Annotated in this window: 110 protein-coding genes and 1 pseudogene (2 of these 111 running past the window's edge); 60 read left to right on the top strand and 51 right to left on the bottom strand. The window is 68.8% G+C overall.

Features of this window, described 5'->3' with window-relative positions; translation table 11 throughout:
• A protein-coding gene (locus tag IEY26_RS10815; protein WP_188978772.1) for a metal-dependent hydrolase crosses the window boundary here: on the top strand, positions 1-201 show its end. It extends 303 nt beyond the left edge of the window; 201 of the gene's 504 nt are visible here — the last part of the coding sequence; its start codon lies beyond the left edge, outside the window; the stop codon is at positions 199-201.
• A gap of 3 nt (positions 202-204) precedes the next feature.
• On the opposite strand, the gene IEY26_RS10810 is transcribed toward IEY26_RS10815, so the two are convergent.
• Positions 205-939, bottom strand: a complete 735-nt coding sequence (locus IEY26_RS10810; protein ID WP_188978946.1) for a PHP domain-containing protein — start codon at positions 937-939, stop codon at positions 205-207.
• 156 nt (positions 940-1,095) lie between these two features.
• Here IEY26_RS10810 and IEY26_RS10805 point away from each other — a divergent pair, with 156 nt between their 5' ends.
• From IEY26_RS10805 to IEY26_RS10790, 4 genes are all read left to right on the top strand, one after another.
• Positions 1,096-2,247 (top strand): acyl-CoA dehydrogenase family protein, encoded by a 1,152-nt coding sequence (locus IEY26_RS10805; RefSeq protein WP_188978944.1) that lies wholly within the window; start codon positions 1,096-1,098, stop codon positions 2,245-2,247.
• Between the two features lie 299 nt (positions 2,248-2,546).
• Positions 2,547-2,876, top strand: coding sequence for a DUF7565 family protein (locus tag IEY26_RS10800; protein ID WP_188978770.1), 330 nt, complete (start codon positions 2,547-2,549; stop codon positions 2,874-2,876).
• A 44-nt stretch (positions 2,877-2,920) separates the two neighbouring features.
• Complete coding sequence (locus IEY26_RS10795) at positions 2,921-5,146, top strand: APC family permease (protein WP_188978768.1); 2,226 nt, start codon at positions 2,921-2,923, stop codon at positions 5,144-5,146.
• A 48-nt stretch (positions 5,147-5,194) separates the two neighbouring features.
• The gene (locus IEY26_RS10790; RefSeq protein ID WP_188978766.1) at positions 5,195-5,461 is read left to right on the top strand and encodes a hypothetical protein; all 267 of its coding nucleotides are present in this window, start codon (positions 5,195-5,197) and stop codon (positions 5,459-5,461) included.
• A gap of 381 nt (positions 5,462-5,842) precedes the next feature.
• Here IEY26_RS10790 and IEY26_RS10785 read toward each other — a convergent pair whose 3' ends face one another.
• Entirely contained in the window at positions 5,843-6,280 is a 438-nt protein-coding gene (locus IEY26_RS10785; protein ID WP_188978764.1) for a transcription elongation factor Spt5, read from the bottom strand.
• Positions 6,281-6,283: 3 nt separating this feature from the next.
• Entirely contained in the window at positions 6,284-6,454 is a 171-nt protein-coding gene (locus tag IEY26_RS10780) for a protein translocase SEC61 complex subunit gamma (RefSeq protein ID WP_188978762.1), read from the bottom strand.
• Between the two features lie 578 nt (positions 6,455-7,032).
• Here IEY26_RS10780 and IEY26_RS10775 point away from each other — a divergent pair.
• Entirely contained in the window at positions 7,033-7,899 is an 867-nt protein-coding gene (locus IEY26_RS10775; protein ID WP_229774027.1) for a hypothetical protein, read from the top strand.
• Positions 7,900-8,219: 320 nt separating this feature from the next.
• Here IEY26_RS10775 and ftsZ read toward each other — a convergent pair whose 3' ends face one another.
• Positions 8,220-9,533: a cell division protein FtsZ gene (ftsZ, locus tag IEY26_RS10770; protein WP_394354826.1), complete on the bottom strand. Its 1,314-nt coding sequence runs from the start codon at positions 9,531-9,533 to the stop codon at positions 8,220-8,222.
• Between the two features lie 75 nt (positions 9,534-9,608).
• A complete protein-coding gene (locus IEY26_RS10765) occupies positions 9,609-10,922 on the bottom strand; it encodes a D-aminoacyl-tRNA deacylase (RefSeq protein WP_188978758.1) in 1,314 nt (437 codons plus the stop codon).
• 81 nt (positions 10,923-11,003) lie between these two features.
• Between IEY26_RS10765 and IEY26_RS10760 the strand changes: the two genes are divergently transcribed.
• Genes IEY26_RS10760 through IEY26_RS10730 form a run of 7 tightly spaced genes read left to right on the top strand, consistent with a single transcriptional unit; the run spans position 11,004 to position 18,084 of the window.
• Positions 11,004-12,143: a sodium:calcium antiporter gene (locus IEY26_RS10760; RefSeq protein ID WP_188978756.1), complete on the top strand. Its 1,140-nt coding sequence runs from the start codon at positions 11,004-11,006 to the stop codon at positions 12,141-12,143.
• A 60-nt stretch (positions 12,144-12,203) separates the two neighbouring features.
• Complete coding sequence (locus IEY26_RS10755; protein WP_188978754.1) at positions 12,204-13,358, top strand: sodium:calcium antiporter; 1,155 nt, start codon at positions 12,204-12,206, stop codon at positions 13,356-13,358.
• Between the two features lie 50 nt (positions 13,359-13,408).
• A complete protein-coding gene (locus IEY26_RS10750; protein ID WP_188978753.1) occupies positions 13,409-14,212 on the top strand; it encodes a shikimate dehydrogenase in 804 nt (267 codons plus the stop codon).
• Between the two features lie 26 nt (positions 14,213-14,238).
• Complete coding sequence (locus IEY26_RS10745; RefSeq protein ID WP_188978752.1) at positions 14,239-15,123, top strand: helix-hairpin-helix domain-containing protein; 885 nt, start codon at positions 14,239-14,241, stop codon at positions 15,121-15,123.
• Between the two features lie 47 nt (positions 15,124-15,170).
• A complete protein-coding gene (gene pabB, locus IEY26_RS10740; protein ID WP_188978751.1) occupies positions 15,171-16,607 on the top strand; it encodes an aminodeoxychorismate synthase, component I in 1,437 nt (478 codons plus the stop codon).
• Positions 16,604-17,245 carry an anthranilate synthase component II gene (locus IEY26_RS10735; protein WP_188978750.1) on the top strand — a complete coding sequence of 214 codons (642 nt, stop codon included), beginning with the start codon at positions 16,604-16,606 and terminating at the stop codon, positions 17,243-17,245. The genes pabB and IEY26_RS10735 overlap by 4 nt, the downstream gene beginning before the upstream one ends.
• Complete coding sequence (locus tag IEY26_RS10730; RefSeq protein ID WP_188978749.1) at positions 17,230-18,084, top strand: aminotransferase class IV; 855 nt, start codon at positions 17,230-17,232, stop codon at positions 18,082-18,084. Before IEY26_RS10735 ends, IEY26_RS10730 begins: the two co-directional genes overlap by 16 nt.
• A 20-nt stretch (positions 18,085-18,104) precedes the next feature.
• Here IEY26_RS10730 and IEY26_RS10725 read toward each other — a convergent pair whose 3' ends face one another.
• Positions 18,105-18,527, bottom strand: a complete 423-nt coding sequence (locus IEY26_RS10725; RefSeq protein ID WP_188978747.1) for a Rieske (2Fe-2S) protein — start codon at positions 18,525-18,527, stop codon at positions 18,105-18,107.
• 264 nt (positions 18,528-18,791) lie between these two features.
• Positions 18,792-19,091: a transcriptional regulator gene (locus IEY26_RS10720; RefSeq protein ID WP_188978744.1), complete on the bottom strand. Its 300-nt coding sequence runs from the start codon at positions 19,089-19,091 to the stop codon at positions 18,792-18,794.
• A gap of 100 nt (positions 19,092-19,191) precedes the next feature.
• On the opposite strand from IEY26_RS10720, the gene IEY26_RS10715 reads away from it, so the two are divergent.
• Positions 19,192-20,166, top strand: a complete 975-nt coding sequence (locus IEY26_RS10715; protein WP_188978742.1) for a sugar phosphate nucleotidyltransferase — start codon at positions 19,192-19,194, stop codon at positions 20,164-20,166.
• Positions 20,167-20,249: 83 nt separating this feature from the next.
• Here IEY26_RS10715 and IEY26_RS10710 read toward each other — a convergent pair whose 3' ends face one another.
• The 5 genes from IEY26_RS10710 to IEY26_RS10690 form a co-directional block, all read right to left on the bottom strand.
• On the bottom strand, positions 20,250-20,534 hold the full coding sequence (locus IEY26_RS10710; protein WP_188978739.1) for an amphi-Trp domain-containing protein: 285 nt from the start codon (positions 20,532-20,534) through the stop codon (positions 20,250-20,252).
• A gap of 91 nt (positions 20,535-20,625) precedes the next feature.
• On the bottom strand, positions 20,626-21,342 hold the full coding sequence (locus tag IEY26_RS10705; RefSeq protein WP_188978737.1) for a diphthine--ammonia ligase: 717 nt from the start codon (positions 21,340-21,342) through the stop codon (positions 20,626-20,628).
• Between the two features lie 38 nt (positions 21,343-21,380).
• Entirely contained in the window at positions 21,381-22,541 is a 1,161-nt protein-coding gene (locus tag IEY26_RS10700) for a DUF373 family protein (RefSeq protein WP_188978735.1), read from the bottom strand.
• Between the two features lie 96 nt (positions 22,542-22,637).
• A complete protein-coding gene (sppA, locus tag IEY26_RS10695; protein ID WP_188978733.1) occupies positions 22,638-23,636 on the bottom strand; it encodes a signal peptide peptidase SppA in 999 nt (332 codons plus the stop codon).
• Positions 23,637-23,765: 129 nt separating this feature from the next.
• Positions 23,766-24,665, bottom strand: coding sequence for a coiled-coil protein (locus IEY26_RS10690; protein WP_188978731.1), 900 nt, complete (start codon positions 24,663-24,665; stop codon positions 23,766-23,768).
• A gap of 283 nt (positions 24,666-24,948) precedes the next feature.
• Here IEY26_RS10690 and IEY26_RS10685 point away from each other — a divergent pair, with 283 nt between their 5' ends.
• Both IEY26_RS10685 and IEY26_RS10680 read left to right on the top strand, forming a co-directional pair.
• On the top strand, positions 24,949-25,365 hold the full coding sequence (locus IEY26_RS10685) for a DUF371 domain-containing protein (protein WP_188978730.1): 417 nt from the start codon (positions 24,949-24,951) through the stop codon (positions 25,363-25,365).
• A gap of 98 nt (positions 25,366-25,463) precedes the next feature.
• On the top strand, positions 25,464-26,276 hold the full coding sequence (locus tag IEY26_RS10680) for an endonuclease III domain-containing protein (protein ID WP_188978729.1): 813 nt from the start codon (positions 25,464-25,466) through the stop codon (positions 26,274-26,276).
• A 12-nt stretch (positions 26,277-26,288) separates the two neighbouring features.
• Here IEY26_RS10680 and IEY26_RS10675 read toward each other — a convergent pair whose 3' ends face one another.
• Together IEY26_RS10675 and IEY26_RS10670 are read right to left on the bottom strand one after the other, a co-directional pair.
• Entirely contained in the window at positions 26,289-26,723 is a 435-nt protein-coding gene (locus tag IEY26_RS10675) for a DUF1810 domain-containing protein (protein WP_188978728.1), read from the bottom strand.
• 273 nt (positions 26,724-26,996) lie between these two features.
• Positions 26,997-28,916: a beta-CASP ribonuclease aCPSF1 gene (locus IEY26_RS10670; protein ID WP_188978727.1), complete on the bottom strand. Its 1,920-nt coding sequence runs from the start codon at positions 28,914-28,916 to the stop codon at positions 26,997-26,999.
• Positions 28,917-29,116: 200 nt separating this feature from the next.
• Here IEY26_RS10670 and IEY26_RS10665 point away from each other — a divergent pair, with 200 nt between their 5' ends.
• A complete protein-coding gene (locus IEY26_RS10665; RefSeq protein WP_188978720.1) occupies positions 29,117-29,596 on the top strand; it encodes a hypothetical protein in 480 nt (159 codons plus the stop codon).
• Between the two features lie 29 nt (positions 29,597-29,625).
• Here IEY26_RS10665 and IEY26_RS10660 read toward each other — a convergent pair whose 3' ends face one another.
• Positions 29,626-29,838 carry a hypothetical protein gene (locus IEY26_RS10660; RefSeq protein WP_188978956.1) on the bottom strand — a complete coding sequence of 71 codons (213 nt, stop codon included), beginning with the start codon at positions 29,836-29,838 and terminating at the stop codon, positions 29,626-29,628.
• Positions 29,839-29,934: 96 nt separating this feature from the next.
• Between IEY26_RS10660 and proS the strand changes: the two genes are divergently transcribed.
• The 5 genes from proS to IEY26_RS10635 all read left to right on the top strand — a co-directional run bounded on the left by proS (position 29,935) and on the right by IEY26_RS10635 (position 38,952).
• The gene (proS, locus tag IEY26_RS10655) at positions 29,935-31,446 is read left to right on the top strand and encodes a proline--tRNA ligase (RefSeq protein WP_188978718.1); all 1,512 of its coding nucleotides are present in this window, start codon (positions 29,935-29,937) and stop codon (positions 31,444-31,446) included.
• A gap of 117 nt (positions 31,447-31,563) precedes the next feature.
• Positions 31,564-36,018 (top strand): glutamate synthase large subunit, encoded by a 4,455-nt coding sequence (gltB, locus tag IEY26_RS10650; protein WP_188978716.1) that lies wholly within the window; start codon positions 31,564-31,566, stop codon positions 36,016-36,018.
• 83 nt (positions 36,019-36,101) lie between these two features.
• Positions 36,102-37,091, top strand: coding sequence for an NAD-dependent epimerase/dehydratase family protein (locus IEY26_RS10645; protein ID WP_188978715.1), 990 nt, complete (start codon positions 36,102-36,104; stop codon positions 37,089-37,091).
• A gap of 44 nt (positions 37,092-37,135) precedes the next feature.
• Positions 37,136-38,194 (top strand): NAD(P)-dependent glycerol-1-phosphate dehydrogenase, encoded by a 1,059-nt coding sequence (locus tag IEY26_RS10640; protein ID WP_188978714.1) that lies wholly within the window; start codon positions 37,136-37,138, stop codon positions 38,192-38,194.
• Positions 38,195-38,232: 38 nt separating this feature from the next.
• The gene (locus IEY26_RS10635; RefSeq protein ID WP_188978713.1) at positions 38,233-38,952 is read left to right on the top strand and encodes a helix-turn-helix domain-containing protein; all 720 of its coding nucleotides are present in this window, start codon (positions 38,233-38,235) and stop codon (positions 38,950-38,952) included.
• Between the two features lie 99 nt (positions 38,953-39,051).
• On the opposite strand, the gene IEY26_RS10630 is transcribed toward IEY26_RS10635, so the two are convergent.
• Positions 39,052-39,891: a proline dehydrogenase family protein gene (locus IEY26_RS10630; RefSeq protein WP_188978712.1), complete on the bottom strand. Its 840-nt coding sequence runs from the start codon at positions 39,889-39,891 to the stop codon at positions 39,052-39,054.
• A gap of 184 nt (positions 39,892-40,075) precedes the next feature.
• Here IEY26_RS10630 and IEY26_RS10625 point away from each other — a divergent pair, with 184 nt between their 5' ends.
• From IEY26_RS10625 to IEY26_RS10600, 7 genes and pseudogenes are all read left to right on the top strand, one after another.
• Positions 40,076-41,308: an ABC transporter substrate-binding protein gene (locus tag IEY26_RS10625; protein ID WP_188978711.1), complete on the top strand. Its 1,233-nt coding sequence runs from the start codon at positions 40,076-40,078 to the stop codon at positions 41,306-41,308.
• Positions 41,309-41,318: 10 nt separating this feature from the next.
• Positions 41,319-42,272, top strand: coding sequence for a branched-chain amino acid ABC transporter permease (locus tag IEY26_RS10620; protein WP_188978710.1), 954 nt, complete (start codon positions 41,319-41,321; stop codon positions 42,270-42,272).
• Positions 42,269-43,381 carry a branched-chain amino acid ABC transporter permease gene (locus IEY26_RS10615; protein WP_188978709.1) on the top strand — a complete coding sequence of 371 codons (1,113 nt, stop codon included), beginning with the start codon at positions 42,269-42,271 and terminating at the stop codon, positions 43,379-43,381. The genes IEY26_RS10620 and IEY26_RS10615 overlap by 4 nt, the downstream gene beginning before the upstream one ends.
• Positions 43,365-43,949 (top strand): annotated as a pseudogene (locus tag IEY26_RS10610) (ABC transporter ATP-binding protein); the annotation flags it as partial. The gene IEY26_RS10615 and the pseudogene IEY26_RS10610, both read left to right, overlap by 17 nt.
• Positions 43,950-44,051: 102 nt before the next feature.
• Entirely contained in the window at positions 44,052-44,189 is a 138-nt protein-coding gene (locus IEY26_RS17830) for an ABC transporter ATP-binding protein C-terminal domain-containing protein (protein ID WP_449405267.1), read from the top strand.
• Complete coding sequence (locus IEY26_RS10605) at positions 44,182-44,892, top strand: ABC transporter ATP-binding protein (protein ID WP_188978707.1); 711 nt, start codon at positions 44,182-44,184, stop codon at positions 44,890-44,892. Before IEY26_RS17830 ends, IEY26_RS10605 begins: the two co-directional genes overlap by 8 nt.
• A 305-nt stretch (positions 44,893-45,197) precedes the next feature.
• Positions 45,198-45,548: a YrdB family protein gene (locus IEY26_RS10600; RefSeq protein WP_188978706.1), complete on the top strand. Its 351-nt coding sequence runs from the start codon at positions 45,198-45,200 to the stop codon at positions 45,546-45,548.
• 7 nt (positions 45,549-45,555) lie between these two features.
• Here IEY26_RS10600 and IEY26_RS10595 read toward each other — a convergent pair whose 3' ends face one another.
• Positions 45,556-46,035, bottom strand: coding sequence for a DUF309 domain-containing protein (locus IEY26_RS10595; RefSeq protein WP_188978705.1), 480 nt, complete (start codon positions 46,033-46,035; stop codon positions 45,556-45,558).
• A 193-nt stretch (positions 46,036-46,228) separates the two neighbouring features.
• Between IEY26_RS10595 and IEY26_RS10590 the strand changes: the two genes are divergently transcribed.
• Positions 46,229-47,035 (top strand): alpha/beta fold hydrolase, encoded by an 807-nt coding sequence (locus tag IEY26_RS10590; protein ID WP_188978704.1) that lies wholly within the window; start codon positions 46,229-46,231, stop codon positions 47,033-47,035.
• Between the two features lie 48 nt (positions 47,036-47,083).
• On the opposite strand, the gene IEY26_RS10585 is transcribed toward IEY26_RS10590, so the two are convergent.
• Positions 47,084-48,886 (bottom strand): S9 family peptidase, encoded by a 1,803-nt coding sequence (locus IEY26_RS10585; protein ID WP_188978703.1) that lies wholly within the window; start codon positions 48,884-48,886, stop codon positions 47,084-47,086.
• A 171-nt stretch (positions 48,887-49,057) separates the two neighbouring features.
• Here IEY26_RS10585 and IEY26_RS10580 point away from each other — a divergent pair, with 171 nt between their 5' ends.
• Entirely contained in the window at positions 49,058-50,125 is a 1,068-nt protein-coding gene (locus IEY26_RS10580) for a glycosyltransferase family 4 protein (RefSeq protein ID WP_188978702.1), read from the top strand.
• An 18-nt stretch (positions 50,126-50,143) separates the two neighbouring features.
• Here the strand turns inward: IEY26_RS10580 and IEY26_RS10575 are convergent, their stop codons facing one another.
• The 3 genes from IEY26_RS10575 to folP all read right to left on the bottom strand — a co-directional run bounded on the left by IEY26_RS10575 (position 50,144) and on the right by folP (position 54,904).
• Positions 50,144-51,460 carry an MFS transporter gene (locus tag IEY26_RS10575; protein WP_188978701.1) on the bottom strand — a complete coding sequence of 439 codons (1,317 nt, stop codon included), beginning with the start codon at positions 51,458-51,460 and terminating at the stop codon, positions 50,144-50,146.
• Positions 51,461-51,786: 326 nt separating this feature from the next.
• Complete coding sequence (locus IEY26_RS10570; RefSeq protein WP_188978699.1) at positions 51,787-52,419, bottom strand: class I SAM-dependent methyltransferase; 633 nt, start codon at positions 52,417-52,419, stop codon at positions 51,787-51,789.
• Position 52,420: 1 nt separating this feature from the next.
• Entirely contained in the window at positions 52,421-54,904 is a 2,484-nt protein-coding gene (gene folP, locus IEY26_RS10565) for a dihydropteroate synthase (protein ID WP_188978698.1), read from the bottom strand.
• A gap of 143 nt (positions 54,905-55,047) precedes the next feature.
• On the opposite strand from folP, the gene IEY26_RS10560 reads away from it, so the two are divergent.
• A complete protein-coding gene (locus IEY26_RS10560; protein WP_188978697.1) occupies positions 55,048-56,133 on the top strand; it encodes a sensor histidine kinase in 1,086 nt (361 codons plus the stop codon).
• A gap of 3 nt (positions 56,134-56,136) precedes the next feature.
• On the opposite strand, the gene purH is transcribed toward IEY26_RS10560, so the two are convergent.
• Positions 56,137-57,732, bottom strand: coding sequence for a bifunctional phosphoribosylaminoimidazolecarboxamide formyltransferase/IMP cyclohydrolase (gene purH, locus IEY26_RS10555; protein WP_188978696.1), 1,596 nt, complete (start codon positions 57,730-57,732; stop codon positions 56,137-56,139).
• Positions 57,733-57,910: 178 nt separating this feature from the next.
• On the opposite strand from purH, the gene purB reads away from it, so the two are divergent.
• Positions 57,911-59,287, top strand: coding sequence for an adenylosuccinate lyase (gene purB / locus IEY26_RS10550; protein ID WP_188978695.1), 1,377 nt, complete (start codon positions 57,911-57,913; stop codon positions 59,285-59,287).
• Between the two features lie 140 nt (positions 59,288-59,427).
• Here the strand turns inward: purB and IEY26_RS10545 are convergent, their stop codons facing one another.
• Positions 59,428-59,613 (bottom strand): DUF7333 family protein, encoded by a 186-nt coding sequence (locus IEY26_RS10545; RefSeq protein ID WP_188978694.1) that lies wholly within the window; start codon positions 59,611-59,613, stop codon positions 59,428-59,430.
• A 154-nt stretch (positions 59,614-59,767) separates the two neighbouring features.
• On the opposite strand from IEY26_RS10545, the gene IEY26_RS10540 reads away from it, so the two are divergent.
• Entirely contained in the window at positions 59,768-61,282 is a 1,515-nt protein-coding gene (locus IEY26_RS10540) for an SLC13 family permease (RefSeq protein ID WP_188978693.1), read from the top strand.
• Here the strand turns inward: IEY26_RS10540 and IEY26_RS10535 are convergent.
• Positions 61,279-61,812, bottom strand: coding sequence for a VIT1/CCC1 transporter family protein (locus IEY26_RS10535; RefSeq protein ID WP_188978692.1), 534 nt, complete (start codon positions 61,810-61,812; stop codon positions 61,279-61,281). The two genes, IEY26_RS10540 and IEY26_RS10535, sit on opposite strands and share 4 nt — an antisense overlap.
• 87 nt (positions 61,813-61,899) lie before the next feature.
• Here IEY26_RS10535 and IEY26_RS10530 point away from each other — a divergent pair, with 87 nt between their 5' ends.
• Positions 61,900-63,099: a sensor histidine kinase gene (locus IEY26_RS10530; RefSeq protein WP_188978690.1), complete on the top strand. Its 1,200-nt coding sequence runs from the start codon at positions 61,900-61,902 to the stop codon at positions 63,097-63,099.
• Here the strand turns inward: IEY26_RS10530 and IEY26_RS10525 are convergent, their stop codons facing one another.
• Genes IEY26_RS10525 through dapA form a run of 6 tightly spaced genes read right to left on the bottom strand, consistent with a single transcriptional unit; the run spans position 63,100 to position 68,698 of the window.
• Positions 63,100-64,182, bottom strand: coding sequence for a M20/M25/M40 family metallo-hydrolase (locus IEY26_RS10525; protein WP_188978688.1), 1,083 nt, complete (start codon positions 64,180-64,182; stop codon positions 63,100-63,102).
• Positions 64,179-65,006: a diaminopimelate epimerase gene (gene dapF, locus IEY26_RS10520; RefSeq protein ID WP_188978687.1), complete on the bottom strand. Its 828-nt coding sequence runs from the start codon at positions 65,004-65,006 to the stop codon at positions 64,179-64,181. Before dapF ends, IEY26_RS10525 begins: the two co-directional genes overlap by 4 nt.
• Positions 65,006-66,226, bottom strand: a complete 1,221-nt coding sequence (gene lysA, locus IEY26_RS10515) for a diaminopimelate decarboxylase (protein ID WP_188978685.1) — start codon at positions 66,224-66,226, stop codon at positions 65,006-65,008. Before lysA ends, dapF begins: the two co-directional genes overlap by 1 nt.
• Positions 66,223-67,056 (bottom strand): 2,3,4,5-tetrahydropyridine-2,6-dicarboxylate N-succinyltransferase, encoded by an 834-nt coding sequence (locus IEY26_RS10510; protein WP_188978683.1) that lies wholly within the window; start codon positions 67,054-67,056, stop codon positions 66,223-66,225. The genes lysA and IEY26_RS10510 overlap by 4 nt, the downstream gene beginning before the upstream one ends.
• Positions 67,053-67,784, bottom strand: coding sequence for a 4-hydroxy-tetrahydrodipicolinate reductase (gene dapB, locus IEY26_RS10505; RefSeq protein ID WP_394354828.1), 732 nt, complete (start codon positions 67,782-67,784; stop codon positions 67,053-67,055). The genes IEY26_RS10510 and dapB overlap by 4 nt, the downstream gene beginning before the upstream one ends.
• Positions 67,785-67,813: 29 nt before the next feature.
• On the bottom strand, positions 67,814-68,698 hold the full coding sequence (dapA, locus tag IEY26_RS10500) for a 4-hydroxy-tetrahydrodipicolinate synthase (protein ID WP_188978679.1): 885 nt from the start codon (positions 68,696-68,698) through the stop codon (positions 67,814-67,816).
• Between the two features lie 279 nt (positions 68,699-68,977).
• Here dapA and IEY26_RS10495 point away from each other — a divergent pair, with 279 nt between their 5' ends.
• Entirely contained in the window at positions 68,978-69,619 is a 642-nt protein-coding gene (locus IEY26_RS10495; RefSeq protein ID WP_188978677.1) for a metallophosphoesterase family protein, read from the top strand.
• Positions 69,620-69,673: 54 nt separating this feature from the next.
• Positions 69,674-70,171 carry a LabA-like NYN domain-containing protein gene (locus IEY26_RS10490; RefSeq protein ID WP_188978675.1) on the top strand — a complete coding sequence of 166 codons (498 nt, stop codon included), beginning with the start codon at positions 69,674-69,676 and terminating at the stop codon, positions 70,169-70,171.
• Here the strand turns inward: IEY26_RS10490 and IEY26_RS10485 are convergent.
• On the bottom strand, positions 70,163-71,002 hold the full coding sequence (locus IEY26_RS10485) for a DUF7847 domain-containing protein (RefSeq protein ID WP_188978673.1): 840 nt from the start codon (positions 71,000-71,002) through the stop codon (positions 70,163-70,165). The two genes, IEY26_RS10490 and IEY26_RS10485, sit on opposite strands and share 9 nt — an antisense overlap.
• 114 nt (positions 71,003-71,116) lie before the next feature.
• Complete coding sequence (locus IEY26_RS10480; RefSeq protein WP_188978671.1) at positions 71,117-71,305, bottom strand: hypothetical protein; 189 nt, start codon at positions 71,303-71,305, stop codon at positions 71,117-71,119.
• A gap of 94 nt (positions 71,306-71,399) precedes the next feature.
• Between IEY26_RS10480 and IEY26_RS10475 the strand changes: the two genes are divergently transcribed.
• The 3 genes from IEY26_RS10475 to IEY26_RS10465 are packed head-to-tail and all read left to right on the top strand — an operon-like array spanning position 71,400 to position 73,054.
• A complete protein-coding gene (locus tag IEY26_RS10475) occupies positions 71,400-71,867 on the top strand; it encodes a PUA domain-containing protein (protein WP_188978669.1) in 468 nt (155 codons plus the stop codon).
• Between the two features lie 48 nt (positions 71,868-71,915).
• A complete protein-coding gene (locus IEY26_RS10470; RefSeq protein WP_188978667.1) occupies positions 71,916-72,290 on the top strand; it encodes a nascent polypeptide-associated complex protein in 375 nt (124 codons plus the stop codon).
• Positions 72,287-73,054: a methyltransferase gene (locus tag IEY26_RS10465; RefSeq protein WP_188978665.1), complete on the top strand. Its 768-nt coding sequence runs from the start codon at positions 72,287-72,289 to the stop codon at positions 73,052-73,054. Before IEY26_RS10470 ends, IEY26_RS10465 begins: the two co-directional genes overlap by 4 nt.
• Positions 73,055-73,304: 250 nt before the next feature.
• Here the strand turns inward: IEY26_RS10465 and phoU are convergent, their stop codons facing one another.
• Genes phoU through IEY26_RS10440 form a run of 5 tightly spaced genes read right to left on the bottom strand, consistent with a single transcriptional unit; the run spans position 73,305 to position 78,608 of the window.
• A complete protein-coding gene (gene phoU / locus IEY26_RS10460; protein ID WP_188978663.1) occupies positions 73,305-73,985 on the bottom strand; it encodes a phosphate signaling complex protein PhoU in 681 nt (226 codons plus the stop codon).
• A 5-nt stretch (positions 73,986-73,990) separates the two neighbouring features.
• Complete coding sequence (pstB, locus tag IEY26_RS10455) at positions 73,991-74,863, bottom strand: phosphate ABC transporter ATP-binding protein PstB (RefSeq protein ID WP_188978661.1); 873 nt, start codon at positions 74,861-74,863, stop codon at positions 73,991-73,993.
• Positions 74,860-76,413, bottom strand: coding sequence for a phosphate ABC transporter permease PstA (gene pstA, locus IEY26_RS10450; RefSeq protein ID WP_188978659.1), 1,554 nt, complete (start codon positions 76,411-76,413; stop codon positions 74,860-74,862). Before pstA ends, pstB begins: the two co-directional genes overlap by 4 nt.
• A complete protein-coding gene (pstC, locus tag IEY26_RS10445) occupies positions 76,410-77,474 on the bottom strand; it encodes a phosphate ABC transporter permease subunit PstC (protein ID WP_188978657.1) in 1,065 nt (354 codons plus the stop codon). Before pstC ends, pstA begins: the two co-directional genes overlap by 4 nt.
• A gap of 15 nt (positions 77,475-77,489) precedes the next feature.
• A complete protein-coding gene (locus tag IEY26_RS10440) occupies positions 77,490-78,608 on the bottom strand; it encodes a PstS family phosphate ABC transporter substrate-binding protein (RefSeq protein ID WP_188978655.1) in 1,119 nt (372 codons plus the stop codon).
• Positions 78,609-78,835: 227 nt separating this feature from the next.
• Between IEY26_RS10440 and IEY26_RS10435 the strand changes: the two genes are divergently transcribed.
• The 3 genes from IEY26_RS10435 (at position 78,836) to IEY26_RS10425 (ending at position 82,070) form a co-directional block, all read left to right on the top strand.
• Positions 78,836-79,843 carry a phosphate signaling complex PhoU family protein gene (locus tag IEY26_RS10435; RefSeq protein WP_188978653.1) on the top strand — a complete coding sequence of 336 codons (1,008 nt, stop codon included), beginning with the start codon at positions 78,836-78,838 and terminating at the stop codon, positions 79,841-79,843.
• A gap of 102 nt (positions 79,844-79,945) precedes the next feature.
• Positions 79,946-80,917, top strand: coding sequence for a phosphoadenosine phosphosulfate reductase family protein (locus IEY26_RS10430; RefSeq protein WP_188978651.1), 972 nt, complete (start codon positions 79,946-79,948; stop codon positions 80,915-80,917).
• Positions 80,918-81,443: 526 nt separating this feature from the next.
• Complete coding sequence (locus tag IEY26_RS10425) at positions 81,444-82,070, top strand: DUF3238 domain-containing protein (protein WP_188978649.1); 627 nt, start codon at positions 81,444-81,446, stop codon at positions 82,068-82,070.
• 74 nt (positions 82,071-82,144) lie between these two features.
• Here IEY26_RS10425 and IEY26_RS10420 read toward each other — a convergent pair whose 3' ends face one another.
• Positions 82,145-82,474 (bottom strand): 2Fe-2S iron-sulfur cluster-binding protein, encoded by a 330-nt coding sequence (locus IEY26_RS10420; protein ID WP_188978647.1) that lies wholly within the window; start codon positions 82,472-82,474, stop codon positions 82,145-82,147.
• Between the two features lie 107 nt (positions 82,475-82,581).
• On the opposite strand from IEY26_RS10420, the gene IEY26_RS10415 reads away from it, so the two are divergent.
• Complete coding sequence (locus tag IEY26_RS10415; protein ID WP_188978645.1) at positions 82,582-83,952, top strand: geranylgeranyl reductase family protein; 1,371 nt, start codon at positions 82,582-82,584, stop codon at positions 83,950-83,952.
• A 6-nt stretch (positions 83,953-83,958) separates the two neighbouring features.
• Here IEY26_RS10415 and IEY26_RS10410 read toward each other — a convergent pair whose 3' ends face one another.
• Positions 83,959-85,233: an amidohydrolase gene (locus tag IEY26_RS10410; protein WP_188978643.1), complete on the bottom strand. Its 1,275-nt coding sequence runs from the start codon at positions 85,231-85,233 to the stop codon at positions 83,959-83,961.
• Between the two features lie 129 nt (positions 85,234-85,362).
• Here IEY26_RS10410 and IEY26_RS10405 point away from each other — a divergent pair, with 129 nt between their 5' ends.
• The 3 genes from IEY26_RS10405 to IEY26_RS10395 all read left to right on the top strand — a co-directional run bounded on the left by IEY26_RS10405 (position 85,363) and on the right by IEY26_RS10395 (position 88,739).
• Positions 85,363-86,922 (top strand): Na+/H+ antiporter NhaC family protein, encoded by a 1,560-nt coding sequence (locus tag IEY26_RS10405; protein ID WP_188978641.1) that lies wholly within the window; start codon positions 85,363-85,365, stop codon positions 86,920-86,922.
• Entirely contained in the window at positions 86,919-87,185 is a 267-nt protein-coding gene (locus IEY26_RS10400) for a DUF7513 family protein (protein WP_188978639.1), read from the top strand. The genes IEY26_RS10405 and IEY26_RS10400 overlap by 4 nt, the downstream gene beginning before the upstream one ends.
• Before the next feature lie 105 nt (positions 87,186-87,290).
• Entirely contained in the window at positions 87,291-88,739 is a 1,449-nt protein-coding gene (locus IEY26_RS10395; RefSeq protein WP_188978637.1) for a Na+/H+ antiporter NhaC family protein, read from the top strand.
• Here the strand turns inward: IEY26_RS10395 and IEY26_RS10390 are convergent, their stop codons facing one another.
• Positions 88,740-89,096, bottom strand: coding sequence for a winged helix-turn-helix transcriptional regulator (locus IEY26_RS10390; protein WP_188978635.1), 357 nt, complete (start codon positions 89,094-89,096; stop codon positions 88,740-88,742).
• A gap of 210 nt (positions 89,097-89,306) precedes the next feature.
• Between IEY26_RS10390 and IEY26_RS10385 the strand changes: the two genes are divergently transcribed.
• Positions 89,307-89,726, top strand: a complete 420-nt coding sequence (locus IEY26_RS10385) for a DoxX family membrane protein (protein ID WP_188978633.1) — start codon at positions 89,307-89,309, stop codon at positions 89,724-89,726.
• Positions 89,727-89,777: 51 nt separating this feature from the next.
• Here IEY26_RS10385 and IEY26_RS10380 read toward each other — a convergent pair whose 3' ends face one another.
• Complete coding sequence (locus IEY26_RS10380; RefSeq protein WP_188978631.1) at positions 89,778-90,113, bottom strand: uS10/mL48 family ribosomal protein; 336 nt, start codon at positions 90,111-90,113, stop codon at positions 89,778-89,780.
• Positions 90,114-90,309: 196 nt separating this feature from the next.
• Here IEY26_RS10380 and IEY26_RS10375 point away from each other — a divergent pair, with 196 nt between their 5' ends.
• From IEY26_RS10375 to IEY26_RS10365, 3 genes are read left to right on the top strand one after another with little or no spacing between them, the layout of a single operon-like run.
• Positions 90,310-90,738: a bis(5'-nucleosyl)-tetraphosphatase gene (locus IEY26_RS10375; protein ID WP_188978629.1), complete on the top strand. Its 429-nt coding sequence runs from the start codon at positions 90,310-90,312 to the stop codon at positions 90,736-90,738.
• 7 nt (positions 90,739-90,745) lie between these two features.
• On the top strand, positions 90,746-91,768 hold the full coding sequence (locus IEY26_RS10370; RefSeq protein WP_188978627.1) for a DUF5787 family protein: 1,023 nt from the start codon (positions 90,746-90,748) through the stop codon (positions 91,766-91,768).
• Positions 91,769-91,770: 2 nt separating this feature from the next.
• On the top strand, positions 91,771-92,616 hold the full coding sequence (locus tag IEY26_RS10365; RefSeq protein WP_188978625.1) for a hypothetical protein: 846 nt from the start codon (positions 91,771-91,773) through the stop codon (positions 92,614-92,616).
• A 5-nt stretch (positions 92,617-92,621) separates the two neighbouring features.
• Here the strand turns inward: IEY26_RS10365 and IEY26_RS10360 are convergent, their stop codons facing one another.
• On the bottom strand, positions 92,622-93,110 hold the full coding sequence (locus tag IEY26_RS10360; protein WP_188978623.1) for a DUF5797 family protein: 489 nt from the start codon (positions 93,108-93,110) through the stop codon (positions 92,622-92,624).
• A 96-nt stretch (positions 93,111-93,206) separates the two neighbouring features.
• Here IEY26_RS10360 and IEY26_RS10355 point away from each other — a divergent pair, with 96 nt between their 5' ends.
• From IEY26_RS10355 to IEY26_RS10345, 3 genes are all read left to right on the top strand, one after another.
• Positions 93,207-93,977 carry an enoyl-CoA hydratase/isomerase family protein gene (locus IEY26_RS10355; protein ID WP_188978621.1) on the top strand — a complete coding sequence of 257 codons (771 nt, stop codon included), beginning with the start codon at positions 93,207-93,209 and terminating at the stop codon, positions 93,975-93,977.
• Between the two features lie 143 nt (positions 93,978-94,120).
• Entirely contained in the window at positions 94,121-94,378 is a 258-nt protein-coding gene (locus IEY26_RS10350; RefSeq protein WP_188978619.1) for a DUF5789 family protein, read from the top strand.
• A 57-nt stretch (positions 94,379-94,435) separates the two neighbouring features.
• Positions 94,436-94,756, top strand: a complete 321-nt coding sequence (locus tag IEY26_RS10345; RefSeq protein ID WP_188978617.1) for a transcription factor S — start codon at positions 94,436-94,438, stop codon at positions 94,754-94,756.
• 16 nt (positions 94,757-94,772) lie between these two features.
• Here the strand turns inward: IEY26_RS10345 and IEY26_RS10340 are convergent, their stop codons facing one another.
• The 4 genes from IEY26_RS10340 to IEY26_RS10325 all read right to left on the bottom strand — a co-directional run bounded on the left by IEY26_RS10340 (position 94,773) and on the right by IEY26_RS10325 (position 98,886).
• The gene (locus IEY26_RS10340) at positions 94,773-95,348 is read right to left on the bottom strand and encodes a flavin reductase family protein (RefSeq protein WP_188978615.1); all 576 of its coding nucleotides are present in this window, start codon (positions 95,346-95,348) and stop codon (positions 94,773-94,775) included.
• Positions 95,349-95,513: 165 nt separating this feature from the next.
• A complete protein-coding gene (locus IEY26_RS10335; protein WP_188978613.1) occupies positions 95,514-96,464 on the bottom strand; it encodes an acetamidase/formamidase family protein in 951 nt (316 codons plus the stop codon).
• 239 nt (positions 96,465-96,703) lie between these two features.
• The gene (locus IEY26_RS10330; RefSeq protein WP_188978611.1) at positions 96,704-97,936 is read right to left on the bottom strand and encodes a mandelate racemase/muconate lactonizing enzyme family protein; all 1,233 of its coding nucleotides are present in this window, start codon (positions 97,934-97,936) and stop codon (positions 96,704-96,706) included.
• Positions 97,937-97,974: 38 nt separating this feature from the next.
• A complete protein-coding gene (locus IEY26_RS10325; RefSeq protein WP_188978609.1) occupies positions 97,975-98,886 on the bottom strand; it encodes a dihydrodipicolinate synthase family protein in 912 nt (303 codons plus the stop codon).
• A 96-nt stretch (positions 98,887-98,982) separates the two neighbouring features.
• On the opposite strand from IEY26_RS10325, the gene IEY26_RS10320 reads away from it, so the two are divergent.
• Positions 98,983-99,249, top strand: a complete 267-nt coding sequence (locus tag IEY26_RS10320; RefSeq protein ID WP_188978607.1) for a hypothetical protein — start codon at positions 98,983-98,985, stop codon at positions 99,247-99,249.
• Between the two features lie 9 nt (positions 99,250-99,258).
• On the opposite strand, the gene IEY26_RS10315 is transcribed toward IEY26_RS10320, so the two are convergent.
• Positions 99,259-100,479 carry an HAD family hydrolase gene (locus IEY26_RS10315; RefSeq protein ID WP_188978605.1) on the bottom strand — a complete coding sequence of 407 codons (1,221 nt, stop codon included), beginning with the start codon at positions 100,477-100,479 and terminating at the stop codon, positions 99,259-99,261.
• A 108-nt stretch (positions 100,480-100,587) separates the two neighbouring features.
• Between IEY26_RS10315 and IEY26_RS10310 the strand changes: the two genes are divergently transcribed.
• The 5 genes from IEY26_RS10310 (at position 100,588) to IEY26_RS10290 (ending at position 105,057) form a co-directional block, all read left to right on the top strand.
• Positions 100,588-101,682, top strand: coding sequence for a glucose 1-dehydrogenase (locus tag IEY26_RS10310; protein ID WP_188978603.1), 1,095 nt, complete (start codon positions 100,588-100,590; stop codon positions 101,680-101,682).
• Positions 101,669-102,328, top strand: a complete 660-nt coding sequence (gene gfcR, locus IEY26_RS10305; protein ID WP_188978601.1) for a transcriptional regulator GfcR — start codon at positions 101,669-101,671, stop codon at positions 102,326-102,328. The genes IEY26_RS10310 and gfcR overlap by 14 nt, the downstream gene beginning before the upstream one ends.
• Before the next feature lie 100 nt (positions 102,329-102,428).
• The gene (locus tag IEY26_RS10300; RefSeq protein ID WP_188978599.1) at positions 102,429-102,833 is read left to right on the top strand and encodes a glutaredoxin family protein; all 405 of its coding nucleotides are present in this window, start codon (positions 102,429-102,431) and stop codon (positions 102,831-102,833) included.
• A 52-nt stretch (positions 102,834-102,885) separates the two neighbouring features.
• Positions 102,886-103,848, top strand: coding sequence for a phosphotransferase family protein (locus IEY26_RS10295; protein ID WP_188978597.1), 963 nt, complete (start codon positions 102,886-102,888; stop codon positions 103,846-103,848).
• A 51-nt stretch (positions 103,849-103,899) separates the two neighbouring features.
• The gene (locus IEY26_RS10290; protein WP_188978595.1) at positions 103,900-105,057 is read left to right on the top strand and encodes a metal-dependent hydrolase family protein; all 1,158 of its coding nucleotides are present in this window, start codon (positions 103,900-103,902) and stop codon (positions 105,055-105,057) included.
• 147 nt (positions 105,058-105,204) lie between these two features.
• Here IEY26_RS10290 and IEY26_RS10285 read toward each other — a convergent pair whose 3' ends face one another.
• The 4 genes from IEY26_RS10285 to IEY26_RS10270 all read right to left on the bottom strand — a co-directional run.
• The gene (locus IEY26_RS10285) at positions 105,205-106,035 is read right to left on the bottom strand and encodes an aldo/keto reductase (protein WP_229774024.1); all 831 of its coding nucleotides are present in this window, start codon (positions 106,033-106,035) and stop codon (positions 105,205-105,207) included.
• 125 nt (positions 106,036-106,160) lie between these two features.
• Entirely contained in the window at positions 106,161-107,411 is a 1,251-nt protein-coding gene (locus IEY26_RS10280; protein ID WP_188978593.1) for a digeranylgeranylglycerophospholipid reductase, read from the bottom strand.
• A 197-nt stretch (positions 107,412-107,608) separates the two neighbouring features.
• Complete coding sequence (locus tag IEY26_RS10275; RefSeq protein WP_188978591.1) at positions 107,609-107,782, bottom strand: hypothetical protein; 174 nt, start codon at positions 107,780-107,782, stop codon at positions 107,609-107,611.
• A gap of 345 nt (positions 107,783-108,127) precedes the next feature.
• On the bottom strand, positions 108,128-108,235 hold the 3' end of the coding sequence (locus IEY26_RS10270) for a 2-oxoacid:ferredoxin oxidoreductase subunit beta (RefSeq protein ID WP_188978588.1). The gene runs 756 nt beyond the window's last position; only the last 108 of its 864 coding nucleotides appear in the window; its start codon lies beyond the right edge, outside the window; its stop codon occupies positions 108,128-108,130.

Below are 108,235 nucleotides of genomic sequence, written 5' to 3'. Positions count from 1 at the left end.
GCGCTCTTCTACCCGCTCTGGGACCGCGAGTTCGCGTTCCCGTTCGGCGTGAAGACGAGCAGCGGGTACGCGACCATCGCCACCGTCGTCATCACGGTCCTCGAACTCGCGGCGCTCGCCGCCGCGCTCTACTGGGTGCCGACCCTCATCCCGAGCGGTATCGACGTCACGAACGCCACGCAGGCCGTCTCCCTTCTCTAACTCTCAGTAGACGCGGACGTCGTCGAATCTCCCCTCGTAGGCGATGTGGCGGGGGTGTGTGGGTTCCATGCCGGAGAGGAGGAGGCGGTCGAGTTTCTCGTAGGAGTTCTCCCAGCCGAGATGCGCGAACTCCAGGCGGCACTGGATGGTGTGGCGGAGGCCGGAGCGGTGGTCGACGGCGCGGTCCGCGCCCGCGTGGAGGGCGTCGACGAGGTCGGCCTCCGTCTCGATGTCGGCCGCGAACGTCGTCCACACCTCGCCCACGGTTCCCGCGAGGTGGGCGTAGGAGGACGCGAACGCCGGGACGTCGTAGGCGTCCGCGAGTTCGCGAGCGCGGCGGTTGTGCGACGGCCAGTGTTTCGGATTGTACGTCTCGATGGCGTCGAGGCGGTCGGTGTAGCGGTCGATGTCGCGCTCGTCGAGGCTCACGGTGAGGAACTCCGGGTGGGGGGCGAGGACGGCGGCGTCCTGCCGGTCGAACTCCCGCATCGCGCCGTCGAGTGTCACGAAGTCCGGGACCGGCTCGCTGAGGCCGAGCGCGAGGACGTGTGCGCGGTTCCGCCACGTCCCCGTGAAGATTTCGCGCGCCGGGACGACGAGGAGGTCGTCGTCGGAGAACCGCTCGGCGCGCTCGCGGATGTCGGGCAGCCGCACGAAGTGCGGGGCGTAGACGAGGGCGTCGATGCCGCGTGCTTTCGCGCGCTCGACGACGCGCTCGTCCAACGCCTTCACGTGCATGTCGACCCGTGTCCCGGTTCCAGCCATACCGGGAAATTCTCCCCGCGGGACTTTGCGGCTTGCGGTCTCCGAACCCCGTAAACTCGAAGGCACGGAGTGGGTGTTCTGCCCCGATTTATGGTGTCGGCGCGTGGAGTGTACCGCATGGCTTCGAACCTGGAGTTGCTCTCGGCGGACGTCGTCCCCGAGTACGCCCGCGGCGTCAAGCAGGAAGCGCGCGAGTTCGCAGCGGAGCACATCGCGCCGAACGCCGAGGAGTACTTCCGCACGGGCGAGTACCCCTGGGACATCCTCGAAGCGGGGATGGACGCCGGCCTCATCGCGCAGGACATCTCGGAGGAGTACGGCGGTCGCGGCCTCGACATCGTCGAAGTGCTCGCCATCGCCGAGGAGTTCTACCGCGCCGACGCCGGCATCGCGCTCACCCTCCAGCTCGCGAGCTTCGGCGCGGAAATCATGCAGGAGTACGGCACGGAAGCGCAGAAAGAGAAGTTCCTGCGGCCGGTCGCGGAGAACGACCAGATTACGGGGCTCGCGGTCTCCGAGCCCGACATCGGCAGCGACCTCGCCGGCATGACGACGACGGCGGACAAGGACGGCGACGAGTACGTCCTCAACGGCGAGAAGTACTGGATCGGGAACGGCGTCGAGGCGGACTGGGTGACGGTGTACGCGAAGACCGCGGACACCGACGACCGCTACCTCAACTACTCGATGTTCGCCGTGCCCACGGACGCCGCGGGCTACGACGCCGAGCACATCCCGGAGAAGATGGGGATGCGCGCGTCGAAGCAGGCACACATCGTCTTCGACGACTGCCGCGTCCCCGAGGAGAACCTCATCGGAACCGAGGGTGGCGGGTTCATGATGCTCGCCGACTTCTTCAACCACGGCCGCGTCGTCGTGGGCGGGCACGGCCTCGGCCTCGCCGCCGCCGCGCTCGAAGAAGCCTGGGAGTTCGTCCACGAACGCGAGGAGTTCGGCCGGCACGTGAGCGACTTCCAGGCCGTTCAGCACGGCCTCGCCGACATGCGCCTCGAGTTCGAAGCGGCGCGCGCGCTCAACTACCGCGCCGCGAAGAAGGTCCGCGACTACGAGAACCCCGGCCTCTGGGCCGCGATGGCGAAGACCAAGTCCACGGAAGTCGCCGTCGAGAACGCCCAGCAGGGCATGCAGTTCCACGGCGGCCGCAGCAACCTCACCGACCGCCGCATCGCGAGAGTGTACCGGGACGTCCGTATTCCGGTGATCTACGAGGGCGCGAACGAGATTCAGCGGAATCTGATTTATCGGCAGTCCGGCGAGTGAACACGAGGCGGACTAGGGAGCAACGCGCAGCGTTGCGACCGTAATCACGCGAGCGGTAGCGAGCGGGAAGGCTGAGTGAATCCGAGCCGGACGGCGGAAGACCGTGTCGTCGACGTCGGTGAGGAAGCTCTCGAACGGCGCTGCTCCGGCGGTTTCGACGTCGAACCCCTTCAGAGACGACGAGCGTCTGACGAACGTCAGACAGCCTCGGAAACCGCGTGACTGCGGCCTACTCGATACGGTACTACCGCCCCGATTCTACGGCAAGGCTTATCAAGCCGATTCCGGTATGTATCCGTATGTCGGGTTGGGAGTGCGCTATCGGGGGATGTGGCGCGACGTTCCGCACCGTCGAGTCACTCCTCACGCATCAGGTCGACGCACACGAACGCCACGAGTGCCGGATCTGCGGCACCACCGTTCCGGAGGGCTTCTTCGCCATCAAGCACGTCTTCGAAGAGCACACGCGCACCGAGTTCGTCCGCGCCTACGACGCCGACGCCAGCGCGATCCGCGAACGCGAATCCATCAAACGCGACGTCGAAGACACCGTCGACCCTCGCGAGATCTACGTCGGCAGGGACGCCGACACCGACGGCGACGAAGCCGTCGCCAGCGCCAGCAACTAGTCGGCGGACCAACGTTTATCACCGGGGCCGTCTTCGCTCGAAGCATGCCAAAGGATCTCGAGCGTGATCTGGGCCTCTACGCGACGCTCACTGTGAGCGTCGGCGCGATGGTCGGCTCGGGAATCTTCGTCCTCCCCGGACTCGCCTCGAAGATCGCGGGTCCAGCCGTCATTCTCGCCTACCTCCTCGCCGGCGTCGTCGTCCTCCCCGCCGCGCTCTCGAAATCCGAGATGGCGACCGCGATGCCCGAATCCGGCGGAACCTACCTCTTCATCGACCGGTCCTGGGGGCCGCTCGCCGGCACGATCGCCGGGCTCGGCGCGTGGTTCAGTCTCGTCTTCAAATCGGCGTTCGCCCTCGTCGGCCTCGGCGCGTACCTCCTCCTCTTCGCCCCGCTCCCAGCCGGACTCGTGAAAGCCGTCGCCATCGCCCTCGCCGTCCTCTTGACCGCCGTGAACGTCGCGGGCGTGAAACAGACCGGCCGCCTCCAGGCCGTCGTCGTCTCCGTCGTCCTCCTCGCCCTCGTCGCCTTCATCGCCGACGGCCTCACCGCCGTCACCGCGACGAACTACCACCCCTTCTTCCCCGCCGGTGCCGACGGCCTGCTCGCCGCGACCGGCTTCGTCTTCGTCTCCTACGCCGGCGTGACGAAGATCGCGAGCGTCGCCGAAGAAGTCGAAGACCCCGGCCGCAACATCCCGCTCGGCATCCTCGGGTCCGTCGTCCTGATGATGCTCGTCTACACGTTCTGCGTCTTCGTCATCGTCGGCGTCACCGCACCCGGAAGCATCACGCACTCCTACACGCCGATGGCGGACGCCGCCGCCGCATTCCTCGGAGAGACCGGCGCGGCAGTCGTCGCCGCCGTCGCCGTCCTCGCGCTCGTCAGCATGGCGAACGCCGGCGTTCTCTCCTCGTCTCGCTACCCGCTCGCGATGGGGCGCGACCGCCTCTTCCCCGAGCGATTCGGCGTCACGAACGACCGCTACCGCACGCCCGTCGCCGCCATCCTCCTCACCGGCGGCGTGCTCGTCGCCCTCATCGCCGCCGTCCCCGTCGTCGACCTCGCGAAACTCGCCTCCGCCTTCCAGATCCTCATCTTCACCCTCGTAAACGCCGCGCTCGTCGCCTTCCGCGAGAGCGACCTCGACTGGTACGACCCCGACTTCACCGCGCCCGCCTACCCCTTGCTCCAGCTCTTCGGCATCCTCGCCGGCCTCGTCCTCCTCACCCAGATGGGAGCCCTCGCGCTCGCCGGTGCCGCCGGCATCATCGCCGTCGGCGTCCTCTGGTATCGGTTCTACGCCCGCGGCCGAACCGACCGCGAAGGGGCCGCCGTCGACGCCATCCGCCGCTCCACCAGCCGGTACACCCTCGACACCACCCGCGACCTCTTCGCAACCGACAGCGAGAACGGCGGCGTGCTCGTCGCGCTCTCCCCCGACACCCAACCGGACCGCGAACGCACCCTTCTCACGGTCGCCGCCGCGATTACGGACCGCCGCGGCGGCACCGTCCGAGCCATCCAGTTCGACGAGATTCCCGACCAATCCCCGCTCTCCACCGCGACGGACACCCACACCGCCGCCGACCGTTCGTTCGAAGCGCGCATCGAAGAACTCGGCGATGACCTCGACGCACGCGTTGAAGCCGGCGAAATCGTCACCCACGACATCGAACACGCCGTCGCGAACTACGCCGACCACCACGACCTCTCCACCATCCTCGGCGAGTGGGAGGCCGACGTCTTCGTCGGCGAACTCCTCGGCGAAGACGTCGACTGGTACATCCGGAACGCCCCCTGCGACGTCGGGTTCGTGAACGACCGCGGCATCGACGACGTCGACACCATCACCGTCATCGCCGACGAAGGCCCGTTCGACCCGCTCGAACTCCTGCTCGCCGACGCCCTCGCCACCCGCTACGACGCCACTATCACCCTCCTCCACGCCATCGGCGACGCCGCCAGCGACGAACTCCACGACGCCGTCCTCAGCTACCACTCCGACGTCCGCGACATCCTCACCGTCCCCGCACACACCACCATCCTCCGCACGCCCGACCGGCTCGACGCCCTCGTCACCGCCGCCAGCGACGCCGACCTCGTAATCGCCTCCACCAGCGCACACCACGTCCTCTACGACGTCGTCTTCGGCGCGCTCCCCGACAGACTCGCCGAAGAACTCGACACCACCACCGTCCTCGTCCACACCAAGACGACACGCACCCACACCTTCCTCCGCTACCTCCTCGACCGCTTCGCCTTCTAACCGCTCCCGGCCGTTCCGTTTTTCCACCCGCCGCTACACCTCACGCGTATGCCAAGCGAAGCCGACACGAACACCGTCATCCGCATCCTCACCCAGACCAGCCTCGGACATTCCCCCGCCGGCATCGCCGCCAACATCGCCGCACTCACCGAAGCAGAACTCACCGAACCCACCGTCGAAGCCGCCCTCGACGACCTCCACGACCGCGGCATCGTCGAAACCCTCGACGACACCGACTACTACCGCCTCACCGACCACGGCCGCGACTACGCCACCGCCGAACTCGGCGAGAACGTCATCGGCTACGTCGACTAACTCCACGGTCCGCCCGCTGGCGACCACACACCCGACTCCCGGAGAGAAAACTCGAACCACACCGCCGGCCGAACTCTCAGCCTACCGCTCTCCGGCGTCGTCTCACGGCAGAAAGCGCCGCTCGACCGTGTGAGGCGCTATCGCTCCTCGCTATCCTCGTGAACGCAGTGAACGAGGGACCAGAAGAACGCGCTCGCGTTCTTCGGGCGCTCACGGCTCGCTAACGCTCGCGGCTGACGCCGCTCGTCGACGTGGTTCTCGCTCCCTCCGGTCGCTCCGAACCACGCACTCCCCGTTCGCGTTTCCGAGGAACGCTTCGCTGCGCTCAGCGTTCCTCGCTGTCCTCGTGAGCGCAAGCGAACGAGGGATCAGAAGAGCGCGTTAGCGCTCTTCAGAGTCCAGCACGCGAATCTGGTCGCCGCGCACCGTCACCGGAATCGGCACCGTCGCCTCGTAGAGTTCGACCGTCACCTGGTCTTTCCCCTCGTCGATACGCTGCACCTGCGCCTTCTCGCCCTTGAACGGTCCCGCGATGAGCTCCACGATGTCGCCCTCCGCGATACCCTCCACGTCCGGCTTCGGGCTCAGGAAGTGCTCGACCTCACTGATCGAGGAGTTCCCCGGCACCATACTCCGCGCGTGCGGAATCTCCTCCAGCACCCGCGAAATCACCGCGTCGTTGTCCGCCTCAACCATCACGTAGCTCGTCAACGCGTCCGGCGCGAGCACCGCGTGAATCTCGTCCTCCTCGCGGTTCGCGATCATACTCGCGACCGTCTGCTCCTGACTCGCCGTCGTCTTCACAGCGAAAATCCCCATCGACTAGACCCCCGGAATCGCGTTCATAACCACGAAGATGATAAATCCGAGCAGTCCGATGAGCAGGATGCCGGCACCAGCGATCATCGCAATCTGGGAGAACTCCTCCCACGACGGCGTGCTCGCCAGCTTCAGCACGCGCGTATACGCTGAAAGCTCTAAGGGAACGTCCATACCCCTGTTTCACCCCCGCCGTTTCTATATCTTGCGCTGCACGTTTTGCGCTGCGCTCGGCGCGCGAAGCGCGCCAGCGCTCGGCAAAACCTGCACTAAAAGCATCGGTGCTCCCGTCGCGCCCCGAAGGGGCGCGGTGGTCCGCGCCGAGCCCGAGCGCTCCGCGCTCGGTGAACCGGCGACCTACCGGGTCCTGACGGACCGCTCGGTCGCCGGACGCTCACCGTGTTGGACGTGTCCGTTGCTGATTCGTTGACGTCGACGCCATCCTCGTACACACGACTCGACAATTGGCAATTCCGGAGGGCTATAGGCGTGCCTTCTCCCCCTTTACGACATTCGTCAGCGTTTCTCCAGCGCGCGACTCTGGACGAGACGCACGGAAATTCGCTGAGCGGTACACACCAGAGTCGTCTTTTCGTGTGTATATCTCGGCATTCGAGTTTCAGTGTGACCTACCCCGTGGGTAGGTGTGAGCGAATGCAGTAGAGAATACCCCAGTACAGACAACCACATCCACCCCTAACTACTTTGGCACAAACATGAGATTACTCTTTATGACCATCAGAAAGTCTCAGATGGAGCGACTTGCCTACATTAAAAACTTACACGAGAATGCAATCTCTCTCTCTCGGAAACCATCTCCGAATCGATCCACTTCTCTTCTATCATTTCATGATTCTGTAGAGATGTTCTTGATAATATCTAAACAGTACGTCGACGCTGATAATCCGGACAGTTTCATGGACTATTGGTGGAAGCTTGAAATGGAAGATGTTACACTAACACAGAAAGAATCCATGCGGAATTTGCATGATGCAAGGAATCGTTTGAAACACCAACTTATTCGCCCCACAGAGGAAGATATTGAAGTATATCGGGCAACTGTGGAACGATTCTTTGAAGAGAATACGCCAACTGTCTTTGGAACCGACTATGGAGATATTGACCTATTCAGCTTAGTCGAATTCGACACTACACGAAAGAAAGTTTCAGAGGCGAAGGAGTACCTCACTAATGGAGAAACTAGAAACGCTGCGATAGCATTAGACGACGCATTTGACGATCTAATGTATGAGTATAAAGAGAGGGGACGAGGCCAGTTGGAATATACGCCATACCCACAACGGCGCAACATTATGTCAGAGAGAAGTTATTCTGATGATGTTCAAGAGTGGATAGACACCTCTAAAACACTATTTGATGATATTTACTCCGAGCTTCAGATACTCTCTCTCGGAATTGATTATACACAATACTCCAGGTTCAACAGTATTGTGCGTGATGTGAGAATGATGGGGAAAACTGACGATGACTTTGAGAAGGATGAGATTAAATTCGGGATACAGTTTGTCACACGCGCAGCACTCAAACTTCAACAAACACAGCTGGACCTGACGAGAAACTTTCAGCACCCTCGAACGAGAAGCTTTTTCGATTGGTGACAGGGAGACGAAGCCCGATAATCACTGGTTCCCAACAAGTCTCCACGGTCTTTGCGGGGCTGCGCGGAGCGGTAGTGGGTGTTTTGGTGTTGTGCCCTTAGGCACACCTGCGGCGTAGAGACTGAAATCGCGCTAGGAAAACGAACCGACCACTACGGTAGCGTCCGGCGACCGAGCGGCTCGAAGAGCCCGGTAGGTCGCCGGTTCACTCGCGCTTCGCGCGAGGCCCCGAACCCCACCAAGGGTGGGGTGACGGGGCTTTTGTCGTAGCTTTTACCGAGCGAGGCCGCCGAAGGCGGCCGAGCGCAGAGTAAAAGGTACTATTCGACGTAGTCGATGTCGTCGAGGCCGTCGTCGTCGTTCTGGTCGCGTTGTTGGGCTTGCTGGGTCTGGCGGTCGCCGGCGCGGCGGCCCTGATTCTGCTGGGTGTTCTGCTGGTTCTGACGCTGCTGGCTCTGGCCGCCCATTTCGCGTGCGCCCTGCTGTTGGGCTTTGCCGGCGTCGTTGGGGACGGCGTCTTCGTCGTTGCGGCCGTAGATCTGGGGCGATTCGACGCCGGTGACGACGACCATGGTGCGCATGGTGCCGTCGAGGTCGTCGTCGACGCTGGTTCCCCAGATGATGCGGGCGTCGGGGTCGATGCGGTCGTAGATCTGTTCGACGACGCCTTCGGCTTCCTCGATGCTCATGTCGGGGCCGCCGGTGACGTTGACGAGGGCGGATTTGGCTTCGCCGATGTCGATGTCGAGGAGGGGGCTGCGGAGGGCGGACTGGACGGAGTCCTGGGCTTTGGATTGGCTGTCGGATTCGCCGAGGCCGATCATGGCGACGCCGCCTTTCTCCATGACGGTGCGGACGTCGGCGAAGTCGAGGTTGACGAGGCCGGGTTTGGTGATGAGCTCGGTGATGCCTTTCACGGAGCGCATGAGGACTTCGTCGGAGACTTTGAAGGCCTGTCGGACGGGGAGTTTCCCGACCGTGTCCAGGAGGCGGTCGTTCGGGACGACGATGACCGTATCAGAAACGTCGCGGAGGCGTTCGAGGCCGGCTTCGGCGTTGGTTCGTCGGACTTCGCCTTCGGCGGTGAAGGGGGTCGTGACGATGGAGATGGTGAGCGCGCCGATTTCGCGGGCGGCTTTCGCGACGACGGGGGCGCTGCCGGTGCCGGTGCCGCCGCCGAGGCCGGCGGTGACGAACACCATGTCGCTGCCCTCGATGGATTCCGCGATTTCGTCCTGGGATTCGAGCGCGGCTTCCTCGCCGACCTGCGGGAGGCTGCCGGCACCGCGGCCCTTCGTCTTCTGCTCGCCCATGAGAATCTTCGTGTCGGCGTCGATCTCGACGAGGTGCTGGACGTCGGTGTTCGCGGCGACGAGTTTCGCGCCGTGAATCCCCTCTTTCGACATGCGGTTGACGGTGTTGGAGCCCGCGCCGCCACAACCGACGACGGTGATGTTCGTCTGGAGTTCTTCCAGGACGTCCATCAGTTCCTCGTCGGTCATGCGTCCGGAGGCGTTGCCCGCGCCGGACGACCCGCCGGAGGACCGCCCGCCGGAAGCGGGCTGTCCGCCCTGCTCGGCGGACTCGTCGGTTTCTTCAGCGTCGTCGATGGCCTCCTGAACGATCGAATCCATTATTGGATGTATGGTACTGGTCGGGGCGTTAATTACCTTTTCCCCGGCCGTCGCGCGGCGAAACGACGAAACGCGTCAGACGTTATACGTGTCTCGCTGGCGGGCTGTCACGTCGCCGGGGGTGATTTCGCGGCCGTCGACGGTGACGGCGTCGCCGTTCGCGAGCCGGCCGAACTTCGGGCCTTCGGGGACGCCGCGTTCGGCGGCGAGCGCGGGGTCGAAGGCGTCGGCCTCCACGAGGACGGTGTCGTCGCGGCGCTCGACGCGGTCGTACGCCTCGGCGAGAACGTCGCAGAGCGCGTCGACGTAGGCGTCGTAGGCGGCCGCGTCTGGGAAGGCGGCGCGGCCCTCGACGCGGTTCCCGTTCTCCGTCGTCTCGTAGGCGAGGGAGTGTTCGCGTGCGGCGGCGAGCGCGGCGTCCGGGTCAACGGAGTGGGCGTCCGCCCAGAGCGCGTTCGGGAGGTCGACAACGGTGAACGCCTCGCGCGCAGTCTCGTTCGCGCTCGCCGCGTCGCCGAACCGCAGGCCGTCGTCGACGGGTGCGAGTTCGGCTTCGAGCGCGGCTGCGCGGTCGAGCGGGACGCCGTCGACCTCCCGAACCCACGTCTCGCTCACGACGCGATAGCCGAGGTCGTCGATGACGGCTTCCAGCGCCGGCTTCTCGCCGTCGACGACGGCGCGCGTCGCTCCGGATTGCGCGAAGACGGCGTCGACGACGTCCCGGTTCTCGTCCGGTGCGCCGAGGTCGTCGAGACACCAGTCGGCGGCGACGTGCCCGACCGCCCAGTCGGTCTCGCGGGCGATTCGCGTCGCTCGCGGGGCGTAGTGGCCGCCGCCGAACGCGACGAGCGCTCGGTCGTCCCGCGCGGGGACGCCGCCGAGCGCGAGGATGGCGCTGGCGGCCGCGCGGGCGGCGTCCGGGTCGTCCCACTCCGCTTCGCTGCTCCCGACTTCGACGAACATGCTCGGCGCGCCGGGGTCGGTGGGGCCGTGGTGCGTACACTCCATGCCGACGTCGTAGCCGTCGGGGGCGTGGTCGGTGAGGGCGTCGAGGACGGCGGACGCCGCGCGGGTGCAGGCGGGGGCGAGCGAGCGGTCCGCGCCGCCGTGTTCCGCTCGTCCGAAATTCCCCGTGAAGTGCGCGGTCAGCATCGGCCCGGTGTCCCCGGAGTGCCGGGACGCGAAGACGACCGCGTCGACGGCCGCGTCGAACGCGTCCGCGACGCCGTCGAGTTCGAGGTGCCAGTCGTCGAAGTATCGGAGTTCGAAGCCGGGCGCGCGGAACGCGTCGCCCTCGTCGATGCGCTCCCACTCGCCGAGGTCGCGGAGGTGGTCGCCGACGTGCACGGACGCCGAGTCGGCGCGGCTGACGACGATGCCGAGAGTCATACCGGGAGAACGCGCGTCCGCGGGTTAGGCGCGTCGAATCGAATGGAACGCCTTACAAACCCGCTTCGGTTAGACGGCCGTATGCACACCGGCCTCGCTCCGGCCCTCGTCTCCCCGACAGTGGACCGGTCCCTTCTGCTCATCGGGTCGTTCGCCCTCCTCCTGCTCGGCGCGGAGGTCTTCACGAACGGCGTCGAGTGGCTCGGCCACCGCCTCGGCGTCAGCGAATCGGCGACCGGGAGCATCCTCGCGGCCGTCGGCACCGCGCTCCCCGAAACCCTCATCCCCGTCATCGCCATCGTTCAGGGCGGCGCGGACGCCTCGCACGTCGGCGTCGGCGCGATCCTCGGCGCGCCCTTCATGCTCGCCACCATCGCGATGTTCCTCGTCGGCGCGAGCGTCTACTACTTCCGGAACCGCCGGACGTTCGGCGACGAGATGCACTTCAACGAGGCCGCGACGCGCCGCGACCTCTCCTTCTTCCTCGTCGGCTACGTCATCGCGTTCGCCGCCGCGTTCGTCGAGCAGCGCCTCGTCCAGTACGCGATGGCGGCGCTCCTCGTCGTGCTCTACCTCGTCTACCTCGTCCGCTCCCTCCAGAGCGGCGAACTCGCCGAGAGCGAGGACCTCGAAGCCCTCCACCTCGGCCTCATCGTCGAACGCCTCCTCTCTCGCGTCGGCTACGACCCGAGAGACCACGGCGAGAACCCGCGCTTCCTCCTCGTCGCCCTGCAGACGCTCTTCGCGCTCGCCATCATCATCTCCGGCGCGCACCTCTTCGTCACCGAAGTCCAGTGGCTCTCCCGGGAGGTCCTCAACGTCCCCATCGCCATCGTCGCGCTCCTCATCGCGCCGCTCGCGACCGAACTCCCCGAGAAGTTCAACTCCGTCCTCTGGATTAGTCGGGACAAAGACACCCTCGCGCTCGGGAACATCACGGGCGCGATGGCGTTCCAGGGCACGCTCCCGGTCACGCTCGGCATCGTCTTCACCGACTGGGACCTCTCGCTGGCGTGGGGGACGACCGGCTTCCTCAACGCGTTCTCCGTCATTCTCGCCGTCATCGCCGGCACCGTCCTCTACCTCCGCGCGCGCTCCGCCCACGACGACCCGATGAACCCTAAGCCCTTCCTCATCGGCGGGCTGTTCTACGCCGCGTTCATCGTCGTCCTCGTCTACTTCGTCGTCGTCCTCGGCGTCACCGCGAGCGGCGGCCACTGAGCGGCCGCGGGCCGTCCCCGAAACGAAACCGCTTACTGACGCTCTCGCGGTAGTCGAGGTATGACCGCGTTCGCGAGCGCGACCCCGCTCGTCCTCACCGGCTCCGTGAGACGCGTCGCGTTCCTCGTCCTCGCCTTCGCCTGCCTCCTCGCCGGCGCGGAGGTCTTCACGAACGGCGTCGAGTGGTTCGGCCACCGCCTCGGCATCAGCCAGTCCGCCACCGGGAGCATCCTCGCCGCGATGGGGACCGCGCTCCCCGAGACCACCATCCCCGTCATCGCAATCATCGAGGGCGGGACGGCCGCCGAGCACGTCGGCGTCGGCGCGATCCTCGGCGCGCCCTTCATGCTCGCGACGCTCGCGATGTTCTTCGTCGGCGCGAGCGTCCTCTGGTTCGCCGACCGCCGCGTCGCCGGCACGGCCCTCCGGTTCGACAGGCACGCGACGAACCGCGACCTCTCCTTCTTCCTCGTCGGCTACACGCTCGCGTTCCTCGCCGCGCTCGTCCCGCACGGCCTCGCGCTCGGCCCCGTCCCGGTCCGCGACGCCATCGCCGGCCTCCTCGTCGCCCTCTACCTCGCCTACCTCGCGCTCTCCCTCCGCGCCGGCGAGCTCGGCGACGTAGAGGACATCGACGACCTCCACATCGGCCTCTTCCTCGAACGCCTGCTCGCCGCGCTCGGCGTCGAGCCCGACCGCGATCACTCCGCCGACCCCCACCTCGTCCTCACCGCCGTCCAGACGCTCGTCGCGCTCGCCCTCATCATCGCCGGCGCGCGCCTCTTCGTCACCGAAATCGAGTGGGCGTCGACCGCCGTCGGCGTCCCGACCGCTATCGTCGCGCTCATCGTCGCCCCCGTCGCCACCGAACTCCCCGAAGCCTTCAACTCCGTCCTCTGGCTCGCCCGCGATAAGGACACCCTCGCCCTGAACAACATCACGGGCGCGATGGCGTTCCAGGGAACGATTCCCGTCACGCTCGGCATCCTCTTCACGCAGTGGGACCTCTCGCTGGCGTGGGGGACGACCGGCTTCCTCAACGCGTTCTCCGTCATCCTCGCCGTCATCGCCGGCCTCGTCGTCTTCTCCCGCGCGCGCCTCGTCGGCGACGGCGAGTTCGAACCCGCGCCCTTCCTCGTCGGCGGCGTCTTCTACCTCGCCTTCCTCGCGCTCACCGTCTACTTCGTCCTGCACGGCGCACACCTCCGGGCTTGACCGCCAGCGGACACCTCCAGACCTAAGACCCCGCGCCCGCACTCTCCGGCATGGACGTCTACGGACTCGTCGGCAACCCCGTCGGGCACTCGCTCTCCCCGCCGATGCACGAAGCGGCCTACGACGAACTCGACCTCGACGCGCGCTACGTCACTTTCGAACCCGAAACCGACGCCATCGAGCGCGCCGTCGACGGCCTCGACGCGCTCGGCGTCGCCGGCGTGAACGTCACCATCCCCTTCAAGCAGGACGTCTTCGCGCTCGTCACCCCGGACGACCTCGCGGCGCGCATCGGCGCGGTCAACACCGTCGACTTTACGGGGGACATCCCTCGCGGATTCAACACGGACGCCGAGGGCGCGCGGCGCGCGCTCGAACGCCACGACGTCGCGCTCGACGGCGCGACCGCCGTCCTCGTCGGCGCTGGCGGCGCGGGCCGCGCCATCGCGTTCGCGCTCGCGGACGCCGGCGCGACCGTCCGCGTCGCGAACCGCACCGAATCCCGAGCCACGGACCTCGCCGCCGACGTCGGCCCGGCCTGCACCGGTCACGGCCTCGAGGCCCTCCCCGACCTCCTCGGCGACGCCGACGTGCTCGTGAACGCGACGAGCGTCGGCATGGAGGAGGACCGCTCGCCCGTCCCCGTCGAAGCCCTCCATTCGAATCTCACCGTGATGGACGCCGTCTACACGCCGCTCGAAACGCGACTCCTCCGGGACGCCGCGGACGCCGGCGCGACGACCGTCGACGGCGCGTGGATGCTCCTCTATCAGGGCGTCGCCGCGTTCGAACGCTGGACCGGGCGAGACGCCCCCGTCGAGGCGATGAACGCCGCGCTCCGGGGTCGCATTTAAGGCGCAGGCGGGAATAGGACGGGCGTATGGGACTACTGTCGAAGCTCAAATCGCTCCTCGGCGGCGGGACTGACTCCGCCGACGAGCGGAACGTCGACATCACGCTAGAACGCGAGGGGTCGGCCGAAGAACCGGACGCGTCGACGGAGGGAGCCGTCGAGGAACCAGTCGCAGAAGAGACCGACGCAGCCACGTCCACGGAGTCGCTCGTGGAGGAGTCGGTCGAGGAAGGCGAAGCGGACGCCGAAGAGCGCGCGGAGCCGGCCGAGGCGAGCGCCGCGCAGCCCGACGCCGAGGACATGTCGACGGACGTCGAGAGCGACGCCGACGAACCAGAAGCCGTAGACGAGCCGGTGGCAGAGGAAACCGACGCCGCCGCCTCCACCGAATCGCTCGTGGAGGAGACCGTCGAGGAAGGCGAAGCGGACGCCGAAGAGCGCGCGGAGCCGGCCGAGGCGAGCGCCGCGCAGCCGGATTCGGAGGACATGTCGACGGACATCGAGGACGGGGCGGATGCCGTGGACGAGCCGGTGGCGGAAGCGACCGATGCGACGGCCTCGACGGAGTCGCTCGTGGAGGAGTCCGTCGAGGAGGGCGAAGCGGACCCCGAAGAGCACGCCGAGCCCGCCGAGGCGAGCGCCGCACAGCCGGATTCGGAGGATATGTCGACGGACGTCGAGGACGTCGAACCCGACGAGAGCGAGGGCGTCGCCGACTCGGACGCGGACGCGGACGTCGAACTCCTGAAAGGCATCGGGCCGGCGTACGCCGACCGCCTCCGCGACGCGGGCGTCGAAACTATCGACGACCTCGCCGAGGCCGACGCCGACGACCTCGCGGACGAAATCGACCTCTCGCCGAAGCGCGTCGGCCGCTGGCGGCAGCGCGCCCGCGACCGCCTCGAGAAGTAACCGCTCGTATCGGAACGCTCACGCCGCCTCGCCTGTTCTCCGGACGTATGCACGACGGACTCGACGAGGTGACGGCGCGCGCGGCGTTCGCGCGCGTCGCCCGCGAGCACCCCGACGCCGACCGCGTCCCCGTCCGCGCGTCCCTCGCTACCGCCGACCCCTTCGACGCCTACCGCCGCGCCCGCGGCGACGACCCGAGCGTCTTCTACGAGACCGGCGGCCCGACCGACGGCTGGGGCTACTTCGGCGTCAATCCTACCGAGTTCGACGCGCACGACTCGGGTGTATTCAACGCGCTCGACGCGCTCGAAACCGACACGCTCGCCCCCGTCGACTCACCGGTTCCGATTCCCGGCGGCCACTTCGGCTGGCTCTCCTACGACGCCGCCCGCGAGCTCGAATCGCTCCCGAACCACGCCGTCGACGACCGCGGCCTCCCCACGCTCCAAGTCGCGACCTACGAGACGCTCGCCGCGTGGCACGGCGACGAGTTCTTCCTCGTCGCGACGCCGCGCGTCGACGGCGACGTCGACGCCGCCTACGACCGCGCGCTCGACGCACTCGACGCGCTCGCCGACCGCATCGCCACCGGCGACCCCGCCGTCGAACCGCCCGCGGCCGCCGACGCGGCCCCCGTCTTCGAGAGCGACGCCGGCCGCGACGCCTTCCGCGAGCGCGTCGAAACCGTGAAGGAACGCATCCGCGCCGGCGACACCTTCCAGGCGAACGTCTCCCACCGCCTCCGCGCGCCCGCCGCCGTCCACCCCGTCGCCCTCTTCGCCGCGCTCCGCGACGTCAACCCCGCGCCCTACAGCGCCCTCGTCGAGTTCCCCGGCGTCGACATCGCCTCCGCCAGCCCCGAACTCCTCCTCGACCGCGACGGCCCCGACCTCGCCACCGAACCCATCGCCGGCACCCGGCCGCGCGGCGACACCCCCGAAGCGGACGACGCGCTCGCCGCCGACCTCCGCGGGAACGAGAAGGAGCGCGCCGAACACGCGATGCTCGTCGACCTCGAACGCAACGACCTCGGGAGGGTCGCCGCCTTCGGCTCCGTCGACGTCACCGACTACCGCCGCGTCGACCGCCACCCCGAAGTCATGCACCTCGTCTCCGAAGTCGACGCCACGCTCCGTGACGACGCCACGCTCGCCGACGCCATCGCCGCCGCCTTCCCCGGCGGCACCATCACCGGCGCGCCCAAACCCGAAACCATGCGCATCATCGACGAAGTCGAAACCACCCGCCGCGGCCCCTACACGGGGAGCGCGTTCGCCGTCGGCTTCAACGGCCGCGCCACCCTCAACATCCTCATCCGCACGCTCGTCCGGCACGCCGACGAATACCACCTCCGCGTCGGCGCGGGCATCGTCCACGACTCCGACCCCGACGCCGAATACGACGAGACGCTCGACAAAGCCCGCGGCCTCGTGAACGCCCTCGACGCCGCCGTCGACGCCGACCTCGGCGTCACCGAACGATGACGGACACCTCGCCCGCCGGCCGACCGGCTCGCCCCGGCATCCTGGTCATCGACAACTACGACTCGTTCGTCTACAACCTCGTGCAGTACGTCGGCGAGGTCACGCCGGACGTCTCGGTCGCGCGGAACGACGCGGTGACGCTCGACGACATCCGCGACCGCGACCCGGACGGCATCGTGCTCTCCCCCGGACCGGGTCGCCCCGAGGACGCGGGAGTCTCGATGGACGTCTTCGACCTCGACGTGCCCGTGCTCGGCGTCTGCCTCGGCCACCAGGCGCTCTGTGCGGCCTACGGCGCGCCCGTCACGCGAGCCCCCGACGTCGTCCACGGGAAGGCCTCGACCATCACGCACGACGGCGACGGCCTCTACGCGCGCCTCCCCGACTCGTTCGAAGTCGGACGCTACCACTCCCTCGTCGTCGAGCGCGACGCCCTCCCCCGCGAGCTGGAGGAGACGGCGACCGTCCCCGACGAAGCGGACGTGCTCATGGGCGTCCGCCACCGCTCGCGCCCCCAGTTCGGCGTGCAGTTCCACCCCGAGAGCGTCCTCACCGGCCGCGCCGACGACCCCGGCAGCCTCGCCATCGGAAAGACGTTGGTCCGGACGTTCGTAGCGGACGTATGTTCGTCCACCTGAACGGCGACCTCGTCCCCGACGCCGAGGCCGCGATTCCCGTGAGCGACCGGGGCTTTCGGTACGGCGACGCCGGCTTCGAGACGCTCCGCGCGTACGGCGGCGAGCTGTTCCGCTGGGACGCCCACGAGTCCCGCCTGCGCGGGACGCTCGACGCGCTCGGAATGCCCGACGCCCTCCCCGGCGACCTCCGCGACCGCGTCCGGGAGACGCTCGACGCGAACGACCTCGCCGACGCCTACGTCCGCGTGTCCGTCACGCGCGGCCCGCAAGCGGGAAAGCTCGCACCCGGTCCCGCCGAGCATCCGACGGTCGTCGTCGTCACGAAACCCCTGCCGCGCGGCGGCCGCGAGAGCGACTCCGTCTGGGACGCTCCCGCCCGCGTCGAGACCGTCCCCACCCGCCGCGTCCCCGACAGCGCCATCCCCGCGGACGCGAAGACCCACAACTACCTCAACGGCGTCCTCGCCAAACGCGACCTCTCCCCCGACGCCGACGCCGCCCTCATGCTCGACGTCGACGGGAACGTCGCCGAGTGCGCCACCAGCAACGTCTTCTTCGCCCGCGACGGCGTCCTCCACACCCCCACGACTGACGGCGACGTCCTCCCCGGCATCACCCGCGACACCGTCCTCGACCTCGCCGCCGACCGCGGCATCCCCGTCGAGACCGGCCGCTATGGGCCCGAAGCCCTCCGCGACGCCGACGAACTCTTCCTCACCAACACCACCTGGGAACTCCGACCAGTCAGCGCACTCGACGGCCGCGGCTATCCGGTCGGCGACCTCGCCGAGACGCTCGCCGACGCCTACGACGACCACGTCGAAACAGCGCACTACTAAACCGCGAAACCCGCGACGCCTCAGAACTCGACGTTCGACGTCGACGACAGGTCCGTCGGGTCGGTCTCGATACCGCCGTCGTACGCGAACTCGAAGCCCTCGTCGTCGAGGTAGACGTCGCCATCCTCCACGCGGATATCGAGCCCGTTCAGGTACGCGCCCTCGCACGGCCCGAACGTACACTCCCCGCTGTCCACCTCGAACATCGCGCCGTGGTTCGCACAGATAATCTCGCCCTCCCGAATCGGCGCGCCCCGCCCCTTGTCGAGCTTGATGTGCGTGAAATGCTGACAGTAGTTCAACCACGCCCGCACCCCGCCCGCCTCGTCGCCGTCCCGTACCAGAATCGCCTCCTGCTCCTCCCCGTCCTCGTCTCGAACCGTGAAGAGGTAGGAGCCGTCTTCGGGCACGTCCGCCACCGCCGCGACCAGCGTACTCGCCATTACCACTCGCTATCGCGGCGACCCACAAAACCCCCGCGGGTCGCCGGACACCGGCTGCCCCACGTCGCGCGACTCGCGGCTCACGCTCGTTCGCCGCGCTTTGTCCCTCACACCGCGCGGCTCACGGCTCCCTCTGGTCGCCGCTCGTTGGTTCCGCGGTTCTCGTTCGGCCGCTCTGCAAAGACCGGTCGCGCGACTCGCGGCTCACGCTCGTTCGCCGCTCGTTGGTTCCGCGGTTCTCGTTCGGCCGCTCTGCGAGCGGCCTCACGTCGAACCGCGTCGCTCGATAACGAACGCTGGCTCCTCGATGCCTTCGTGCTTGCACTCCGGGCAGCGCGAGGGGAGGTTGAGCGGGTCGTCGAAGCCGTCGAACCCGCACTCGCGGCAGGCCGGCGGGCGCACGAGGAGTTCTTCTTCCTGCGCGTCGAGGGATTTCGCGATGTGCTCGACGTGCGTCAACGCGGCGTGCGGCGTCAGTTCGAACGCCGCCGCGAGCGAGCTCGGCGTCCCCGGTTCCTCGCGGAGCGCGTCCGCGATCCGCTGTCGGGTCGTTCGCGCCTCCATACGCCCCGTAGCGAACCCGAGTAGTTAGGTCGGTCGGCTCCTCGCGGCGACGGGCGTATCACAAAGGCCTTAGTTCGACGCACGGGAAGGTCAGCTAATCATGCAGGCTATCGTTCTCGCGGGCGGCTACGCCACGCGGCTCTGGCCGATCACGAAGCACCGCCCGAAGATGTTCCTGCCCGTCGGCGACTCGACGGTCATCGACCGCATCTTCGACGAGCTCGAAGCCGACGACCGCATCGACGACGTCTACGTCTCGACGAACGAGCGGTTCGCCGACGACTTCGCCGACTACCTCTCCGCGAGCGACTACGAGAAACCCACGCTCACCGTCGAAGACACGACCGAGGAGGACGAGAAGTTCGGCGTCATCGGCGCGCTCGCCCAGCTCGTCGACCGCGAAGACATCGACGACGACACGCTCGTCATCGCCGGCGACAACCTCATCAGCTTCGACATCGCGGAGTTCCTCGACTTCTTCCAGGAGAAGGACGCCCCCAGCCTCGCCGCCTACGACGTCGGCAGCAAGGAGCGCGCGAAATCCTACGGCCTCGTCGACCTCGACGGCGACGAAGTCGTCGACTTCCAGGAGAAGCCCGACGACCCGAAGAGCACGCTCGTCTCCATCGCCTGCTACGCCTACCCCGCCGACACCCTCCCCCTCCTCTCCGAATATCTGGAGGCCGGCGAGAACCCCGACGAACCCGGCTGGTTCGTCCAGTGGCTCCAGCAGCGCCAGTCCGTCCACGCCTTCACCTTCGAAGGCGCGTGGTTCGACATCGGCACTCCCGAATCCTACCTCGACGCCGTCGCGTGGACGCTCGACGGCGACAGCCTCGTCGACGACGACGCCGTCGTCGAGAACACCACCCTCGGCGACAACGTCCACGTCATGGGCGGCGCGGAAGTCCGGAACTCCAGCCTCGACAACTCCCTCGTCTTCCCCGACGCCACCGTCCTCGACTGCGACGTCCGCGAGAGCATCATCGACGAGAAAACCCGCATCGAGAACGTCGACTTCTCCGGCGCGCTCATCGGCGCACACACCACCATCACCAACGGCCACCCCCAGTAACCACGAAAAGGCGACCGGTTTTCGCTCTCCAGACTCAGCAGGGACACCCGGCGGATCGGGCGTCCCCGGCAAGACCGCTCCGGCTACTCGATGGAGAGGCCGTCGGCGTCCCCGCCCGCTTCGTGCTCTTCGTCCCACTCGACCTCGAACTCCACGCTCAACTCTCCCGGCCCGTCCGCCGGTCCTTCCCGCTCGGCTTTCACCTCGAACGTCGCCTCCGCCGGCGGGTCCAGCGTCACCGACTGCTCGCCCGCCGCGAGCGTGAGCGCCTTCCCGTCTTCCAGGTTCTCCGCCACCTGCCGCAGGTAGGACGCGATGGCCGCGCGACTCTGCCGACTCTCCGACTCGAACAGCACTTCTTCAGGCATACTCACTCCTACGCGCCTACACCGCAAAAACCCATGCACGACCGCCCGCTCCTCACCGCGCTCGCGGTCACGCTCACTTCGACGTGCCTCTTCAGACGAGTTCGGCGTCGGTGATTTCGACGTAGCCCCGGTTTCCTTCCCAGACGGTGTCGTAGTCGAAGTCGATCCGCTGGTCGAAGTGGGGGCCGTCGGTGACGAACGTCTCGAACTCGCCGCCTTCGCCGAGGACGTGGACGCCGTACTCGTCGTTGAGCGCTTCGAGTTCCGCGATGGCGTCGGCGTCGAGCGTGCGGCCGAGCCAGGACTCGTCGAGGCCGTACGCGGCGACCTGGAGGACGGTAATCTCGAAGCCGGCGTCCAGCATGTCGGCCGCGAGCGCGCTCGGGTCGCGCTGCCAGAGCGGCGCGAAGACCTCACAGCCGAGGCGGTCGGCCATCTCCTCGATTCGGTATGTCTGGAACTCGGACTCGATGGCACCGGCGGTGACGCCGCCGAGCCCGCCGAGGTCATCGCGGAGGTCGACGAGCGCGGCCTCCAGCGGTTCGAGTTCGCGGTCGCCCTGTTTCCCGGAGTCTTCGGCGTCGAGCGCGTCGAGGTCGCCGGGGTGGACGTCGACGAGCGGAATCCCGATGGCTTCGGCCGCGAGCGTCGCGAGGTGCGTCGCCGGCGTGTGGTACATGTAGGAGTCGCCTTCCGGGTGGACGGTGACGAGGCGTTCGACGGGGTAGTCGGCTTCGAGCGCCCGGTAGAGCGCCCAGTTCGAGTCCTTCCCACCGGAGAAGAGGCTCACCCAGGGTTCCGCGTCCATACCGCTAGCTGGACGCCGAGCGCTAAATGCCCATCACTTCACTTCGCCTCTCTCGCGGGCGCGTCCTCGACGGCGGTGCCGGAGAGATAGGCGGACACGCGGATGCCGACGAGGCTGAGCGCGACCGCGCCGAGCACGAGCGCCGCGAGGCGTTCCTCGGCGCTGAGCCGGTAGGATTCGATGGCGACGATGCCGATGTCGATGGCGGGGATGACCATCGGGTCGAGGACGTTCGACGCGGCGCGCTCCAAGAAGTACGCGGAGAACCCGCGGACGACGAGGCCGACGGCGACGACGCCGAACGGGAGGTTGAGGTAGGAGGAGCGGATGTCCTCTTCGCGGATGGCCTCGTCGATGAGGCGGCCGAGGGAGGCGGCGAGCGCGGCGAGCGCGAGCCAGGGGGCGGCGTCGTAGACGAACGCCATCGTCGCGAGGAAGATGTCGCCGGAGTCCGCGGCGAGCGCGGACACGCCGAGCACGCCGGCGAACACGCCGACGAGCGCGAGCCCGGCCGCGACGACGTACGTGACGATGCTGACGCGGCCGGAGTAGAGCGCGTCGCGGGCCTGCGCGGGCACGTCCGCCAGATGCTCGTCGACGTTCAGGCCCTTGTAGAGGAGGAAGACGCCGATGACGGCGGTAATCGCGCCGATGGCCATCGCGAGGCTGGAGGTGAGGACGAGGAGGACGGGGAAGACGAGGAGGACGACGCCGAGCGGCACGAGCACCGTCTCCCGCAGCTCCTCGTCGGCGAGGAACTGCTTCATGAGGTAGTACGTCGACTCGATGTCGCGCGCCTGCCGGACGACCACTCTGTCCACGGAGTCGACGCGCAGGCGGGACTCGACGATGGGGACGAGGCGTTCGTCCTCCGCGGAGTCGACGACGACCACGGCCGAATCCGGGTCGTAGCGCGCGACGAGGTCGTCCAGCTGTGCGGCGACGGACCGGTCGGCGTTCACCGCGGAGTCCGCCGCGCCGGAGACGACGGCGACGACGGCGTCCTCGTCGTTATCCGTGAGGCGGCGCGTGACCGAGAGCGCTTCGAGGATGGAGTTCACCGTCGAATCCTCCGGGTCGGCGACGCCCACGTCGATGACGAGACTCTGCACGGCCTCCCACCCCGCGACCGGCGTGGAGACGCCGCTCTTCCGGGTGAGGTCGCCGGACCGGTCGACGCAGACGACGAGCGTTCGCATTCGCGGGTCTATCCGGAGAGTCGGCCCCCCGGCGTAAAAGTCCCGCCGGTCCGAACGGTCCGACCCCCGACGGCCTCGCCACCCACTCCTCGACTCCTACCGCAGTCGGAACTCGTCGTCGCCGGCGACCACGCTCGCCGCGCCCGCGCCCGCCGCGTACGCCACCGCCGTCGCGCCGCCCCGGAGCCGCCCGAGCATCCCGCGACTCGGCGCGAACTCCTCGGTCTCCACGGCGTCGCCGATTTCGCCCGCCAAGTAGTCGTCGACGGCGTCACGCGTCCCGAGCTCGTCCACGAGCCCGAGGTCGAGCGCCTCCTCGCCGAGGTAGACGCGCGCCTCGGTGTCCCGAATCGCGGCCGGGTCGAGGTCGCGGCCGTCGGCGACGCGCTCCACGAACGAGTCGTAGTAGTCGTCCACGATGCCCTGGAGGTAGTCGCGGTCGTCGTCGCTCATCTGCTTCAGCGGCACGCCCGCGTCCTTGAACTTCCCCGCCGCGAACCGCTCGTAGGAGATGCCCAGCTCGTCTGCGAGGTCCGACGCGTTCACCGTCGACCCGATGACGCCGATACTCCCGACGATGGACGCGTCCCGCGCGACGATGCGGTCACAGCCGCTCGCGATCCAGTAGCCGCCGCTCGCACACGTGTCCGTCGCGTACGCCGCCGTCGGCCCGTCGAAGTCCGCCACGGCGTTCCGGATGTCGTCGCTCGGCACGACCTCGCCCCCCGGCGTGTTCAAGCGGACGATGAGCGCCTCGACGTTCGGGTCCGCGTCGGCCGACTCGACCTGCTCCACGACGGCGTCAGCCGGCAGCCCGCCCGGCCGCGGCGGAATCCCGCCCCCGCCGCCGTCCCGCGTAATCGGTCCCTCGACTGCGACTTCCGCGGCGTTGTACGGCGCGAACCACGACGACGCGATTCCGCGCGCCAACCGCGCGGCCGCCACCGCCAGCCCGACCGTCAACGCCACGCCGACGAGCCGCGCGAAACTCCCCGCCGGCACCACGAGGAACGCGACGAACCCCGCGGCCACGCCGACGAGCGCGCCGACGACCGCGAACAACAGCCGCCCCAGTCGCTTCCCAGTCGTATCCATAGCGGACCGACACCCGGCGCGGAGTTAAATCCCGGTCACAGCACGCCGCGACTTCGGGTCACGCGCGCCGCACACGCCGAGCCGGCGCAACCGCTCCGCGCCGTGAAAACGAGAGAGAAATGAGACGGTCTACAGGAGACCGGACTTCTGGAGCTTGCGGAGGTCGTCGGTGTCGAGGGTCTCGCCCTCCTGGAAGCGCTGGTAGATCTCCTCGGCTTCCGCCTTCGCTTCCTCGCGCTTCGCCTCGCGCTCGTCCTTGCGGTCCTCTTCTTCCTGCTTGTCGAGCTCGCGCAGGCGCTTCTGGACGTCGACGAACGCCTCGTGGTGGGCGTCGGCGGCTTCCTGCGCCTCGACGAAGGCCTCGTGCATCTCGTCGGCCTCGTCGCGGATGTCGTCGGCCTCGCGGTAGGCCTCGATCATCTCGTTGTGGTGTTTCTGCGCCTTGTCCGCGAGCTCCGTCACCTTCTCGTGGTGGTTCGAAGCTTCACCGCGGACTTCCTCCGCTTCCTCGACGAGCTCTTCGAGGTCGCCGGAGTCCTCCATCTTCTCCTTGCGGTCCTGGTACTCCTCGCGCTTCTCCTCGATCTTCTCGATGAGTTCGCGCTCGTCTTCAGGGGAGAGGACTTCGGTCTGCTGTTTGAATTCGAGCTGCTCGATCTCCTCTTTCAGCTCTTCGAGGCCCTTGCCCTCGTCGAGCTCCAGGTCGGCTTTCCGCTCGTCGACCTTATCGAAGAGCTTGTTCGCTTTCGCGTTCAGCTCGTTCCGGACTTCCTTGTGCTCCTGGACGCGCTCGTTGAGCGTGTCGCGCTTCTCGCGGTGTTCCTGCGCCGCGTCGACCTTCTCGCGGGTCTTCGCGTTCAGCTCGTCGCGCTTCGAAGCACGGGAGGAAGCGAGTTGGTTGAGTTCGTTACGTCGGTCGCGGAACTGACCAGCGTTCTTGATAAGCTGCCCCTTGGACCGGTCCTGGAGCTCTTCGTCGGTGATCAGTTCATCTGCACTGGATACTTCGATCTGCGTTTCCTCAGACATTGGTTACTCCTCGGTTCCATACTGCCGCCGCGCGCAGGCACGGCTCTCGATAACTTCGGTCGCGTCGGATAGGAAAGCGTCCTGTCATTCTCGAGGGCTGTGCGGGTGAACGCCGGCGGCGTTCTGGTAACTCCTAGTACCGGATACCCACATTTAAAATTTCCGCTCCGATGGGTGTGTAACTCCCACACACGGCGGTCTCCCGGCCGGACGAGGGTGTCTGGCACATCGCGTGCCAGCGTCGAGGAACGCGCTCAAGTACACGGGTTCCCACGGGCGACGTATGCGCGAGTTCACGCTCACCGCCGAGGGCCACGAGAACGTCTCCGCCCAGCACGCGAGCACCTTCGAGTTCACGACCGACGACTTCCTCACGCCCGCGGGCGACTGCATCCTCGGCATCGAGGCCGACGCCGCCGCGAGCGACGTCCCCCGCGACTTCGTCGACGCCTGCCAGTCCGAAGACGCCACCATCACCGCCCGCCTCGACGCCGACGGCCACGAAGCCACCATCACCGGCTCCGGCCACCCCGACCTCACCTACACGAACGACCGCTCCATGGTCGGCCGCACCAGCACCTACGTCGACGACCGCACCATCCTCGTCGACGCCGACACCGCCGCCGGCGACCTCGACCGCGACCTCGTCGACGCGCTCGCCGCCGGCGCGACCCTCACCGTCACGCTCACCGTCGAATAACCCTCGGCTCTCGCTCCGCCCCCGCAGTCGACATCGCGGCGCGTCCACGACGGGGTAACCCCGAAGGCTTTGTCTTCCAGCGCGCCCGACTTCCGGGTATGGACGACGAACCCGCCGAGAACATCTCCGGCGGCGAGCGCGGCGGCGGCACGTTTGCGGAGAGCGCTCCCGGCGACGGCGCGAACCGCGCGGAAGCCGTCGTCGACCGGCTCGGCGAGCGGTACTGGCAGAAGACCTACGGCGGACGGGACGCCTTCGAGTGTCTCGTCCGAACGATACTGAGCCAGAACACCTCCGATAAGGCGAGCCAGCCCGCCCACGACGCGCTGATGGAGCGATATGACGGAGCCGACGCGGACCTCGCCGTCGCGCTCGCCGACGCCGAGCAGGACGAACTCGCCGACACCATCTCTTCGGCTGGACTGTACAACCAGAAGTCGGCGACCATCATTCGGCTCGCGGGCGAAATCGTCGACGACTACGGGAGCGCCGACGGCTTCGACGAATACGTGAAGGACGGGGACCCGAATGGGGTGCGAGACGCCCTCCTCGACATGAAGGGCGTCGGCCCGAAAACCGCCGACTGCGTGCTCCTCTTCGCCGGCGGCCGCGACGGCGTCTTCCCCGTCGACACGCACGTCCACCGCATCGCCCGCCGGATGGGGCTCGCGCCCGCCGACGCCGACCACGAGGGCGTCCGCGAAGCCATCGAGTCGTCGGTTCCGCCCGAGAAGTGCGGGTTCGGTCACACCGCGATGATTCAGTTCGGCCGCGAGTACTGCACCGCCCGCAAGCCCGCGTGCCTCGACGACCCCGACGCCTGCCCGCTCGCCGACCGCTGCGACCAAGTCGGCGTCTACCCCGAGACCGGCGAACTCGTCGATCCCAGCGACGCCTACGAGGCAGAGTAGTCGGCTCTCGCGTCAGCCGTCGAGTCGCGCTCGCGTTTTCGGGTCGCGTTCGCCGTCGTAGTACTGCTCCAGCGCCGTCTCGAACGGTTCGGCGTCGTCGGCGACGGCGGCGAAGAGCGTCATCGAGGACCGGAACTTCAGGTCGTCCGGCGACCCGAAGATTTCGTGCGCCGAGCGGCCGTCGACGGCGTTCACGAGCCTCGTGCACTCCCGGAGCCGCGGCCCGAGCACGGGATGCGCGAGGTAGGCTTCGGCCTCCGCGCGCGACGAAATCGCGTACCGCCGCGCCAGCTCGCTCCGCCCCAATCCCGCTATCTGCGGGAACACGAACCACATCCAGTGCGTGCGTTTCTCCCCCGCCCGCAACTCCGCCTTCACGTCCTCCATCACGGGATTCTGCGCCTCGACGAACCGCTCCAAGTCGTAGGGGTCGTCCGAATCCGGCATCTCTCGCACTCTTCCCCCTCACGGTGGTAAAGGTCTGCGCCGGTCAATCTGGGTGTTCCGGGCCGGACAAACCACGTTCTCTTGCAAACTGAGCCGACTCCGCGGCCAGCGTTCGCGACCCGAGCGGCTCGAAGAGCCCGGAAGGGTCGCGATTCACCGAGCGCGACCAACGGGAGCGCTCGGGCCGACGACTGAGGGGAGCGAAGCGAACCGAAGGAGGAGTGCTTTTAGCGTAGCTTTTGCCAGCGCGCGAAGCGCGCGCAGCAAAAGGTACTATAGGAACCGGAAGGTTTCGAGGTTCTTGGGGGCGAAGGTGCGGATGTTGTGGTCGTGGTAGAGACCGCTTGAGAGGTCCTGTACCGAGCGTTCGTCGCCGTGGACGCAGAGGACTTTCTCGGGGCGGGGGTTCATCGTTTTGACGAAGTTCATGAGGCCGGCGCGGTCGGCGTGGCCGGAGAACCCGTCGACGGTTTCGACGTCCATGTTGAGGGTGAGGCGCTGGGTGCGGCCGCCTTCGCCGCCGATGGGGATTTCGTCCCAGCCGGATTGGATGCGGCGGCCCATGGTTCCCTGGGCCTGGTAGCCGACGAAGACGAGGCGGTTGTCTGGGTCGGGGCCGGCGTGTTCGAGCCAGCTCATGATGGGGCCGCCGGTGACCATCCCGGAGGTGGAGAGGACGATGCATTCGTCGCCCTCGGCGACGTCCATGCGTTCTTCTTCGCCGCCGTCGATGTGGTTGAACTGGTCGGCGAGGAAGGGGTTCTCGTCCTCGTGGAAGATGCGGTCTCTGAGGTCGTCGCGGAGGTATTCGGGGTAGGTGGTGTGGATGGCGGTGGCTTCCCAGATCATGCCGTCGAGGTGGATGGGGACGGTGGGAATCTTGTCCTCCCGCATCGCCTCCTCTAAGACGAGCATGAGTTCCTGCGAGCGGCCGACGGCGAACGCGGGGATGACGACCTTGCCGCCCCTATCGAAGGTCTCGTTGATGACTTCGATGAGTCGTTCCTCGGAGTCTTCGCGGTCGGTCTGGTAGTCGTTCCGGCCGCCGTAGGTGGACTCCATGACGAGGGTTTCGACGCGCGGGAAGTCGTTCACCGCGCCGTTGAAGAGGCGGGTGTCCTCGTAGTGGATGTCGCCGGAGAACGCGACGTTGTAGAGGCCGTCGCCGATGTGGAAGTGGCTCACCGCACTGCCGAGGATGTGCCCGGCGTTGTGGAAGGTGAGCTTCACGTCGGGCGCGATATCGGTGACGTCGCCGTATTCGAGCGGGATGCAGTGTTTGATGGCCTCGCGCACCATCTCGGACTCGTAGGGCGGCGTCCGCCCCTCCTTCGAGGCGACGTCGAGGTAGTCGAGCGTCAGGAGGCCCATCAGGTCGCGGGTGGGTTCCGTGCAGTAGATGGGGCCGTCGTAGCCGTACTTGAAGAGGAGCGGGATGAGCGCGGAGTGGTCGAGGTGGGCGTGCGTGAGCACGACGGCGTCGATGGTGTTCGCGCCCGCGCCGAGCGCCTCCTGCACCTGGAGGTAGGGGACTTCGTCCTCGCTCCCCGGTTTGTCGCCGCAGTCGATGAGAATGCGGGTTTCCGGCGTGGAGAGGACGAAGGACGCGCGCCCGACCTCGCGACAGCAGCCGAGCGTCGTGATGCGGACGTACTCGTCGTCCGCCATCTCCTCGCGGTGAATCTGTCGGCCGACCTTTTCGAGGATGCGGCGGCGGTCGTCGCGCTCCGTCTTCAGGAAGTCCCGGACGTTGGAGACCGTCGAGGATTCGATGGGGGGCGTGCGGACGACTTCGGGCGTCCACCCGGATTCCTGCGTTATCTCCCGGAGCGTCGAGCCGTGGCGGCCGATGACCATTCCGGGTTTCTGCGCCTCGATGACGACCTCACCGGTGTCCTCGTGGAAGTCGAGGTCGGTGACGCCGGCGTCCTCCGGGATGACGGCCATAATCTCCTCGCGCGCTTTCTCGGGCGCGGAGAGGACGTCGGGGTCCGGGCGGATGGTGATGCGCTTGCGGAGTTTGCTCGCGAGGTTCCGAACGAGGTCGCCGTCTTCGGCGAACTTCCGGGGGTCGCGGGTGTACACGACCACCTCCGGGCCTTCGTACTTGACTTCGGTAACGGAGATGTCGGGCGGTACTTCGCTCGCAATCGTCTCTTTCAGGTCGTCGAGTTGCTTCTCTACCGTACTCATAGTGGGTCCTGGTGCGGGCTGGGTGGGCCGGCGGACGGACGGCGAAGGACGGAAACTGCCGGTCGTCGTCCGTGGCCGGGAAGCATCGTGGCGGTGTATCGGAGTGGTCCGGTGGCACCGCGGGAATGTAGCGTCGAAAACCCGCTTACCGTGAGCGTTACACGCGACATTATAAAAGCCTTCGCAAACCACGACCCCGTATGGACGTCACGCCCGCTCTCGTCGCCGACCAGTACGCGTGGGTCCGCGACCGAGCGCCCGTCGTCGTCGCCCTCGCGAACGCGGTTCGCGACGACCTCGCCGACGCCTTCGACACGCGCGTCGACCACATCGACGCAGCCGGCTACCGCCGCGTCGTCGACGAGACGTTCGCGGACGGCGACCGCGCGGTGAACGCCGCCGCTCTCGTCGCCGTGCTCCGCGACCTCGACGTCGCCGGCGACTACCCGGGGTTCGTCGTGGACGAACTCCTCGGCCGCGAGCTCGCCGCGGTCGTCGCGGGGAACCAGCCGCGGCGGCTGCTCGCGGAGGCGACGTTCCACTACGCGGACCTGCAGTCGCACGGGGGGACGGCGGGCGAGGACGACCTCGACGCGGCGCTCGCCGCCGGCGTGCAGACGCGACTCCCGGGCTGGCGGTGGACGGAGCGAGAGAGCCCGTTCGGTGTCGACGTCGACTAGCGAAAGAAGGCGTTGACGGTGGTCGGCCGTTAGCTACCGATTTCGAGCTCGTCGTCCTCGGGCTCGGGCGGCTCGTCGCTCGCGTCTAGCTCTCGATGCACTTCCGCTTCGAGACGCTGTTCGCGTTTGACGGTGCCTTTGCGCTCACGGCCGCGCTTCGTGTCACCCATACCCATGGCAACGAAGCCCACCCACTTAATCTTCTCGCCGGCACGGTTATCTACTGCGGCGTCGAACCCCATCGGTCCGCGGGTCGACGGCGGCGCGTTCGCCGTCGCGTGCGAGGAGTGAACGGCGCTTCACCGGATTTAAGACCGTATCAGGCCGTTGTCCTCCGTATGAGCGACGAGCAGGATCTCGGCATCACCGAGTCGAAAGAGTACAGCCCCGGCGACTGGTACGCCGAGGTCGTCCAGAAGGCGGAGCTCGCGAGCTACGGCCCGGAGGCGATGGGCGGGTTCATCGTCGTGCGGCCGCGCGGCTACGCGCTCTGGGAGTCCCTCCAGGAGCACCTCGACACGTGGTTCAAGCAGACGGGCGCGGAGAACGCCTCCTTCCCGATGTTCATCCCGGAGTCCTACCTCGAACGGGAGAAGGACATCGTCGAAGGGTTCGACCCCGAGGTGGCGTGGGTGACCCACGGTGGCTACGAGGAGCTCGAAGAGCGGCTCGCGGTCCGGCCGACGTCGGAGTCCATCATCGCGCCGTACATGGCGAAGTGGGTGCGCTCGCACCGCGACCTCCCGCTCCGCCTCAATCAGTGGAACTCCGTCGTGCGGTGGGAGGCGACGGATACGAAGCCGTTCTTCCGCACCCGGGAGTTCCTGTGGCAGGAGGGGCACACGGCGCACGCGTCCGACGAGGAGGCGTGGGCGGAGACGACGCTCCGCCTCGACCAGTACCAGCGCCTCTACGAGGACGTGCTCGGCATCCCCGTCCTCCGCGGGCAGAAGCCCGAGCACGACAAGTTCCCGGGGGCGAAGGCGACGACTACTGTCGAGGCGCTGATGCCGGACGGGAAGTCCGTGCAGGGCGGGACGAGCCACCACCTCGGCCAGTCGTTCGCGGAGGCGTTCGACATCACCTTCGCCGACGAGGACGAGGTGGAGCGGACGGCGCACACGACGTCGTGGGGGCTGTCGTGGCGGGCGCTCGGCGCGCTCATCATGACGCACTCGGACGACCAGGGCCTCGTGCTGCCGCCGACGATGGCCCCCGAGCAGGTCGTCATCGTCCCCATCTGGCAGGAGGACACGAAAGAGGACGTCCTCCAGTACTCCAGCGAAATCGCCGCCGAACTCGAGTCCTCCGGGGTGCGCGTGCACCTCGACGACCGCGACGAGCGCAACCCCGGCTTCAAGTTCAACGAGTGGGAGCTGAAAGGCGTCCCCGTCCGGTTCGAAATCGGCCCGAACGAGGTCGAAGACGAGGAGGTCACCGTGGTCCACCGCCCCGACGGCGAGAACACCGTCGAGGACCGCGCGGGCGTCCTGGAGTGGACGGCGGAGCACCTCGACGCGGTGTACGATAAGCTCTACGACGCGGCCTACGAGAACCTCACGGAGAACGTCCGGGAGGCGTCGGACCGCGCGGACCTGTTAGGAACGCTCGGCCAGCACAAGGGCTACGTGAAGGCCCCGTGGTGCGGCGACGAGGCGTGCGAGGGCGAGATCAAGGACCAGATTCACGCGGAGATCGTGATGGTGCCGTTCGAGGACGACGCGGTCGCGCGGACGGCGTCCGAGTTCGAGGGCGAGCGCGTCCCCGAACCGGAGCACGGCCCAGAGGACGACTGCGTGGTCTGCGGCGAGGACGCGGCGACGACGGCGTTCTTCGCGAAGTCGTACTGACGCGCCGCGGCGGTATCTCTCACGATTGTTGTGGGCCTTATACACATTTAGGGGGTTAGGGGAGTCCCTAGTAGTTTCAGGGTCACGCCTTTATCCAGAGGTGAGTGATTGTGTGGCATGAGCGACCCACACACGAAAAGCCCCGCCGCTCCCGTACGCGAGCGCGCGAACTGTGGCGTCGGCGTCGTCGCCGACCTCGACCGGCCAGCGAACCACGACGTCCTCGCCGACGCGCTCGACCTGTTAGAGAACCTCGAACACCGCGGCGCGACCGGCGCGGAACAGAACACCGGCGACGGCGCGGGCGTCATGATTCGCACGCCCCACGCGTTCTTCGAATCCGTCGTCGACGACCTCCCCGAGCGCTACGCCGCCGCCTCCCTCTTCCTCCCCGCCGACGAGGCCGACCGCGACGCCACCGTCGAAGAGGTCGAATCAATCGTCGCCGACCACGGCCTCGACATCGCCGCGTGGCGCGACGTCCCCACCGACAACAGCGGCCTCGGGCAGACCGCGCTCGACTCGGAACCGCACGTCGCTCAGGCCTTCGTCACGCCGACCGACGACGCGGACACTGCGGAGTTCGACCGCCGCCTCTACGTCGCCTCCCGCGCGCTCCGCGACGTCTCCCACGACCGTTTTACTGTTTGCTCGTTCGACCGCGAGACGGTCGTCTACAAGGGCCTCCTCCTCGCGACCCAGCTCCAAGAGTACTACCCGGACCTCGGCGACGACCGCATCGAGACGAAGTTCGCCGTCGTCCACGCGCGCTTCTCCACGAACACGCTCGGCGCGTGGGACCTCGCCCACCCCTTCCCGAACGTCTCCCACAACGGCGAGTTCAACACGATCAGAGGGAACGTGAACTGGATGCGCGCCCGCGAGAGCGACCTCGAAGGCGACTTTAGCGCTGCCGAGCTCGCGGCCGTCACGCCCGTCGTCGACGACCCCGACCAGTCGGACACGGCGAGCCTCGACGACGCGCTCGGCACGCTCCTCGCCGGCGGTCGGTCCCTCCCGCACGCGATGCGGATGCTCGTCCCCGAAGCCTGGCGGGGCAACGACGCGCTCAGCGAGGAGCGCCGCGACTTCTACGACTACCACGCGAACCTCGTGGAGCCGTGGGACGGCCCCGCGCTCGTCATCGGCACGGACGGAACGCGCATCGGCGCGGTCCTCGACCGGAACGGCCTCCGGCCCTGTCGCTACGAGGTCACGACTGACGGCCGGCTCGTGATGGCGTCCGAGCAGGGCGCGCTCGAACACGACGCGAGCGAAGTCCGCGAGCGCGGCCGGCTCGCCCCCGGCGAACTCTTCCTCGCCGACCCCGAGGACGGCCGAATCGTCCCGGAGGACGAAGTCTTCGACGACATCGCCGACGACCGGTACGGCGAGTGGGTCGCCGAACACGGCGTCCGCCCCGAGTCGAGCGCGGACCCGACGCCCGAGCGGCCCGCTGACGACCTGCGCGCCCAGCAGGCGACCTTCGGCTACACGCACGACGAACTCGACGAGCTCTTAGAGCCGATGCTCGACGTCGGGAAGGACCCCGTCGGGTCGATGGGTGACGACACGCCGCTCGCCGCGCTCGACGACTTCGACCGCCCCATCTCTACTTATTTCCGCCAGCAGTTCGCGCAGGTCACGAACCCCCCCATCGATTACATCCGCGAGGAGCTCGTGACGAGCCTCGAAGTCCGCCTCGGCCGGCAGCGCGACCTCCTCTCGGAGACGCCCGAGCACGCCCACCGCGCGCGCCTCGACTCGCCCATCCTGACGGACGGCGACCTCGCGGGCCTCCGCGACACCGACCTCGACGACGTCACCGTCGACCTCACCTTTGACGCTTCCGCCGACCTCGCGGACGCCGTCGACCGCGTGCGCGACGAAGCCGAAGCCGCGGTGCGCGACGGCGCGGAACTCCTCGTGCTCTCCGACCGCGGCGTCGACGACTCGACGCTCGCCGTCCCGGCGCTCCTCGCGACCGGCGCGGTCCACCACCACCTCGTCCGCGAGGGCCTCCGCGCCCGCACCGGCCTCGTCGTCGAATCCGCCTCCCCGCGCACCGTCCACGACCACGCCTGCCTCCTCGGGCAGGGCGCGGGCGCAATCAACCCCTACCTCGGCGTCGAAACCATCGTCGACATCGCCGGGGCCGCGGACGTCACCGACGCCGAAGCCGTCGAAACCTACCGCAGCGCGCTCGAAAACGGCCTTCTCACCGTGATGGCGCGTCTCGGCATCTCCACCGTCGAGTCCTACCGCGGCGCGGAGACGTTCGAGATTATCGGCCTCGACGACGACCTCGTCGCCGAACACTTCTCGGACACGCCGTCGCGGACGGGCGGCCGCGACCTCGACGACATCGAGGAACAGCTCCGCGACCGCCACGGCGTCGCGTTCGACGACGACCCCGAACTCGAACGGCAGGGCGAGTTCTCGAACCGTTCGAACGGCCGGTTCCACGGCTGGAACCCGCAGTCCGTCCACGCGCTCCAGGGCGCGGTCCGCGGGGGCGAGTACGAGGACTTCGCGGACTTCTCCGACCTCGTGAACGCCGAGAACGAGACGCGCGCGCTCCGCGGCCTCCTCGACATCGAGAGCGACCGCGACCCCGTTCCCGTCGAGGAGGTCGAGCCCGTCGAGGAGATCGTCGAGCGGTTCTCCACCGCCGCGATGAGCCTCGGGAGTCTGAGCCCGGAGGCCCACGAGAATAACGCCGAGGCGACGAACGCCATCGGCGCGAAATCCAACACCGGCGAGGGCGGCGAGCCCCCGGAGCGCTTCGACACGGAGCGCGAGTGCAGCATCAAGCAGGTGGCGTCCGGCCGGTTCGGCGTGACGAGCGAGTACCTCGCCGCCGCCGACGACCTCCAGATCAAGATGGCGCAGGGCTCGAAACCCGGCGAGGGCGGCCACCTCCCGGGCTCGAAGGTGAACGAGATGATCGCGGACGTGCGGTGTGCGACGCCGGGCGTCGGCCTCATCAGCCCGCCGCCACAGCACGACATCTACAGCATCGAGGACCTGAAACAGCTCATCTACGACCTCCGCGCCGGCAACCCCGACGCGCGCGTACAGGTCAAACTCGTCTCCGAAGCCGGCATCGGGACCGTCGCCGCGGGCTGCGCGAAAGCGGGCGCGGACTGCATCCACATCTCCGGCCACGACGGCGGGACGGGCGCGAGCCCGAAGACGTCCATCAAGCACGCCGGCGCGCCGTGGGAGCTCGGGCTCGCGGAAGCGAACCAGCTCCTCCGCGAGACCGGCCTGCGTTCCCGCGTCACTCTCCGCGCGGACGGCGGGATGAAGACCGGTCGCGACGTCGCCGTCGCCGCCCTCCTCGGCGCGGAGGAGTTCGCCTTCGGCACCGCCTCGCTCGTTACTTCCGGGTGTGTCATGGCCCGGCAGTGCCACGAGAACACGTGTCCCGTCGGTGTCGCCACGCAGGACGAGGACCTCAGAGAGCGCTTCCCCGGCCAGCCCCAGCACGTCGTCAACTTCCTCTGCTTCGTCGCCCAGGAACTCCGCGAGATCGCCGCCGACCTCGGCTTTACGACTATCGACGAGATGGTCGGCCGCACGGAGTGCCTCAGCCAGCGCGACGTCGACGACGACCGCCTCGCCGGCATCGACCTCGCCTCCATCATCGCGGAACCCGCGGGCGACGACGACCGCCACAAGACCCGCGAACAGGACTCCGACCCCGAGCACTTCGACGAAGGCGTCCTCGCCGACATCGACGACGCGCTCGACGCCGACGGGACGCCGGTCACCCTCGACCGCCCCGTCACGAACGCGGACCGCGCCGTCGGCGGCCGCCTCAGCAACGCCGTCGTCACGGAGAACGGCGGCAGCGGCCTCCCCGACGACCGCGTCCACCTCGACCTCCGCGGCACCGCCGGCCAGTCCCTCGGCGCGTGGCTCGCCCCCGGCGTCACCCTCGACCTCGTCGGCGGCGCGAACGACTACGTCGGCAAGGGCCTCTCCGGCGGCAAAGTCCGCATCTCCACGCCCGCCGACGCCGCCTTCGACCCCGCCGAGAACAGCCTCATCGGCAACGTCGCGCTCTACGGCGCGACCGACGGCGAACTCTACGTGAACGGCCGCGCCGGCGAGCGGTTCGCCGTCCGCAACTCGGGCGCGCACGCCGTCGTCGAAGGCGTCGGCGACCACGGCTGTGAGTACATGACCGGCGGCGTCGTCGCCGTCCTCGGCGACGTGGGGAAGAACTTCGCTGCCGGCATGAGCGGCGGTGTCGCGTACGTCCACGACCCCGACGGCGACCTCGACGCGAAGTCGAACACGGACATGGTCGCAGTTTCGGAGGGCTTCTCCGAGCGCGACGAACAGGCGCTCCGCCGCCTCGTCGAGAACCACGCCGCCTACACCGACTCCGAGCGCGCCCGCGGCCTCCTCGAAGACTGGGAGGCGAGCAAGAGCGCGTTCGTGAAGGTGATGCCGGACGCCTACCGCGACGCCATCGCCGAACGCCCCGAGCGCGACGCGCGCCGCAGCCTCCCCGAACCCGCCGGCAGCGACTCCCCCGCCGCCGCCGGCAGCGCCGACTAACCCGCCTCCGCTTCGCGCCTTTCGATTTCGTTTTCGCCGTCCTGTTCGGTACGCTTACGGCGCGCGCGGCGCACGCTCTCCGTATGGATTCCGTGCTCATCATCGGCGGGACGCGCTTCATCGGTCGGCACGCGGTCGAGGAGTTCCTCGACCACGACTACACGGTCACGCTCTTCAACCGCGGGAACCACGACAACCCCTTCACGAACCGTGCGGACGTCCGGCACGTGCAGGGCGACCGCGGGGACGACGAGCGGCTGCTCGCGGCGAAGCGCGACGTCGAACCGGACGTGGTCGTCGACTGCGTCGCGTACTTCCCGGACGAGGTGCGGCGGGCGACCGAAATCTTCGCGGACGTCGACGCCTACGTCTACGTTTCCTCGGGGTCGTCGTACGCGGCGGACGACATCCCGAAGCGCGAGGGCGTGACGCGGCTCTGTGACTGCTCGCCCGACGAGGCGGTGGAGGACTCCGCGGCCTCCTACGGCCCGCGGAAGGCCGAGGGCGACCGGATGGTCTTCTCGGCCGCCGAGCGCGGCGTGAACGCGATGGCCGTCCGCCCGACCGTGGTCTACGGTCCCTACGACTACACGGAGCGCTTCGACTACTGGCTGCACAAGGTGAACGAACACGACCGGGTCGTCGTCCCCGGGGACGGGACGAACGTCTGGCAGCGCGTCTACGTGGAGGACGTCGCGAGCGCGCTCCGCATCGTCGCCGAGGAGGGCGAGGCCGGCGAGGCGTACAACGTCGGCGACCGGAACGCGCTCACGCTCGAGGACACCGTCGCGGAGGCGGCGAGCGCGCTCGACACGACCGTCGAACCCGTCTACGCGAGCGACCGCGAACTCGCCACCGTCGACCTCTCCCTCACGGACTTCCCGATGTACCGCGAGTCCCCGCACATCCTCGATACGCACAAGCTCGCGGCGCTCGGCTGGGAGTCCACGCCCGTCCGCGAAGCCATGCAGCGAACAGTGGAAGAACACCTCGACAGCGACCGCACCGGGGAAGACGAAGGGCCGGGTCGGCAGGCCGAAGAACGCCTCATCGGCGTCCTCGAGATGGTCTGAACGCGAGGGGAAAACCGTTTACTCGCGGCAGTGGAGTACGAAGTATGTTCGAGAAATCCTCGTGGATTCGCCTCCCGCGGAACGTCGTGCTCGGGTCGGGCGTGCTCGACGACGTGGACGAGGTCGTGGCGGACGTCCACTTATCGGGGCGGCCGCTGGTGGTGACGAGTCCGACGCCGAAGGCCGTCGCGGGCGCGCGAGTGCGGGACGCGCTGGCGGACGCCGAGATGGACCCGGCGCTCGCCGTCGTCGACGAGGCGAGCTTCGAGTCCGTCCAGCAGGTGATTGCGGAAGCAGAAGCAGTGAATGCGGGCTACCTCGTCGGCGTCGGCGGCGGGAAGGCCATCGACATCGCGAAGATGGCGAGCGACGAACTCGGCGTCGGCTTCGTCTCCGTCCCGACGGCGGCGAGCCACGACGGCATCGTCTCCGGCCGCGGGTCGGTCCCCGAGGGGGACACGCGGCATTCGGTCGCGGCGGCCCCGCCCATCGTCGTCGTGGCGGACACGGGCGTCATCGCGGACGCGCCGTGGGAGTTGACGACGGCGGGGTGTGCGGACATCATCTCGAACTACACGGCGGTGAAGGACTGGCGGCTGGCGAACCGCCTGAAGAACGTGGAGTACTCGGAGTACGCGGCGGCGCTCTCGGAGATGACCGCCGAGCTGCTCGTGGAGCGCGCGGACAGCATCCGTCCCGGGCTGGAGGAGTCGGCGTGGGTGGTCGTGAAGGCGCTCGTCTCCTCGGGCGTCGCGATGAGCATCGCGGACTCCTCGCGGCCGGCGTCGGGCGCGGAACACCTCTTCAGCCACCAGCTCGACCGCATCGCTCCGGGGAAGGCCCTGCACGGCCATCAGGTCGGCGTCGGCGCGGTCCTCACGGAATACCTCCACTCGGGCGAGCGCGGCGACTGGCAGGCGGTTCGCGACGCGCTCGACAGCATCGACGCCCCGACGACCGCGGACGACCTCGGCGTCGACGACGAGGAAGTCATTGAGGCGCTCACGACCGCCCACCGCATCCGCGACCGCTACACCATCCTCGGCGACGGCATCAGCGAGGACGCCGCGCTCGAAGCCGCCGTCACCACCGGCGTCATCTAGGGGAAAGGCACACGTACTCACCCCGTCTATGGTCGGGTATGAGTGACAGTGCTGCGCCCGTGGGGGACGCGTCGGGGCTCCAGTTGACGCTGAAAGTCTGGCACCCGGGGTGTTGGTCCATCGAGGTGACGGAAGACCGGCCCGGCGGCCTGCTCGCGCACGCGGTCTACCGGACGGCCGAGGACAACGTCCGCAGCCTCTTCACCGCCTACGGCGACACCACGGCGGAGGTGGACGCGCTCGTCGACGCCATCCGCGACTCCGAGCACACGAACTCCGTCCTCGAACTCGAGGAGCGCTACGGCTCCAGCGTCTCGACGCCTGAAGCCGGCGGCGTCGCCCGCGAGCTGTTCGTCGAGGAAACCCCGGAGCACTCCGTCAACGACGCCTTCGTCTCGAGAGGCTTCCTCCACGACCAGCCCATCCGCATCGTCGACGGCGAGGAGTTCTGGCCCGTCTTCTACCGCGGGAGCCGCGCTGAACTCGAAGCCACGCTCGAAGAGATCCGCGAGGAGCGGGACGCCGACATCGAAGTCACCCGCATCTCCTCGTCGGGGCCGCCGCAGGGCTCCACGCACCGCCGCGTCGACCGGCTCTCCGAAGCCCAGCGCGACGCCTACGAGCTCGCGCGCGCCGAAGGCTACTACTCGTGGCCCCGGCAGATAACCGTCCGCGAGCTCGCCGAGAAACAGGAGGTCTCCAAGACCACCTTCCTCGAACACCTCCGCAAAGCCGAATCGAAACTCCTCGACCCCTGACAAACCGTAGAAGACGAGTTTCCGCGGGTCGAGCATCGCCGGGGAGGCGAGATTTCGCGGGTCGAGCGGGTCGAATCGCCAGAACGAGGGGTGGTCGCGTTAGCGGCCGAGGATGGCGCGCGCGGCGAAGAGGATGTTCTCCTTGCGCTCCATGACGCGGCGGTAGAAGTACTGGAACCACTTGCCGCCGTAGGGGACGTACTGGTACATCTCGTAGTCGCGGGCGAGCCGGAACTGCTCGTCTTCGCGCACGCCCATGAGCATCTGGAACTCGAACTCCGTGCCGTGTGCGTCGTGGAGTTCTTTCGCGTAGTCGATCATGCGGGGGTCGTGGCTGCCGACGGCGATTTCGCCGTCGTCGTAGTGCTCGAAGAGGTAGGTGAGGTACTCCTCGTATTTCTCGTTCACGTCGGCTTTGTTCTTGTAGGCGACCTCGCGGGGTTCGTCGTACGCGCCCTTGACGAGGCGGACGGCGGCGGGAATGTCGGCGAAGCGCACTAAGTCTTCTTTCGTGCGTTTCAGGTTCGCTTGGATGGCGATGCCGACGCCGCCGGGGTGGGTTTCGGCGGCGTCTTCGACGGCGTCGAGCGTGACGTCGGTGGTGGTGTGGTCCTCCATGTCCACCCAGCAGAAGACGCCGTGTTCTTCGGCGGCGTCGACGATGCGCGCGAGGTTCTCCTCGAAGACGCCGTCGCCGACGTCGAGGCCGATCTGCGAGGGTTTCACGGAGATGCAGGCGTCGACGCGGGAGGTCGCGATGTCGGAGACGAGGTCGACGTAGGCGTCGGCGTCCCCGTCGGCGGGCGGGCGTTCGTCGTAATGCTCGCCGAGGAGGTTGAGGATGGCCTTCACGTCGCCGTCGTTGAGTGATTCGACGTGGTCGAGCGCGCTGGCTGGCGTCTCCCCGGCCACGAATCGGTCGGCGATTGGGGGAATCATGAATCGTGTTTCGGGGTACCACCCGATAAGCCGCCCCCCGACCAAATAATCCGCGCCCACACCGGGTGAATGAATGTCGGGTCGTATTCCGGGCCGTTCGAGGGCTCTCCGTCGACGATTCGCCCCCTCCCGTCCATGGTCGGCGGCAAGGTTATCCTCGACCTTGGGCTACTACGACTGTCTTATGGCACCGAATCACATTAACGTAGGTCGCCGCGACCTGCTGAAGGTCGGCGGCGCGGCGGGACTGACGGCGCTCGCCGGCTGCTCGAGCTTCGGCGGGGGCGGGGGAAGCGACACGTACACCATCGGCATGGTCGACTCGCAGACCGGCTCGCTCTCCGAGTTCGGGACGCGGAACGAACGCGGCCGCGAACTCGCGCTCGCCGACGTGAACGACGTCGGCGTGAACGGCGGGGAGCTCGCTATCTCCGTCGGCGACTCGCAGTCGACGAACCAGGCGGGCGTGTCCGCCGCGCAGAAACTCGTGAACCAGGAGGGCGTCCCCTTCCTCATCGGCGCGGTCGGCTCCGGCGTCAGCATCGCCATCTACGAGTCCGTCATCAACGGCACCGACGTCGTCCAGCTCAGTCAGAACTCCACGGGCCCGAAACTCACCGAGTACCCCGACCTCCTCCGGATGAGCCCGACGGGGAAGACGCAGTCGAAGGCCATCTCCGACATCGTCTCCGAGGACGGCCACGACTCCGTCGCCCTCACCTACATCAACAACGAGTACGGCTCCGGCATCGCGGACGCCTTCCGCGACGCCTACCCCGGCGACATCGCGTACGACGCCGCGCACGACCAGGGGCAGGCCTCCTACTCCAGCATCGTCACGGCGATGAACGAGTCCGGCGCGAGCGCGTGGGTCTTCATCACCTACCAGCCGGAGTTCTCGACGATGGCGCAGGACGCCTACGACCAGGGGTACGGCGAGGGCGTCACCTACTACGGCGCGGACTCCGTGAAGGGGACGAACGTCATCGAGAACACGCCCGAGGGCAGCATCGACGGCATGAAGATCGTCGCGCCGTCCGCGGCCGTCGACCAGGAGAACTACAAGAACTTCGCGTCGACCTTCGAGGACGAGTACGGGAGCGCGCCGACGGCGTGGTCCGCGTACACCTACGACTGCGTCATCACCGCGGCGCTCTCCGTGCAGGCCGCCGACGAGTTCACCGGGAGCGCGCTCGGCGACGTCGTCCGCGACGTCACCCGGCCGTCCGGCGAGAAAGTACAGACCTACAAGGCCGCACACGACATCCTCGCCGACGGCGGGAGCGCGAGCGACGTCGACTACCAAGGCGTGAGCGGCCCCATCGACCTCGACCAGAACGGCGACCCCGCCGCCTACCTCCAGGTCTTCGAGGTCCAAGACCACGCCTACGTGTCCACTGGGTTCATCTCGACGTAACCTCGGGCACATGTCTGCTTTACTCCAGTACGTCGTCAACGGCCTCGTCTACAGCGCGATTATCGTCCTCGCGAGCATCGGCCTGAGCCTCGTCTACAGCATCCGCGGGTTCGCGAACTTCGCGCACGGCGACACCCTCACGGTCGGCGCGTACGCCGCGCTCATCACGTTCTCCGGGACGTCCGCGCTGCTCGCGACGAGCGGCAGCGCGAACGCGGAGGGCGGTCTCGCCGGCCTGCTCGGCGGCCCCGCGGCGTTCGTCGTCGCGCTCGCCGTCGGCATGGCGGTCGCCGCCGTCGTCGCTATCGCGAGCGAACGCCTCGTCTTCTCGAAGCTCGACACCTCGTCTATCGGGTTGCTCATCGCGAGCATCGGTGTCGCGTTCGTGATGCGCGCAATCGTCCAGATCTTCTTCGGGAACATCCAGCAGGCCTACCAGCTCCCGCGCTCCGGGCCGCTCCCGTTCTTCAGCGCGCTCGGCGTCGCCGTCACCGCGCGCGACGTCGTCGTCGTCGTCGCGACGCTCGTCCTCGTCGCCGCGCTCCACGCCATCCTCCAGTACACGAGCCTCGGCCGGCAGATGCGCGCCACCTCCGACAACCGCGACCTCGCGCGGGCGAGCGGCATCCGAACGAGCCGCATCGTCGACGCGACGTGGGCCATCGGTGCGGGGCTCGCCGGCGCGGGCGGCGTCTTCCTCGGCCTCAGCCTCCGCCTCGAACCACTCATGGGCTTCAACATCCTCCTCGTCGTCTTCGCCGCCGTCATCCTCGGCGGCATCGGGAGCGTCTACGGCGCGATGCTCGGCGGCCTCGTCATCGGCGTCGTCCACGAGTTCGTCCCCGCGCTCTCCTCGCTCGGCATCCCGATTAGCGCACAGTACGCGAACGCCGTCGCGTTCCTCATCATGGTCGTCATCCTGCTCGTCCGCCCGCAGGGCATCATGGGGGAGGCGGTCAAATGACGAACCCAGTCACGAGCTGGTACGACGGGCTCACGCAGGCGGAGTCGAACGTCGCCTGGACGGTCGGCGTCATGTGCGTCCTCTTCGTCATCGGCGTCGGCTCCGGCGTCCTCAACCTCGCGTACGGCCTCTACCTCCTCGCGCTCGCCGGCATGTACGTGCTCCTCTCTCTCGGCCTGAACGTCCACTGGGGGTACGCGGGGCTCATCAACTTCTCCGTCGCCGCCTTCTGGGGGCTCGGCGCGTACGGCACCGCGCTCGTCTCCGCGCGCGACAGCCCGCTTCCCTTCACCGTCGACCCCATCGTCGGCCTCTTCGTCGGTCTCGGCCTCGCCGCCGTCGTCGCCGTCATCATCGGCGTGCCGACGCTCCGCCTGCGCACCGACTACCTCGCCATCGCCACGCTCGGCCTCGCCGAAGTCATCAGGAGCGTCTTCAACAACCAGCAGGCGTGGACGAACGGCCCCAGTGGCATCCTCGGCCTCCCGCTCTTCTTCGGGAACTGGCCGGTGCTCGGCGACGTCCCGCGCGGCGCGCCGACGTACTTCCTCGACGTCGTCCTCGTCGCCGTCTTCATCGGCGTGACGTACTGGGCGCTCCGCCGCCTCCACCTCTCCCCGTGGGGGCGGACGGTTCGCACCATCCGCGCCGACGAGGACCTCGCGGAGGCGCTCGGGAAGGACGCCTTCCGCTTCAAGATGGAGGCGTTCGTCGTCGGGAGCGTCGTCATGGCGCTCGCCGGCGTCTTCTACGCCCACCTCAACCTCGCCATCACGCCGAGCGCGCTCGACCCGACGCAGACGTTCTACGTCTGGATCGCGGTCATCCTCGGCGGCAGCGGCTCCAACCGCGGCGCGTTCTTCGGCGGCCTCGTCCTCGTCATCATCGTCGAGGGCACGCGGTTCCTCGGCGGCGACCTCCTCCCAGCCGCCTTCCCCACCGCCGCCGTCCGGCTGCTCGTCATCGGCCTGCTCATCGTCGGCGTGATGTACTTCCGCCAGGAGGGCATCCTGCCGCCGCAGCACGAACTCGTCACCCCCGGCACGACCGACGGCGGCGGCCCCGCCGGCCCGGCCGCCGGGGAGAACGGAGGTGGTCGCAGTGACTGACGAGGACCGCATCACGGACGGCGCGGTCAGCGGGAAGTCCGACCCCGTCCTCCGCGTCGACGGCCTCCGCAAGGCCTTCGGCGGCCTCCAGGTCACGGACGACGTCGACCTCGAAGTCGAACGCGGCTCCATCACGGGTCTCATCGGGCCGAACGGCGCGGGGAAGTCCACGCTCTTCAACCTCGTCTCCGGGTTCTACGAGCCCGACGGCGGGAGCGTCTACGTGAACGACACCGAAGTCACCGGCCGCGAACCGCACGCCGTCGCCGACGCCGGCCTCGTCCGGACGTTCCAGACCCCGCGGAAGTTGGAGGGGATGACCGTCCGCGAAGCGATGCTCGTCGGTCCGCAACACCAGACGGGCGAGAGCGTCTTCTCCATCTTCACGAACCGCAGTCAGGTCCTCGCCGAGGAGCGCGCGAACCTCGAACAGGCGATGCAGACGCTCGAACGCTTCGAAATCGCCGAGTTCGCCGACACGCCCGCGACGGAACTCTCCGGCGGGCAGATGAAGCTCGTCGAACTCGCCCGCGCGACGATGACCGAGCCGGACGTCCTCCTGCTCGACGAACCCGTCGCCGGCGTCAACCCGACGCTCGCGAACAAACTCAAAGGCTTCATCCGCGACATCAACGACGAGGGCATCACCGTCCTCCTCATCGAACACGACATGGGCTTCATCATGGATCTCGCCGACCCCATCGTCGTCCTCGACCAGGGCCGCGTCCTCGTCGAGGGCGCACCGGACGCCGTACGAACCGACGACCGAGTCGTCGACGCCTACCTCGGAGGGCCGCTCGATGAGTGAGCACGTGCTCGCGCTCGACGGCGTCGACTCCGGCTACGGCGACGTCCAGGTCCTCGACGACCTCAGCCTCCACCTCGACTCGGAGGAGATCGTCTGCCTCGTCGGCCCGAACGGCGCGGGGAAATCCACCGTGCTGAAGACCGCGTTCGGCCTCCTCACCCCGTGGACGGGCAGCGTCCGCCTGAACGGCGACGAAATCGGCGGCACGCCGCCCGAGGACGTCGTTCGACTCGGCGTCGGCTACGTCCCGCAGACCGAGAACGTCTTCGGGAGTCTCACCATCGAGGAGAACCTCAAAATCGGCGGCGTCCCCCGGCACTCGGGCGTCGGCGAACGCATCGAGGAGCTCTACGAGCGCTTCCCGCTCCTCACCGAGAAGAAACGCGCGAAAGCGAGCACGCTCTCCGGCGGCCAACGCCAGGTCCTCGCGTTCGCCCGCGCGCTCATGACCGAACCCGACGTCCTCCTCATCGACGAACCCTCGGCGGGCCTCGCCCCCAACACCGCGAAGGACGTCTTCGAGGACGTCGTCGCCGTCAACGAACTCGGCACCGCCGTCCTGATGGTCGAACAGAACGCCCGCCAGGGCCTCGCCATCTCCGACCGCGGCTACGTCCTCGACCAAGGCCAAGTCGCCTACGAAGACGACGCCGACGACCTCATGGACAACCCCGAAGTCGCCGAACTCTACCTCGGCGGCTAGCTGCTTCTGGTTTTGCGGGCCTTCTGCTCCGCTTTCCCGCCGCGAACACTGGTGTCGTCGACGTTTCCGAAAGCCCGCGAGTTCTCGCGCGTTCTGCGCGACATATTCGCTCCTCACTCCGTTCGTCACGAATAGGGGCCGCGCAGAGACACGCGAGAACCCGCCCCCTTTCGATACCCCGCCCCGAGTGGTTGCGTCGTCGACCGGAGCGTGTTGCCCGCTTCGTCGGCCGGTTTCTCCGGCCGGCTCGGGTCAGTGTTGCGCGGGGGCGAATCTTCTTCTCGCGGGCGGGCGTCGAGTGGGGTATGTCGTCCGAGTCCCCGTCGGTGTCGGTGGCGCTCGCGGCGCGTTTCCTCCTCGAACTGGGGGCGCTGGCGGCGCTGGGCTACTGGGGGTGGGTGGCGGGGGATACGGTCGCGTCGCGGGCGGTACTCGCCGCGGGCGCACCGCTCGCCGCCGCCGTCGTCTGGGGGGCGTTCGTCGCGCCGCGCGCCCGCTACCGGCTCGCCGACCCCGCCCGCCTCCTCGTCGAACTGGCCGTGTTCGGCGCGGCGACGGCGGGCCTCTCTCTCGCCGTCTCGGCGGCCGCCGCGTTCGCGTACGCCGCGCTCGTCGCCGTCGACGAAGCGTGGCTCGCCGCGCGCGGCGAACGTTAGTCGAGAATCAGGGGAGGTCGTCGGCGAACGCGTAGTCCGCCGGATAGGCCGTCACTGGCTCGCCGTCGAGGACGAGGCGGAAGCCGTCGAAGGCGTCCGGCTCCGATTCGACCTCGGCGAGCGTGTCGCGGAGGCCGCCGACGTCGAGGCCGTAGAAGTCCGCGGGCGTGTCTTGGAGGTATTTTCGCGCCGTTCGGGCGAGCGAGCGCGCGCCCTCGGGGACGTCGACGTCGTGTTTGTGGCGCGCCGCGATGGCCTGCTGGAGGCCGTGGCAGAATTTCGACTCCCGCGTGCCGTCGCCGTAGTTGTACCACTCGTACTTCACGCAGTCGTAGGCGTCGAGGTAGGCGGCGTCGTTGTGGAGGCGGACGGCGTGCTCCGTGGCGCGGCGGAGCGTCGCGTGCTCCCACTCGCGGCGAATCGGCCGCCAGCCCGCGGGCGTGCCGAGCGGCGGCGCGACGCCGGGGTCGCGCGTATGCTCGTCCATACCGGTGAGAATGCGATGGCCGCGGCAAAAACCTTCCCTCGTCGGAGGCCTCGACCCCGCTCTGGTTCCCGCTGCGTTCTAACCCGGCGAGTGGGACGTGAGCGCGTCCTCGACGGAGTCGCGGTCGGTATCGGACGAACTCGGGTCTTCCGGGACGCGAAGCTATATACGGGATTGTTAGGAGATTGTTACCATGGCACGCGATGGCGCGGAACTGTATACGCACCGGAGCGACACGGTCTGCACCGACCGCGGGAGCGGCGATCCGGTCGTGTTCGCCCACGGCACGCTGATGGACCGGACGATGTTCGACCCGCAGATCGAGGCGTTCGCAGACGAGTACCGGACGGTCGCGTACGACCTCCGCGCGCGCACCGACCGCTACGCCGAACCCTACGACCTCGACGACCTCGTCGCCGACGCCGAGCGCTTCCTCGACGCGCGCGGCATCGACTCGTGTGTCCTCTGTGGGATGTCGATGGGCGGCTTCATGGGCCTGCGCTTCGCCCTCGCGCACCCCGAGCGCGTCGACGGGCTCGTCCTCGTGGACTCGATGGCGAAACCGCACACCGAGGCCGACCAGGAGCGCCACGGCGCGACCGCCGAGGCCATCGACGACGAACCCGCGGTGCCGCGGGCCGTCGCCGAACCCGTGACGGAAGAGCTGTTCGGCGCGACCAGCCGCGAGGAGCGCACCGGCCTCGTCGACGGCTGGGTGGACCGCTGGACGACCTACCCCGGTCGCGCCGTCGCCAACGAGGTCCGCTCGTGGCTCGGCCGCGAGGACCTCCGGGAGCGCGTCGCCGACATCGACGTCCCCGTCCTCGCGGTCCACGGCGAGGAGGACGCCACTCTCGATATCGACGCCGCCCGTGACTCCTACGCCGCCATCCCCGACCTCACGTTCGAGCCGATCCCGGAAGCGGGTCACTCCTCGAACTGCGAGAACCCGGACGCGGTGAACGACGCGCTCGCGGCGTTCCTCGACCGCGTCTACTGACACGGGTCGGGAACCGCCGACCGCGGCGGAGCGGGACCGCCGGAGTGCTCAGACGTGCTCGTCGAGGAAGTCGACGACGGCGCTGTAGGCGGTGATGCGGTTCTCGAGCTTACTGAACCCGTGGCCCTCGTCGTCGAAGACGAGTTTCTCCACGGGGACGTGTTCGCTCGCTTCGTCGGCGATCTGTTCGGCTTCGCCGACGGGGACGCGCGGGTCGTTCGCGCCGTGGAGAACGAGGAGCGGGGCGCGGATGTCCTCGATGTTGTTGATGGGGCTGATGGATTCGAGGAACTCCCGGTCCTCGGCGAGGGAGCCGTATTCGGCTTCGCGGTGTTCGCGCCGCCAGTCCCCGGTGTTTTCGAGGAAGGTGACGAAGTTCGCGATGCCGACGACGTCGACGCCGGCCGCCCAGCGCTCGGGATACTCGGTGAGCGCGGCGAGCACCATGAAGCCGCCGTAGGAGCCGCCGTAGGCGACGACGCGGTCGGCGTCGACGCCGTCTCGGTCGGTGAGCCACTCGACGCCGGCGTCGATGTCGGCGACGGAGTCCATCCGCCTCTCGACGTTGTCGAGGTTCATGTACTCCTTCCCGTAGCCCGCGGAGCCGCGGACGTTCGGCTCGAAGACGGCGTAGCCGTTGTCGACGAAGTACTGGCGGAGCGCCGAGAAGGAGGGGCGGCGCTGGGACTCGGGGCCGCCGTGGATGTCGACGATGACGGGGACGGGGCCGTCGCCCTCGGGGACGGTGAGGAACGCGGGAATCTCTAGGTCGTCAAATGAGTCGAAGCGGACGAGCTCGGGGTCGCGGAAGCCGTCTCTGGGGATGCCGGCGGTCGCGGCGTCCGTCCACCGGGTCGGCTCGTCGCCATCGAGGTCGGCGACGAAGACGTTCCCGTTCTCGGTCGGCGCGGACCACGAGACGGCGATGCGCTCGGCGTCGGGGCCGAAGGAGAACCCGGTGAGGACGCCGTCGGGCAGGCCGTCCGCGGGGGATTCTTCGCGCTCGACCGTCGCGCCGTCGAGACGGCCGAGCGTGAGGTCGGTGTAGCCGTCGACGTTCCGCGCGTAGGCGATCCTCGACGATTCGTGGTCGACGAAGACGCTGGAGACGTCCCAGTCGCCGCCCTCCGCGACGGGAGTGAGGTCGCCGGTGTCGGCGTCGAGGCGGCAGAGCGCGAGCGTATCCCTGCCCCGGTCCGTCGCCACGAGCAGGCCGTCGCCGTCCGGCGACCACGACGCGGACGCGTACCGGACTTCCGCTTCCTCGCCGCCCGTGAGGCGTGTCGCCTCGCCGGTATCGATGTCGACGACGTGGAGGTCGTGGGCGACGTTCGAGTGCATCTCGTGGACGAGGAGGCGGTCGTCGCTCGGACTCCAGCCGGCGACGGAGAGCCAGCCGGCGTCGCTCCCGTCGAAGACGAGTTCGGCGTCGTCGCCGGTCTCGTCGCGGCGCTGGACGTAGGCGTCGAAGTCCGCCTCGTCGCGGCGGTTCGCGGTGAACGCGAAGCGCTCGCCGTCGTGACTCCAGCCGCCCCACTGGTGGATGGCGTCGGGGGTGTCGGTGAGCGCGACTTCCTCCGCGCCGTCGCCCGAGAGCCGGAAGAACTGCGTCTTCTCGTTCCCGCCCTCGTCGCGGCCGTAGACGAGCTCGTCGCGCGTCGGCGAGTAGGACGCGAACGTCACGCGCTCCTCGTGGAAGGAGAGCTGGTCCGGCCATTCGAGCGGCTCGTCCAGCCGCCAGACCTGCGACGTCCCCGTCGTGTCCATCAGGAAGGCGAGCCGGCCGTCCGGGCCGAACGTCGGACCGCCCGCGCTCCGAATATTGAGGTAGCGTTCGATATCGTACGCCATACCCGTCGTTTTCCGGGGGCGCGGATAGCCGTTCGGGTCGGCGAAGCCGCCGCGCCGTCGACGCCCCACTCCCGCCGGTCGCGAGGAGCCACCGCTGGCCTCCTGTCCGCGGCGCGACTCGATTCGCCCGAAGGGAATACCTTTTTACGGCGTCTCGCGGAGTCGTAGAGTATGCGCGTGGCGTTCGTGACGGCCGAGACCGTCGAGCACGGAGCGACGACGGGCGTCCCGGAACGCTTCTATCGCCTCGCGAGCGTCCTCGCCGGCCGCGGCCACGACGTCCAGTTCTTCACGACGCAGTGGTGGGAGGGCGACGTCGACGCCTTCGAACACGAGGGCCTCGACTACTACGCCGTCGCGCCCGAGAACGACTGGCGCTACCGCGCGGGCCTCCCGGGCGCGCTCCGGTCGTTCGACCCGGACGTCGTGCACGCCGCCGGCGACCCGCCGGGCGCGGCGCTCGCCGCCCGCGTCGGCGCACGACTCGCGAACGCCTCCTACCTCGTGGAGTGCTACGACCCGCCCCGGCGCGAAGGCGGGCTCTCCGACCGCTTCTACCGCGCCGCCGTGAACGGCGCGAGCACCGCCGTCGTCCCCTCCCGCCTCGTCGCGACGGCCTACCGCGAACGCGGCATCGACGGCGACGCCTTCACCGTCGTCGAAGACCCCATCGAGTGGGAGACCATCACGTCCGCCGACCCGGTCGACGCCGGTGACATCGTCTACTCCCGGCGGCTCGACGGCGCGGCGAACCTCGAATCCCTCCTCCTCGCGCTCGCGGAGTTCCGCGAGTTCGACTGGAGCGCGACCGTCATCGGCGACGGCCCGGAGAAGGAGAACTACGTCCGGCAGGCCCGCGACCTCCGCATCGACGACCGCGTCGAGTTCGTCGGCGAGCGAACGGTCGAAGAGCGCATCCGGTACTTCCTCGACGCGCACGTCTACGTCCAGACCGCGCGCCGCTCCTCCTTCCCGACGGACCTCCTGCGCGCGCTCGCCTGCGGCTGCGTCGCCCTCGTCGAATACCACGTCGACTCCGCCGCGCACGAACTCGTCGAACACGAAGAGCGCGGCTTCCTCGCGACGACCGACGAGGAGCTCGTCGAACGCCTCCGCGACGCCGCCGCCGTCGACTCCACTGGCCCTGACCCCGACTACGAGCGCTACGGCGAACGCGCGTTCGTCGAACGCTACCTCGACTTCTACCGCGCGGACCGCAAAACCACGCCGTCGCTCTGAGCGCGGTCTTCTCTCCCCCTACGGCGGGTCTCCCCTCTCCTCTCCCCGGTCTGCTGTCTCCGCGGCGTCGACGTCGAAGTCTTCTGGTTCGGCCGCGGCGACCGCGGGGAGCCGCCTGAGCCGCGTCCGCAGGAGGACGTAGCCGGCCGTGACGGCGAACCCACTGGCGGCTCCCGCCATGGTCGTCGTCACGCCCAGCGTTTCGGCGGCGAACCCGCCGAGGAGCGACCCGAGTGGGAGGGACGCCCCCGACAGCGTCCCCTTCGTCGCGGACACCCGCCCGAGCGCGTCGGCGGGGAACACCCGCTGGTTCAGCGTCGACGTGAGCACGCCGGACGCGCCCGCGGGAACCCACGCGAGACCGAACAGGACGACCGCGGCGACGGCCGTCGGGGAGAGCGCCGCCGCCACCCAGCAGGCCGCGCCGAGCGCGTGCGAGGCGAGCACCCAGCCGTACGGGATGTCCTCGACGTACGGGCCGACGAGGGAGCCGAGGAGCCGCCCGATTCCGAGCGCCCCCAGCAGGAGGCCGTAGACCGCGGGGCCGCCCAAGTTGTCGCCGAACGCCGGGAGGACGGCGAGCGCGACGCCGACGGCGAAGTTCGTCACGGCGGTCAGAACGACTAACTCGACGAAGACGCTCCCGCGAATGATGTCGACGCCGGCCCGTAGGTCCGCGGCGTACGAGCGGAGCGCCGAACGAACCGTCGGCGTCGGCTCCGTCGACCCCACAGGCTCACGCTGGGCGTCCGCCGGGCGGACGATGACGCCGGCGAACAGGAGCGCGGCGACGGCGAAGGTCGCCGAATCGGCGACGAAGAGCGCGGTCGCGCCGAGCACCGCGATGAAGGCCCCGCCGAGCGCGTCGAAGACCATGTCGAGGCCGAGCGTGACGACGGAGAGCGCGGCGTTCGCGCCGGACAGCCGTTCGTCGTCGACGATTCGCGGGAGGAGTGCGGTCTCCATCGGAGCCATCAGCAGCGACGCGAGCATCAAGACGGGGGCGACGGCGAACAGCACGGGGACGGTCAGCCGGCCGGTCACCGCCGCGAGAGGGAGGACGAGGACGGCGACGCCCTGAACGACCTGTGAGCCGACGAGGACGCCCCTGAGCGGGAGTCGGTCGACGAGCGGGCCGGCGAACACCTGGAGGAGCCAGGGGAGCAGGAGGATCGCGTTCAGCGCGCCCGTGACGAGCGTCGACCCCGTCAGCTGGAAGGCGACCCAGAGCACCGCGACGGTGTAGAGGCTGTCCCCGGCGTTCGTCGCGAACTGCCCGGCGACGAACCGCCGGAAGCGGCGGTTCCGCCAGAGCGCGCGGTCGAGGAGCGTCACCGGCTTCCGCCTCCGGTTCGGGGTCGCGCCGCCCGGTGCGGCGCGCGGAACGGGGATGGTTCAGTGGTCGAGGCGTGGTCGCGTGAGCGCCGGCTCGACGCCGGCGGCTCGGTCGGTGTGTGCATATCGTGTGCGGTCGTGCGGAGAATGCGGCTACCGGAAGGGTAGCGAGGCGAACCCGAGTGCTGCGGCTATCGGGCCCGCCGCGACGCGGGGGGCGACCGCGGGGAGAACACCGGACGGACCGAGCGCCGGCGGCTCATAGAACTGGTCGCTCGAACCGTCCGCTCGCGCGCCGAAAAACGTACCGGTCGAATCCGACGGGCTCAGGCGTCGAGCGAGAGGCGGAGGTGGCGGAAACTCCCGCCGAGCGAGTCCGCGACGTCTGCTTCTTCGACCACTTCGAGTCCCGCCTCGCGGAGCGCGCGCTTCGTCTCCGCGAGGGCCGGCCAGCTCCACCGCATCTCGACGTTCGCGTCGAGCCAGTCGGGGTTCGCGCCTGTCCAGGCGTCGTGGCCGGTGACGACGACGGCGTCGCCGCCGGGCCGGAGGACGCGCGCGAGTTCCGCGTAGACGGCGGGGTGTTCGCTCGCGGGGACGTGGATTATCGAGTACATCGCGGTCGCCGCGTCGAACGAGTCGGCGTCGAACGGGAGCGCGGTCATGTCGCCCTGGACGACGCGGTCGGCGTGCGTTCGCGCGCGCCGCGTCTGCTCGCGGGAGACGTCGAGACCCACACCCCTGACCGGGTCGGGGAGTGAGTCGAGGACGAGGTCGCCCGCGCCGCAGCCGAGGTCGAGGACGCGCGCGCCCGCGCCGAGGTCGTCGAAGAGCGAGTCGAGGAGGTCCGGCGAATCGTCGCCCGCGTCGCGCTGGGCGGCGTAGGCGTCCGCGAGCGAGTCGTACCCGCTCCTGACCGCCCGGCGGAACGCGGCGTCGGCTTCGTCGTCGCCCGTCATTTCACGTGTCGTCGGCGTCCGCTCCCCTCTTCGTCGCCTCGACGGCGTTCACGGCGGCGACGTTCTCCGCCACGTCGTGCACGCGGACGATGTCCGCGCCGCGGTCGGCGGCGAGCGCGGTGCCCGCGACCGTCGCGTACCCGCCGTCGTCGGGGTAGGCGTCCGCCGCCGCCCACATCGACTTGTGGCTGTGGCCGACGAGAACCGGGCAGCCGAGCGCGTGGAGCTCGTCGGTCCGCTGGAGGATTTCGAAGTTCTCGCCCTCGCTCTTCGCGAAGCCGATGCCGGGGTCGACGATTACCTCTTCGACGCCGGCCTTCTCCGCGAGGAGGACGCGCTCTCTGAGTTCGGCGACGACGTCGTCGACGACGTCGTCGTAGTCGACGGATTCGTCCGGGTCGACGGGCGCGTTCAGCGAGTGCATCACGACGAGCGGCGCGTCGTACTCCGCGGCGACGAACCGCATCGCCGGGTCCTCTAAGCCCGTCACGTCGTTCAGGATGTCCGCGCCCGCCTCCAGCGCCGCGCGGGCGACCTCGGCCTTCATCGTGTCCACCGAGACGAGGCAGTCGAAGTCGCTGATACGCTCGATGACCGGGACGACGCGCGAGATCTCTTCTTCCGCGGCGACGGGCTCTGCGCCCGGCCGCGTCGACTCGCCGCCGACGTCGACGACGTCCGCGCCCGCCTCGACCATCTCCTCCGCTCGCTCGACGGCGTCCTCGACCGCCGCGTACTCGCCGCCGTCGTGGAACGAATCGGGCGTGCAGTTCAGAATGCCCATCACCGCCGTCCCCTCGTCCTCCCAGGGATACGCGGGCTTCTCACCGTCCGCGCCGCCCGCGCCGCCCGTGCCATCACCGCCGGCTCCCGTTTCGATGCCGAGCGAGTCACGGAGGTCGTCGGCGAGGACCGACAGCCCGTACGGCTGCCCGTCGAGCTTCCCGCAGAGCCGCTTGAACTGCGCGAGCGTCCCCATCAACGCGACGTCGAGGTTCCCTTCCACTTGGTCGTTCAGCCCGCTGATGGCGCACTCCCCGCCGAGCGACAGCAGCTCCTCTTTGAGGTAGGAGGCCTGTCGCTTCTGGACTCTCGTTCTGACGACGCGGTGGACGCCCTTCCCGCGCATCCGCCAGACGCCCGGCGGCGTCACGTCCGTCCGCTCCAGCGCGGCGCGCGCGTCGTCGAGGCCGTCCACGTCGGTCTCGGTGAACGTCCGCGTCCACCGCGCCCGCGCTTCCGCGACCGCGTACAGCGACCCCGTCACGAGCACGAGGTCGTCCTCGCCCGCGGCGTCGACGGCGCGGTCGACGGCGGCTTCGACGCTCGAAATCGCGTGGACGTCTTCGACGCCGCGCCCGCCGAAGACGCGCGCGAGCACGTCCCGGTCCTCGGAGCGCTGCGTCGCCGGGACGCACGTGTACAGGCTCGCCGGCGTCGGGAGCGCGTCCGCCATCCCCGCGTGGTCCTTGTCGTTCATCGCGCCGAACACGAGGTGGAGGTCGTCGTACTCGCCGTCGAACTCCGCGAGCGTGTCCGCGAGCGCCTCGCACGCCCCGGGGTTGTGCGCGCCGTCGAGCACGACGAGCGGCTCCCGTCCCATCACCTCGAACCGCCCCGGCCACGTCGCGTTCCGCAGGCCGCGCGCCACCGTCGCCTCGTCCACGTCGGCGAGCTGGCGGGCGAGCGCCACCGCCACCCCCGCGTTCGTCGCCTGATACGCGCCGAGGAGCGGCAGCCGCGTCTCCACCGCGAACCCCTCGGTCTCGACCGTCACGAGGGATTCGACCGGGGAGACCGCGCCGCCGTAGCTCGTCCGCACGTCGCCGCCCGGGCCGACGGTGAGGACGTCGCCCGCCTGCGCGCGCACCGCGTCCAACGCGTCACCCGTCGTCGCCGTCACCAGCGCGTTCTCATTCTCTGGCGCGACGTGCGCCTTATCGGTCGCGATCTCCTCGACGGTGTCGCCGAGCACGCCGGTGTGTTCGAGCGTCACGCTCGTCACCGCCGCCGCCTCCGGGTCGACGACGCTCGTCGCGTCGAACTTCCCGCCGATGCCGACTTCGAGCACCGCGACGTCGACGTCCTCGCGGCCGAAGTGCCAGAGCGCCAGTCCCGTCATCGTCTCGAAGAACGTCGGCGCGCGCCCCGCCGCGGCCGCGTCGACGACGTGGGGTTTCGCCGCGCGCGCGAACGCCGCCACCGCCGACTTCGGGACGACGCGGCCGTTCACCCGCACGCGCTCTCTGAGGTCGTCGAAGTGCGGGCTCGTGTAGAGGCCGACGTCGAGACCGGCCTCGCGGAGGACGCGTTCGAGCAGCCGCGCCGTGCTCCCCTTCCCGTTCGACCCCGCGACCTGCACGTACCGCGGGCCCTCGTGTGGGTCGCCGAGCGCGTCGAGGAGCGCGGCGGTCGCGTCCGTCCCGGCGCGCGGCCGGTAGCGCTGGAGGTCGAGAAGGAAGTTAGCGGCCTCGTCGTATCGCATGATACCGAATGGTCCGCCGGACTCCGCTTTAGGCTGTCGGACTCGACGCGGCAGGCGTCCGCGCGGGCGAGCGACGACGCCCGCTCGCCCGTGCGGTCTCGGTTATCCCATACGTCTATGCCGCTCGCTCCTCACTCTCTCGCATGGACATCTCCGGGGACATCGCAGCCGCCGCGCTCGACTCGTTCGAGGACTCCGCCGCGGTCCTCGACGCCGATGGCGTCATCCTCGGCACGAACGCCTCGTGGAACGACCTCGGCACCCGCGGCGGCCGCCCGGTTCCGGTGAGCGACGTCGGCGTGAACTACCTCGACACCTGCCGCGACGGCGGCGACTACGCGGACCGCGCCGCCGAGTCGATCAACGCGATTCTCGACGGCGCGACCGAGACGTTCCGCATGGAGTACCCCTGTCACTCGCCCGACCGGAAACAGTGGTTCCTCATGCGCGCCGACCGCTTCGCCGTCGACGACGCCGCCTACGCGCTCGTCACCCACACCGACGTCACCGAGCGCGTCGCCGCCGAACTCGCCGCGAACCGCCGCGCGGAGCGCACGCTCGCCGTCGCCAGCTACATCAGCCACGACCTCAGAAACCCCCTCACCATCGCGCGCGGCTGGCTCGAAACCGTCATGGACGGCGGCGACCCAGCCGACCTCGAACGCGTCGAACGCGCCCTCAAACGCATGGACGACATGATCGGCGGCGCGGTCGACCTCCTCCGTGTCGAACGCGACGGCATCCAGAAAGAACCCGTCGACCTCGACGCCGTCGCCCGCTCCGCCTGGGAGTTCCACGCCCACGCCGCCGACACGAACGCCGAGCTCGTCGTCGACGACGCCGCCGAACTCGACGCCTCCCCCGAACTCCTCGACCGCCTCCTCGCCAACCTCTTCGCCAACGCCCGCCAGCACGCCGGCGACGACGTCACCGTCACCGTCGGCACGATGGCTGCGGATACCCCGCGGGCTGACGCATCGGCTCGTATCGGGTTTTACGTCGAAGATGACGGCCCCGGCATTCCGGTGGAGCAACGGCAGAGGGTGTTCGAGGTGGGGTTCACGACCGTTCGCGGTTCGACGGGGCTCGGGCTCGCGTTCGTCCGGGAGGTCGCGGAGCTCCACGGGTGGAGCGTCACCGTCACCGAATCCGCGAGCGGCGGCGCGCGCTTCGAGTTCCGCGTTCGGCCGGAGACGCCGCGCCACGAGACCCGGGAGATTCCCGAGTAACGGTTAGCTGTGGCGGAAGGTGCGCCGGCCGGTGAAGACCATCGCGATGCCTTCCTCGTTCGCGGCCTCGATGACGTCGTCGTCGTTCACGGAGCCGCCGGGCTGGATAACCGCAGAAATACCGGCGTCGGCGGCTTCCTCGATGCCGTCGGGGAAGGGGAAGAAGGCGTCCGAGGCCATCACCGCGCCGTCGGCGCTCTTGCCTTCGGCGTGCTCTTCGGCCTTCATCGCGGCGAGGCGGACGGCGTCCACCCGGGAGACCTGCCCCATGCCGACGCCCACCGTCTCCGTGCCGTCGGCGAAGAGGACGCCGTTCGACTTCACGTGCTTGAGGACCTTCCACGCGAACAGCATCGCCTCCACCTGTTCGCCGGTGGGCTCGGCGTCCGTCACGACCTCCAAGTCGTCCTCCGTCGGGGCCCAGGTATCGCGTTCCTGGACGAGGCGGCCGCCGACGAGGTCGTTCTCCGTGAAGCGCTCGGTCACGTCGCCGGGGCCGAGTTCGTCGCCGCCGACGTCGAGCACGCGCAGGTTCTTCTTCGACGTGAGGACGGAGAGCGCGTCGTCGGTGTAGCCGGGCGCGACGACGACCTCCTTGAAGGAGTCCACGACGAGCTCTGCGGTTTCCGCGTCGCAGGTGCGGTTGAGCGCGACAATCCCGCCGAAGGCGCTCATCGGGTCCGTGGCGAGCGCGGCCTCGTAGGCCTCGGCGAGCGTGTCCGCCGTGGCGCAGCCCGCGGGGTTCGTGTGTTTAATCACTGCTGCCGCCGGCTCGTCGAACTCCTTGATGAGGTCGAGCGCGCCGTCCGCGTCGTTGTAATTGTTGTAGGAGAGCCCCTTCGCGCCCTCGTTCAGCTGGTCGGCGGCGACGACGCTCGGCTCGTCGCTTTTTCGATTCCGGTAGACGGCGGCGTCCTGATGGGGGTTCTCGCCGTACCGGAGCTCGTCTTCCTTGTCCTCGGTGACGGTTCGTCGCGTCGGGAAGTCACCGGGCTCGTCGGCGTCGACCGTGAGAGTGCCGTTCTCGTAGGCGGCGTCGCCGGTCGCGAACCACTCGACGGCGCGCGGGTAGGCGGCGAACTCGGCGTCTTCGAGCACGCGGCGCTTGAGCGCGTCGGCGTCGTCGTCCGGGAAGACCGGGACCGACTCCTGCGTGACGATGGGGCCGCCGTCGAGTTCTTCCGTCACTACGTGGACGGTCGCGCCGGTGACGCTGACGCCGGCGTCGAGGACCTGCTCGTGCGCGTCCGTCCCGGGGAAGGCGGGGAGGAGGCTCGGGTGGACGTTCAGCGTCGTCGGCGCGGCGTCGAGGAACGTCTCCGTGAGCACGCGCATGAAGCCGTCGAGGCAGACGAGGTCGACGTCGTACCCCTCGATGGCGTCGAGGAGGCGCTCCTCGTGAGACTCCCGGGACTCGCCCTCGTCGCGCTCGACGACCACGGTAGGCGTGTCGGCGAACTCGTCGGCGTCGAGCACCGGCGCGTCCTCGCTCGCGGCGACCACGACGGCGACGTCGGCGTCGCCCGGCTCCGTCGCGGCGATGCGACGGAGGTTCCGCCCTCGGTTTCCGGCGATACCCGCGATAGCGAACTCGCTCATACTCGACTCCCCGGCAGCCACCGGTAAGGCGATTGCGGTTCCACGCGAGCAAATATACACAGACGAGCATACAGTCGCGCCTCTGCCGGCATTCGATGCCGGTATGTGTGCAGGAACGTGCCTTCTTTCGAGGGGCGGGACCGACAGTCTTACTGTGGTTCCACGGGGAGTTTCGCGTATGACCGACCGAGGCCCACTGTCCGCCGTGTCGCCCCTCGACGGCCGGTACGCGCGTTACACCGAGCCGCTCGTGCCGTACGCGAGCGAGAAGGCGCTCATGCGGGCGCGCGTCGAAGTCGAAGCCCGCTACCTCCTCGCGCTCGCCGACCTCGACGCCACCCCGCTCGACCTCGATAGCGAGGAACGCGACGCCGTCACCGCCGCCCACGAGGAGTTCGACGACGGGGACGCCGACCTCGTGAAGCGTATCGAGACGGAGGGCGCGCGCGGGTACAGCGCGACGAACCACGACGTGAAAGCCGTCGAGTACTTCCTCCGCGAGCACGCGCCCGAGCGCGCCCACTCGTGGATTCACTTCGGCCTGACGAGCGAGGACGTCAACAACCTCGCCTACCGCCTCCTGCTGAAGCCCGCCGTCGAGGCTGTCCTCCTCCCGGAACTCCGCGAGGTCCGGGATTCGCTCGTCGCGTTCGCCCACGAGCACGCGGACACGCCGATGCTCGCGCGCACCCACGGCCAGCCCGCGACGCCGACGACCTTCGGGAAGGAGATGGCCGTCTACGCCAGCCGCCTCGGCCGCCTCGTCGCGCGCATCGACGCTGCCGCCGCCGGCATCGCGGGGAAACTCGCCGGCGCGTCCGGCACCTACGCCGCCCACCACGTCGCCTACCCCGACGTCGACTGGCGCGCGTTCAGCCGCGAGTTCGTCGAAGACCTCGGCATCGAGCACGCGGAGCCGACGACGCAAGTCAATCCCTGCGACGACCTCGCCGCCGTCTTCGACGCGCTCCGCGGCGCGAACGACGTCCTCCTCGACCTCGACCGCGACATCTGGAGATATGTCTCGGACGGGTATCTCGGCCAGGAGACCACCGAAGGCGAGACCGGGAGCTCCACGATGCCGCACAAAGTGAACCCCATCGACTTCGAGAACTCCGAGGGGAACCTCTCCAAGGCGAACTCGGACCTCGTCTTCCTCGCCGACTACCTCACCACGAGCCGGCTCCAGCGCGACCTCTCCGACAGCACGGTCAAGCGCAACGTCGGGAGCGCGTTCGCGTACTGCCTCCTCGGGTACAGCAAGCTCCGGCGTGGATTAGGAGAGATCGAGCCGAACCCCGTCGCGATGCGCGAAGAGCTCGAAGCCCACCCGGAACTCATCGGCGAGGCCGTCCAGACGATCCTGCGCCGGGAGGGCCACGGCGACGCCTACGAGCGCGTGAAAGCCCTCACGCGCGGCCGGCACGTCACGCTCGACGACTTCCACGAGCTCTTCGCCGACCTCGACGTCCCCGACGACGTCCGCGCGGAACTCGAAGCGCTCGCGCCCGAGACCTACCTCGGCGTCGCCGCCGACCTCGCGCGAGACGCCTGAGGCGGCCCAGAACCCGCCGCTACCGGGAGCCGTCGCCACTCACCCGCGAAACGGCTAAAACGGCTATCGAGCGTTCGCGTTCGCACAGTCGAAGAATAACGCGGTCCTCGGTCGCACCGCTGCGGGGAGCTGAGCCGGACCTACGGGCTGGCGCGGAACTCGCCGTGTTTCATCCCGAAGAAGAACGCGACGACCGAGAAGACGATCATCGACGGCAGGACCATCATGAACACCGTCGACGCGGTCATCATGCTCGTGAGCGCGACGGTCGCGACGGCGACGATCACGACGAGTGGGGCCACCGAGCGAGGGAAGTCGAATTCCATACGCGCCCTTGTCGTCGAACGGGCAAAACTGTTGAGAAAGCCGACCCGTGAACCAGAGGTTCGGCCGGCTCCCCGCGAAACGACTCCCGTGAGACTGTCGCCGTGACACGGTCGCAAGGGCAAACGATAACGTGTCGGCGGGCGGGAAGTCGGTATGGACCAGCGCCGCGTCGCCAGCCTCCTCGCCGCGGTCGCGCTCACGGCTGGCGTGACGGCCGCGCCGACGCCCGCCGGCCTCACGCCCGCCGGCCAGTACGCGCTCGCGACGATGGCCTTCGCCGCCACGCTCTGGGTCACGGGCGCGCTCCCGCTCGCCGTCACGAGCCTCCTCGTCCCCGCCCTCCTCGGCGTCCTCGGCGTCTACTCCCGCTTCGAGGACGCGCTCTCCGGGTTCGCCGACCCCGTCGTCTTCCTCTTCCTCGCGACGTTCGTCCTCGCGGCCGCGCTCCAGCGCCACGGCCTCGACCGCCGCGTCGCCCTCCGGCTCGTCGCGCGCTTCGGCTCCAGCCCCCGGCGGCTCGTCCTCGGCGTCATGGTCACGACCGCGGTCCTCTCCATGGTCGTCTCCAACACCGCCACCGCGGCGATGATGCTCCCCATCGCCGTCGGCCTCGTCGCCGAACTCGACGCAGGCGACACGGACAACCTCCACGTCTCCCTCGTCCTCGGAACCGCCTACGCCGCGTCCGTCGGCGGCGTCGGCACGCTCGTCGGCACACCGCCGAACGCAATCGCCGTCGCGACGCTCCGAGAGACGCTCGGCGTCGACGTCTCCTTCTTCGACTGGCTCGCCGTCGGCCTCCCCGTCGTCGCCGTCACCCTCCCCGTCGTCTGGGCCGTCCTCACCTACTGGCTCTACCCGCCGCGCGTCGCTGACGTCTCCGCCGCTCGCGACGCCGCGCGCGCCGAACTCGCCGGCCTCGGTCCGCTCGACGCGGCCGCGCGCCGCACCGCCGGCGTCTTCCTCGCCGTCGCCGTCCTCTGGGTGCTCGGCGGCCTCGGCTTCCTCGCCGCCGACGTCCTCCCGGACGCCTGGCACGTCACGCTCTTCGGCGGCAGCGGCCCCTCCGTCTTCGACACGGTCGGCCACACCGGCGTCCTCTACTACGCGCTCGTCGGCCTGCTCGCCGTCCCCGCGCTCGTCCTCCTCGGCTGCGTCGACGAAAGCGACGTCTTCAGGGGCGTCGACTGGCCGACGCTCCTCCTCTTCGGCGGCGGCATCAGCCTCGCCGACGCGCTCTCCGACACGCACGCGACCGAGTGGCTCGCCGCCGTCGTCTTCGACGGCCTCGCTCTCCCCGTCTTCCTCGCGCTCGTCGCGCTCGTCGTCCTCGTCACCGTCGCGTTCAGCGAACTCGCCTCGAACACCGCGACCGTCGCCATCCTCGCACCCGTCCTCGTCGCGCTCGGCGCGACCGTCGCCCCCGCCTACGGCCTCACCGCCGCGGCCGCGGGCGTCACCCTCGTCCTCGCCGCCGCCGTCGGCGCGTCCTTCGGGTTTGCCCTCCCCGTCGCCACCCCGCCGAACGCCATCGCCTACGGCACCGGCGAAGTCACCCGCGACCAGATGCTCCGCGCCGGCCTCACCCTCGACGTCCTCTTCGTCCCGATCACCACCCTCCTCGTCACCGGCGTCGTCGCCCTCCTCCTCGCCGTCATCGCCGCCTAAGCCACGCCGCGCAGGAGCTCGCCGACGACGTACGCCACGCCCGCCGCCGCCAGCCCGACCGCCAGCATCTCCCCGCCCGCCCGAGGCCACGACCGCCCCGTGACGAACGACCGCGACGCCCCGACGAGGAAGAACGCCGCCGCCGTCACCCCGACCGACACCGAGAACGCCGACGGGACGCCGAACACGTAGGGGAAGAGCGGCGTCCAGCCCGCGAGCACGAACGCCGCGAACGTCACCGCCGCCGTCCGCCGCGGCGACTTCGACGTCGTCCGCGTCAGGTCGTGCGCCGCCTCGTAGTCCCGCTCCGAGGACTGACTCAGGTAGTTGCTCATCCCCATCGAGAACCCGTCCGCGAGGAGGTTCGCCACGCCGAGAATGAGCACGACCGACGACGACAACCCCGCGCCCGCCACCCCGGCGACGACCGCGAACGTCGTCACGATTCCGTCGTTCGCCCCGTAGACGGCCTCCGCGAGATAGCGACCCGCGTCGCGCTCGACCTCGTCGCCGAGCAGCGCTTCGAACATTACTCGCCCCGACGACGCCGACGCCGAAAAGCCGTTCCCCCGCCCCACCCGGAAAGACCATGGCGGTCGCGACTCCACGTTCAACGAATGACTGCGGTCGGGGACCCGGAGACGACCGACGCTATCGCCGCACTCCACAGAGTCACGACCGACACCGACCGCGACCTCGGAGAGAAACTCACCGCCATCCTCGACGTCGGCGTCGACTACCTCGACGTCGACTACGGCTTCGTCACGCACATCACGGGCGACGAGATGCGCGTCGAAGAGAGCGTCGGCGGCCACCCCCTCCTCGAACCCGGGGAGACCTGTCCGCTCGACGAATCCTACTGCCGGAACGTCGTCGACCGCGACGCACTCGTCGCCTTCGAGGACGCCACCGCCGACCTCGCCGACGACCCCGGCTACGAGCGCTTCGGCCTCGGCTGCTACATCGGGTCGAAACTCCTCGTCGACGGCGACTTCTACGGCACGCTCTGCTTCGCCGGCGACGACCCCTACCCCGAGGGGTTCGACGAGCGCGAACGCCGCTTCGTCGACCTCTGCGCCCGCCTCGCCGCCTACGAAATCCAGCACGTCCGCGCCCGCGAACGCCTCGAACGACAGAACGACCGCCTCGCCGAGTTCGCGAGCGTCCTCAGCCACGACCTCCGCAACCCGCTCAACATCGCCCTCGGCACCGTCCAGACCGCCGCGGAGACCGGCGACGTCGACGACCTCGACCGCGCCGAACGGGCCCTCGAACGAATGGACGACCTCATCTCTAACCTCCTCACGCTCGCCCGCCACGGCGACAGCGCACACTCGGCCGCCCCCGTCGACCTCGACGCCGTCGCCCGCGACGCCTGGGGCGTCGTCGACACCGGCGACGCCACCCTCGCCGCCGACACCGACGCCACCGTCACCGCCGACCCCAGCCGCCTCCAGCAACTCCTCGAGAACCTCTTCCGCAACAGCATCGAGCACGCCGGCGACGACGCCGCCGTCACCCTCGGCCGCATCGACGCCGACACCGAACGCGAGCCCGCTGACGAATCGGCTCGTACCGGTCCCTCGCCGGCTGACGCGTCGGCTCGTACCGGGTTCTTCGTCGCGGACGACGGCCCCGGCATTCCGCCGGAGCACCGTGACGCCGCGCTCGACGGCGAGTCGACGAATCACGAGGGAGCGGGGCTCGGTCTCCGCGTCGTCCACCGTATCGCCGCCGAGCACGGCTGGACGATGCGGATTCGGGAGAGCGAGTCGGGCGGCGCGCGCTTCGAATTCCTCGACGTCGAACTCCAGTAATCAGGCGAGCGCGTCGACAGCGTCCGTGAGTATCGCGGCGGCGTCTTCGACGGCCGCGGCGTCGACGTACTCGCGGTCGGCGTGCGCGACTGCGCCCTCGTCGTCGGCGAGCACGCCGGGACCGAAGACGACCGTCGGGGCGTCCGCCGCGAAGTAGGAAGCCTCCGTCGCGGCGGTAAAGGGGCGAATCCGGCCCGCGCCCGCGTCACCGAGCGCGTTCACCACTCTCTCGTCGCGGTCCGTCGCGAAGGCTTCGAGGAAGGGCGTGTCGCGCTCGGCGGGCGTGACCTCGACGCCGAGGGCGTCGGGGACGGCGGCGCGGAGGTGCGCGCGCAGCCCGTCGAAGAACGCGCCCGCGGACTCCGGAGGGACGGTCCGGCGGTCGACGACGAACGAGCACTCCGCGGGCACCTGGTTCGTCGCGTTCCCGCCCTCGATGGTCGTCGCGGTGAGCGTCGGCGCGCCGAGCACGGGGTGCGGGCTCGGTCCGCGCTCGCCGTCGTAGGTTTCGAGGGCTTCGAGGGCGCGTCGAGCGCCCTGAATCGCGCTCGCGCCGCTCTCCGGCTCCGCCGCGTGCGCCGCCGTTCCAGTAACCGAAACGGTCGCCTGGAAGCGCCCGCGGGCCGCCGTGCAGCGGTCGAGACCCGTGGGTTCGCCGACGACGACGCAGTCCGCGTCGAGGTCGAGTGCGGCCGCCCCCGTGGAGTTCGTCTCCTCGTCCGGCGTGAGCGCGAGCGTCACGGCCGCGTCGTCGTCCGCCGCGAGGAACGCCGCGAGCATCGCGGCCATCGGCCCGATTGCGTCACAGGAGCCGCGGCCGCGAACCCTCCCGTCGTCGCGCGCGAACGGCACGTGCGGCGGCACGGTGTCCAGATGCGTGTTCAGGAGGACACCGCCGCCGTCGCCGTCACCGCCGTCACCTTTCGACGCGAGGAGGTTCCCGGCGTCGTCGACGCGGGATTCGACGCCGTGCTCGCCGAGCGTCTCCCGGACGAACCGCCGCATCTCGTCGACGCGCGCCGTGGAGTCGATGCGGACGCCGGCTTCGAGGAAGGCGACCGGGTCGAACTCGGCGTCGGTCATCGCTTCGGTACCCGCGGCTCCGTTTCGGCTTCGCCGTCGCGGACGCGCTCGGTCGGCCCGGCGAGCGTCGCGCGACCGCCCGGCGTGAGCGAGACTTCGAGCTCGCCGCCCGGCGGCGCGACCGTCACCGTCGCGTCGCCCGGAACGCGGCCGTGGCGCGCCGCGACCGCCGCGACCGCGACCGCGCCCGTCCCGCAGGACTGCGTCTCGCCCTCGACGCCGCGCTCGAACGTCCGCTGTGCGAACCCCCACTCGGTCTCTTCTGCGAACGTCACGTTCGCGCCCGCCGGGAAGCGCTCGTGGCTCCGAACCGGCGGCGCGTCGCCCTCGACGTCCACCGCGTCGACGTCCTCGACGAACGTCACCGCGTGCGGCACGCCCGTGTTCACCGCCGTGATGGCGTAGCCGTTCAGGACGTCGCCGTCCATCGGCGCGTCGCCGCGCACCGGGACCGCGTCCGGGGCGAAGTCGGGGACGCCCATCTCCACGACGACGTGCGCGCCGTCCACCGTGGACCGCCGCGTGCCCGCCTGCGTGTCGAGCATCACCTCGGACTCGCCGGTCTGCTCGGTCACCCAGCGCGCCGCACAGCGCGCGCCGTTCCCGCACATCGCCGCCGTCGAGCCGTCCGGCTGGACGAGCGTCATCACGCAGCGCGGCGGCTCGTACTCGTCTTGGAGCGCGAGGAAGAGCACGCCGTCGACGCCGAGGTCGGCGCAGACGCGCTGTGCGAACGCCGCGCGGTCGGGGACGTGGTTCGCGGCGTCGACGACCGCGAAATCGTTGCTCGTGCCGTGATAGAGAGTGTATGGTGTGGTCGTCATTAGTCTCGCTCGAACCGCAGCAGGTCGTCCATCGTTTCGCGCTCGCGGACTATCCGTGTGTCGTCGCCCTCGACCGCGACGACGGGCGGGCGCGGCCGCGACGTGTAGTTGCTCGCCATCTCGATGCCGTACGCGCCGGCGTTCCCGACGGCGAGCAGGTCGCCGACCGCCGGCCGCGGGAGGTCGCGCGCGTCCGCGAGGACGTCCGTCGACTCACAGACCGGGCCGACGACCGTCACCGTCCTCGTGGGGCGGTCGTGGGCGTCGCGCGCCAGCGACCGAATCGGGTGGTAGGCGTCGTAGAGCGCCGGCCGCAGGAGCTCCGTCATCCCGGCGTCCGCGCCCGCGACCACCGCGTCGCCCGTCGGTTTCGTCGACACGACCTCCGCGAGGAGGACGCCCGCGTCAGCGACGAGATACCGGCCCGGCTCGACGACGAGGTCGGCGTCCACGTCCGCGAGCGCGTCCCGCGTCGCGTTCGCGACTGCGTCGAGGTCCAGCGCCTCCTCCGACTCGCGGTAGGGGACGCCGAACCCGCCGCCGACGTCCACGAACTCCAAGTCCACGGGGGAGTCGCGCGCGATGCCGGCGATGACCTCGACGACCTCGCGGTGCGCTTCGACGTCCTCCTCGGTGAGCATCCCGCTCCCGACGTGCGCGTGCACGCCGACGACGTCGAACCCGCGGGCGTCCGCCTCGCGAAGCACCGTCGTCGCGTCCTCGGCCGGCACGCCGAACTTCGCGTCCGCGCCCGTCGCCACGTCCTCGCTGTGGCCCGCGCCCACGCCCGGGTGGACGCGGAGGCAGACCCGGCCGTCGAACCCGCGCGCGTCGAGGCGGTCGAGGAGGTCACGAGAGCCGACCGTAACCGTGAGCCCCGACGTCGGCCCGTTCAGGATAGGGTCGAGGTCGCGGTCCGGCGGATTCACCGGCGTGTAGTGGATCTCGCTCGGGTCGAACCCCGCGTCGAGCGCCCGCGCGACCTCGCCCGCGGAGGCCGCTTCCGCTCCTGCATCGACCTCCCGGAGGGCTTTGAGGACGGCGCGGCCGGCGTTCGCCTTCACCGCGTAGTGGATGCGCGCGTCCGGGAACGCGTCGTCGAGGCGCTCATAGTTCGCTCGCACCCGGTCGAGGTCCTGGACGTACGTCGGCGTGCCGTGCTCGGCCGCGACCGCGCGGAGGTCGCGCGCCGACCAGTCGTCGAGTCTGCGAGTCGTCACTCGCGGAGCGCCTCCTCGCGCTGGCTCGCTTCGAGCGTGCTCGTCTCCAGGCCCGTCGCCACGACCGCCGGCTTGTACGCCTGCCCCGGAATCAGGTCGTGGTCGCTCGCGGAGGACTCGACCATCCGCGCGAACGCCCGGCGGTTCGCGGGCAGCTCGCCGTAGACGACTTCGTCCTCGACGAGGTCGTAGACGGGGATGCGCGGCGAGAGGAGCGTGTTCTCGCCGACGACCGAGTTCTCGCCGACGACGAATCCGGACGTCACGCGACAGCCCGCGCCGAGCGAGACGTTGTCCTCGACGACGACCGGCGCGGACTCGACGGGTTCGAGCACGCCGCCGATGAGCGTGTTCGCGCCCAGCTTGACGTCGCTCCCGATTTGCGCGCAGGAGCCGACGGTGTCACAGGAGTCGACGAGCGTGCCGTCGCCGACGCGCGCGCCGATGTTCACGAACGCCGGCGACATCAGAATCGCGTCGCCGCCGACGTACGCGCCGCGGCGAATCGTCGTTCCATCGGGGGTGTTCCGCGTGCCGCGCTCCGCGAGGTCGCTCGTCTCGCGGAGCGGCAGGACGTCGTGGTAGGTCACGCCGCCGTACTCTCGCGCCTCCGTCTCCCGGAGCGCGAAGTTCAGGAGGATGCCCTCCTTCACCCACTCGACGGCCGACCACTCGCCGCCGGTCTTCTCGGCCGCCCGGACCTCGCCCGCCTCCAGCGCTTCGAGGAACGCGTCCAGCGTGTCCAGGTCGTCGGCGCTCGCCGTCGCCGCCGAAACCTCGTCGTTCTCGCGTCGTTCCTGCAGGTCTCGAATCTCGGATTCCAGTGTCATAGTCGTGCAGCTACCTCCGTGAACCGATAGAAGCCCGCGTCCGCCGTCGTCAGCCACTCCGCCGCGTCGAGCGCGCCCGCCGCGAACACGCCGCGGCTCCCCGCGCGATGGGTGAGTTCCAGTACCTCGTCGTTCCCCGCGAGCAGGACTTCGTGCTCGCCGGTGACGTCGCCCGCCCGCCGTGCGTGCACGCCGATTTCGCCTTCTTCGCGGGGCTGGTCGCCCTCGCGGCCGTGCACGCGCTCCGCGTCCCGGTTCCGCGCGTCGTCCACCGCGTCGAGGAGGACTTTCGCCGTCCCCGACGGAGCGTCGCGCTTGCGGTTGTGGTGCGTCTCCGTCACCTCGACGTCGTACTCGGGGAGGGAGCCGACGGCCGACTGGACGGCCTGCCGGAGCGCCTGAATCCCCCGCGAGAAGTTCGCGCCGACGAGCACCGGCGCGTCGTCGCCGTACGACTGCAGCTCGTCGAGCTGGGCGTCGGAGAACCCGGTCGTCCCGACGACGACCGGGACGCCGGCGTCCGCGCAGGCGCGGACGTACTCGACGCTCGACACCGGCCCCGTGAAGTCCACGACGACGTCCGGCGCGCGCTCGGCGAGCAGGTCGGGGAAGTCGTCCGCCGGCTCGACGTCGACGCCCGCGACGTCGCCGTGGCCGTCGCCGCGGTTCACCGCGAACGCCACGTCGACGCCGCGCTCACTGGCCTCCGCGAGGATTTCGCGGCCCATTCGGCCGGTCGCGCCGGTCACGCCGACTCTCACGCGTCGCCCTCCAGGTCGGCGAGCACGCCTTCGAGGTACTCGCGGTGCTCCTCGCTCAGCCGCGTGAGCGGCTGGCGGAGCTCGCCCGAGCCGTGGCCGCGAATCGCGACCGCCTCCTTCACCGGAATCGGGTTCGTCTCCACGAAGAGCGCGCGGCAGAGCTCGCCGAGCTCGTGGTGGACGTCGCGCGCCGCCGCGTACTCGTCGGCCGCCGCGAGCTCGACGAGGTCGACCATCCGCGCCGGCTCGACGTTCGCCGCGACGCTGATGACGCCCGTCCCGCCCACGGACATGATGGGGAGCGTCAGCCCGTCGTCGCCCGCGAGCACCGCGAACTCCTCGTCTCGCGTGCGCTCCACGACCTCGCTCACGCGGCCGAGGTCGCCGCTCGCCGCCTTGTACCCGACGACATTCTCGTGCCCGGCGAGCGACACCGCCGTCTCCACGTCGATGTTTCTCCCCGTTCGACTCGGGACGTTGTAGACGATCTGCGGGAGGTCGACCGCGTCCGCGACCGCCCGATAGTGCGCCTCCATCCCCGCGGGCTCCGGCTTGTTGTAGTAGGGGCTGATGAGGAGGAGGGCGTCCGCGCCCGCGTCCGCCGCGCGCTCGGAGAGCGAGATGGCTTCCCGCGTCGAGTTACTGCCAGCGCCCGCGATGACGGGGATGTCAACCGCCTCGACGACGGTCTCGACGACGTCGACGTGCTCGTCGTGCGTGAGCGTCGCCGACTCCCCCGTCGACCCCGCCGGCACGACGCCGTCGACGCCGCGGTCTTCGAGGAACTGCGCGTGCGCCGCGAGTTGGTCGTGGTCGATACTGCCGTCCGCTCCGAAGGGCGTCGTGATAGCCGGGAAGACCCCGGACGTAACGTCTTGCATGTGTGTGTGGTGGGTTCGTGGGTACTCGAAAGCCGGGCACGAGAACGGCCAGGGACGGGGCGCGACCCCCGCCCGAAGCCAGAGAGAACTAGCGTTTACCGCGTTTGCTCGCGACGCGGTCGACACTCGCGACGACCGACGTCCGCCGTGCGCGCGTGCCGAGCATACACGTTCGATGGCCGCGGACGAGTATAAGTCTGTGGACGCGGCCAAAACTCGCCCGGGGCCGCCGCTCGCCGGTCGGGCGGTTTTATTTGGATCGGTCGCGGACACTCCGTCGTGTTGGTCCTCGGCGACGCCCACGCGAACGACCCCGACCGGCGGCGCGCGCTCTTCGCCGCCTACCGCGCGAGCGACGCCGACGTCGCCATCCAGGCCGGCGACCTCTACTACTACGACCTCCCCGAGCTCACCTACTTCGTCGCGGGGAACAACGAGGACTTCGACGTCATCGACGCGCTCCGCCACGGCCGCATCGAGAGCAGCGACGTCCACAACGTCCGACTCCTCGACAGCATCACCGTCGACGTCGAAGGCGTCACCGTCGCCGGCCTCTCCGGGAACTACGCCCCGACGCAGTACGAGAAACCCCGCCGCGCGCTCGTCGGCGAGCGCCGCCGGCACTTCATCCGCGCGGACGTCGAACGCGCGAAACACCTCGGGGACGTCGACGTCTTCCTCGCGCACGAAGCCCCGCACGGCACGCCCGTCGACGAGGACTACGACGTCGGGAACGGGCACGTCGACGACATCCTCCGCGCGCTCGAACCCGACCTCTGCCTCGTCGGCCACCACCACGAACACACCGAGAGCGCGTTCGGAGCGACGCGCGTCGTCACGCTCGCGCCCGCGTGGGAGTCCTACTACCACCTCGACCCCGACACGCTCGAGCTCGCGCGCCACGAGACCCCCGACGCCTGAACCGCGTTCGCGCGCCCGGTGGCTTCTTAGGGGAGAACCCACGAGGTAGGCGTAATGGTTGACATCCACCCCGGACAGCGCGTCGCCGTCTTAGCGGACGCGCAGAACCTCTATCACTCCGCGCACAGTCTCTACTCGCGGAACGTCGACTACTCCGCCGTGCTCGATAAGGCCGTGCAGGGCCGCGAACTCACGCGCGCGATCTCCTACGTCATCCGCGCCGACAGCCCCGAAGAGGAGTCCTTCTTCGACGCGCTCGTCGACATCGGCTTCGAGACGAAGATCAAGGACATCAAGACGTTCGGCGACGGCTCGAAGAAGGCCGACTGGGACGTCGGGATGAGCCTCGACGCCGTCACGCTCGCCGACCACGTCGACACCGTCGTGCTCTGCACGGGCGACGGCGACTTCTCCCGGCTCTGCCACCACCTCCGCCACGAGGGCGTACGCGTCGAAGCGATGGCGTTCGGCGCGGCCACCGCCGACGAGCTCGTCGAGGCCGCCGACTCCTTCATCGACATGAGCGAGCGCGAAGAGACCTTCTTACTCTGACTCCGCGTCGAGCAGTTCGCGATAGAACGCGACCGAGTACGTTCCGACGTACCCGCCGACGACGCCGGACATGACGACGTAGCCGACCGCGTAGCCGGCGAGCACGACGAGAGACGGCCCGCTCGTCGCGGGACCGGGCGCTCCGGCCGCGCCACCGACACCAGCCGGCTCGAGTAGCGCCCCGCCGCCGAGCACGAGGAGCGACGCGAGGAACGAGGCGACGCCGATACCGACGCTGAGCGCGACGAGGAGCGCCGTGTAGCCGAGCGCGGAGGCGAAGTGGTTGCGAACGAGGCCCGCGGAGCGCTTGAACGCGTCGGCGACGCCGTAACCCTCTACGACGACTGCGTGCGGGTAGAACTGGAGGAAGAACCCGGCGACGAAGAGCGCGAGCGCGACGACGCCGCCGAAGAGGAGCGCGACGGCGATGACGAGTCCGCCCCCTGCCCCCACCCCGCTGCCCGCGAGCACGACGGCGAACACGACGAACGACAGCGCGACGCCGACAAGTAAACTCACGACGCCGTAGAGGAGGGCGGCGACGAGGATGCGGAGGTAGTTCTGCTTCCCGCCGGTGACGAACATCCGCCAGTCAGTCCGGCCGTCGATGGCCTCGTTCGCCATCGCGAGCACACCGCCCGCGACGAACGGCGCGACGAAGAGCGCGAGGAAGGAGTAACCGGAGCCGAGGAGGTTCAACGCGACGCTGCCGGAGGCTTGGAGGAGGAGCGTCGGAACGTACACGAGGCCGTATATCGCCGCGGCGGCGAGGACGACGGGGTTGCGGCGGACCGCGCTCCCGGCCGTTCCGAGCGCTGACAAGACAGCCATACGGGCAAACGACGCCGCCTGTAGAAGAAATCACCGGTCAGCGAGAGAGTGCCATCGCTCCCCGAACCGGATTCACGGCGTTGCGCGTGCTCGGCCGGAAGAAATCGCGGGTGGTTAGACGACGCGGTCGCCTTCGCTTCCCGAGAGCCCGAGGAAGATGGTACCGACGGTGAGGACGACGGCGGAGAGGAATCCCGCGCCGATGAGCAGCGTCGACCCCTGCCCGCTGACGCTCGTCCACAACATCACGAGCGCGCCGACGACGAACAGCGGCACGCCGATGGTGACCTTCGTATCTGCCATTGGGTATGCGTAGCCACCCGTGGCATATAAGATATTCTCTCCGCTACGCGGCGCGAGCGAAGCCCCTAACCGTCGAGGCGTCGGACTCGACGGTATGAACGACGCAGCCATCGACGCGCTCCGAACCGTCGCCGACTACCAGTTCGGCGGCGGCGTCGGCGACGCGCTCTTCCCCGCGGGCGGCGCTTTCGACGTCTCTCGGTCGAAGTCCGGGCGGCCCCGTCAGGTCCACGCCGACGGCGACCGCCTCGTCTCCGTCACCACGGACGGCCGCTTCACGCTCGGCCTCGAAGGCGGCCGCCGCCTCGCCGCCGCTCGCGACCCGCCCGGCGGGCGCGTCGTCGTCGGCGACGAGAGCGCGCCCTTCGTCAGCGAGGGGAAGAACGTCTTCGCGAAGTTCGTCGACGTCGTCGACCCGGACGTCCGCGCGGGCGACGAAGTCGCAGTCGTCCACGAGGACGGCGACGTGCTCGCGGTCGGCCGCGCGGAACTCGACGCGGACGCCATCCGCGACTTCGAGACCGGGATGGCCGTCATGGTGCGCGAAGGCGTCGAGGAGTAATCAGGGGCGAACGCCACGCTTTTTTCCCCGCACCGCGACTGTCGGGGTATGTTTGGAGGCGGCGGTATGAATCCGCGGAAGATGGAACAGATGATGAAACAGATGGGCATCGACGTCGACGAGATCGACGCGACCGAGGTCATCATCCGGAAGGCCGACGGCTCGGAGCTCTACTTCGACGACGCGGACGTCACGCGGATGGACGCTCGCGGCCAGCAGACCTACCAGGTCATCGGCGACCCGACCGAGCGCGACGCCACCGAGGGCGGTGCGGCCGCCGAAGTCGAAGCCGGTGAGCCCGAAATCCCCGAGGAGGACGTCGAACTCGTCGCGAGTCGGACGGGCTCCACGAAGGACGCCGCGCGCGAGGCGCTCGAAGAGACGGACGGCGACCTCGCGGCCGCCATCGACACGCTCGAGTGATACTGCTCGTTCGCGACGACCGCGAGTTCCTCTGCGCGCCGGGCGAGGAGCTCCACACGGACCTCGGCGTCGTCGACGTCCCCGAAGACGTCGAGGCCGGAGAGACGCTGGAGACGCATCTCGGCGAGGAGTTCCGGACGCGCGCGCTCCGCGGCCCCGACCTCTTCAACCACTTCGAGCGCACGGGCGCGCCGATGATGACGAAGGACATCGGTCTCATCGAGGGGCACACGGGCGCGTGTGCGTCCGACCGCGTGCTCGACGCGGGCACCGGTACGGGCGTGCTCGCAGCCTACCTCGGACGGCTCGGCGCGGACGTGACGACCTACGAGCAGGACTCCGAGTTCGCCGACGTCGCCCGCGGGAACATGGAACTCGCGGAGGTCTCGGAGAACGTCGAGGTCCGCACCGGCAACGTTCTCGACGACATCGACGACCTCACTGAAGCCGAGGGAGAAGGTCTCGGCGATGCGACAGCCGGCGAGAGCGAAGGGTTCGACCTCGTGACGCTCGACACGGGCGACGCCCCCGCGGTCGTCGAGCACGCGCCGGACCTCCTCGTGTCGGGCGGCTATCTCGCGGTCTACTCGCCGTTCGTCGAGAACACCCGCGAGGTCCACCGGACCGCGCGCGACGTCGGCCTCAGCGACGTCGACACCTACGAGTCCATCCAGCGCCGCATGGACTTCGACGACCGCGGCTCTCGACCGTCCACCGCGGGCGTCGGTCACACCGGCTATCTCACGTTCGCACGGAAGCTCTGAGGGCTGACAGGCAGCGGCCTCGTCGACTCGCCTATTGGCTTCCGCGGGTCGGCCGCTGCACGACCGCTGCGTCCCGCGGACTCTCCTCACCGCACACCGCCGACTCGCCGCGTCATCGCACTTGAACTATCGCCCGCGAAAACTGGCGCGCGTCGAGTCGCATCGGTGTCTGCTTCGACGACTGACGCGTGAGCGGCGCGCTCCTCGGCGAGAAGCGGTCGAACGGGGAAGAGGCGGGGACGAGGGAGGGTTAGTAGATGAGGGAGTCGTCTTTCTCGACCATGTAGAGCGTGCGCGCGGCGATGTTGACGGCGTGGTCGCCGACGCGTTCGAGGTCGCGGATGGTGAGGAGCATCCGGGAGACGTCCTGCATGAGCCCCTCGATCTCGCCTTCGGTCGTGTCGTCGTCGACTTCGGTTTCGATGAGGTCGCGAACGACGGATTCGCTGGCGGTCTGGCAGAGCGCGTCGAGTTCGTCGTCGCGGTCGGCGAGCTCCCAGCAGCGCTCGGTGTCCTCGCTCTCGTACGCGGCCATCGCGTCCTCGACCATCTCGACGGTGCGGTCGCCGATGACGTTGATGTCGACCTCGGGGAACATGTCCTGCTCGGCGTCGAGCGTGTACTCGCCGAGGTTCACGGCGAGGTCCGCGATACGTTCGAGGTCCGTGATGATCTTGAAGGAGGACGCGATGAGGCGGAGGTCGCCGGCGACGGGCTGTTGGAGCGCGAGCAGGTCGATGCAGGTCTGCTCTAAGTCGAGGTAGAGGTCGTTGACCTCGTCGTCGCCCTCGATGACCTGGGTCGCGGTCTCGTCGTCTTTCTGCTCCATCGCCTCTAAGGCCATGCGGAGACGGTCGGTGACGACCTCGCTCATGTAGAGGACGTCCTCCTGCATCTCCTGCAGTTGGTCTTGGTAGGATTGACGTGCCATAGTGATTACCCGAACTTACCCGTAATGTAGTCTTCGACGCGCTGGCTGCGCGGGTTCTCGAAGATCTGCTCGGTGTCGCCGTACTCGACGAGCTCGCCGCCGGTCAGGAACACCGCGGTCTGGTCGCTAATGCGGGCGGCCTGCTGCATGTTGTGCGTGACGATGACGACCGTGTAGTCCTCTGCGAGGTCCTCGACGAGGTCCTCGACCTTCGAGGTGGCGATGGGGTCGAGGGCGCTCGCGGGCTCGTCCATCAGGAGGACGTCCGGTTCGACGGAGAGGGCTCGAGCGATGCAGAGGCGCTGCTGTTGGCCGCCGGAGAGGCCGAGCGCGTTGTCGTCGAGGCGCTCGGAGACCTCGTCCCAGAGCGCGGCACCGCGGAGGCAGCGTTCGACGAGCTCTTCTTCTTCTTCCCGGTCGTCGCGGCCGAGGAGGCGAGCGACGAGACCGGTGTCGATGTCGCCGTGCTTCCGCGGGCCGTAGGAGATGTTCTCCCGGATGGACTTCGGGAAGGGGTTCGGGGACTGGAAGACCATCCCGATGCGCTTTCTGAGCTCGACGAGATTGACGTTCTCGCCGTAGATGTCCTCCCCGTTGAACTCGACGCTCCCCTCGACGCGCGCCGCGGAGATGCGGTCGTTCATCCGGTTGAGACACCGGAGGAACGTCGACTTCCCGCAGCCGGACGGGCCGATGAGCGCGGTGACGGACTTCTCTGGGATGTCCATGCTGACGGACTGGAGCGCCTGGTCGTTCCCGTAGAAGACGTCGAGGTCCTCGACGGAGAGCGCGGCGTCGCCCTCGAAGTCGTATTCGAGCCACTCCTCTCGGATTCGTTCGTCTGTCTCTCCAGTCGTGGTTTGTGTTGGCTGACTCATTGGCGGAGCTTCTTCCGGAAGTAGATTCGCGTGGTGATACCGATGGTGTAGAAGAACATGACGACGAGCAGGAGGACGAGCGCGGTCCCCCAGCCGAACTCCTGGCTCGCGCCGACGCCGGCGGTGATGACGGCGAAGAGCTGGTAGGGGAGCGCGGTCGTCGAGCTGAGGAGCGCGTCGTTCACGACGAACGGCGCGGAGGCCGTGAAGTGGAACGAGCCGAGGACGTTCGTCGCGACCGCCGGGAACGGCTCGCGGACGAGGACGAGGAGGATGGGCGCGGTCTCACCGGCGATGCGGCCGACGCCGAGGATGACGCCGGTGAGGACGCCGGGGATGGCGGCGGGGAGCACGACGCTCCGAATCGTCTGCCACTTCGAGACGCCGAGCGCGGCGCTCGCGTCGCGGTACTCGTCCGGGACGTTCTGGAGCGCTTCCCGGCTCGTGATGAGGACGAGCGGCATCAGCATGAACCCGAGGACGAGCTGGCCGGTGAGGAGCGTCTCCTGGTTCTCGATGCGCGGCAGGAGGAACGCGAACGCGAAGAGACCGTAGACGATGCTCGGCGTGCTCCACAGGCCGTTCGTCGCGGTCTCGACGACGCGCGTGAAGCGGCCCTGTTCGGCGTACTCGGTGAGGAAGACGGCAGCGCCGACGGCGAGCGGCACGGCGAACACGCACGCGCCGACGACGAGCCAGACGGTCCCCACGATTGCCGGGAAGATGCCGTTGACGTCGTACTCGAGCCCGTAGCCGTTCAGGACGAACGGGAGTTTGAACGGCCAGAGCTGCGCGCCTTCGAGGACCTTCCCCATGCCCTTCTGGACGACGAAGATGATGAGGAGGGCGAGAACCCCGAGGAGCGCGACGGCGTACACGGCGATGAGCGTGTACGCGCCGGATTCGCGGCCGCGAGCGCCGAACCCGCGGTAGGCGTTCGTCCCCGCCCAGACGGTGAGGAGGCTGCCGACCATCGCGAACGTGGCGATGGCGATGGGGCCGATGAAGGACGCGGAGAACCCCTCCGGACTCCACACCCACTGCGGCCCGATGACGCCGGTGAAGACGACCAGACCGGCGAGCGCTTCGAACGCCGCGACCGGGAGGGTGACGCCGAGGTCCTCCGGGAGGAAGAGCGCGACGGCCGAGACGACGACGGCGGCGAGGAGGCCCGCGGGGAACCACGCGAGCGCCGTCATCGAGAGGGTCTGCGAGACGGTGAGGCCGACCGCGATGAACGCGAACGCCCCGTAGATACCGGCGGTGACGACGCCGACGGCGTCGTCGGGGTTGTTGTCGATGACATCGATCGCGGACAGCGCGCCGATGGCGAGCAGCACGGCGGCGGCGACGAGGTGGCCGCCGGCGATGAGCGTCGCGTACTCGATGCCGCCGAGGGTGTCGGTGACGGTCACCCAGCGGAAGAGTATCGCCCAACCGGCGATGAACGCGAGCGCGCCGAACACGACGGGGATGACGGCGAGTCGGTCGGCGGCCGTCGTGTCGGTGACGATGTTCTGTTCGCCCGTCGCGCCGTAACTCTCGCTCATTGGTTCCCTCCGAGCGTCTGCTGCATGCGTCGTTCGATGGTCTGTGAGACGATGCTCAGCGCGAGCACGACGACGAAGAGCACGACGCCGGCCGCGAAGAGCGCGGAGAACTGCATCGGGCGGCCCGCCGCGACGCCGTACTGGCTCGCGATGGCGGACGTGAGCGTGATGGTGTTCCCGAAGACGTCGTAGAGCGGGTCGGGGAGCGTCGTGACGTTCCCGAGGATGACCGTCGCGGCCATCGTCTCGCCGAGCGCGCGGCCGACACCGAGGATGACGGCGGCGGAGATTCCGGAGACGGCGGCGGGAACCGAGACGCTCTTCGTCGTCTGCCAGTCGGTCGCGCCGAGCGCGACCGAGCCGTCCTTCATCGGGTTCGGCACGGCGTTGAGGGCGTCCTCGGAGACCGACACCACCGTCGGGAGCGCCATCACGCCGATGACGAGCCCGACGATGAACAGGCTGCCGGTGGTCGGGAGCTGGAAGAGGTCCATCATGTAGGAGTTGATGATGGTGTATCCGATGAACCCGTAGACGATGGACGGGATTCCAGCGAGCAGTTCGATTGCGGGTTTGACGGCCTCGCGGATCGTGACGGGTGCGATTTCACTGATGAAGACGGCTCCGGCGACGCCGAGAGGGGCGGCAACGAGGGTCGCGATGACCGTCGTGATGAGCGTCCCCCACATCATCGTCGCGAGGCCGTATCGGTTGCTGTGAACGTCCCAGGCGGTGCTCGTGAAGAGGTCGACACCCATCGCCCGTACAGCCGGAACCGACTGGACGAACAGGTACGCAGTGATGAGTCCGAGGATAACGAGCGTCGAAACGGTCGTCAGGAACGTCAGCGATTTCGCCGCTGCGGCCTGGTGGAAGATCCAGCCGTAAACGGCGACGGCCGCGAACACCATCGCGGGGAAGACGACGAGCCCCGGTGCGACGACGAACGCGGTGAACGCGGCGATCAGCGAAAGCGCACCCACCAGCCCGGCGAGTTGTGCCGTGCGGTCGAGTTCGGCGACCGACTGCCGAACGGCCTGTGTGGTGAGTGCCCCAGACATACTATGTCGTGGGCGTTACTGCGGGTCCGGGAGCTTTGAAAGTTCCTCTTCCTGCCGGGCGTCGGAGAGCTGCGCGTAGCCCGAGGGACCGACGTACTGCCCCTGCCCGAAGTCGTGGATGATCATCCGGAGGAAGGCGGCTTCCTTGTTCGAGGTGCCGTCGTACGTGTAGCAGTGGAGGTCGCGGGAGAGCGGGTAGCCCTGGTCGGAGAGGTTCTCACCGGGCGTGTAGGTCTTGCCGTCGAAGGTGAGCGAGATAGCGGGGACCTGGTCGGAGACGAACGCGAGCGCCATGTACGCGATGGCGTTGTCGGAGCCCTCGACCGCGGCGGCGACCTGCTGGTTCTCGCCTTTGCGGATGTCGACGCCGGGCATCTCGGCGTCGGAGCTGCCGAGCATGTTCACGCGGAACGAGGTGTCGGTACCGGACCCGACGGAGCGGCCGATGGCCTGAATCTCCATGTCCTTCCCCGTGTAGCCGTCGACTTCCGACCAGTTGTCGATGTCGCCCTTGTAGATGGCGCGGACCGTCTCGGCGTCGAGGCCCTTGATACCGTTGTCGTAGAGGTATTTCGAGACGACGATGGGCTGTGCGTCGACGCCGACGACGTGGTTGACGAACTTGTCGTAGTCGACGTCTTCGAGCTCCGCTTCGACGGGCGCGGACGCGTCACCGATATCGACCTGACCCTTCATGACCTTCGTCAGGCCGACGCCGGAGTGGCTGAGACCGACCTGGACCTTGAACGGCGGGTTCCCCTCGCCGTCGGCCTCGAAGCCGTACATCTCCGCCCAGTACTGGGCGAACGCTTTGTCGGTGTCGATACCGTACTCGGCGGCCGGCCAGTACTCGGTGTCGGACGCCGGCGGGTTGTAGTTCCAAACGGAGGACGCCTTCGACGTAATCGGGTAGACCGTCGACGACCCACCCGCCGTCAGGGCGGTGACTTCCTGCGAGGTCGTCTGCTGGGTCGTCTGCTGGGTCGTTCCCGTCCCGCCGTTGTTGTTCCCCCCGCCACTCCCCCCGGAGTTGCTCGAGCAGCCGGCGAACGCGGCGACGCCCGTCGCGCCGACCGCACCGAGTGCCTTGCGCCGCGAGATTTTCTCCCCGAACCGCTGGAACTGCTTTGACATCACCTGAGTAGAGCGCACTTCTAAATAAATACCCTACTATGATAGATATATAGTGGTATTTAGTCGTACTTGGGTAATACTTCTCACGGTGAGTATTCGACCCGAAGATACTTGCCGCCCGCCCGAATTAAACACCATCTCCGCCCCTTAGAGCACGAATACGGCTCTCACCTCTCTGTGTATATAGTCATAGGTGGATTTATAGTCCGTAGGTCATATCTCAAGGTATGGAACGACGGAAGGTGCAGGTGACCGGCGGGTCGACGTTCACGGTCTCCATCCCGAAAGACTGGGCGCGCGATCACGACGTGAGCGCGGGCGACCGCATCGAGTTCTATCCGGACAGCGGGAGCCTCCTCCTGACGCCGATGAGCGACGACGAGCCGCAGCGCGGCCAGATCGACGTCACCGGCCTCGACGGCGACCGCCTCATGGGGACGGTCGTGACGATGTACATCTCCGGGTTCGACATCCTCGAACTGGAAGCTGACCGCATCACGAGCAGTCAGCGCCGCGTCGTCCGCAACGCCACGCAGAGCCTCGTCGGCCTCGAAGTCTTAGAGGAGACGAGTAACCGAGTCGTCATACAGGACCTCCTCGACTCCAGCGAACTCTCCATCCACAACGCCGTCACGCGCATGCGACTCATCGCGCTCTCGATGCTCGACGACGCCGTCACCGCCCTCGTCGAGGACGACGACGACATCGCACAGGACGTCACGGAGCGCGACGACGACGTCGACCGGCTCTGGTACGTCGTCTCCCGCATCTTCCGCGGCGCGCTCCGCAACCCGCAGGCCGCCCAGGAGATCGGGATGGACCGAGAGACCTGCTTCGATTATCACTCCAGCGCCCGCCAGCTCGAACGCATCGCCGACCACGCCGCGAAGATGGCGAACGTCGCCCTCGAAATGGACGACCCCGTCCCCGACGAAGTCGCCGACGCGGTCACCGAACTCCACGACGACGCCGACGCCATCGTCGACACCGCGATGGAGGCACTCCTTGCCGACGACACCGACGACGCGACCGAACTCGCGAACGAAGCCCGCACCTCGCTCCCCGGCATCGACGAGCACGCGCGCGCACTCGACGACCTCCTCCGCCAGCACGAACCCAGGCGCGCTCAGGACCTCAGCCTCGTCGTCGACTCCCTCTCCCGCTCCGCCGACTACGGCGGGAACATCGCCGAAACCGCCCTGCAAAAGGCCGCACCCACCCCCGGCCCGTCGTAAGCCCCCTCGCTTCCGAACCGCGATCCCGAGCGCCCCGTCGAGTGACGGCAATTCGCCGCGAAGTCACGACGTTTATCCCTCTCCCCCCCAGTACTGGCGAGTATGCCAGAGGGATTCCCCGACTACCTCGACGTCGACTACACCGACGGCGAAGGCGAGACCCCCGAGGACTACCCGTCGCTGAACGACAAGATCGAGAAAGCCATCGAGGTCACCCGCACCGGCCTCGAAGAGTACGAGAACCCCGCGATTATGTGGACGGGCGGGAAGGACTCGACGCTCACCCTCTACTTCGTGAAGGAGGTCGCCGAGCAGTTCGACCTGGAGATGCCGCCCGCCATCTTCATCGACCACTACCAGCACTTCGACGACCTCATCGACTTCGCCGAGAAGTGGGCCGACGAGTGGGACCTCGACCTCGTCTACGCTCGCAACGACGACGTCGGCCGGTACGTCGAGGCGAACGACCTCGAACCAGGCGACGACATCCCTATCGACGCCCTCAACGAGCAGAACCAACACCACGTCCGCGACCTCCTCGAGTACGAAGAGGACTCCTTCCCCTTCCTCCTCGACACCTACGTCGGGAATCACCTCCTGAAGACCGTCGCCCTCAACAACGCCCTCGAAGAGTACGACGTCGACGGCATCCTCAGCGGCATTCGCTGGGACGAACAGGACGCGAGAGCGGATGAGACCTTCTTCAGTCCGCGCCACGACCCCGAAATCTACCCGCCACACGACCGCATCCAGCCGATCCTCCAGTTCGACGAAGCCGCCGTCTGGGAGGCCTTCTGGTACTACGTCGTTCCCGATACCGTCGAGGGCTTCCCCGAGGACGGCTACGTCCCTCAGTCCTACGACGACCTCCCCAACGACCTCACCCACGAAGACATCCCCGTCTCGCCCAAGTACTTCGAGGGGTTCCGTTCCCTCGGCTCCGAGGTCAGCACCACGAAAGCCGACGAGGAGCCCGCCTGGCTCCAGAATCTCGACGAAACCACCGAACGCGCCGGCCGCGCCCAGGACAAAGAGGACCTCATGGAGCGCCTCCGCGACCTCGGCTACATGTAGTACCTTTTGCGCTGCGCGCCGGCGAAGCCGGCGCTCGGGAAAAGCTACGCTAAAAGCACTCCTCCGTCACTCCGCTTCGCTCCGTTCAGTCGTCGGCCCGAGCGCTTCGCGCTCGGTGAACCGCTCGCTCAGGTTCTTGGCGGGACCTCCGGTCCCGCTTGCCCGCACTCACTCCGTTCGCGCGGACTTCGAACCGTTCGCTCGCGGATGCTCGTTGTGGTTGATTCTCTCAGCTTTGTGCGCTCGCCCACAGACGGCCGAGGCGGATTGTGGTCTCAGTGCCGCACGAGACTTTATCTGGGAAGGCGCGGCGAACGCGGCGTATGCGTTAGTGAGCGGTCGGGTGCGGCCGAGGCGGGAGCGCGGCACACCGCATCCGTCCGAGCCGGTTCGCCAGACGGCGAGGTATCCGTCCGAGCCGGTTCGACAGTCGATGAGGGAGTTGGAATCCTTCGCGTGCCGCCTGTTCGCCCTTACCGCGTCGTGAGCCGACGCGTTCATCCGGGTGGGCGACGCCTCTCGGAGTGTGACTGACGAGCCCCCGACTGACCCGTCTGTCGAACCGGGTCAGACCTCGACGGTCCGCGTTCGCTACGCCGTCTTCATCCCCGACGAGTGGATCGAGCCGCGTCCCGTCGAGGAGGCGACCGTCGAGTTCGAGGGGGACGACCGCGGTTTCACGCCGTACGCGGCGTGGACGGGCCGGTCGCGCGTCGAAGCCGAAGCGACGGCGGACTTCGACCGCGGCGAGGTCGTCTTCCACGCCGACACCGGTCGGTCGCGGAAGCGCGTCACCGACGCGGCCGGCGTGACGATGGACTCGGGGACGGCCGACACCACCGGTCTCGCGCTCCGGAACGTCGAGTGGGCCGAGGACGAGGAGACGGTGTCCTTCCGGCTCGCGCTCTCCGCGGGGAACCCACTGGTCGAGGAGCCCGCGACCGTCGACGCCGAAGTGGACGTGACGGCGAACCGCCGCGGAGTCGTGGAAGTCTCGGGTCGGCACGACGGCTATCCGAACCACGAGTGCTACGCCTCCGTGGATTTCGGCGTCTGGGAGGACGCGTACCGGTACGCGTTCCGAGAGCACGGCGGAAGCCCGCGGGCGCTCGCCGGCGACCTCGACGAGGCGTTCGACTGGAAGCGTCCCTGACTGAGAAAGAGTCATGGGTCTGCGCCGGTTCGACAGACGGCGCAGTCGTCGTCTAACCCGGCTTGATAGCCGGATCAGTCGTCGTCGGCGGGTGCGGCGTCGGTGGTCGCGGCGTCGTTCTCGATGCTCGGCGGGTACTTCCCGCGGTCGAGGACGAGGTCGGAGGCGGGGCGCGCCATGCAGGTGAGCGCGTAGTCCTCGGCTTCCTCGTCGGTGAGGCCGCGAGCGGCGGGCTGTTCGACGTCGCCTTCGACGATTTCGGCAGAGCACGCGAGGCACATGCCGACGCGGCAGGAGTACTCCTGGGCGATGCCTTCGCGGAAGCACGCCTTGAGAATCGTCTCCTTGTCGGACACCTCGATGGTCTCGTCCCGGCTGACGAACTCGACAGTGTAGTCGGTCATGGAAACCGGTTGGACGACCGCCCGTATATCTCTTTACTACGCCGTGTCCCCGCTGGGGCGACGGATTTCTATAAAGAGTTTTCCCACGTCGCGGCAATCACTGGCGTATGACTACACACGAGTACGACGTCGTCGTCGTGGGCGCGGGGACGTCGGGCTGCTACGCGGCGGCGACGGCCGCGAAAGCCGGATACGACGCCTGTATCGTCGAGCGGAAGTCGGCGGAGGAGGCGGGGCACATCGCGTGCGGCGACGCGCTGAAGGGCGCGGCGAACTTCCCGGACGCCATCCCGAAGCGGAAGCTCGAACCCGCGATAACGAACACGGAGGTCGACCACGGGCGGTTCGAAATTCCGCAGGAGGACACGGTGCTCGAAATCCCCGTTCCCGGTGAGCTCGCGGTCATCGACCGCTGGGAGTACGGCCGCTGCGTCATCCAAGGGGCGGAAGACCACGGCGTTGACTTCTACTACGACGTCGTCGTCACGGACGTCGACCAGGATAAGGCCGGGCGAGTGACGGGCGTGCGCGGGAAGACGAAGGGCGAGGCACACGAGTTCACCGGCGACGTCGTCATCGACGCGGCGGGCTCGCTGAGTCTCCTGCAGGATAAAGTCGACTTCTCGGATTCGACGTTCGACACGAACGTCTCCTACAGCCAGTTCTGCTCGGCGTACCGCGAGATTGTCGAAGTCGAGGAGGAAGTGGAGTGGAAGGACGCGCTGGTGTTCAAGCCGACGAAGCGCGCGGCGGGCTACCTCTGGTACTTCCCGCGCACGGGGACCGAGATCAACGCGGGGCTGGGCTTCCAGATGAACGAGGAGCCGATGAAGCTCGTGGAGGACCTGAAGGAGGACCTCCAGCACCGCGAGGAGTTCGCGAACGCGGAAGTCCTCGATAAGCTCGGGGCGGCGCTCCCGACGCGCCGGCCGTACGATTCGGCGGTCGCGCCCGGCTACATGGCCGTCGGCGACGCCGCGGCGCTCGTGAACCCCACGACCGGGGGCGGTATCGCGGGCGCGGCGTACTCCGGGAAGTACGCCGCCGAGGCCGCCATCGAGGGCATCGAGAACGACGACGTCTCCGAGGAACAGCTCTGGTCGTACAACGAGCGCGTCATGGACCACTTCGGCGGCCGGTACGCCGGCCTCGACGTCTACAACATCCTCTCGACCGCCGTCGACATCGACGACCTGATGAGCCTCCTCGCCCGCCTCCCCGGCGAGAAACTCTCCGAGGCGCTCTACGCGGGCAGCACGTCGATCAGTCCGATGGTCGCGCTCCAGACCGCCGTGAAGAGCTTCGGCCACTGGGGGCAGATCTGGAACTTCTACAAGACGAAGCAGGTCGCCGACGAACTCCTCGACCACTACGAGAGCTACCCCTCCAGTCCCTTCGAGTTCGAGTCGTGGCAGGAAGAACGCGACGAGATCATGGAGCGCGTCTACGACGTCACCGGCGCGGACGCGAAATACTAACCACTCTTACGGCTGGTTTTCGAAGGTGTCGCGGACGGTTTCGGCGATGACGTCGACGCCGATGCGGAGGGTGTCCTCTTCGACGTCGAAGGTCTTGGTGTGGTGGCCGCCGGGGTGGCTGGTGCCGACGCAGAGGTAGCACGCGAGCCCGCCGTGCTGCTGGACTTCCTGCATGAGGTAGGTGGCGTCCTCGCTCCCGCCGAGCGCGTCGCGTTCGAGGACGGAGTCGACGCCGCTCGTGGTGGCGGCGACGGCTTCGACGAGGTCGACGAGCGCCTGGTCGGAGGTCGCGCTCGGCGCTTCGCCCTCCGTCGAGATGTCCACCGAGACGTCGTGCATGTCGGCGGCGGATTCGAGGACGCGCTCGGCGCGCTCGCGCATGTAGTCTTTCAGTTCGGTGGTCTCTCCGCGGACTTCGCCTTCGACGTGGGATTCGTCGGGGATGATGTTCGTGGCGGTGCCGCCGCCGACGAGGCCGGCGTTGACGCGGGTCGCGCCGTCGGCGTGCCGCGGAATCGCGTAGAGGTTCTGGACGGCGGCCGCCATCGCCTGCACGGTATTCTTTCCTTCTTCGGGGTGTGCGCCCGCGTGCGCGGGTTCTCCCTCGAACTCGGCGAGGAAGTGGCTGACGGCGAGGAAGCCGTCGAGGCCCGCGACGATTTCGCCGGTCGGGTGGTCGAGGCCGACGTGGACGCCGTAGAGGTAGTCGACGTCGGCGATGTGCCGGCTCTTCGCCATCGCCTTCCCGCCGCCGATGCGTTCTTCGGCGGGCTGGAAGAAGACCTTGAACGTCCCTTCGAAGTCGCTCGCTTTCACGCGTTCGAGGACGCCGAGGCCGAAGGTGACGTGGGCGTCGTGCCCGCAGGCGTGCATGTAGCCCTCGTGCTCGGAGCGGAAGCCCTCGGCGGCGGGGCAGTGGGCGTCGCTCTCGGATTCGGTGATGTGGAGGGCGTCGATGTCGACGCGGAGGCCGACGACGGGACCGTCACCGCGTTCGAGGACGGCGACCGCGCCCGTCGGTCCGGTGCCGAGGTCGTCGAGGACGTCGGGGTTCGCGCCGTCGTCGCGCGCGCGATCCGCCCACTCGCGGCGCGTGGCCTCGTCGGGGACGGCCATGCGTTCCGCTTCGTTCACGGCGTCCGCGCCGAGGAAGAGGTCGTCGACGCCGATGCGTTCGACTTCGTCGGCGATGCGCGCGGTCGTGTAATACTCACACCACGCGGGCTCGGGGTGGCGGTGGAGGTCGCGGCGGAGCGAGACGAGGTGGTCGGTGTCCGTCATAGCCGCGTTGAGGGCGTCGGGCGGGTTAAAGACTCGCGGTCCGGCAACCCGAATTCCCGGCGACCTATCAGAACGCATCCACGGGGGTATTTGGCGGACGCCGACGGAACGAGGTGATATGGTGATACCGTGACCGAAGACGACCTCGACGCGGACGTCGAGGCGGAGCTCCGTGACGCCGAACAGGCTCGCGACGAACCGGCGCTCGACTTTCACGGCGGCCGGTGGGCGAGCGCGATTCCGCTCGGCTTCTTCGTCGCGTGGGCCATTGTACAGTCCGGCCTCTTCGGCATCGGCGACACGACGGGGCTCGTCGTCGGCATGCTGGCGGCGCTCGTCGTCGGGATGTTCTTCGCGAAAGGCGACTGGAAGCGCTACGCGAACACGATCTTCGAGGGGATGACGCAGCGCGTCGCCGCGACCGCTATCGTGGCGTGGCTGTGGGCGGGGATGTTCGCCCAGCTCCTCCAGGACGGGGGGTTCGTCTCCGGGCTCATCTGGGTCGCACAAGCGGTTCCGATTCCGCGGAGCACGCTCCTCGTCGTGCTGCCGGCGTTGACGTTCCTGCTCGCCGCGCTTCTCGCGACCGGTATCGGCACGGGCTACGGGACGGCCATCACGTTCGTCACGACGTTCTTCCCGGCGACCGTGCTGCTCGGCGCGAACCCGGTCCTCATGTTCGGCGCGATTCTCTCGGGCGCGGTCTTCGGGGACAACCTCGCGCCCGTCAGCGACACGACCATCGTGAGCGCGGTGACGCAGAACGCGGACATCGGCGGCGTCGTCGCCTCCCGGTTGAAGTACGCGTTCGTCGCCGCGGCGCTCGCGCTCGTCGCCTACCTCGTCGCGGGCGCGGTGATGCCGACGTCCGCACCGAGCGGCGACGGCCTCCCGACCGGGAACGTCGTCGGCCTCGTCCACCTCGTCTCGATGGGCGTCGTCATCTACACCGCCGTGAACGGCCGGCACATCGTCGAAGCCATCACGTGGGGCATCCTCGCCGCCATCGTCTTCAACCTCGTCTTCGGGCTGGAGCCGGCGAGCGAAATCGTCCTGTTCACCGCGCCGGCGACCGCGCCGTTCGCCGACGCCTTCACGTGGCTCCCCGTCGTCCAGTTCGCGAGCGACGGCGCGGCGTCCGGCGTCTCAGGCAGCCTCTACGCCGGCGCGTCCGGGTTCTTCCCGCTCATCGTCCTCACCCTGCTCATCGTCTCCGGCGCGCGCATCATGGTTCGCGGGGGCGCGTTCGACGCCATTCAGGAGCTCCTGCTCTCCACGGTCGCGACGTCCGTGCGCCGCGCGGAGACGACGCTCGTCCTCGGCACCGCGCTCGTCAACTCGATGATCACGATTAACACCGCCGCCGAAATCGCCATCGCGCCCTACGTCGCGCGCGTCGGCGAGCAGTTCAACATCAACGGCTACCGCCGCGCGAACATCCTCGACGCGAACACGAGCGCGCTCGGCTACATCTTCCCGTGGGCGGGCGGCGTGCTCGCGGGCTACAGCCAGATGCCCGACCTCGTCGAGCAGTACGGCGTCGAGGCGATGCAGGTCAACCCCGTGAGCGTCTGGCCGTTCGTCTTCCACGGCTGGTTCCTGTTCTTCGTCTTCCTCGCCGCGGCCCTCACGGGCTACGGCCTGGAGTACACGACGGACCGCGAGGCCGAGGAGGTGGCGCGCGTATGAATCTCGACGCGTTCCTCGCCGGCGTCGGGTTCCGCACGAACACCCCGGACTTCGACCCCGAGTCGGAGTTCGTCGTCGTCGTCACCGGCACGGACGCCGAGGGCCGCGCCGTCGCCCGCATCGGCGACAGCGTCCTGACGGTCCACGACGCCCCCGACGAGAGCGTTCGGAAGCGCGTCCGCGTCCGCGTGACCGACTGGGACGCGGCCGCCCACACCGGGGACGCCGAGTTCCTCGTGACCGTCGGCGACGCCGCGTTCTGAGCACCGCACTCGGCGCGGCGTCCGCTCTCGCGACGCTCGCCACCCGGTTCGGGAGCGCCGTGGGCCATGTATTTTTTGCGCGCGTATCTCGTGAGTATTTTCTATATGACTCGCCGGCACGACGTCGCCGCGCGCATCCCGGACGTCGTCTTCTACGGCGGCCCGCTCGCCAGCGCGATTCCGCTCGGCGTCTTCGTCGCGTGGGCCGTCACGCAGACCGGCGCGCTCGGCATCGGCGACACCTCCGGCCTCGCCGTCGGCGCGTTCGTCGGCCTCCTCGCCGGCCTCGTCCTCACCAAGGACCCGCCCGAGGAGTACGCCGCCGCCCTCATCGAGGGGATGGGCCAGCGCACCGCCATCACCGCCATCATCGCGTGGCTCTGGGCGGCCGTCTTCGCGCGCGTCCTCCTCGTCGGCGGGTTCGTCGACGGCCTCGTCTGGGCCGCCACCGCGCTCGACGCCCCCGCCTTCCTCCTCCCCGCCGTCGGCTTCGTCCTCGCCGGCCTCCTCGCCGTCGGCGTCGGCAGCGGCGCGGGCACCGTCGTCGCCTTCGTCACGCTCTTCTTCCCCGCCGCCGTGCTCCTCGGCGCGAGTCCCGTCCTCACGTTCGGCGCGATTCTCTCCGGCGCGGCTTTCGGCGACAACCTCGCACCCGTCAGCGACACCACCATCGTCTCCGCGCAGACACAGGGAGTTCCCGTCGGCGACGCCGTCACCTCCCGCCTCCCGGCCGTCGGCGTCGCCTCCGGTCTCGCGCTCGTCGCCTTCCTCGTCGCCGGCCTCGTCCTCCCCGGCGCGTCCATCGCGGGCGACGCGAGCGCCGTCGCCTCCGGGAACCCCGTCGGCCTCCTCCACCTCTTCGCCGTCGGCCTCGTCGTCGCGCTCGCCATGGCGGGCTACCACGTCGTCACCGCGGTCTCCGCGGGCATCATCGTCGGCACCGCTATCGACCTCGCCTGCGGCCTCGCCGCCCCCTGGGACCTCCTCTCCTTCGGCGCGACGAACCCCGGTGCGTTCTCCGTCCTCCCCGTCGTCCAGCAGGCGGGCACGGACAGCGTCGGCGGCGGCATCTACACCGGCGTCGTCGGCGCGTTCCCCCTCGTCGTCCTCACGCTCCTCGTCGTCGGCATCAGCGAAATCATGGCCGCGGGCGGCGCGCTCGCGCGCATCCGGGATTTCGTCACGACGCACGTGAACAGCCGCCGAACCGCAGAAGTCGCACTCTTCGTCGGCGGCACCTGCCTCAACGCCCTCGTCACCGTCAACACCGCCATCGAAATCGGCATCGCCCCGATGTTCGAAGAGCTCGGCGAGCGCTTCGGCATCGACGCCCACCGGCTCGCGAACCTCCTCGACGCCTCCACCACCGCCCCCTCCTACATGTTCCCGTGGGCGGGCGGCGTGCTCGTCGGGTACAGTCAGATGCCGGGGCTCGCAGAGACGTACGACGCCGCCGCGATGGTCGTCAACCCCGCCGCCGTCCTCCCCTTCGTCTTCTACGGCTGGGCGCTCCTCCTCGTCTTCCTCGCGCTCGCCGCCCGCAGCGGCGACTGACTACGCGGACCCCGGGGGTTCCGGGGACTCCGCGAGCCACTCCGTCGCCCACTTCTCGATCTCGTCGAACACCGGGCAGAGCGCCTCGCCCTTCGCCGTGAGCGAGTAGTAGGTCGCCACGGGCGCGTCCTCCTCCAGACGGCGGTCGACGAGGCCGTGCTCGCCGAGGTCGTCGAGGACCCGTGAGAGCGTCCGACTCGACGCGTCCGTGGAGCGTTTGAGCTCGTTGAACCGCTTCTCGCCGCCCTGGAGGTCGTGGAGGACGACGAGCCGCCACGTCGAGCCGATCTGGTCGAAGGAGTCGACCACGCCACACGCCGCGTTCGCCACGTCCGTCCCCGTCGAAGTTTCACTCATCGCCTCTCCCTACGCCCTCCCCCCTCCTCAAGGTTCGGTTCCGAATCTGGTTACACAGTGTTACTGTGATGGCGTCGACGACACCCCCTTACCTATCAGTTAGCGAGGATATATGCCGGTGTCGGCCCTATCGGCGGCTGTGACGCACGATTCGTCCACGCACGCGAGTACCGCCACCGAACCCACCGTCTCTCCGGAGGTGTCCGCCTGATGGCCATCGACAGCGGCGTCGGCGGCGTCGTCTTCCTCCTCGGCCGCCTCCTCTTCGGCCTCGCGATGGCCTACATGGGCCTCAACCACTTCCGGAACGCCGACACGCTCGCCGGCTACGCCGACGCCAACGGCATCCCCGCCCCGCGCGCCGGCGTCCTCGTCTCCGGCGGGATGCTCGTCCTCGGCGGCCTCGGCATCGTCCTCGGCGTCCTCCCCGTCCTCTCCGCCGGCGCTATCGCCGTCTTCCTCCTCGTCTCCTCGTTCACCGTCCACGACTACTGGGCCGCCCCCGACGACCAGAAACAGAACGAGCGGACGCAGTTCCTCAAGAACGTCGGCCTGACCGGCGCGGCGCTCGGCTTCCTCGTCGTCGGCGGCCAGACCTGGGCGTACGCCGTCAACTACAGCGTCTTCTAAGACGCGGCACCGCCGCTGTAACTCGCGAGTACGGCGGGTAGAGAGAAGTGCTTACGCCGTCGAACCGACGGCCTGCACGTGCTCGATGTCCGCTTCGATCTTCACGCTCTCCGGGAAATCCCACTCCATAATCTGCCGCGCGAGGTCGTCGTGCCCGACGATTTCGACCTTCCGGCGGTAGACCGTGTACGACCACGACGGATACTGCGCCGCGTCGTCGCCGTCGAGGCCCTTGTACTGGCTGATTCGATGGTTGTTCGGCGGTTTCGTGTGCGGGCCGCGGAACTCCGCGCCCTTCCGGCGGACCGTCTCGCGGATGTCCTCGACGACGCCGTCGAGGGCCGCTCGGTCCCCGCTGTTGAGAGTTAGTTTTGTGACGAAGGTCATAGCTGGGATGCGCGTATCACGTTACGAGAACGTGCAACGACAAAAGTCGTGTGGGTTCTCCGGCGGGGGTGAACGTCCGTGACAGTCGCCGTCGACGGCGGGCGTCGAATGCGGCCTCGCGCGGGACGCGCGAGCGCGCGAACGCCTCGTGGTCCGTCCGACATTCTCTTAATCCACGGTCGACTAGAGAGGTGTAATGACGGTCGAAGCGACCAGCGCCGGAGCGATCCTCTTCCGGGATACCCGCGGCCGGCGCGAATACCTCCTCCTCAAGAGCCGGCCCGGGGACTGGGAGTTCCCGAAGGGCGGCGTCGAGGGGGACGAAGAACTGCAGCAAACCGCTATCAGGGAGGTGCAGGAGGAAGCGGGCATCGAGGACTTCCGTCTCATCGACGGCTTCAGAGAGGAGTACGACTACGTCTTCGAAGCGAACGGGAACCGGATTCACAAGACGGTCCACCTGTTCATCGCCCGCTCCCACGAAGCCTCCGCGGAGCTCTCCAACGAGCACTCCGACCTCCAGTGGCGGGATTACGAACAGGCGATCAACACTATCACGCAGGACGGCCCGCGCGACATCCTCGAAGAGGCCAAGGAGTTCCTGGAACAGAAGGCCGAGGCCTGAGGACGTCGTGGAGTTCCCGTTCGAACTCCGCGTCTGCGCGTGGGCGGAGCGCGAGTGGCATCGCTTCGCGGAACACGACGCCTTCTTCGTCGCCCGCCAACTCGGCCTCCAGCGGCGGCGCTGGGACACCGTCGTCGTCGAGGCGGACCCTACGAAACTCGACGCCCGCGCGGCCTTCGGCGAACGGGCGCTCGACAGCGACCTCCGCTTCCTCGTCGAGCACGCGCCCCGCGAGTGGGCGTACTACCGAGACTGTCTCCCCGACCCGGGCTACCCGTGGCGGTACGTCCGCGAGCACATCCACCGGGCGGCGGCGCGTGACGCGCTGGAGAAACGCCGGAACGGGAACCGCATCGAGATCCGGCGCACGAACTTCTACCCGGAGTGGGTGGAGCGCGTAGTCGCCATCGAGAACAAACCCGACCTGGACGCGTCGGCGGCGCGCGCGCTCGCCGACCAGATGGAGCGCGACGTCGCCCTCGGCCTCGCCGACGAGGTGTGGGTGGCAACGCGCGAGGCAGGGGAGCGCGCGCTCCTCGCCGAGATGCCGGTCGAGGCGGGCGTGCTCGCGTTCGACGACGAGATGCGGGCAGACGTCGCCTGGCGGCCGACGACGCTCTCTCCCGGTGAACCCGGCACGCACATCGAGTCGCGGGCCGACGACGGCTGCGAGTTCGACTACCGGAGTCCGGGGTGGAAGCGCGACCGCCGGTACCGCATCGCCGAGCGCGCGTACGAGCGCGGCTGGCGGTCGTACGCGGACACGATGCGGCCGGACTGCCGGTACTTCGACCTCCGGGCGGCCGAACACGACTTCGTGCCGTACTGCCACGCGAAAGGTCGAGAAGTGACGGCCGCGGAGTGCTCGGGTTCCTGCGGCGAGTTCTCGCCGGAGCCGCCGGCGTGGCGGACGAAGGGGTGGCCCATCGAGGGCGGCCCGGGACAGACCGTGAAGCGTGTTCTCGCGGACCAGCGCCGGCGTCGCCGTCCGGCGGCCGAGAAAATTAAATGGGAAGAAGACGAGAAATAAATATGTCGCTCCGTGGCCCGCTCAGCGGCGTCGACGCGACCCACCGCCTCTACTACGGCCCGTCCGTCGACGACCGAACCGCGTTCGCCGCCGAGAACGCGGTCGTACACGCCGCCTGCGACAGCGCGAGCCACGTCCACGTTTCTGCGACCCCGACCGAACTCGACGCGCGCGCACCCGACGCCGCCAGCGCGTTCGACGACCTCGACCCCGTGCCGGCCGCCGACCGCGTCCTCGGCGGCGACGGCACGGAACGCGTCGCCGCCCTCCCCGCCGACGAAGCCGCGCTCGCCCGCGTCCTCGGCGCACCCCTCGCCGAGCGGGACGCCGTCGACTGGCGTCGCGACGCCATCGACGGAATCGCCGTCCGCGACGGCGACCGACCGCGCTACCACTCCGTCCCCCGCAACCGCCAGGTCCGCGCCCTCTACGCCGCCGACGACCGGGAGCTCCTCGAAGCCGCCTGGCTCGCCGTCGCCGACATCGACGGTGCCGCCGTCTACCCCGTCGGCTCCCTCGTCTCCTGGACGGTCCGCGACACCGAGTACGCGCTCACGCCGACGTCGCTCGACGTCGGCACCGGCCGCGACGAGCGAAGCTACCCGCTCCACCGACTCGAACGCGCCCGCCCCACCCGCTCGGACACCGGCATCGACCTCACGTGGGCGTCCGCGGACGACGCGCGCGACCCGCTCCTCCGCGCCGTCGACAGCGTCCTCGACCGCGCGAGCGACGGCCCGCCCGGCAGCATTCCCGTCGGCGGCGACGCGATGGCCGTCCTCGTCCTCGACCGCCTCAACGAGATTCGCGACGCGCTCGACTACGACTTCCGCGTGACGACCGCGTAAAATATTCAGTCGTTCGTCCGCTCAACGCGCTCTCGCTCCACCGCCAGCCGGTACGTCGGAACCGTTCGGTAGACGACGTCCACGACGCCCTTCCGCTTCAGCGACTGGAGCGCGGACTTCACCGGCTTCGTCCCCAGCTCGGGGTCGTCGAACGCCTCCCGTACTTTGTGGAGGATGGCGACGACGCTCTCCGACTCGTCGTCCGGCGCGTTCAACACCTCGAAGACGCGGTGTTCGTCCTCGGTCATGTGGACCGCAACGACGTCGAGCTCGCGACCCTCGACGAGCGCCGTCGCCGCCGCCGTCGGGCGAATCAAACTGTCCTCGTCCCGGTAGTAGTAGTCTTTCAGCTCGCCTTCGAGGTACTGGTGGACGTCGCTCCCCGACTCCATCCCCCAGCGGTCCTGTAAGACCTTGTTCTTCGTCGGCTGGAGTTCCACCAGGTCTTCGAGGCGCTCGCGCGCCTCCGCTCCGAGCTCCCCGTCGTCACTCATACCCTCCCGTTCCCCCCGCTCTTATTTTGGTGTTGTCCATGCGCGCCGCCCCGAAAACCCCACACGGTTATTCCCCCGTCACTCGACACGCTACGTATGGCAGAGACGATTCAACTCGCCGTCGAGGACGACGTCGCGACCATCACGGTGAACCGACCGGACCGCCTGAACGCGCTCAACCGCCCGACGCTCGAAGCGCTCCGCACCGCCATCGCCGACGCCGCCGACGCCGAACCCAACGCGCTCGTCGTCACCGGCGCGGGCGACAAGGCGTTCATCGCCGGCGCGGACATCTCCCACATGCAGTCGATGAGCACCACGGAGGCCCACGAGTACGCGAAACTCGGCCACGACATCACGACGGACTTAGAGGCCTTCCCCGCGCCCGTCATCGCCGCCATCAACGGCTACGCGTTCGGCGGCGGCTGCGAAATCGCGCTCGCCTGCGACCTCCGCGTCGCCAGCGAACGCGCCATCATCGGGCAGACCGAAATCGACCTCGGCATCATCCCCGGCTGGGGCGGCACGCAGCGCCTCCCCCGCCTCGTCGGCGACGAAGTCGCCCGCCGCCTCATCTACTTCGGCGACCGCCTCGACGCCCAAGACGCCCACGAGTACGGCCTCGTCGGCGACGTCGTCGCGCACGACGAACTCGACGAGCACGTCGCCGCGCTCGCCAGCGACCTCGCCGACCAGCCGCGCTTCGCGCTCGCCGCCGCGAAGGAAGCCATCAACCAGAGCCACGAAACCGACCTCGGCGCAGGCCTCGACTTCGAACGCCGCACGTGGGCGTCCCTCTTCGGCACCCACGACCAGCGCGAAGGCATGCAGGCCTTCCTCGACGACCGCGACCCCGACTTCGAATAACTCCGACCCGGTTCGAGAGACGGGTCGGTGTAGACGACCACCCGGTTCGGCAGACGGGTCGGTGTAGACGACTACCCGGTTCGGCAGTGGGTGCTTCTCTTCTCGCCCCAACAGTTACCACGTGGGGTGGAGTATTCCCCTGCATGGCCCGGGATGTCAAGCTGAAGGACTTAGAGGACACCGTCGAGGACCTCGCGTATCCGATGACGAACAGCAACGCGCGCGAGGAGCTCGACGACGTCGTGCTCGTCTACGCGGACGGCGACGAGCGGCTGTCGGACGTGCTCGCCCGCATCGAGGAGGACGTCTTCGACGATCCGGCGGATCTCGTAACGGAAGTGATGAACGCGCTCCCGACGGAGGCGGTCGGCGAACCCGGGCAGAGCGAAGGCGACGCCTGAGAGCGAACCCGCCGAAACACCGCGTTTATCACGCTCGATGGACTAGCCCGAGTAATCATGGAGTTCTGCGACGAGTGCGGTTCGATGATGCAAGGCCGCGACGGCACGTGGGTCTGCACGAACGAGGACTGCGGGTTCGAGAAGCCGAAGGGCGACACCGCGGAGTTCGTCAGCGCCGGGAAGCAAGAGGACTCGGGCGTCATCGACGTCTCCGACGCCGAAGACCAGGGGATGCCGAAGACGACCGTGAAGTGCCCGGAGTGTGGGAACATGGAGGCGTACTACTACATGCAGCAGATCCGCTCCGCGGACGAGTCAGAGACGCGTTTCTTCATCTGCACCGAGTGCGAGCACAAGTGGCGCGAAGACGACCACTGAACACGACTCTCACCGCTCAGTCGGGTCGCTCGAGGTCGAAGCGGTCGCGCGTGTAGCAGTACTGGCTGCCGGCGAGGCGGCCGACGACGTCGAGCTTCCCAGTGTCGAGTTTCCCGTCAGTGGCAACGTCGTCGTCGACGTGCGCGTGAACGACTTCGCCGAGCACGAGGTCGGAGCCGCCGAGGTCGACGACGTCGCGGAGTTCGCACTCGAAGTTCACGGGGGATTCGGCGACGCGCGGCGCGGCCACTGCCACGGCGGCTTCGGGCGTGACACCGGCGTGGGCGAACTCGTCCTCGTCGGCGTGGATCGTCGCGCTCGTCTCGTTCATCGCGGCGGCGAGGTCCGCCGTCACGATGTTCACGACGAACTCTCCGGTCTCGACGGCGTTCCGCGGCGTATCCTTCCGCCCTCGCGATTTGTTCGGGGAGAACGCGAGCGTCGGCGGGTCGACCGCCGCGACAGTGAAGAAGGAGTACGGCGCGAGGTTCGGCGTGCCGTCCGTGCTCTCCGTGCTCACCCACGCGATGGGTCGCGGAACCACCGCACCGGACAGTTCGCGATAGCCGACAGCGTCCGCGTCGAGTTCCATACTCCGACTTCTCTCGACCGCGGCCTCCGCCTTTCGGTTCTCCGATGACTGTTCGCTCTCTCAGGGGAACAGCGAGTCAGCGACGTACGCCGTGACCGTCCGAGTTCCAAGCCCTCACGCCTCACGTCGTTCGGCGCTCGCCCTTGGAGAGTCCACCAGGCCGTCTCAGGGGAACAGCGAGTCAGCGACGTACGCCGTGACCGTCCAGTTCGGCGCGTCGACGACTTCGCTCACCTTCAGGTCGACGGCGGCCGAGCAGAGGATGTAGGCTTCCGCGCGGGTGAGGCCGCGTTCGGCTTCGAGGTGGTCGATCATGTGGCGGACCGCGAGCTTCGTCGCGTCCATCAGGTCGGGCGCGATGCCCGTGGTTCCGTACTGGGGTTCGTCGCGCCCCGTCGGCGTGTACGGGTGACTGGAGTGGACCTGTGGCTGCGCGATGTCCATGTCCTTTCGGACGTCGAAGCGCGCCGTGACGAACATCGGGGCCTCGATGCCCGTCACGGAGACCTCGCCGTCGCCCTGTGCGGCGTGGCAGTCCGCCGTCGAGAACAACCCGCCCTCGGCCTCCACGGGGAGGTAGAGCGTCGACCCCTCCGTGACGTGTTTCACGTCCATGTTCCCGCCGGTGTCGCGTGGCGGGAGCGTCCCGAACTCGCCGTCTTCTCCCGGCGCGAGACCCGCGATTCCCGGGAAGCAGTCGGTGGGGACCTCGATGCCGTTCACGAAGTGCGCGACGTCGCGGTCGAGGTCCCAGATGTGGACGCCGCCCTCCTCGAAGTCCTCCGGCAGGAGGCCGAACCCGCGTTCGCCCTCGAAGAACCCCGTGTACCCCCAGCCCTTGTGTTCGAAGTCGAGGAACTCCACCGCGAGCACGTCACCGGGCTCTGCGCCCTCGACGTAGACCGGCCCCGTGATGGGGTGGACGGGGTCGAAGCTCGCGTTCAGGAAGTCTTCCAGTTCCGCGTCCGGCCCGAACTGGCCGTCGAACGCGTCCCGGCACTCGAACCGCACCACGTCGCCGGGCTCGACCGTGAGCGCCGGCTCGATCGAGTTGTCCCAGACGTGATGGACGTTCTCGTCGCTATCGTCCAACTCGTAGTCGACAGAATATGCCATACGGTACCAATGAGCGCCGAACGGCATAAAGGTGCGTTCGACCGGGGGCGAGAGTTCACATACGGGAACGCGGCGACGTCACCGTATCCGCTGAAAACGACCGCGGGCGAACACGGCGGGAGTCCGACACACCGCCCGCGACCACCCCGAGTGTCGGCTGTCAGCCCCGCCCGAACACGACGAAGGCTAGGCTTCGTCGAACTGGGCAGAACGCCGTTCTGCTTGCTCGACGAGGTCTTTCAGGCCTCGTCGAAGAGGGTCTCGCCGTCGACCATGTGTTCCTCGACGGCGTCCATGTCGAGCGTGACGCCGAGACCGGGTTCTTCCGGCACCGTGATGGAACCGTCCTCGATGAGGTCTTCCTCGACGAGGTCTCCCCACCAGCCGAGCTCGTAGGAGTGGTACTCCACGGCGAGGCTGTTCGGGATCGCCGCGCCGACGTGCACGGACGCCATCGTCCCGACCGGCGAGGCGACGTTGTGCATCGCGACGGGGACGTAGTACTGGTTCGCGACGTCCGCGATTTTCCGCGTCTCGCGCATCCCGCCGACCTTCGGCAGGTCGGGGGCGATGATGTCGACCGCCTGGTTCTCCAGCAGGCGGCGTTCTTCCGTCACGCGGTAGCGGTTTTCCCCGACCGTGATAGGGGTGAGCGTCGACTTCGTCACTTCCTCCTGAACGTCGAGGTTCTCCGGCGGGACGGGGTCTTCGAGCCACCAGACGTCGTACTCCTCGATAGCGGCGGCGAGGCGTTTCGCGCTCCCGCCGGAGAACGTCCAGTGGCAGTCGAAGGCGACGTCCGCGCGGTCCTTCACGCGCTCCGTCACCGCCTCGACGATTTCGGCCTTGTGTCGGATTTCGCCCGGCCGGAGGTGGCGGTTCGCTCGGTCCTTCTCCAGCCCGCTGGGGACGTCGAGGTCGAACTTGAGCGCGTCGTAGCCGAGTTCCTCGACGACGCGTTCGGCCTCGTCCGCGCAGGCCTCGGGGTCGGCTTCCGCCTCGGTGTGGCAGTCGCAGTAGACGCGGACCTCGTCGCGGTACTTCCCGCCGAGTAGCTGGTACGCCGGAATCCCGAGAATCTTCCCGGCGAGGTCGTGGAGCGCCGTCTCGATGCCGGAGATCGCCGTGACGGTGACGCCTTCGACACTTCCCTCGCCGCTCATCTTCTGCACGAGGTGTTCGTAGAGCCGGTCGATGTCGAGGGGGTTCTCGCCGACGACGAACGGCTTCATCCGCTGGATGAGTTCGGGGACGCCCGCGCCCCAGTACGCCTCACCGGTCCCGACGACGCCGGCGTCGGTGTAGACGCGGACGAGCGTCCACGGGAAGTTCCCGTCGACCATCGTCGTCTGCACGTCGGTGATTTCGACGTCGCGCGCGCCGCGCGAGCCCTGAAGCCCCATCGTCTCGCTCGAGAGCTCCCGCATCGTGTACTCGGCGTTCGGGTCGTGGAGGTCCGCGTAGTCAACCATGGATAATCGTTTATTCGGGTTCGTGTAAACGTATGGGTTCAGAGGAGGTCGAAGAGTTCGAGGTCGTCGCGGAGCGCCGCCCGGTCGACGGCGTCCATCGCGCGGAGCGGGCGGCGGAGCCCGCCGAAGTCCTCGCCCTTGAGGTCGAGCGCGGTCTTCACGCCGGCCATGTAGGGGCCGCGCTTGATGGCGCTGCGGACGTCGTAGACCGTCGATTGGAGGGCTCGCGCGCGGTCCTCGTCGCCGGCGTCGTAAGCGTCGTAGAGGTCGACGACGAGTTCGGGGAAGGCGTTCGCGACCGCGGACACCACTCCGGTGCAGCCGATTTCGAGGCCGGGGAAGAGCAGGCTGTCCGACCCCGAGAGGAAGGTGAGCTCGGGGTTCGCGTCGATGGCCTGTCCGAGCCACGGGACGTCCTTCGAGGAGTCCTTCACGCCGGCGACGTTCTCGATGGCGGCGAGCCGCTCGACCGTGTCGAGCGAGAGGCTGTTCCCCGTCTTGGACGGGATGTGGTAGACGTATATGGGGAGGTCGACGGCGTCGGCGACGGCGTCGTAGTGGGCGACGGCGGCCTCGGCGTCGAGCGGGTAGTAGTAGGGCGTGACGACGACGAGGCCGTCCGCGCCGACGGCCTCTGCGTGCTCGGCGTGCCGGACGGTCTGGTGCGTGGAGGGTGCGCCGACGCCCGCGATGACGGGGACGTCGTCGATTTCGTCGACGACCGCTTTGACGACGGCGTCGCGCTCGTCGGCTGTGAGGAGCGGGAACTCGCCGTTCGTGCCGAGCGGGAAGACGCCGTGGACGCCGCGGTCGACGACGTAGCGGGCGTGCGCGGCGGTGCGTTCGAGGTCGACGTTCTCCTGTTCGTCGAAGGCGGTGAGGGTCGGCGGGACGACGCCGTGGAGGTCGAGCGGGTCGGCGCTCCCGGGCGCGGGCGCGTTCTCGGGCATCAGCGAAACCTGTGCGTGCCCCCTCCCTCAACGTTACCATTCGTGTCGAATTCACGTTCGAGTAAACTTTTTGCCGGCGCGAGCCGTTGGTGAAGTATGGACGTTGCCGTAGAGGTACTGGGGTCGCTCGCCGCGCGCACGGGCGTCCACCGAATTCGGGTGGGTGTTCCCGAGGACGCCACCGTCGAAGACGTCGTGCACGCGCTCGCCGACCGCTGCGGCGGGCACGCCGCCCTCGGCGTACTCGACGGCGAGCGCCTCCGCGCCGACACCGTCGTCGTCCGCGCCGCCGGGAACAACACGCTCACCGCGTCGAGCCGCGTCGTCACCGGTGACACCGTTCGCTTCCGACTCGCCGCCTAGCGGCTTCGTTTAGTTCTCGTCTGCTCGCGCTGCGAGGCGGTTGAGCGCGTAGGTCGTTCGGAGGACGTCGCCGGCACGGCCGCTGTCGAAGACGAGGTCGTCGCGGGCTTCGACGAAGTCGCGGACGCCCGCGGAGGCGTGCGCCGGCGCGGCGGCGATGCCCGCGTCGTTCGCCGCCGCCCACTCCATCACGCGCCGGTCGCTCTTCGAGTCGCCCATCACGAGCGCGAACGGGTCGTCGACGCCGAGCACGTCGAGCGCGGCGGTGACGCCGACGACTTTGTTCAGTTCTCTGCTCGCGATTTCGGCGGCGTCGCCCTCGTAGTATGCGACGTCGATGCGTTCGAGGCGCGCCGCGACGGCGTCCGGGACGGACACGTCGGGGCGGTCGTCGGCGGCGTCGAGCACGGCGGCGATTTCCGGGTCTTGCGCCGCGTAGTAGGCTTTCACTTCTCTCTCGTTCGCGTCGGAGACGGCGTCGCCGAGGAGGGAGAGGAGCCAGCGGAGCGCGTGCGCGACGACGTCGACGGCGCGCTCGGTGCCGGTCTCGTGGTTCGGCTTGAGCGTGACGTTGAACTCGTTCCCCTGGAGGTGGCAGCCGGAGCGGATGTCGCCGGGCGCGTCGGAGAGGACGCGCGCGCGGACTTCGGCGAAGACCTCGGTGACGTCGTCGTCGAGGTCCTCGTAGAGGAGGCGTTTCGTCTCCGGGCCGTGGCCCGGCGTGAAGACGCCGGTGCCGGTCTCGTAGACGACGCTGAGGTCGCCGGAGTGGACGAGCTCGTTGCCTAACCCCTGGATGAGGAAGCCCTTGACGTTCTCCAGGGTCTGGCCGGTGCAGATGACGATGGGGACGCCGGCCTCGTGGAACTCCGTGAGGAGGTGGAGGACTTCCCGGGGGATTTCGTTGTCCGTGTGGCCGGCGGAGCGCAGGGTCTCGTCGACGTCGAGGACGAGGACGTTCACGCCGCGTCCGTAGGACGTGTAGAGGTCGAGCGCGGTGAACGCCTGGTCGCGGGAGGCGCGGGCGACGAGGTCGGCGACGCCCTCGCCGTAGCGGTCGGCGACGTCGGCGCGTTTCTCGGCGAGCGTCTCGCTCGCGTCCTCCCAGTAGGAGAGCGCGACGGACGAGTCGAGCGGCGGGTAGAGGTCGACGAGGTCCTGGTAGGCGCGGATGGTCTCCGCGTCGACGGTCTCGTAGACCGCGTAGAGTTCGTCGTAGCGGTCGGTCATGGTCGGTAGTGGCGCGGCGGAGCCAAGAGTCCGACGCCGCCCCGCGCAGCCAGCAATAATTACTCGATATAGAATAAACTTTTTGTCGGCGTGTCGCGGAGTACGGATATGCACGCGATCGCCGTCGGCCGCGACGACCGGACGCCCCGCGTCGTCGAGCGAGACCCGCCGACGCCGGCGTCAGGCGAGGCGCTCGTCCGCGTTCTCCGCGTCGGCGTCGACGGCACCGACCACGCCGTCATCGCCGGCGACCACGGCGGCTTCCCCGAGGGCGCGGACGAACTCGTCCTCGGCCACGAAGCCGTCGGGGTCGTCGTCGACGCGAACGACACCGACCTCGACGAGGGCGCGGTCGTCGCGCCGACCGTCCGCCGCCCGCCCGCGGGCGGCCCGAACCCCTACTTCGACCGCGGCGAACCCGACATGGCTCCGCCCGGCGGCTACGTCGAACGCGGCATCGACGGCGCGGACGGCTACATGGCCGAATACGTCACCAGCCCCGCCGCCGATCTCGTCGAACTCCCCGACGACCTCGCCGACTACGGCTTCCTCGTCGAACCCGTCAGCGTCGTCGAGAAAGCCTTCGAACTCGCGGCCGCCGCCCGCTCCTCCTTCCGCTGGGAGCCCGACACCGCGCTCGTCCTCGGGAACGGCCCGCTCGGCCTCCTCGCCGTCGCCGCGCTCACCGACGGAGCGACGACCGCCGGCCACTACGACACTGTGTACTGCCTCGGCCAGCGCGACCCCGACCACCCGAGCGTCCGCGTCCTCGACCGCTTCGACGCCGCCTACGTCGACGCCCGCGACACCCCGCTCGCCGCGTTCGCCGACGCCTACGAGCCCGCCGACCTCGTCGTCGAGGCGACCGGCCACCCGCCGCACGCCGTCGAATCGCTCGACGCGCTCGCGCCGAACGGCGTCGCCGCCCTCCTCGGCGTCCCCGAAGGCACCCACGAGGAATCCGTGCCGCTCGCCCACGTCCACCGCGACGCCGTCCTCTCGAACAAGGCCGTCGTCGGGAGCGTGAACTCGAACGCCCGGCACTTCCGCGCCGCCGCCGACGCCCTCGCCGATATGGACACCGACTTCCTCGACGCCCTCACGACCGTCGCCCCCGCCTTCGACGACCCGGCGGCAGCGTTCCGCGAGGACGAAACGACCATCAAGACGGCCGTCGAACTCGCCACGTATGAAGAACGTTGACGACCTCATCGAGAGCGCGGCCGAGCTCTCCGACCGCGGCCTCTCCAAGGGCGAAATCGCGGACGAGCTGAACGTCTCCCGCGAGACCGCGTCCTGGCTCGTCGAACGCGCCGGCGGCGACTCCGACGCCGACGACCGCGAGCCCGGCCGCGGCCACCGTCCCCCCGCCACCGACGGCCCACAGGACGTCCACGTCGACTGGAGCGCCATCGGTGAAGCCGGCGCGCGCCTCAGCTCCGTCGGCGCGGCCATGGCCGACCAGCTCCGCGAACACACCCACGACGTCGACGTCGTCGTCGGCATCGAGAAAGCCGGCGTCCCCCTCGCCACCGTCGTCGCCCGCGAACTCTCCTCCGACATCGGCACCTACACCCCCCGCAAACACCAGTGGAACGAAGGCGACATCGAGAACCTCACCGGCGGGTTCAGCCGGAACTTCGCGCAGGTCGAAGACAAGCGCTGCTTCGTCGTCGACGACACCATCACCTCCGGCACGACCATGACCGAAGCCGTCACCGCCATCGACGAAGCCGGCGGCGACGCCCTCGCCTGCGGCGTCCTCGTCGACAAACAGGGCGTCGACGAACTCGAAGGCATCCCCGTCGAATCCCTCCTCCAAGTCATCCGCGTCGGCAAAAGCGAATAACGCCCACCCGCCACCGCGTCGGCTCGGACGGGTATTTCGCCGGCTGTCGCGTCGGCTCGTACGGGGAAGTCTTTTCCACCTTCACAGCCATCACCTAGGTATGACGTTCGACCCGATGGGCGAGGGCCTCGACGCGGACGAAGTGCAGGACGTCGTCGACGACGCGATCGAGAACAACGAAGTCGTCCTCTTCATGAAGGGCGACCGGATGATGCCGCAGTGCGGGTTCAGCAAGCGCGCGGTCGGCCTCATCAGTCAGTATCGAGAGGACTTCGAGACGGTGGATACGCTCCAGAACCTCGAAGCGTTCCGGGAGGCGCTGAACGAGCACTCCGGCTGGGAGACGATTCCGCAGACGTACGTCGAGGGCGAGTTCATCGGCGGGAGCGACATTCTCGCGGAGCTCGACGAGCGCGGCGAACTCGCGGAGACGCTCAACGGCGACGAAGAGCTCTCGGACGCCGAGGACGACCCGGCCGACGAGAGCATCGAATCCCCCTTCTGAACGGTCCGCACACACTCGAAGCGCCTTTTTCTCACCCGCTCCACGAGCGCGTATGGAGCACCGTGACCGCGTGACGGCGGCGGTGTCGGCCGCGTTCCCGCGTCGCGAAATCGCGGCCGTCGAATCGGCGGGGCCGTCGTGGAACGACGCGAACGCCACCGCGCGCGTGACGCTCGCGGACGGCGACGTGCGATACGTGAAGGTCGGTCTCGACGGCGACCCGACGCGCATCCGGCGGGAGCGAGCAGTCATCGACTACGTCCGCGCGCACGCCGGCGTTCCCGTGCCGCGCGTCGTCGCGAGCGACACCGCGCGCGCGACGCCGTATCTCGCGACCGCGCCGATGGACGGCGAGTCGCTGATTCACCCCTGGGGCGAGCGGAGCGGCGGCGATCGCCTGCCGCTCGCTCGCGCGGTCGGAAGCGCGCTCGCGCGCGTCCACGACTGCCGCTTCGACGCACACGGCCACGTCACCGGCGGCGACGCTGGCGGCCTCGACGTGGCCGAGCGCTCGTGGCCGACGCTCCTCGCGGAGCGCGTGGAGTGGACGCGCGACCTCGCGAGCACGGACCGCTTCGACGAGCATTTCGACCGCGTGAAAGCCGCCGTCGAAGCGAACCGCGACCTGCTCTCGGACGCGCCAGCGGCGCTCGCGCACGGCGACCCCGCGATGCCGAACGCCGTCTGGAACGGCGAAGCGGTGGGCTTTCTCGACTGGGAGCTCGCGTACGTCGGCGACCCGGCGCGCGACCTCTACCGCGCGCTCGACCAGCAGTTCGCCGGGCTCCGCGAGGACGCGCCCGCGGCCGTCCGCGAGGCCTGCCTCGACGGCTACCGCTCGGTCGCCGGTGGCCTCCCCGAGGGCTACGCGGAACGCGAGCCCGTCTACGCCGCCGTCCGGTTCCTCGGCGTCTCCGGCTACGTCGACAAGTACCTCGACCTCGTCGACGAAGAGGACGCGGACTTCGTCGCGTGGGTGGACGCCGAGATGACCGCGCGACTCGACGCGTGCTAGCGGGGTTTCCGCTACCTGCGCCTTTTTCGTGGTGTGTGCACCACTCTCAGTATGCTCGTTATCGAGAACGCGACAGTCGTGGACGTCGACGGGGCGCGCGAAGGCCCGGTCGTCGTCGAGAACGGCGAGATCACCGCGGTCGGCGAATCGCCGAGCGCGAACGACCCGGACGTCGTCGTGGACGGCGACGGCGGCGTCGTCGCGCCCGGCCTCATCGACTCGCACGTCCACGTCTCGATGGACGGCCGGCCGAACACCGAGGAGATCCGCCGCGAGTCGGCGTCGAAGCTCGCGTACCGCGCCGCGAAGAACATGCAGGAAGCCGTGCGCGCGGGCGTCACGACCGTCCGCGACCTCGGCTCCGCCGGCACGCTCGGCCCCGACACCCGCGACGCCATCGACGAAGGCCTCGTCGAGGGGCCGCGCGTCGTCCCCTGTGGGTCCGCCGTCATCGTCACCGGCGGGCACGGCCACTGGGCGGGCCGCGAAGCCGACGGCCCCGCGGAGGTGAAGAAGGCCGTCCGCGAGCAGCTGAAGAAGGGCGCGGAGGTCGTGAAGACGATGGCCACCGGCGGCGTGCTCACCGAGGGCGCAGAAATCGGCGGGTACGAGATGAGCCCCGAGGAACTCGACGCGCTCGTCGACGCCGCGTCCGCGAAAGGCCGGCCGACCGCCGCGCACTGCCACAGCGTCACCGGCATCAAGAACGCGACGCGCGCCGGCATCACGAGCGTCGAACACGGGACGTTCATGGACGCCGAAGCCGCCGCGCTCATGGCCGACGAAGACACTTACTGGGTGCCCACCGCCTCCGCCATCCACGGTATCGTCGAGAACGGCACCGAGGCCGGAATCCCCGACTGGGCCGTCGCGAAGGCCGAGGACGCCGCCGACGCCTTCGAGGACGCCTGGAGTCACGCCCTCGACCACGACGTCCCGATTGCGATGGGAACGGACGCCGGGACGCCGTTCAACTACCACCGCGACGCCGCCCACGAGCTCGAACTCATGCACGACTACGGCCTCAGCGCCGAACGCGCGTTCGAAGCCGCGACCGTCAACGCCGCCGACCTCCTCGACCTCGACGACGTCGGACGCGTCACAGAGGGGTATCGCGCCGACCTCGTCGTCCTCGACAGCGACCCGCGCGAGGACGCGAGCGCCTACACCAGCCCGCGCGCCGTCGTCGCCGACGGCACCGTCGTCTGAGAGCGCGACGCAGCACGCGCGTCCGACTCCGAGAACCGCCACCTCGCGGACGCGTCCCCGCGAACGTCACCTCCGCGCCACCCTGTTCGCGCCGTCGCTCTTCGACGCTGGGCGCTCGAAAGAACTGGAAGGTCGTGTGCGACCGGATTACGCGTTCCAGGGGCCGAAGCCGGGGTCGACGCGGCGGTCGACGTCCTCGATGGCGTCGATGCGTCGGATCTCCTCGTCCGTGAGTTCGAGGTCGAGGCTCGCCCAGTTGTCCTCGATGTGGTCTTCGCCGGTCGCTTTCGGGATGGCGGTGACGCCCTTCGAGCGGATCCACGCGAGGCTCACCTGCGCGGCGCTCACGCCGTGGGCGTCCGCGATGTCCGTGAGGACGTCCGAGTCGAAGACCTTCCCGCGGGCGAGCGGCGAGTACGCCACCATCTCGGTCTCCGTGTCATCGAGGTAGTCGCGGAGCTGGCGCTGCTGGAGGAACGGGTGGAACTCCACCTGATTCGCGAAGATCGGCTCGTCCATCACGTCCTCGGCCACTTGGAGGTGGCGCGGCTCGAAGTTCGACACGCCGATGTGCTTCACCTTCCCCTCGGCTTTCAGCTCTTCCAGCGCCGGGAGCGTCTCCTCGGGGTCGTACGTCCGCGACGGCCAGTGGATGTAGAGGAGGTCGACGTAGTCCGTGCCGAGCTTCTCGAGGCTCTCCTCGGTGCTCTCGATGACGCCGTCGCGGTCGGCGTGGTCGATCCAGACTTTCGTCGCGAGGAAGACGTCCTCCCGCGCCACGTCGGCCTCGTCGAGCCCTTCGCCGACGTCCTCCTCGTTCCCGTAGGCCTGCGCGGTGTCGATGTGGCGGTAGCCGGCTTCGAGCGCCGCCTCGACGGCGTTCGCGCACGCGTCCGGGTCGGTGTTCTCCCACGTGCCGAGCCCGAGCATCGGCATACCGTTCGCGCGCGGACAGTCGTCACTGTCGGGTCGTGTCATAACGAATCGTCCTACTGCCGTCGAGGAGTTATACGTTCGGGCGAGCGCGGGTTTCGCCGGTTCGTCCGTGCGAGCCGCCGCGACAGCGGGCGAGATAGCCACACTCGTCGCGCCGAGGTTCCGTGTCAGTTCTGCGTGAGGGTGCCGCCGGTGAGCTGTTCGCGGGCGAAGTCGACGAGGAGGGGGGCGTCGTCGAGGTGGAGGAGTTTGGCGATGGCGAGGGGGTTGCCGGCGTTCGCTTTTTGCAGGGTGTCCATGCCGACGCTGTTGAGGTCCTCCATGAGGCGGTCGTAGCGGTCGTTCGAGGCGAGATAGAGGAGTTCCGTCATCATGAGGCGGGTGCGCGAGGACGGCGCGACCTCGTCGTGCCAGAGCTTCTCGTAGACGGAGATGTTGTCGTGGGACGTGTCGCGGGCGTCGGGCGTGAGGCAGTAGTCGACCGTGATGGCGGCGGCGCGCCCGGAGCGCATGCACTTCCCGATGCCTTCGCCCCAGAGCGGGTCGATGGAGGGGACGGTGTCGCCGACGGCGATGAAGTTGTCCGTCGACATCCGGCCGGGCCGCTGGATGTGCGCGGAGCCGCGGTGCTGTTTGCCTTCGATGCGCTCGGCGTTCTCGAAGCGGGGGTCGTCGTCCAGCCAGTACTGGAGGTAGTCGTCGATGCTCATGCCCTGCTTGGACTTCTCGCGGTAGCGCTCGTTCTGGATGTAGCAGAGCCCGACTTTCGCGGTGTCGCCGCCGGTGTGGAAGATCCACGAGTAGCCGCCGGGCGCGAGGTCGTGGTCGAGGCGGAGCATCATCGCGTCCGTCAGGTCGGCGTAGCCCGGGTGGTCGATGTCGATGCCCTCCATCTCCCACTCGATGCCGATGGCCTGCTTCTCCCGTCGGAGGTCGACGACGTCGAGGGCTTTCGCGAGCGGCGCGGCCGGCCCGGTCGCGTCGATGATGATGTCGGCGTAGACCTCCTCGTCCCCGTCGTACTTCACGCCGACCGGTTCGTCGCCCTCCATAATCGGCTTGGAGACGCGGGAGTCGAAGCGGTACTCCGCGCCGTGCTCGCGGCCTTCGGCGACGAGCCAGCGCTTGTAGTCCGCGAACTCGAGGACCGCGCCCGCCTGCTCCTGGACGAAGTGGTCGTTCGGGGATTCGAGCACGACCTCGTCGGTGGCGTTCATCACGACGTCGTCCGGAATCCCGAACGACGCCATCGTGGAGGGGAACGTCCCCGCGGTCGATTTATTGCTTTGACGCGGGAACTCGTCTTCCGCTTCAGTTTCGAGAACGAGGACGTCGTAGCCGCGCTGTGCGACGTCCCGCGCACACTGCGCTCCCGCGGGACCCGCGCCGGCGACTACCACGTCAAAGCGGTCTGTCATACCTTATCCGAAGCCACGTTTCGCTAATGAGTGTTGCTGAATACGGACGCCTCCGCCGGTATTTCGACGTTTCAGCGGGAACAGAAGCGACCCGCTCACACGGCACTCGAACCCCACGCGTGACGCTCGAACTATCGGACGCTCACCGCGTCTCACCCGTCCGATTCACTCGCACACCCGCGCACTCGCTCGTTCGCTCACGTTCTCGTCCGCAGGAACTCGTTCAGGAGGTTCGGCAGGAGCACGCCGACGCCGAGGAACACGGCGAGCGCCACCCACGACGGCAGCGACGTCGCCGACGCCACACTCAGTCCGAGCACGAGCGCCGCGACCACGCACACGCCGATAACGAGGTTTTCCCGAGAGACCATACCCGGACACGGGACGAGAGACAGGTAACTGTTCCCCCGAACGCGAACGCGCGACGCCGCGCGCATCGACCGAGAAGTAGGGACGCGTGCCGAGAGAGGAAGAACCGCAAGAGATGTCCGGCGGACGAGTGGTCCGGAGTCCGCGCGAGCGAAGCGAGTGCGGGCAAGCGGGACCGAAGGTCCCGCCAAGAACCCGGTAGTTCGCCGGTTCACTCGCCCGTAGGGCGAGGCCCGAGCGCGACTACCGCGCGCCGGAGGCGCGCGACAGGAGCGCGATGGGCTTTTAGTGCAGGTTTTGCCGAGCGACGGCGCGCGAAGCGCGCCGAGCGCAGAGCAAAACGTGCGTTAGTAGAACTCGCGCACGAGGTCGGTCGCGCCGTCGGGCGCGCCGTCGGGGACTTCGTGCATGGGTTCGTCGACGCCGTGGGCGGTGTTGTAGTCGGTGGCGTCTTC

The organism is Halocalculus aciditolerans (genome assembly GCF_014647475.1).
Taxonomy (GTDB): domain Archaea; phylum Halobacteriota; class Halobacteria; order Halobacteriales; family Halobacteriaceae; genus Halocalculus; species Halocalculus aciditolerans.
Note: the sequence above shows the minus strand (reverse complement) of the source record. Positions and strands in the feature narration are given on the sequence as shown.

What these genes read in the sequence shown, in the direction of transcription:
- IEY26_RS10810 (WP_188978946.1), bottom strand. Translation starts at nt 939, where the DNA reads ATGCACGTGAAGGCGTTGGACGAGCGCGTCGTCGAGCGCGCGAAAGCA.
- IEY26_RS10800 (WP_188978770.1), top strand. Translation starts at nt 2,547, where the DNA reads ATGTCGGGTTGGGAGTGCGCTATCGGGGGATGTGGCGCGACGTTCCGC.
- IEY26_RS10795 (WP_188978768.1), top strand. Translation starts at nt 2,921, where the DNA reads ATGCCAAAGGATCTCGAGCGTGATCTGGGCCTCTACGCGACGCTCACT.
- IEY26_RS10790 (WP_188978766.1), top strand. Translation starts at nt 5,195, where the DNA reads ATGCCAAGCGAAGCCGACACGAACACCGTCATCCGCATCCTCACCCAG.
- IEY26_RS10785 (WP_188978764.1), bottom strand. Translation starts at nt 6,280, where the DNA reads ATGGGGATTTTCGCTGTGAAGACGACGGCGAGTCAGGAGCAGACGGTC.
- IEY26_RS10780 (WP_188978762.1), bottom strand. Translation starts at nt 6,454, where the DNA reads ATGGACGTTCCCTTAGAGCTTTCAGCGTATACGCGCGTGCTGAAGCTG.
- IEY26_RS10775 (WP_229774027.1), top strand. Translation starts at nt 7,033, where the DNA reads ATGGAGCGACTTGCCTACATTAAAAACTTACACGAGAATGCAATCTCT.
- ftsZ (WP_394354826.1), bottom strand. Translation starts at nt 9,533, where the DNA reads ATGGATTCGATCGTTCAGGAGGCCATCGACGACGCTGAAGAAACCGAC.
- IEY26_RS10765 (WP_188978758.1), bottom strand. Translation starts at nt 10,922, where the DNA reads ATGACTCTCGGCATCGTCGTCAGCCGCGCCGACTCGGCGTCCGTGCAC.
- IEY26_RS10760 (WP_188978756.1), top strand. Translation starts at nt 11,004, where the DNA reads ATGCACACCGGCCTCGCTCCGGCCCTCGTCTCCCCGACAGTGGACCGG.
- IEY26_RS10755 (WP_188978754.1), top strand. Translation starts at nt 12,204, where the DNA reads ATGACCGCGTTCGCGAGCGCGACCCCGCTCGTCCTCACCGGCTCCGTG.
- IEY26_RS10750 (WP_188978753.1), top strand. Translation starts at nt 13,409, where the DNA reads ATGGACGTCTACGGACTCGTCGGCAACCCCGTCGGGCACTCGCTCTCC.
- IEY26_RS10745 (WP_188978752.1), top strand. Translation starts at nt 14,239, where the DNA reads ATGGGACTACTGTCGAAGCTCAAATCGCTCCTCGGCGGCGGGACTGAC.
- pabB (WP_188978751.1), top strand. Translation starts at nt 15,171, where the DNA reads ATGCACGACGGACTCGACGAGGTGACGGCGCGCGCGGCGTTCGCGCGC.
- IEY26_RS10735 (WP_188978750.1), top strand. Translation starts at nt 16,604, where the DNA reads ATGACGGACACCTCGCCCGCCGGCCGACCGGCTCGCCCCGGCATCCTG.
- IEY26_RS10730 (WP_188978749.1), top strand. Translation starts at nt 17,230, where the DNA reads ATGTTCGTCCACCTGAACGGCGACCTCGTCCCCGACGCCGAGGCCGCG.
- IEY26_RS10725 (WP_188978747.1), bottom strand. Translation starts at nt 18,527, where the DNA reads ATGGCGAGTACGCTGGTCGCGGCGGTGGCGGACGTGCCCGAAGACGGC.
- IEY26_RS10720 (WP_188978744.1), bottom strand. Translation starts at nt 19,091, where the DNA reads ATGGAGGCGCGAACGACCCGACAGCGGATCGCGGACGCGCTCCGCGAG.
- IEY26_RS10715 (WP_188978742.1), top strand. Translation starts at nt 19,192, where the DNA reads ATGCAGGCTATCGTTCTCGCGGGCGGCTACGCCACGCGGCTCTGGCCG.
- IEY26_RS10710 (WP_188978739.1), bottom strand. Translation starts at nt 20,534, where the DNA reads ATGCCTGAAGAAGTGCTGTTCGAGTCGGAGAGTCGGCAGAGTCGCGCG.
- IEY26_RS10705 (WP_188978737.1), bottom strand. Translation starts at nt 21,342, where the DNA reads ATGGACGCGGAACCCTGGGTGAGCCTCTTCTCCGGTGGGAAGGACTCG.
- IEY26_RS10700 (WP_188978735.1), bottom strand. Translation starts at nt 22,541, where the DNA reads ATGCGAACGCTCGTCGTCTGCGTCGACCGGTCCGGCGACCTCACCCGG.
- sppA (WP_188978733.1), bottom strand. Translation starts at nt 23,636, where the DNA reads ATGGATACGACTGGGAAGCGACTGGGGCGGCTGTTGTTCGCGGTCGTC.
- IEY26_RS10690 (WP_188978731.1), bottom strand. Translation starts at nt 24,665, where the DNA reads ATGTCTGAGGAAACGCAGATCGAAGTATCCAGTGCAGATGAACTGATC.
- IEY26_RS10685 (WP_188978730.1), top strand. Translation starts at nt 24,949, where the DNA reads ATGCGCGAGTTCACGCTCACCGCCGAGGGCCACGAGAACGTCTCCGCC.
- IEY26_RS10680 (WP_188978729.1), top strand. Translation starts at nt 25,464, where the DNA reads ATGGACGACGAACCCGCCGAGAACATCTCCGGCGGCGAGCGCGGCGGC.
- IEY26_RS10675 (WP_188978728.1), bottom strand. Translation starts at nt 26,723, where the DNA reads ATGCCGGATTCGGACGACCCCTACGACTTGGAGCGGTTCGTCGAGGCG.
- IEY26_RS10670 (WP_188978727.1), bottom strand. Translation starts at nt 28,916, where the DNA reads ATGAGTACGGTAGAGAAGCAACTCGACGACCTGAAAGAGACGATTGCG.
- IEY26_RS10665 (WP_188978720.1), top strand. Translation starts at nt 29,117, where the DNA reads ATGGACGTCACGCCCGCTCTCGTCGCCGACCAGTACGCGTGGGTCCGC.
- IEY26_RS10660 (WP_188978956.1), bottom strand. Translation starts at nt 29,838, where the DNA reads ATGGGGTTCGACGCCGCAGTAGATAACCGTGCCGGCGAGAAGATTAAG.
- proS (WP_188978718.1), top strand. Translation starts at nt 29,935, where the DNA reads ATGAGCGACGAGCAGGATCTCGGCATCACCGAGTCGAAAGAGTACAGC.
- gltB (WP_188978716.1), top strand. Translation starts at nt 31,564, where the DNA reads ATGAGCGACCCACACACGAAAAGCCCCGCCGCTCCCGTACGCGAGCGC.
- IEY26_RS10645 (WP_188978715.1), top strand. Translation starts at nt 36,102, where the DNA reads ATGGATTCCGTGCTCATCATCGGCGGGACGCGCTTCATCGGTCGGCAC.
- IEY26_RS10640 (WP_188978714.1), top strand. Translation starts at nt 37,136, where the DNA reads ATGTTCGAGAAATCCTCGTGGATTCGCCTCCCGCGGAACGTCGTGCTC.
- IEY26_RS10635 (WP_188978713.1), top strand. Translation starts at nt 38,233, where the DNA reads ATGAGTGACAGTGCTGCGCCCGTGGGGGACGCGTCGGGGCTCCAGTTG.
- IEY26_RS10630 (WP_188978712.1), bottom strand. Translation starts at nt 39,891, where the DNA reads ATGATTCCCCCAATCGCCGACCGATTCGTGGCCGGGGAGACGCCAGCC.
- IEY26_RS10625 (WP_188978711.1), top strand. Translation starts at nt 40,076, where the DNA reads ATGGCACCGAATCACATTAACGTAGGTCGCCGCGACCTGCTGAAGGTC.
- IEY26_RS10620 (WP_188978710.1), top strand. Translation starts at nt 41,319, where the DNA reads ATGTCTGCTTTACTCCAGTACGTCGTCAACGGCCTCGTCTACAGCGCG.
- IEY26_RS10615 (WP_188978709.1), top strand. Translation starts at nt 42,269, where the DNA reads ATGACGAACCCAGTCACGAGCTGGTACGACGGGCTCACGCAGGCGGAG.
- IEY26_RS17830 (WP_449405267.1), top strand. Translation starts at nt 44,052, where the DNA reads ATGGGCTTCATCATGGATCTCGCCGACCCCATCGTCGTCCTCGACCAG.
- IEY26_RS10605 (WP_188978707.1), top strand. Translation starts at nt 44,182, where the DNA reads ATGAGTGAGCACGTGCTCGCGCTCGACGGCGTCGACTCCGGCTACGGC.
- IEY26_RS10600 (WP_188978706.1), top strand. Translation starts at nt 45,198, where the DNA reads ATGTCGTCCGAGTCCCCGTCGGTGTCGGTGGCGCTCGCGGCGCGTTTC.
- IEY26_RS10595 (WP_188978705.1), bottom strand. Translation starts at nt 46,035, where the DNA reads ATGGACGAGCATACGCGCGACCCCGGCGTCGCGCCGCCGCTCGGCACG.
- IEY26_RS10590 (WP_188978704.1), top strand. Translation starts at nt 46,229, where the DNA reads ATGGCACGCGATGGCGCGGAACTGTATACGCACCGGAGCGACACGGTC.
- IEY26_RS10585 (WP_188978703.1), bottom strand. Translation starts at nt 48,886, where the DNA reads ATGGCGTACGATATCGAACGCTACCTCAATATTCGGAGCGCGGGCGGT.
- IEY26_RS10580 (WP_188978702.1), top strand. Translation starts at nt 49,058, where the DNA reads ATGCGCGTGGCGTTCGTGACGGCCGAGACCGTCGAGCACGGAGCGACG.
- IEY26_RS10570 (WP_188978699.1), bottom strand. Translation starts at nt 52,419, where the DNA reads ATGACGGGCGACGACGAAGCCGACGCCGCGTTCCGCCGGGCGGTCAGG.
- folP (WP_188978698.1), bottom strand. Translation starts at nt 54,904, where the DNA reads ATGCGATACGACGAGGCCGCTAACTTCCTTCTCGACCTCCAGCGCTAC.
- IEY26_RS10560 (WP_188978697.1), top strand. Translation starts at nt 55,048, where the DNA reads ATGGACATCTCCGGGGACATCGCAGCCGCCGCGCTCGACTCGTTCGAG.
- purH (WP_188978696.1), bottom strand. Translation starts at nt 57,732, where the DNA reads ATGAGCGAGTTCGCTATCGCGGGTATCGCCGGAAACCGAGGGCGGAAC.
- purB (WP_188978695.1), top strand. Translation starts at nt 57,911, where the DNA reads ATGACCGACCGAGGCCCACTGTCCGCCGTGTCGCCCCTCGACGGCCGG.
- IEY26_RS10545 (WP_188978694.1), bottom strand. Translation starts at nt 59,613, where the DNA reads ATGGAATTCGACTTCCCTCGCTCGGTGGCCCCACTCGTCGTGATCGTC.
- IEY26_RS10540 (WP_188978693.1), top strand. Translation starts at nt 59,768, where the DNA reads ATGGACCAGCGCCGCGTCGCCAGCCTCCTCGCCGCGGTCGCGCTCACG.
- IEY26_RS10535 (WP_188978692.1), bottom strand. Translation starts at nt 61,812, where the DNA reads ATGTTCGAAGCGCTGCTCGGCGACGAGGTCGAGCGCGACGCGGGTCGC.
- IEY26_RS10530 (WP_188978690.1), top strand. Translation starts at nt 61,900, where the DNA reads ATGACTGCGGTCGGGGACCCGGAGACGACCGACGCTATCGCCGCACTC.
- IEY26_RS10525 (WP_188978688.1), bottom strand. Translation starts at nt 64,182, where the DNA reads ATGACCGACGCCGAGTTCGACCCGGTCGCCTTCCTCGAAGCCGGCGTC.
- dapF (WP_188978687.1), bottom strand. Translation starts at nt 65,006, where the DNA reads ATGACGACCACACCATACACTCTCTATCACGGCACGAGCAACGATTTC.
- IEY26_RS10510 (WP_188978683.1), bottom strand. Translation starts at nt 67,056, where the DNA reads ATGACACTGGAATCCGAGATTCGAGACCTGCAGGAACGACGCGAGAAC.
- dapB (WP_394354828.1), bottom strand. Translation starts at nt 67,784, where the DNA reads ATGGGCCGCGAAATCCTCGCGGAGGCCAGTGAGCGCGGCGTCGACGTG.
- dapA (WP_188978679.1), bottom strand. Translation starts at nt 68,698, where the DNA reads ATGCAAGACGTTACGTCCGGGGTCTTCCCGGCTATCACGACGCCCTTC.
- IEY26_RS10490 (WP_188978675.1), top strand. Translation starts at nt 69,674, where the DNA reads ATGGTTGACATCCACCCCGGACAGCGCGTCGCCGTCTTAGCGGACGCG.
- IEY26_RS10485 (WP_188978673.1), bottom strand. Translation starts at nt 71,002, where the DNA reads ATGGCTGTCTTGTCAGCGCTCGGAACGGCCGGGAGCGCGGTCCGCCGC.
- IEY26_RS10480 (WP_188978671.1), bottom strand. Translation starts at nt 71,305, where the DNA reads ATGGCAGATACGAAGGTCACCATCGGCGTGCCGCTGTTCGTCGTCGGC.
- IEY26_RS10475 (WP_188978669.1), top strand. Translation starts at nt 71,400, where the DNA reads ATGAACGACGCAGCCATCGACGCGCTCCGAACCGTCGCCGACTACCAG.
- IEY26_RS10470 (WP_188978667.1), top strand. Translation starts at nt 71,916, where the DNA reads ATGTTTGGAGGCGGCGGTATGAATCCGCGGAAGATGGAACAGATGATG.
- phoU (WP_188978663.1), bottom strand. Translation starts at nt 73,985, where the DNA reads ATGGCACGTCAATCCTACCAAGACCAACTGCAGGAGATGCAGGAGGAC.
- pstB (WP_188978661.1), bottom strand. Translation starts at nt 74,863, where the DNA reads ATGAGTCAGCCAACACAAACCACGACTGGAGAGACAGACGAACGAATC.
- pstA (WP_188978659.1), bottom strand. Translation starts at nt 76,413, where the DNA reads ATGAGCGAGAGTTACGGCGCGACGGGCGAACAGAACATCGTCACCGAC.
- pstC (WP_188978657.1), bottom strand. Translation starts at nt 77,474, where the DNA reads ATGTCTGGGGCACTCACCACACAGGCCGTTCGGCAGTCGGTCGCCGAA.
- IEY26_RS10440 (WP_188978655.1), bottom strand. Translation starts at nt 78,608, where the DNA reads ATGTCAAAGCAGTTCCAGCGGTTCGGGGAGAAAATCTCGCGGCGCAAG.
- IEY26_RS10435 (WP_188978653.1), top strand. Translation starts at nt 78,836, where the DNA reads ATGGAACGACGGAAGGTGCAGGTGACCGGCGGGTCGACGTTCACGGTC.
- IEY26_RS10430 (WP_188978651.1), top strand. Translation starts at nt 79,946, where the DNA reads ATGCCAGAGGGATTCCCCGACTACCTCGACGTCGACTACACCGACGGC.
- IEY26_RS10420 (WP_188978647.1), bottom strand. Translation starts at nt 82,474, where the DNA reads ATGACCGACTACACTGTCGAGTTCGTCAGCCGGGACGAGACCATCGAG.
- IEY26_RS10415 (WP_188978645.1), top strand. Translation starts at nt 82,582, where the DNA reads ATGACTACACACGAGTACGACGTCGTCGTCGTGGGCGCGGGGACGTCG.
- IEY26_RS10410 (WP_188978643.1), bottom strand. Translation starts at nt 85,233, where the DNA reads ATGACGGACACCGACCACCTCGTCTCGCTCCGCCGCGACCTCCACCGC.
- IEY26_RS10400 (WP_188978639.1), top strand. Translation starts at nt 86,919, where the DNA reads ATGAATCTCGACGCGTTCCTCGCCGGCGTCGGGTTCCGCACGAACACC.
- IEY26_RS10395 (WP_188978637.1), top strand. Translation starts at nt 87,291, where the DNA reads ATGACTCGCCGGCACGACGTCGCCGCGCGCATCCCGGACGTCGTCTTC.
- IEY26_RS10390 (WP_188978635.1), bottom strand. Translation starts at nt 89,096, where the DNA reads ATGAGTGAAACTTCGACGGGGACGGACGTGGCGAACGCGGCGTGTGGC.
- IEY26_RS10385 (WP_188978633.1), top strand. Translation starts at nt 89,307, where the DNA reads ATGGCCATCGACAGCGGCGTCGGCGGCGTCGTCTTCCTCCTCGGCCGC.
- IEY26_RS10380 (WP_188978631.1), bottom strand. Translation starts at nt 90,113, where the DNA reads ATGACCTTCGTCACAAAACTAACTCTCAACAGCGGGGACCGAGCGGCC.
- IEY26_RS10375 (WP_188978629.1), top strand. Translation starts at nt 90,310, where the DNA reads ATGACGGTCGAAGCGACCAGCGCCGGAGCGATCCTCTTCCGGGATACC.
- IEY26_RS10365 (WP_188978625.1), top strand. Translation starts at nt 91,771, where the DNA reads ATGTCGCTCCGTGGCCCGCTCAGCGGCGTCGACGCGACCCACCGCCTC.
- IEY26_RS10360 (WP_188978623.1), bottom strand. Translation starts at nt 93,110, where the DNA reads ATGAGTGACGACGGGGAGCTCGGAGCGGAGGCGCGCGAGCGCCTCGAA.
- IEY26_RS10355 (WP_188978621.1), top strand. Translation starts at nt 93,207, where the DNA reads ATGGCAGAGACGATTCAACTCGCCGTCGAGGACGACGTCGCGACCATC.
- IEY26_RS10350 (WP_188978619.1), top strand. Translation starts at nt 94,121, where the DNA reads ATGGCCCGGGATGTCAAGCTGAAGGACTTAGAGGACACCGTCGAGGAC.
- IEY26_RS10345 (WP_188978617.1), top strand. Translation starts at nt 94,436, where the DNA reads ATGGAGTTCTGCGACGAGTGCGGTTCGATGATGCAAGGCCGCGACGGC.
- IEY26_RS10340 (WP_188978615.1), bottom strand. Translation starts at nt 95,348, where the DNA reads ATGGAACTCGACGCGGACGCTGTCGGCTATCGCGAACTGTCCGGTGCG.
- IEY26_RS10335 (WP_188978613.1), bottom strand. Translation starts at nt 96,464, where the DNA reads ATGGCATATTCTGTCGACTACGAGTTGGACGATAGCGACGAGAACGTC.
- IEY26_RS10330 (WP_188978611.1), bottom strand. Translation starts at nt 97,936, where the DNA reads ATGGTTGACTACGCGGACCTCCACGACCCGAACGCCGAGTACACGATG.
- IEY26_RS10325 (WP_188978609.1), bottom strand. Translation starts at nt 98,886, where the DNA reads ATGCCCGAGAACGCGCCCGCGCCCGGGAGCGCCGACCCGCTCGACCTC.
- IEY26_RS10320 (WP_188978607.1), top strand. Translation starts at nt 98,983, where the DNA reads ATGGACGTTGCCGTAGAGGTACTGGGGTCGCTCGCCGCGCGCACGGGC.
- IEY26_RS10315 (WP_188978605.1), bottom strand. Translation starts at nt 100,479, where the DNA reads ATGACCGACCGCTACGACGAACTCTACGCGGTCTACGAGACCGTCGAC.
- IEY26_RS10310 (WP_188978603.1), top strand. Translation starts at nt 100,588, where the DNA reads ATGCACGCGATCGCCGTCGGCCGCGACGACCGGACGCCCCGCGTCGTC.
- gfcR (WP_188978601.1), top strand. Translation starts at nt 101,669, where the DNA reads ATGAAGAACGTTGACGACCTCATCGAGAGCGCGGCCGAGCTCTCCGAC.
- IEY26_RS10300 (WP_188978599.1), top strand. Translation starts at nt 102,429, where the DNA reads ATGACGTTCGACCCGATGGGCGAGGGCCTCGACGCGGACGAAGTGCAG.
- IEY26_RS10295 (WP_188978597.1), top strand. Translation starts at nt 102,886, where the DNA reads ATGGAGCACCGTGACCGCGTGACGGCGGCGGTGTCGGCCGCGTTCCCG.
- IEY26_RS10290 (WP_188978595.1), top strand. Translation starts at nt 103,900, where the DNA reads ATGCTCGTTATCGAGAACGCGACAGTCGTGGACGTCGACGGGGCGCGC.
- IEY26_RS10285 (WP_229774024.1), bottom strand. Translation starts at nt 106,035, where the DNA reads ATGACACGACCCGACAGTGACGACTGTCCGCGCGCGAACGGTATGCCG.
- IEY26_RS10280 (WP_188978593.1), bottom strand. Translation starts at nt 107,411, where the DNA reads ATGACAGACCGCTTTGACGTGGTAGTCGCCGGCGCGGGTCCCGCGGGA.
- IEY26_RS10275 (WP_188978591.1), bottom strand. Translation starts at nt 107,782, where the DNA reads ATGGTCTCTCGGGAAAACCTCGTTATCGGCGTGTGCGTGGTCGCGGCG.